This is a genomic window from Arthrobacter sp. ok362 (assembly GCF_900102785.1).
GTDB lineage: Bacteria > Actinomycetota > Actinomycetes > Actinomycetales > Micrococcaceae > Arthrobacter.
Window position 1 is genome coordinate 114162 of the sequence record NZ_FNGC01000009.1, and the last position, 111378, is coordinate 225539.

Annotated in this window: 108 protein-coding genes, 4 tRNA genes and 1 pseudogene (1 of these 113 cut by a window edge); 49 read left to right on the forward strand and 64 right to left on the reverse strand. The window is 68.6% G+C overall.

Translation table 11 applies throughout. The annotated features are described in order from the left end of the window. Positions 1–195 precede the first annotated feature (195 nt). From BLQ10_RS13115 to BLQ10_RS13135, 6 genes are all read right to left on the reverse strand, one after another. Complete coding sequence (locus BLQ10_RS13115) at positions 196–411, reverse strand: helix-turn-helix domain-containing protein (RefSeq protein ID WP_139164237.1); 216 nt, start codon at positions 409–411, stop codon at positions 196–198. Between the two features lie 119 nt (positions 412–530). Further along, positions 531–674, reverse strand: coding sequence for a hypothetical protein (locus tag BLQ10_RS22405; protein ID WP_175558611.1), 144 nt, complete (start codon positions 672–674; stop codon positions 531–533). Between the two features lie 205 nt (positions 675–879). Next, entirely contained in the window at positions 880–1149 is a 270-nt protein-coding gene (locus BLQ10_RS13120; RefSeq protein ID WP_139164238.1) for a hypothetical protein, read from the reverse strand. Positions 1150–1601: 452 nt separating this feature from the next. After that, positions 1602–1677 (reverse strand) — tRNA-Phe (locus BLQ10_RS13125). A 48-nt stretch (positions 1678–1725) separates the two neighbouring features. Continuing rightward, positions 1726–1799: transfer RNA gene (locus BLQ10_RS13130), tRNA-Asp, on the reverse strand. A 114-nt stretch (positions 1800–1913) separates the two neighbouring features. Beyond that, positions 1914–1986: transfer RNA gene (locus tag BLQ10_RS13135), tRNA-Glu, on the reverse strand. Positions 1987–2151: 165 nt separating this feature from the next. On the opposite strand from BLQ10_RS13135, the gene BLQ10_RS13140 reads away from it, so the two are divergent. Beyond that, positions 2152–3171, forward strand: a complete 1020-nt coding sequence (locus BLQ10_RS13140; protein ID WP_091562725.1) for a PHP domain-containing protein — start codon at positions 2152–2154, stop codon at positions 3169–3171. 40 nt (positions 3172–3211) lie between these two features. Here BLQ10_RS13140 and BLQ10_RS13145 read toward each other — a convergent pair whose 3' ends face one another. Together BLQ10_RS13145 and BLQ10_RS13150 are read right to left on the reverse strand one after the other, a co-directional pair. Further along, a complete protein-coding gene (locus BLQ10_RS13145) occupies positions 3212–3775 on the reverse strand; it encodes a methyltransferase family protein (RefSeq protein ID WP_091562728.1) in 564 nt (187 codons plus the stop codon). A gap of 129 nt (positions 3776–3904) precedes the next feature. Then, positions 3905–4510, reverse strand: coding sequence for a LysE/ArgO family amino acid transporter (locus tag BLQ10_RS13150; RefSeq protein WP_175558612.1), 606 nt, complete (start codon positions 4508–4510; stop codon positions 3905–3907). Between the two features lie 65 nt (positions 4511–4575). Here BLQ10_RS13150 and BLQ10_RS13155 point away from each other — a divergent pair, with 65 nt between their 5' ends. From BLQ10_RS13155 to BLQ10_RS13175, 5 genes are all read left to right on the forward strand, one after another. After that, a complete protein-coding gene (locus BLQ10_RS13155) occupies positions 4576–5457 on the forward strand; it encodes an ArgP/LysG family DNA-binding transcriptional regulator (RefSeq protein ID WP_091562732.1) in 882 nt (293 codons plus the stop codon). Positions 5458–5555: 98 nt separating this feature from the next. Then, a complete protein-coding gene (locus tag BLQ10_RS13160) occupies positions 5556–6560 on the forward strand; it encodes a DMT family transporter (protein WP_091562733.1) in 1005 nt (334 codons plus the stop codon). Between the two features lie 9 nt (positions 6561–6569). Further along, the gene (locus BLQ10_RS13165) at positions 6570–7025 is read left to right on the forward strand and encodes a metallopeptidase family protein (protein ID WP_091562737.1); all 456 of its coding nucleotides are present in this window, start codon (positions 6570–6572) and stop codon (positions 7023–7025) included. A gap of 10 nt (positions 7026–7035) precedes the next feature. Beyond that, entirely contained in the window at positions 7036–7956 is a 921-nt protein-coding gene (locus BLQ10_RS13170; protein WP_091562740.1) for a cation diffusion facilitator family transporter, read from the forward strand. A 328-nt stretch (positions 7957–8284) separates the two neighbouring features. Beyond that, positions 8285–9790 carry a C40 family peptidase gene (locus BLQ10_RS13175; protein ID WP_091562743.1) on the forward strand — a complete coding sequence of 502 codons (1506 nt, stop codon included), beginning with the start codon at positions 8285–8287 and terminating at the stop codon, positions 9788–9790. A gap of 44 nt (positions 9791–9834) precedes the next feature. On the opposite strand, the gene BLQ10_RS13180 is transcribed toward BLQ10_RS13175, so the two are convergent. The 6 genes from BLQ10_RS13180 to BLQ10_RS13205 all read right to left on the reverse strand — a co-directional run bounded on the left by BLQ10_RS13180 (position 9835) and on the right by BLQ10_RS13205 (position 17856). Next, positions 9835–10647 (reverse strand): ABC transporter permease, encoded by an 813-nt coding sequence (locus BLQ10_RS13180; protein ID WP_302847322.1) that lies wholly within the window; start codon positions 10645–10647, stop codon positions 9835–9837. Between the two features lie 124 nt (positions 10648–10771). Then, entirely contained in the window at positions 10772–11842 is a 1071-nt protein-coding gene (locus BLQ10_RS13185; protein ID WP_091562745.1) for an ABC transporter ATP-binding protein, read from the reverse strand. 40 nt (positions 11843–11882) lie between these two features. Beyond that, positions 11883–12974: a LolA family protein gene (locus BLQ10_RS13190; protein ID WP_091562748.1), complete on the reverse strand. Its 1092-nt coding sequence runs from the start codon at positions 12972–12974 to the stop codon at positions 11883–11885. A gap of 109 nt (positions 12975–13083) precedes the next feature. After that, on the reverse strand, positions 13084–13938 hold the full coding sequence (locus BLQ10_RS13195; protein ID WP_091562750.1) for a hypothetical protein: 855 nt from the start codon (positions 13936–13938) through the stop codon (positions 13084–13086). Between the two features lie 92 nt (positions 13939–14030). Then, positions 14031–16778, reverse strand: coding sequence for a PEP/pyruvate-binding domain-containing protein (locus BLQ10_RS13200; RefSeq protein WP_091562752.1), 2748 nt, complete (start codon positions 16776–16778; stop codon positions 14031–14033). Positions 16779–16821: 43 nt separating this feature from the next. Further along, entirely contained in the window at positions 16822–17856 is a 1035-nt protein-coding gene (locus BLQ10_RS13205) for a universal stress protein (protein ID WP_091562755.1), read from the reverse strand. 472 nt (positions 17857–18328) lie between these two features. Here BLQ10_RS13205 and BLQ10_RS13210 point away from each other — a divergent pair, with 472 nt between their 5' ends. Beyond that, a complete protein-coding gene (locus BLQ10_RS13210) occupies positions 18329–18958 on the forward strand; it encodes an NAD(P)/FAD-dependent oxidoreductase (RefSeq protein ID WP_091562758.1) in 630 nt (209 codons plus the stop codon). 52 nt (positions 18959–19010) lie between these two features. On the opposite strand, the gene BLQ10_RS13215 is transcribed toward BLQ10_RS13210, so the two are convergent. Continuing rightward, a complete protein-coding gene (locus BLQ10_RS13215) occupies positions 19011–19604 on the reverse strand; it encodes a copper resistance CopC family protein (RefSeq protein ID WP_091562761.1) in 594 nt (197 codons plus the stop codon). A 121-nt stretch (positions 19605–19725) separates the two neighbouring features. On the opposite strand from BLQ10_RS13215, the gene BLQ10_RS13220 reads away from it, so the two are divergent. Together BLQ10_RS13220 and hutG are read left to right on the forward strand one after the other, a co-directional pair. Beyond that, positions 19726–21168 carry an NCS2 family permease gene (locus BLQ10_RS13220; RefSeq protein WP_091562763.1) on the forward strand — a complete coding sequence of 481 codons (1443 nt, stop codon included), beginning with the start codon at positions 19726–19728 and terminating at the stop codon, positions 21166–21168. Positions 21169–21333: 165 nt separating this feature from the next. Then, positions 21334–22293, forward strand: a complete 960-nt coding sequence (hutG, locus tag BLQ10_RS13225; RefSeq protein WP_091562765.1) for a formimidoylglutamase — start codon at positions 21334–21336, stop codon at positions 22291–22293. 116 nt (positions 22294–22409) lie between these two features. On the opposite strand, the gene BLQ10_RS13230 is transcribed toward hutG, so the two are convergent. The 4 genes from BLQ10_RS13230 to BLQ10_RS13245 form a co-directional block, all read right to left on the reverse strand. Then, on the reverse strand, positions 22410–22646 hold the full coding sequence (locus BLQ10_RS13230) for a hypothetical protein (protein ID WP_091562768.1): 237 nt from the start codon (positions 22644–22646) through the stop codon (positions 22410–22412). A 151-nt stretch (positions 22647–22797) separates the two neighbouring features. Beyond that, positions 22798–24402, reverse strand: a complete 1605-nt coding sequence (gene hutH, locus BLQ10_RS13235) for a histidine ammonia-lyase (protein ID WP_091562769.1) — start codon at positions 24400–24402, stop codon at positions 22798–22800. A 111-nt stretch (positions 24403–24513) separates the two neighbouring features. Beyond that, on the reverse strand, positions 24514–26211 hold the full coding sequence (locus BLQ10_RS13240; protein ID WP_091562772.1) for a urocanate hydratase: 1698 nt from the start codon (positions 26209–26211) through the stop codon (positions 24514–24516). A gap of 243 nt (positions 26212–26454) precedes the next feature. Next, positions 26455–27393: an IclR family transcriptional regulator gene (locus BLQ10_RS13245; protein ID WP_254785548.1), complete on the reverse strand. Its 939-nt coding sequence runs from the start codon at positions 27391–27393 to the stop codon at positions 26455–26457. 255 nt (positions 27394–27648) lie between these two features. Here BLQ10_RS13245 and BLQ10_RS13250 point away from each other — a divergent pair, with 255 nt between their 5' ends. Both BLQ10_RS13250 and BLQ10_RS13255 read left to right on the forward strand, forming a co-directional pair. Further along, positions 27649–28566, forward strand: a complete 918-nt coding sequence (locus tag BLQ10_RS13250) for an SDR family oxidoreductase (protein ID WP_091562775.1) — start codon at positions 27649–27651, stop codon at positions 28564–28566. Between the two features lie 35 nt (positions 28567–28601). Then, positions 28602–29042, forward strand: a complete 441-nt coding sequence (locus tag BLQ10_RS13255) for a protein-tyrosine phosphatase family protein (protein WP_091562777.1) — start codon at positions 28602–28604, stop codon at positions 29040–29042. Between the two features lie 7 nt (positions 29043–29049). On the opposite strand, the gene BLQ10_RS13260 is transcribed toward BLQ10_RS13255, so the two are convergent. The 3 genes from BLQ10_RS13260 to BLQ10_RS13270 are packed head-to-tail and all read right to left on the reverse strand — an operon-like array spanning position 29050 to position 30673. Next, on the reverse strand, positions 29050–30021 hold the full coding sequence (locus BLQ10_RS13260) for an NAD(P)-dependent alcohol dehydrogenase (protein ID WP_091562780.1): 972 nt from the start codon (positions 30019–30021) through the stop codon (positions 29050–29052). After that, positions 30018–30251: a helix-turn-helix transcriptional regulator gene (locus tag BLQ10_RS13265; protein WP_091562781.1), complete on the reverse strand. Its 234-nt coding sequence runs from the start codon at positions 30249–30251 to the stop codon at positions 30018–30020. The genes BLQ10_RS13260 and BLQ10_RS13265 overlap by 4 nt, the downstream gene beginning before the upstream one ends. Further along, the gene (locus tag BLQ10_RS13270) at positions 30245–30673 is read right to left on the reverse strand and encodes a hypothetical protein (RefSeq protein ID WP_091562784.1); all 429 of its coding nucleotides are present in this window, start codon (positions 30671–30673) and stop codon (positions 30245–30247) included. Before BLQ10_RS13270 ends, BLQ10_RS13265 begins: the two co-directional genes overlap by 7 nt. A gap of 257 nt (positions 30674–30930) precedes the next feature. Here BLQ10_RS13270 and BLQ10_RS13275 point away from each other — a divergent pair, with 257 nt between their 5' ends. Together BLQ10_RS13275 and BLQ10_RS13280 are read left to right on the forward strand one after the other, a co-directional pair. Further along, a complete protein-coding gene (locus BLQ10_RS13275; RefSeq protein ID WP_091562785.1) occupies positions 30931–32427 on the forward strand; it encodes an amino acid permease in 1497 nt (498 codons plus the stop codon). A 56-nt stretch (positions 32428–32483) separates the two neighbouring features. Then, positions 32484–33137, forward strand: coding sequence for a LysE family translocator (locus BLQ10_RS13280; RefSeq protein ID WP_091562789.1), 654 nt, complete (start codon positions 32484–32486; stop codon positions 33135–33137). A 50-nt stretch (positions 33138–33187) separates the two neighbouring features. On the opposite strand, the gene BLQ10_RS13285 is transcribed toward BLQ10_RS13280, so the two are convergent. Continuing rightward, positions 33188–33937, reverse strand: coding sequence for a 3-hydroxybutyrate dehydrogenase (locus tag BLQ10_RS13285; protein ID WP_091562792.1), 750 nt, complete (start codon positions 33935–33937; stop codon positions 33188–33190). Positions 33938–34135: 198 nt separating this feature from the next. Between BLQ10_RS13285 and BLQ10_RS13290 the strand changes: the two genes are divergently transcribed. After that, entirely contained in the window at positions 34136–35053 is a 918-nt protein-coding gene (locus BLQ10_RS13290; RefSeq protein WP_091562793.1) for a LysR family transcriptional regulator, read from the forward strand. Between the two features lie 28 nt (positions 35054–35081). On the opposite strand, the gene BLQ10_RS13295 is transcribed toward BLQ10_RS13290, so the two are convergent. Next, a complete protein-coding gene (locus tag BLQ10_RS13295) occupies positions 35082–36008 on the reverse strand; it encodes a spermidine synthase (RefSeq protein WP_091562796.1) in 927 nt (308 codons plus the stop codon). Between the two features lie 202 nt (positions 36009–36210). On the opposite strand from BLQ10_RS13295, the gene BLQ10_RS13300 reads away from it, so the two are divergent. The 3 genes from BLQ10_RS13300 to BLQ10_RS13310 all read left to right on the forward strand — a co-directional run bounded on the left by BLQ10_RS13300 (position 36211) and on the right by BLQ10_RS13310 (position 40475). Beyond that, positions 36211–37137 (forward strand): universal stress protein, encoded by a 927-nt coding sequence (locus BLQ10_RS13300; protein WP_091562798.1) that lies wholly within the window; start codon positions 36211–36213, stop codon positions 37135–37137. A 55-nt stretch (positions 37138–37192) separates the two neighbouring features. Continuing rightward, complete coding sequence (locus BLQ10_RS13305; RefSeq protein WP_091562801.1) at positions 37193–38200, forward strand: zinc-dependent alcohol dehydrogenase family protein; 1008 nt, start codon at positions 37193–37195, stop codon at positions 38198–38200. Between the two features lie 316 nt (positions 38201–38516). Further along, positions 38517–40475, forward strand: coding sequence for a heavy metal translocating P-type ATPase (locus BLQ10_RS13310; RefSeq protein ID WP_091562803.1), 1959 nt, complete (start codon positions 38517–38519; stop codon positions 40473–40475). A 132-nt stretch (positions 40476–40607) separates the two neighbouring features. On the opposite strand, the gene BLQ10_RS13315 is transcribed toward BLQ10_RS13310, so the two are convergent. The 6 genes from BLQ10_RS13315 to BLQ10_RS13340 form a co-directional block, all read right to left on the reverse strand. Next, positions 40608–40826 (reverse strand): three-helix bundle dimerization domain-containing protein, encoded by a 219-nt coding sequence (locus tag BLQ10_RS13315; protein WP_091562806.1) that lies wholly within the window; start codon positions 40824–40826, stop codon positions 40608–40610. Positions 40827–40868: 42 nt separating this feature from the next. Further along, complete coding sequence (locus tag BLQ10_RS13320; RefSeq protein ID WP_091562990.1) at positions 40869–41657, reverse strand: glycosyltransferase family 2 protein; 789 nt, start codon at positions 41655–41657, stop codon at positions 40869–40871. A 5-nt stretch (positions 41658–41662) separates the two neighbouring features. Continuing rightward, the gene (locus BLQ10_RS13325) at positions 41663–43210 is read right to left on the reverse strand and encodes a bifunctional PIG-L family deacetylase/class I SAM-dependent methyltransferase (RefSeq protein ID WP_091562807.1); all 1548 of its coding nucleotides are present in this window, start codon (positions 43208–43210) and stop codon (positions 41663–41665) included. Further along, complete coding sequence (locus BLQ10_RS13330; RefSeq protein WP_091562810.1) at positions 43204–44307, reverse strand: acyl-CoA dehydrogenase family protein; 1104 nt, start codon at positions 44305–44307, stop codon at positions 43204–43206. Before BLQ10_RS13330 ends, BLQ10_RS13325 begins: the two co-directional genes overlap by 7 nt. 220 nt (positions 44308–44527) lie before the next feature. Next, positions 44528–45205, reverse strand: coding sequence for an O-methyltransferase (locus BLQ10_RS13335; protein WP_091562811.1), 678 nt, complete (start codon positions 45203–45205; stop codon positions 44528–44530). 80 nt (positions 45206–45285) lie between these two features. Then, positions 45286–45651 (reverse strand): thiamine-binding protein, encoded by a 366-nt coding sequence (locus BLQ10_RS13340; protein ID WP_091562814.1) that lies wholly within the window; start codon positions 45649–45651, stop codon positions 45286–45288. Positions 45652–45826: 175 nt separating this feature from the next. Here BLQ10_RS13340 and BLQ10_RS13345 point away from each other — a divergent pair, with 175 nt between their 5' ends. Then, positions 45827–46459 (forward strand): TetR/AcrR family transcriptional regulator, encoded by a 633-nt coding sequence (locus BLQ10_RS13345; protein WP_091562815.1) that lies wholly within the window; start codon positions 45827–45829, stop codon positions 46457–46459. A 54-nt stretch (positions 46460–46513) separates the two neighbouring features. Here the strand turns inward: BLQ10_RS13345 and BLQ10_RS13350 are convergent, their stop codons facing one another. The 5 genes from BLQ10_RS13350 to BLQ10_RS13370 all read right to left on the reverse strand — a co-directional run bounded on the left by BLQ10_RS13350 (position 46514) and on the right by BLQ10_RS13370 (position 49393). Further along, positions 46514–46753 (reverse strand): hypothetical protein, encoded by a 240-nt coding sequence (locus tag BLQ10_RS13350; protein ID WP_091562816.1) that lies wholly within the window; start codon positions 46751–46753, stop codon positions 46514–46516. A 108-nt stretch (positions 46754–46861) separates the two neighbouring features. Continuing rightward, entirely contained in the window at positions 46862–47173 is a 312-nt protein-coding gene (locus tag BLQ10_RS13355) for an AzlD domain-containing protein (RefSeq protein ID WP_091562819.1), read from the reverse strand. Beyond that, entirely contained in the window at positions 47170–47943 is a 774-nt protein-coding gene (locus BLQ10_RS13360) for an AzlC family ABC transporter permease (RefSeq protein WP_091562992.1), read from the reverse strand. The genes BLQ10_RS13355 and BLQ10_RS13360 overlap by 4 nt, the downstream gene beginning before the upstream one ends. Beyond that, on the reverse strand, positions 47940–48386 hold the full coding sequence (locus BLQ10_RS13365; protein ID WP_091562822.1) for a DoxX family protein: 447 nt from the start codon (positions 48384–48386) through the stop codon (positions 47940–47942). Before BLQ10_RS13365 ends, BLQ10_RS13360 begins: the two co-directional genes overlap by 4 nt. Before the next feature lie 107 nt (positions 48387–48493). Further along, entirely contained in the window at positions 48494–49393 is a 900-nt protein-coding gene (locus BLQ10_RS13370; RefSeq protein WP_091562823.1) for a glycerophosphodiester phosphodiesterase, read from the reverse strand. 182 nt (positions 49394–49575) lie between these two features. On the opposite strand from BLQ10_RS13370, the gene BLQ10_RS13375 reads away from it, so the two are divergent. Continuing rightward, positions 49576–50781 (forward strand): DUF445 domain-containing protein, encoded by a 1206-nt coding sequence (locus BLQ10_RS13375; RefSeq protein WP_254785559.1) that lies wholly within the window; start codon positions 49576–49578, stop codon positions 50779–50781. Positions 50782–50801: 20 nt separating this feature from the next. On the opposite strand, the pseudogene BLQ10_RS13380 reads toward BLQ10_RS13375, so the two are convergent. The 3 genes and pseudogenes from BLQ10_RS13380 to BLQ10_RS13390 all read right to left on the reverse strand — a co-directional run. Beyond that, positions 50802–51296: pseudogene (locus tag BLQ10_RS13380) on the reverse strand (MFS transporter); the annotation flags it as partial. A 60-nt stretch (positions 51297–51356) separates the two neighbouring features. Beyond that, positions 51357–52106 carry a LamB/YcsF family protein gene (locus tag BLQ10_RS13385; protein ID WP_091562827.1) on the reverse strand — a complete coding sequence of 250 codons (750 nt, stop codon included), beginning with the start codon at positions 52104–52106 and terminating at the stop codon, positions 51357–51359. Further along, positions 52097–52972: a hypothetical protein gene (locus BLQ10_RS13390; RefSeq protein ID WP_091562830.1), complete on the reverse strand. Its 876-nt coding sequence runs from the start codon at positions 52970–52972 to the stop codon at positions 52097–52099. The genes BLQ10_RS13385 and BLQ10_RS13390 overlap by 10 nt, the downstream gene beginning before the upstream one ends. A 127-nt stretch (positions 52973–53099) precedes the next feature. On the opposite strand from BLQ10_RS13390, the gene BLQ10_RS13395 reads away from it, so the two are divergent. Continuing rightward, positions 53100–54431, forward strand: coding sequence for an MFS transporter (locus BLQ10_RS13395; RefSeq protein ID WP_091562834.1), 1332 nt, complete (start codon positions 53100–53102; stop codon positions 54429–54431). A gap of 7 nt (positions 54432–54438) precedes the next feature. On the opposite strand, the gene BLQ10_RS13400 is transcribed toward BLQ10_RS13395, so the two are convergent. The 4 genes from BLQ10_RS13400 to BLQ10_RS13415 form a co-directional block, all read right to left on the reverse strand. Then, entirely contained in the window at positions 54439–56769 is a 2331-nt protein-coding gene (locus BLQ10_RS13400) for a glycoside hydrolase family 65 protein (protein WP_091562837.1), read from the reverse strand. 100 nt (positions 56770–56869) lie between these two features. Then, on the reverse strand, positions 56870–57613 hold the full coding sequence (locus tag BLQ10_RS13405) for an HAD family hydrolase (RefSeq protein ID WP_091562838.1): 744 nt from the start codon (positions 57611–57613) through the stop codon (positions 56870–56872). Positions 57614–57847: 234 nt separating this feature from the next. Beyond that, positions 57848–58894: a LacI family DNA-binding transcriptional regulator gene (locus tag BLQ10_RS13410; protein WP_091562841.1), complete on the reverse strand. Its 1047-nt coding sequence runs from the start codon at positions 58892–58894 to the stop codon at positions 57848–57850. Positions 58895–59011: 117 nt separating this feature from the next. Next, entirely contained in the window at positions 59012–59629 is a 618-nt protein-coding gene (locus BLQ10_RS13415) for an alpha/beta hydrolase (RefSeq protein WP_091562844.1), read from the reverse strand. A 210-nt stretch (positions 59630–59839) separates the two neighbouring features. On the opposite strand from BLQ10_RS13415, the gene BLQ10_RS13420 reads away from it, so the two are divergent. Genes BLQ10_RS13420 through BLQ10_RS13430 form a run of 3 tightly spaced genes read left to right on the forward strand, consistent with a single transcriptional unit; the run spans position 59840 to position 61934 of the window. Continuing rightward, positions 59840–60574, forward strand: a complete 735-nt coding sequence (locus tag BLQ10_RS13420) for a glycosyltransferase family 2 protein (protein WP_091562846.1) — start codon at positions 59840–59842, stop codon at positions 60572–60574. Beyond that, a complete protein-coding gene (locus BLQ10_RS13425) occupies positions 60571–61254 on the forward strand; it encodes a TIGR04282 family arsenosugar biosynthesis glycosyltransferase (RefSeq protein WP_091562847.1) in 684 nt (227 codons plus the stop codon). Before BLQ10_RS13420 ends, BLQ10_RS13425 begins: the two co-directional genes overlap by 4 nt. Next, positions 61251–61934 carry a class I SAM-dependent methyltransferase gene (locus BLQ10_RS13430; protein WP_091562850.1) on the forward strand — a complete coding sequence of 228 codons (684 nt, stop codon included), beginning with the start codon at positions 61251–61253 and terminating at the stop codon, positions 61932–61934. Before BLQ10_RS13425 ends, BLQ10_RS13430 begins: the two co-directional genes overlap by 4 nt. Here BLQ10_RS13430 and BLQ10_RS13435 read toward each other — a convergent pair. Further along, positions 61931–62356, reverse strand: a complete 426-nt coding sequence (locus tag BLQ10_RS13435; protein WP_139164239.1) for a hypothetical protein — start codon at positions 62354–62356, stop codon at positions 61931–61933. The two genes, BLQ10_RS13430 and BLQ10_RS13435, sit on opposite strands and share 4 nt — an antisense overlap. Positions 62357–62424: 68 nt before the next feature. Beyond that, positions 62425–63588 (reverse strand): molybdopterin-dependent oxidoreductase, encoded by a 1164-nt coding sequence (locus tag BLQ10_RS13440; RefSeq protein WP_091562854.1) that lies wholly within the window; start codon positions 63586–63588, stop codon positions 62425–62427. A 111-nt stretch (positions 63589–63699) separates the two neighbouring features. Here BLQ10_RS13440 and BLQ10_RS13445 point away from each other — a divergent pair, with 111 nt between their 5' ends. The 9 genes from BLQ10_RS13445 to BLQ10_RS13485 all read left to right on the forward strand — a co-directional run bounded on the left by BLQ10_RS13445 (position 63700) and on the right by BLQ10_RS13485 (position 73321). Then, positions 63700–65175, forward strand: coding sequence for a glycosyltransferase 87 family protein (locus tag BLQ10_RS13445; RefSeq protein WP_175558613.1), 1476 nt, complete (start codon positions 63700–63702; stop codon positions 65173–65175). A 47-nt stretch (positions 65176–65222) separates the two neighbouring features. Continuing rightward, positions 65223–66104: an MTAP family purine nucleoside phosphorylase gene (locus tag BLQ10_RS13450; protein ID WP_091562859.1), complete on the forward strand. Its 882-nt coding sequence runs from the start codon at positions 65223–65225 to the stop codon at positions 66102–66104. Then, entirely contained in the window at positions 66101–67159 is a 1059-nt protein-coding gene (locus BLQ10_RS13455; protein ID WP_091562862.1) for an NAD-dependent epimerase/dehydratase family protein, read from the forward strand. The genes BLQ10_RS13450 and BLQ10_RS13455 overlap by 4 nt, the downstream gene beginning before the upstream one ends. A gap of 311 nt (positions 67160–67470) precedes the next feature. Then, positions 67471–67734, forward strand: coding sequence for a DUF6458 family protein (locus tag BLQ10_RS13460; protein ID WP_091562864.1), 264 nt, complete (start codon positions 67471–67473; stop codon positions 67732–67734). 779 nt (positions 67735–68513) lie between these two features. Continuing rightward, on the forward strand, positions 68514–69326 hold the full coding sequence (locus tag BLQ10_RS13465) for a DeoR/GlpR family DNA-binding transcription regulator (protein ID WP_091562866.1): 813 nt from the start codon (positions 68514–68516) through the stop codon (positions 69324–69326). After that, positions 69323–70309, forward strand: coding sequence for a 1-phosphofructokinase family hexose kinase (locus BLQ10_RS13470; protein ID WP_091562868.1), 987 nt, complete (start codon positions 69323–69325; stop codon positions 70307–70309). Before BLQ10_RS13465 ends, BLQ10_RS13470 begins: the two co-directional genes overlap by 4 nt. Positions 70310–70311: 2 nt before the next feature. After that, entirely contained in the window at positions 70312–72390 is a 2079-nt protein-coding gene (locus tag BLQ10_RS13475; protein WP_091562873.1) for a PTS fructose transporter subunit IIABC, read from the forward strand. Between the two features lie 59 nt (positions 72391–72449). Continuing rightward, a complete protein-coding gene (locus tag BLQ10_RS13480) occupies positions 72450–72731 on the forward strand; it encodes an HPr family phosphocarrier protein (protein ID WP_091562876.1) in 282 nt (93 codons plus the stop codon). 302 nt (positions 72732–73033) lie between these two features. Further along, the gene (locus BLQ10_RS13485; RefSeq protein WP_091562879.1) at positions 73034–73321 is read left to right on the forward strand and encodes a DUF7218 family protein; all 288 of its coding nucleotides are present in this window, start codon (positions 73034–73036) and stop codon (positions 73319–73321) included. A 35-nt stretch (positions 73322–73356) separates the two neighbouring features. Here BLQ10_RS13485 and BLQ10_RS13490 read toward each other — a convergent pair whose 3' ends face one another. Next, positions 73357–74346: a non-homologous end joining protein Ku gene (locus BLQ10_RS13490; protein WP_091562880.1), complete on the reverse strand. Its 990-nt coding sequence runs from the start codon at positions 74344–74346 to the stop codon at positions 73357–73359. A 40-nt stretch (positions 74347–74386) separates the two neighbouring features. Between BLQ10_RS13490 and BLQ10_RS13495 the strand changes: the two genes are divergently transcribed. Continuing rightward, positions 74387–77011 carry an ATP-dependent DNA ligase gene (locus BLQ10_RS13495; RefSeq protein ID WP_254785550.1) on the forward strand — a complete coding sequence of 875 codons (2625 nt, stop codon included), beginning with the start codon at positions 74387–74389 and terminating at the stop codon, positions 77009–77011. A gap of 22 nt (positions 77012–77033) precedes the next feature. Here the strand turns inward: BLQ10_RS13495 and BLQ10_RS13500 are convergent, their stop codons facing one another. Then, a complete protein-coding gene (locus tag BLQ10_RS13500) occupies positions 77034–77291 on the reverse strand; it encodes a hypothetical protein (protein WP_091562886.1) in 258 nt (85 codons plus the stop codon). A gap of 371 nt (positions 77292–77662) precedes the next feature. Between BLQ10_RS13500 and BLQ10_RS13505 the strand changes: the two genes are divergently transcribed. Both BLQ10_RS13505 and BLQ10_RS13510 read left to right on the forward strand, forming a co-directional pair. Then, positions 77663–79264 (forward strand): MFS transporter, encoded by a 1602-nt coding sequence (locus tag BLQ10_RS13505; protein WP_091562887.1) that lies wholly within the window; start codon positions 77663–77665, stop codon positions 79262–79264. Between the two features lie 196 nt (positions 79265–79460). Further along, on the forward strand, positions 79461–80513 hold the full coding sequence (locus tag BLQ10_RS13510) for an FUSC family protein (RefSeq protein ID WP_091562889.1): 1053 nt from the start codon (positions 79461–79463) through the stop codon (positions 80511–80513). 12 nt (positions 80514–80525) lie between these two features. Here the strand turns inward: BLQ10_RS13510 and BLQ10_RS13515 are convergent, their stop codons facing one another. The 8 genes from BLQ10_RS13515 to BLQ10_RS13550 all read right to left on the reverse strand — a co-directional run bounded on the left by BLQ10_RS13515 (position 80526) and on the right by BLQ10_RS13550 (position 89164). After that, positions 80526–81308 carry an SDR family NAD(P)-dependent oxidoreductase gene (locus BLQ10_RS13515; protein WP_091562891.1) on the reverse strand — a complete coding sequence of 261 codons (783 nt, stop codon included), beginning with the start codon at positions 81306–81308 and terminating at the stop codon, positions 80526–80528. 25 nt (positions 81309–81333) lie between these two features. Continuing rightward, on the reverse strand, positions 81334–82089 hold the full coding sequence (locus tag BLQ10_RS13520; RefSeq protein WP_091562893.1) for a hypothetical protein: 756 nt from the start codon (positions 82087–82089) through the stop codon (positions 81334–81336). 125 nt (positions 82090–82214) lie between these two features. Further along, a complete protein-coding gene (locus BLQ10_RS13525) occupies positions 82215–82559 on the reverse strand; it encodes a GNAT family N-acetyltransferase (RefSeq protein WP_091562895.1) in 345 nt (114 codons plus the stop codon). After that, positions 82556–83896, reverse strand: a complete 1341-nt coding sequence (locus tag BLQ10_RS13530) for an acyltransferase family protein (protein ID WP_091562897.1) — start codon at positions 83894–83896, stop codon at positions 82556–82558. Before BLQ10_RS13530 ends, BLQ10_RS13525 begins: the two co-directional genes overlap by 4 nt. A gap of 187 nt (positions 83897–84083) precedes the next feature. Next, on the reverse strand, positions 84084–84959 hold the full coding sequence (locus tag BLQ10_RS13535) for a class II fructose-bisphosphate aldolase (protein WP_091562900.1): 876 nt from the start codon (positions 84957–84959) through the stop codon (positions 84084–84086). After that, entirely contained in the window at positions 84959–86425 is a 1467-nt protein-coding gene (locus tag BLQ10_RS13540) for a GntP family transporter (RefSeq protein ID WP_091562901.1), read from the reverse strand. The genes BLQ10_RS13535 and BLQ10_RS13540 overlap by 1 nt, the downstream gene beginning before the upstream one ends. Before the next feature lie 130 nt (positions 86426–86555). Beyond that, positions 86556–87455, reverse strand: a complete 900-nt coding sequence (locus tag BLQ10_RS13545; RefSeq protein WP_091562904.1) for an NAD(P)-dependent oxidoreductase — start codon at positions 87453–87455, stop codon at positions 86556–86558. 206 nt (positions 87456–87661) lie between these two features. Continuing rightward, positions 87662–89164 carry a four-carbon acid sugar kinase family protein gene (locus tag BLQ10_RS13550; RefSeq protein ID WP_091562905.1) on the reverse strand — a complete coding sequence of 501 codons (1503 nt, stop codon included), beginning with the start codon at positions 89162–89164 and terminating at the stop codon, positions 87662–87664. A 217-nt stretch (positions 89165–89381) separates the two neighbouring features. Between BLQ10_RS13550 and BLQ10_RS13555 the strand changes: the two genes are divergently transcribed. Then, positions 89382–90092 (forward strand): FadR/GntR family transcriptional regulator, encoded by a 711-nt coding sequence (locus BLQ10_RS13555; protein WP_091562908.1) that lies wholly within the window; start codon positions 89382–89384, stop codon positions 90090–90092. Positions 90093–90158: 66 nt separating this feature from the next. Here BLQ10_RS13555 and BLQ10_RS13560 read toward each other — a convergent pair whose 3' ends face one another. Continuing rightward, the gene (locus tag BLQ10_RS13560; RefSeq protein ID WP_091250145.1) at positions 90159–90416 is read right to left on the reverse strand and encodes a metal-sensitive transcriptional regulator; all 258 of its coding nucleotides are present in this window, start codon (positions 90414–90416) and stop codon (positions 90159–90161) included. A gap of 164 nt (positions 90417–90580) precedes the next feature. Between BLQ10_RS13560 and BLQ10_RS13565 the strand changes: the two genes are divergently transcribed. From BLQ10_RS13565 to BLQ10_RS13585, 5 genes are all read left to right on the forward strand, one after another. After that, positions 90581–91516, forward strand: coding sequence for an SGNH/GDSL hydrolase family protein (locus tag BLQ10_RS13565; RefSeq protein WP_175558614.1), 936 nt, complete (start codon positions 90581–90583; stop codon positions 91514–91516). 52 nt (positions 91517–91568) lie between these two features. Next, positions 91569–91778 (forward strand): dodecin, encoded by a 210-nt coding sequence (locus tag BLQ10_RS13570; RefSeq protein WP_091562909.1) that lies wholly within the window; start codon positions 91569–91571, stop codon positions 91776–91778. A 100-nt stretch (positions 91779–91878) separates the two neighbouring features. Continuing rightward, positions 91879–92850 (forward strand): aldo/keto reductase, encoded by a 972-nt coding sequence (locus tag BLQ10_RS13575; protein WP_091562912.1) that lies wholly within the window; start codon positions 91879–91881, stop codon positions 92848–92850. A 273-nt stretch (positions 92851–93123) separates the two neighbouring features. Then, positions 93124–93387, forward strand: a complete 264-nt coding sequence (locus BLQ10_RS13580) for a GlsB/YeaQ/YmgE family stress response membrane protein (RefSeq protein ID WP_091562914.1) — start codon at positions 93124–93126, stop codon at positions 93385–93387. Positions 93388–93546: 159 nt separating this feature from the next. Continuing rightward, positions 93547–93978: a YtxH domain-containing protein gene (locus BLQ10_RS13585; protein ID WP_091562916.1), complete on the forward strand. Its 432-nt coding sequence runs from the start codon at positions 93547–93549 to the stop codon at positions 93976–93978. A gap of 39 nt (positions 93979–94017) precedes the next feature. On the opposite strand, the gene BLQ10_RS13590 is transcribed toward BLQ10_RS13585, so the two are convergent. After that, a complete protein-coding gene (locus tag BLQ10_RS13590; protein ID WP_091562918.1) occupies positions 94018–94869 on the reverse strand; it encodes a putative protein N(5)-glutamine methyltransferase in 852 nt (283 codons plus the stop codon). Positions 94870–95132: 263 nt separating this feature from the next. Here BLQ10_RS13590 and BLQ10_RS13595 point away from each other — a divergent pair, with 263 nt between their 5' ends. After that, a complete protein-coding gene (locus BLQ10_RS13595) occupies positions 95133–96233 on the forward strand; it encodes a lactonase family protein (RefSeq protein ID WP_175558615.1) in 1101 nt (366 codons plus the stop codon). Here BLQ10_RS13595 and BLQ10_RS22080 read toward each other — a convergent pair. The 3 genes from BLQ10_RS22080 to BLQ10_RS13605 form a co-directional block, all read right to left on the reverse strand. Then, complete coding sequence (locus BLQ10_RS22080; protein ID WP_139164240.1) at positions 96219–96458, reverse strand: hypothetical protein; 240 nt, start codon at positions 96456–96458, stop codon at positions 96219–96221. The two genes, BLQ10_RS13595 and BLQ10_RS22080, sit on opposite strands and share 15 nt — an antisense overlap. A 64-nt stretch (positions 96459–96522) precedes the next feature. Then, positions 96523–97017: a MarR family winged helix-turn-helix transcriptional regulator gene (locus tag BLQ10_RS13600; RefSeq protein ID WP_091562920.1), complete on the reverse strand. Its 495-nt coding sequence runs from the start codon at positions 97015–97017 to the stop codon at positions 96523–96525. 191 nt (positions 97018–97208) lie between these two features. Beyond that, positions 97209–97281: transfer RNA gene (locus BLQ10_RS13605), tRNA-Lys, on the reverse strand. A 193-nt stretch (positions 97282–97474) separates the two neighbouring features. On the opposite strand from BLQ10_RS13605, the gene BLQ10_RS13610 reads away from it, so the two are divergent. From BLQ10_RS13610 to BLQ10_RS13620, 3 genes are all read left to right on the forward strand, one after another. Then, positions 97475–98128, forward strand: coding sequence for a hypothetical protein (locus BLQ10_RS13610; protein WP_091562922.1), 654 nt, complete (start codon positions 97475–97477; stop codon positions 98126–98128). A gap of 385 nt (positions 98129–98513) precedes the next feature. Continuing rightward, positions 98514–99131 (forward strand): DUF47 domain-containing protein, encoded by a 618-nt coding sequence (locus tag BLQ10_RS13615; RefSeq protein WP_091562925.1) that lies wholly within the window; start codon positions 98514–98516, stop codon positions 99129–99131. Position 99132: 1 nt separating this feature from the next. Further along, entirely contained in the window at positions 99133–100149 is a 1017-nt protein-coding gene (locus BLQ10_RS13620; RefSeq protein ID WP_091562927.1) for an inorganic phosphate transporter, read from the forward strand. A gap of 77 nt (positions 100150–100226) precedes the next feature. On the opposite strand, the gene pstB is transcribed toward BLQ10_RS13620, so the two are convergent. The 4 genes from pstB to pstS form a co-directional block, all read right to left on the reverse strand. Next, positions 100227–101006 (reverse strand): phosphate ABC transporter ATP-binding protein PstB, encoded by a 780-nt coding sequence (gene pstB / locus BLQ10_RS13625; RefSeq protein WP_091562929.1) that lies wholly within the window; start codon positions 101004–101006, stop codon positions 100227–100229. 48 nt (positions 101007–101054) lie between these two features. Further along, positions 101055–102164 (reverse strand): phosphate ABC transporter permease PstA, encoded by a 1110-nt coding sequence (gene pstA / locus BLQ10_RS13630; protein ID WP_091562932.1) that lies wholly within the window; start codon positions 102162–102164, stop codon positions 101055–101057. Then, the gene (pstC, locus tag BLQ10_RS13635; RefSeq protein ID WP_091562934.1) at positions 102165–103097 is read right to left on the reverse strand and encodes a phosphate ABC transporter permease subunit PstC; all 933 of its coding nucleotides are present in this window, start codon (positions 103095–103097) and stop codon (positions 102165–102167) included. A gap of 196 nt (positions 103098–103293) precedes the next feature. Continuing rightward, a complete protein-coding gene (gene pstS, locus BLQ10_RS13640; RefSeq protein WP_091562935.1) occupies positions 103294–104415 on the reverse strand; it encodes a phosphate ABC transporter substrate-binding protein PstS in 1122 nt (373 codons plus the stop codon). A 325-nt stretch (positions 104416–104740) separates the two neighbouring features. On the opposite strand from pstS, the gene BLQ10_RS13645 reads away from it, so the two are divergent. The 4 genes from BLQ10_RS13645 to BLQ10_RS13660 all read left to right on the forward strand — a co-directional run bounded on the left by BLQ10_RS13645 (position 104741) and on the right by BLQ10_RS13660 (position 110369). Then, entirely contained in the window at positions 104741–105868 is a 1128-nt protein-coding gene (locus BLQ10_RS13645; protein WP_091562938.1) for an FUSC family protein, read from the forward strand. A 57-nt stretch (positions 105869–105925) separates the two neighbouring features. After that, positions 105926–107299, forward strand: coding sequence for a DNA repair protein RadA (radA, locus tag BLQ10_RS13650; RefSeq protein ID WP_091562940.1), 1374 nt, complete (start codon positions 105926–105928; stop codon positions 107297–107299). Between the two features lie 276 nt (positions 107300–107575). Continuing rightward, positions 107576–109717 carry a copper-translocating P-type ATPase gene (locus BLQ10_RS13655; protein ID WP_254785551.1) on the forward strand — a complete coding sequence of 714 codons (2142 nt, stop codon included), beginning with the start codon at positions 107576–107578 and terminating at the stop codon, positions 109715–109717. A gap of 16 nt (positions 109718–109733) precedes the next feature. Next, positions 109734–110369 carry a class I SAM-dependent methyltransferase gene (locus tag BLQ10_RS13660; RefSeq protein ID WP_091562942.1) on the forward strand — a complete coding sequence of 212 codons (636 nt, stop codon included), beginning with the start codon at positions 109734–109736 and terminating at the stop codon, positions 110367–110369. 121 nt (positions 110370–110490) lie between these two features. Here BLQ10_RS13660 and BLQ10_RS13665 read toward each other — a convergent pair whose 3' ends face one another. Then, positions 110491–111378, reverse strand: the 3' portion of a protein-coding gene (locus tag BLQ10_RS13665; protein ID WP_254785552.1) for a fatty acid desaturase family protein. Its footprint extends 342 nt past the window's final position; the window shows 888 of its 1230 coding nt (coding positions 343–1230); the start codon falls outside the window, past its right edge; the stop codon is at positions 110491–110493.

A 111378-nucleotide genomic window follows, 5' to 3' on the forward strand; every position in this document is an offset into this window, starting at 1 on the left:
CAGCACTCGGGCGGGTTCTTGCGAGGCAGGCCTCGACGTCAGCCCACGGGATAGCGATCGGCGATCCCCTGCCCCGCATGACGGCACGGGGGAACGCTCTTGAGCGCGCCAGCGCCCGGACAGTCTCCGGATGCAGGTTGAGGGCAGCCGCCACTTGCTTCACGGTGGCGTACGGGGGATGTGGAGAGAGCCACGCTACTCGGCCGCCCGCGGCTGCAGCTGGCGGTAGTCCTCCACGTCCGCCCACGGGATGCGGATCCGCGCCGACGGCCCGCCTGTACCTGTCTTGTAGGCGTTCGGGAAGGCACCAGACCGTGCCAGGATCCGGACCGTCTCGGGGTGGAGAGAAAGGGTGTCCGCGGCGGCCAGGGCGGTCATGTCCGGTTCACGTCCGCTGGGTGGGTTGCTCATGCGCCCGAACTTACCCGGGTCTACGTCCCCGGCACGGTGTTCCGCGGTCCGCTCGGCGAGGCTCCCCAATGTTCCGCCGGGCTCCTCACCCAATCTTCAGCAGACATGGCGAGAGTGGGTCAGCGAAGCCGCCGAGCCTCGGGGGCAAGGAATTCGTAGTCCGGTTCCGTCTCCTCGAATTCGGAGCGGCGGATCACTGGTGCCGGCGGCGCCAACATCTCGTCGAGCATCCGGCCGACCGCTTCCACATCTATCTTCACCATTCCAGGACCCTAGCTGGAGGCCATGGCAAAGGCGAAGGAGCTACCCAGGCCGGCTGAATTGCTGGGCGGGCAGCCCTGCACGCCGCCGCCGGCCCGCAAGCCACGCAGGCCCAGGCGCAGCTTCGCGCCAAGCAGTCAGAGTTCAAGCCTGGCGCGAAGACAACGAACGGAAGAACCTCAGCTACCGGACGTCACTGACCGCTCGCTAGGACACAATGAGCCGACCGCTTTTTGCCCGGGCCCTGCTTGCCTTGCCGAAGAACCCCTCAAGTCGTTCGGTCTCGCCAACGAACCGCGTGCCCTGCACCTCGAACCAGGCCGCCGGCGAGAATTCAAAGAGGACCGTCCATGTCGGATCTTCAAATTTGAGTAGCAGCAGAACCCCAGAGGCCAGCACCTTATACGCGTACTGATCCGTCTCGTGCTCGTAGACCTCATTGCGGCCGTCGCTGAAACCAACAATCACAGATGACAAATCGACATCCCCCTTCGTCTGCGCCCGGCACCGTGCCCGGCGTGAGGCAAACACTACCCACCGAATCGACCCTTGGAGGAAACGCCATGACGAGAAGACGATTATGAGTCGCTCTCTCATCAACCACTACGACTCCAACAACAGGAAGTGGCTGCCGCCAGCCCCGCCTTTGCGAGCTTAAGGTTGGCCTTGAGCGGAATGTGTTTGGTCATGTCGATATCCCCCCAAGTCCAGCCGGGGGGTCAGACCAACGCCACGGAACGCAATCGGCCGGGCCTCTCGTCTTCTACGCCGGCGGCCTTCTGCCAGTGTCCCCTTCTACCAAGGGAATACCAGAGGCCTGTCTCATAACTTGGCTGATTCTGGCTGATCGAGCCTGAATGGTCATGTCCATCAGGCAACGAAAAAACCCCGCAGTCCCGTGTAAACACTGGGAACTACGGGGTCCTAGCTGGTGGCTCCGACCGGCGTCGATCCGGTGACCTTTCGATTTTCAGTCGAACGCTCTACCAACTGAGCTACAGAGCCTAGGTGACATGCCACCTTGACGGCCGAAATTTCTTCCGGCAATCAGAGCGACCCTGACGGGACTTGAACCCGCGACCTCCGCCGTGACAGGGCGGCGCGCTAACCAACTGCGCTACAGGGCCTTGCTTGTTTATTGCTTGTACTGCGCATTCTTGCTGCTTGCGGTATCGCTACCGCAAATTTTCAAGGCCTTTAGCCTACCAGACTTTTCCATCCGGTTTGACCAGTTCCTTGCGTACCCCCAACGGGATTCGAACCCGTGCCGCCGCCGTGAAAGGGCGGTGTCCTAGGCCGCTAGACGATGGGGGCCAGGACGCCATCCGGTTGAACATTTCAGGGCAAAAATTAAGGGCCGAAGCCTGTCATTTTTGTCCTTCGGGTTCCTCCGAACTGGACTATAAAACTATAAGGGCAGACCCCCGGATTATCCAAAATCGGCCCCGCACGGGTGCAAGGTGGGTGCAAGATGGACGAATGGATGCCGTTGATGCCCTCAATGAGATTGCGTTCTGGCTGGAACGCGAGCTCGCCCCCACGTTCAAGATTCAGGCGTTCCGAAAGGCAGCTGGGATTATCGGCGCCTTGGACCCGGACGAGGTCGCAGCGCGGGCCCGCAACGGCAGGCTGAAGAGCATGAAGGGGATCGGGGACAGAACTTTCGAAGTCATCAGGCAGGCGGTCGACGGCGGCGTACCCGACTACCTTGAGGGCCTGCGGCAACGCGGACAGCAGCCCCTCGCCACCGGCGGCCTCGAACTGCGCTCCGCCCTCCGAGGGGACCTGCACAGCCACAGCGACTGGTCCGACGGCGGGTCCCCGATCGGACTCATGGCTGACGCCGCCCGGACCCTGGGCCGGGACTACCTCGCCCTGACGGACCACTCTCCCAGCCTCAAGATCGCCAACGGCCTGAGCGCCGAACGCCTTCGGGAACAGCTGGCCGTTGTTGCGGATATCAACGGGAACGGCGAGGACTTCCGCCTCCTGGCCGGGATCGAGGTGGACATCCTGGAGGACGGCACCCTGGACCAGTCCCCGGACATGCTGGAGCAGCTGGACATCGTGGTGGCGAGCGTACACTCGAAGCTCCGTTCCGACCGGCGCACCATGACCGAGAGAATGCTGGGCGCCATCAACGATCCGCATATGAACGTCCTCGGCCACTGCACCGGCCGGCTGTTGCAGGGGTCGAGGGGAACCCGGCCGCAGTCCGAGTTCGACGCCGAACGCGTGTTCGCGGCGTGCGCCGAGAATGATGTGGCCGTCGAAATCAATTCCCGCCCCGAACGGCAGGATCCGCCGGACGAGCTGATCCGGCTGGCCCTCGAAGCCGGCTGCCTCTTCAGCATCGACAGTGACGCCCACGCACCGGGCCAGCTGGATTTCCTGCAGTACGGCGCCGAGCGCGCGGCCGCGAACGGCGTGCCCGCCGAGCGAATTGTCACCACCTGGCCGCTGGACCGGCTGCTGGAGTGGTCCGGACGCGGGAAGTAGCGGGCCGAGCCCCGGCCCTAGCCCCGGCCGAGCCCCGGCCCTAGCCCTCCGCCGACAGCCTAGCCCGGGACGGTTCCGGACCCTCGGGCCGCCACGGCGTGAGCCTGGGCAGCCAGCGCGGGACGTTGCGGCGGTACTCCTCGTAGGCCGCACCGAACTTCCGGGTCAGTGTCGGCTCCTCGTACAGCCGGACGAAGGCCACCACCGGGACGGCGCCGATGCCCAGTGCCACAAAGAGCTTCGGCTGGCCCAGCAGGAGTCCCTGCCCGGCGATGGCCGCGGCAATGGACACGTACATCGGATTCCGCACGTACCGGTAGAGCCCGCCAACCACCAGCTGCTTGGGCGGGGCAAAAGGCGCGGGGGTCCCGATGCCCTCCACGGCGAAATGCACAAAGGAGTTCGCGATCACCGCCGCCCCCGCGCCGATCAGCAGGGCGCCGGTGATCTGCGCAGGCATCCCGCCGGGGACCGGAGCCTCCACTTTCCAGCGGGTCAGAAGCCACGGCACCACGCCGGCGGCCGTTGCGGGGGCAGCCGCAAAGACGGCTGTACCGATGGCTGCACGCTGTCTTTCGCGGGCCGAAACTGGGGATGCGGTCATACCAGCAATCGTTATCCCGCCACGTTCAGCGGACAAGGGCCTACCGGCCCCTGCCCTGAGGGCCGGCTCTGGATCAGCTTGGTCTTCCCCCGCACCGTGCGCCGGCGGAACGGCAGGCAGTCGCGGCGCTCAGGCAAGCAACAGCACGGCAAGGGTGACCATCACGACGGCGATTCCGGCGTCGAGCACCCGCCAGGCCGCCCGGCGCCGGAACAGGGACGTCAGGAAACGCGCCCCCGCCCCGAGGGCGGTGAACCAGGCAATGCTTCCCAGGCCGGCCCCGGCGGCGAACCACCAGCGGCCGGCTTCGCCCTGGGCGGCGGCGAGGGACCCGAGCAGCAACACCGTGTCCAAATAGACGTGGGGGTTCAGCCAGGTGAAGGCCAGGCAGGTGCCCAGCACGGCGGCCCGGCCACCGGCCGGTTTGTCGCCGGGATTCTCCAATTGTTCCCCCCGGACGGCGCGCCAGGCCGCGAGCGCTCCGTAGACGAGGAGGAACGCGGCCCCGACCCACCGGATCACCACGAGGGCAGCCGGCGCCCGGTCCAGGACGACACCGATGCCCGCGACGCCGAGCAGGATCAGCACGAGGTCCGACACCGCGCAGACTGCCACCACCATGACCACATGGGAGCGCTGGATGCCCTGGCGGAGGACAAAAGCGTTCTGCGCGCCGATGGCAACGATGAGGGACAGCCCGGCGGAGAGGCCGGAGAAAAGGGGGAGGATCACCATTCCACGGTAGGGGGCCGCCGAAGATGAAGCCAGTTAAAGTTTCTACCGATACATAAGATGGACTAATGATGGAAATTAGTCCCGAGCAGGCCAGGACGCTGGCCGCGATCGTGGCACACGGCAGCTTCGACGCCGCCGCCGCCCACCTGTCCGTGACCCCCTCGGCCATCAGCCAGCGTGTCCGGGCCCTGGAGACCGCCGTCGGCCGGCCGGTCCTGACCCGCGCGCGGCCGCCCGGGCTTACGGAGCCCGGCGAAGCCGTGGTGCGGTTCGCCCGGCAGTTGGAATTGCTCTCCGCGGACCTGGCCGAGGAACTGCAGCCCGAGCAGCCCCGCGGGGGAACGCGCCTGACGCTGGTGATCAACAGCGACTCCTTGCACACCTGGGCGTTGGCCGGCCTCGCGGCGGCCAGTGAAAACGTCCAGCTGGAGATCCTGCGCGAAGACCAGGAGCACTCCTTGGACCTGCTGCGCGCCGGCGCCGCCGCCGCCGCCATCACGGAGACAGCCAAGCCCGTGCCCGGCTGCGCGTCCAGCAAGCTGGGCATCATGCGCTATTTTCCGGTGTGCGCTCCGGACTTCACCCGCCGCTGGTTTGGGGACGGGGTAAGCGCCGCGACGCTGGCCGCGGCTCCCGTCGTGGTCTTTGACCGCAAGGACGATTTGCAGGACCGCTGGTTGCGCCGGTTCAGCCGCGCAGCCCTGCAGCCGCCGCGCCACTATGTGCCGGCGGCCCAGGAGTTTGGCGATGCCATCCGCTGGGGCATGGGCTGGGGCATGATGCCTGAGATCGAAATCGGCGAAGACCTCGACAGTGGCAGGCTCGAGACGCTCTCTGCCGGCGCGCACGTGGACGTCGCCCTCTACTGGCAGCAGTGGCGGCGCGGCTCGGCGGCGCTGACCGAAGTCGCGGACGCTGTCCGGACGGCGGCGCGAGTCCTCCGCTGAGGCCTTCCGGCATCGTGGCGGCATCTTTGGCGGTAAACCGCGGAGACGTGACCGATTTCCGCCAGTACTGACCGTGCGGGAACGGCTAGATTGGCAGCATGGCAACAACCAAAACAGGCTCACCCAGTCCGGACCACACCCAGCCGGCCGGCACCCATGAAGTGCCCTCCCAGGCGGCCACCCCCGCCCCCGCCCAGCCGAACCGCCCGCCGCATCCGAGCGGCGCCGGACAACCGGCCCCGATCAGCAGGCTCGGCATCGCCGCCGTCGTCGTCACCGTGGTCCTGTGGGCCTCTGCGTTCGTGGGCATCCGGGCCGTGGGCCCGAGCTTCTCCCCGGGCTCCCTGACGCTCGGCCGCCTGTCAGTTGCCGCCGTCGTGCTGGGCCTGCTGGTGGTGCCGAAGCTCAGGGGGCTGCCCCGGGGCCGCGAATGGTGGCCCATCCTGGCGTACGGCGTCATGTGGTTCGGCGGCTACAACGTGGCCCTGAACGCCGCCGAGCACATGCTCGACGCCGGCACGGCCGCCCTGCTGATCAACGTCAACCCCATCCTGGTCGCCGTGATGGCCGGCGTGATCCTGAAAGAGGGCTTCCCGCGCTGGCTGATCATCGGCAGCCTGATCGCCTTTGGCGGCGTGGCCGTGATTGCGCTTGGTTCCGGCCAGCGGTCGTCGGCGGACGTGGCCGGCGTGCTGCTGTGCCTGCTCGCGGCCGGGCTGGCCGCAGTGAGCGTGATCGTCCAAAAGCCGGTGCTCCGCAAGTTCCCGGCAGCCCAGGCCACATGGTTCGGCATCATGGTGGGCGCCGTCTGCTGCCTGCCCTTCAGCGGCCAGTTGATCACCGAGCTGCAGGCCGCTCCCCTGCCGGCCACGCTGGGCCTGGTCTACTTGGGCATCTTCCCCACTGCGATCGCGTTCACCACATGGGCCTACGCGCTCTCCCTCATTGACGCGGGGCGCCTCGCCGCCACCACCTATCTGGTTCCGGGCACCACGATCCTGATCTCCTGGCTGGTCCTGGGCGAGATTCCGACCATCTGGGGCCTGGTGGGCGGCGTGATCTGCCTTGTGGGCGTGGGGCTGACCCGGCGCCGGTCCCGTTAGAGTTTCCCTATGCCTTCGTCCCTCCCGCCCGGCCTGCCGATCGTTCCGAACGGCGGGGACGGCGGGGACGGCAGCGACGGCGGGCACGACGCTGCACCCTTCCCGATGTCCGAGGCCGATTTCGAGGCCGCGGTGAGTGACGCCCTGGACCGGATCCCGCCGGACCTGGCGAAGACCATGAGCAATGTCGCGATCTTCATCGAGGACGACTACACCCCGCAGCCCGGGGAGGATCCGGACACCGTGCTGCTGGGGCTCTATGAGGGGGTTCCCCTGACCGAGCGGGACTCCTGGTGGGACGCTGGCTCGCTGCCGGACCGGATCACCATCTTCCGCCGGCCCATCCTGGACATCTGCGCCACCCGGGAGGACGTGATCGAGGAAGTCACCGTCACTGTGGTGCATGAGATAGCCCACCACTTCGGCATCAGCGACGCGCGCCTGCACGAGCTCGGCTGGGGCTAGCCTTGTAGGCATGGGACACGACCACAGCCACTCGCACGGCATCACCGCCACCGGGAAGCACCGCAAGCGCCTGGTTGCCGTCCTCGCCATCACGCTCGCCGTGGTGGTCGTGCAGACGATTGGCGCCGTGGTCTCCGGATCCCTGGCCCTGCTCGCCGACGCCGGGCACATGCTCTCCGACGCGGCCGGCGTCTTCATCGCCCTGCTGGCCGCGTGGATCGCCACCCGGCCCGCCAGCGATCTGCGCACCTACGGTTACCAGCGCGCCGAGGTCCTGGCGGCGCTGGCAAACGCCCTGGTCCTGATCGTCATCTCGGTGGTCATCTTCACCGAGGCCATCCGCCGGCTCGGCGCCACCCCGGAGGTCCACACCGACATCATGCTCGCGGCGGCGGTCCTCGGCGCCGTCGCCAACCTGGTATCCCTGCTGATCCTGCGCGGCGCCCAGAAGGAAAGCCTGAATGTCCGCGGCGCCTACCTGGAGGTACTGGGGGACCTGCTGGGGTCCTTTGCCGTCATTGCGGCGGCGGTGGTCATCATGGTCACCGGGTTCCAGGCGGCCGACACGATTGCTTCGATCCTCATCGCCCTCATGATCCTGCCCAGGGCCTGGCACCTGCTCCGCGACGTCGTGGACGTGCTCCTCGAGGCCACGCCCAAGGGCGTGGACGTTCAGATGATCCGCGAGCACATCCTCGCGGTGGACGGAGTGGTGTCCGTCCACGACATCCACATCTGGACCATTACCTCGGGCGTTCCCGTCTTCTCCGCCCACGTGGTGGTGGAGGACGCGGCCCTCGGGGCCCGGGGCGCCGACCGGATCCTCGACAAGCTCACCAGCTGTCTGGGCTCCCATTTCGACACCGAACACTGCACGTTCCAGCTCGAGCCCGCCACGCACTCGGAGCACGAGGCGCACCAGCACGCCTGACCGGGCACCAGCGTGCGGCCGCGTCCCGCGGCGTGCGGCGGCGTCCTGCGGCGGTCGGCCGCGTCCCGCGGCGTGTCCGGCGGCATACGGCAGTGTCCGGGGGTGTCCGCCGCGTCCGGGATGGGGCAGCGGCTCGGCGGGAGCACGACACACCCCCCGCGTGCGTGGCCAAATGACACCAGTGTTGTTTATGTTATTCATGTGACTCGTGTTGCCAAAGTGACCTTTGGCACGTAGCCTCATGCCTGCTGGATGATCCGCAGAGGGGCTTGCACGCGCCAAAATCCGACCTCGCTCATTCCAGCCCGAGACTTCGCGAGGTTTGCCCATGAGTTGGACCGGATCCGGTCGCAAGACGGCTGTGCTCTGCACCGCCGTCGTCCTCCTTGGAACGCTCGCGCTCCCGGCCCAGGCCGCACCACTGCGTTCTGCGCCGGGGCGCCTACCGCTGTCAGCGGCCGGCCAGGTTCCGACGTCGCCCGAGATCCCCTCACCGGAAGAGATCGCAGCCGCCAAGTCCAGTGAAAGCGCGACGGCGGCGGAGGTCACCAGGATCGACGGGCTTCTGGCCGACGCGTCGGCCGGCCAGGAAGCCAGCCTCGCCGCATCCCTGCAAGCAAACAACGCCTACGGCGAGGCCCTCGTGGAGCTGGCCACGCGCCGTGACGCGGCGGCTGTGGCGGCCGCCAGGGCTGCTGCCGCCGAAGCGGAACAGGCCAAGACCCGCAAGCAGGTCGGCCAGCTGGCCGGGGATCTGTACCGCAACGGCGGACTGAATCCTGCGCTCAGCAGCTTTGTCAGCGGCAGCGGACAGGCCCTCGAAGATGCGGCCACGCTGGAGGCTGTAACGGCCGGACGCGCACGGGCGTTTCAGTCCGCGGAAACTGCGGCCGCTGCTGCGCAATCGCTGACCGAGGCCGCAGCGGACGCCAACCGCGCCGCCGACGAGGCGGCCACGACCGCGGAAGCCCGCAAGACCGACGCCGACCGTGCCACCGCGGCCCAGCGACAGGCCGTGACGGATGCCAAAGCGCAGCGCGGCGCGCTGGTAGACCAGCTGGCAAACCTTAAGCACACCACCGCGGCGCTGGAATCGGCCCGCGTGGACGCCCTCGACCGCCAGCGCCAGCAGGAGCGGCTGGCGGCACTGACCGCGGCCGCCGCCGCGGCGCCGCAGCCAGCCACCGGCTCACAGCCTGCCGCTGCAGCACCGGGACGGAACGATTCGGCCGCGCAGCAACCGGCAGCACCGGCTCCGGCCGAAGTGCCGGCGGCTCCCGTTCCGGCACCTGCACCGGCTCCGGCACCGGCACCTGCACCGGCTTCCGCGCCGAATCCCGCTCCGGCCCCCGACCCCGCGCCTGCTCCGGCGCCGATTCACGTTCCGGTTCCTGCGCCTGTTCCGGTACCGGCCCCTGTTCCTGTGCCCGCGCCCGCGCCCGTGCCAGCGCCGATTTCCGGCGGGTCGAACCAGACCGCGATTTCAGTTGCCCTGGGCAAGACCGGATCGCCGTTCTTCTACCAGTACGGCGGAACCGGCGCCTACGGGTTTGACTGCTCGGGCCTGGTGCAGAACGCGTTCGCCGCTGCCGGCAAGTACCTGCCCCGCACTGCCTCCCAGCAGTTCGCCCAGGCCCCCGTCCACGTCCCGCTCTCCCAGGCGCGACCTGGCGATTTGCTCGTCTGGGGTTCCTCCCCGGGCTTCTACCACGTGGCCATCTACCTCGGTGGCGGCCGCGTGGTCCAGGCACTCAACCCCGACGCCGGCATCACTGTGACCGATGTTGCCGCCATGTCCGGGATGCAGCTCTACGGCTACGTGGCCCGCTACTGAGACCCCGTTCCAGAGACGCCGTCCAGGGCCGGCGTCTCCGGCGCCTAGGAGAGCACGTCCTTGGTGATGAACCTGCCGTATGCCAGTGCGCCGAAGGCGGCGATGTAGCCGCCCTGCAGGAGGGCGTTGCCGACAAAGGAGTCCCAGGAAACCGGCTGGCGGAGCAGATCGCCAAAGTCCAGCCAGTAGTGGCTGAACAGCCAGGGATGCAGCCACTCAAGCTGCGGCAGCGCGTCCAGGACCTGGGCGACGACCGAGAGCACCACGGTGGCCGCCATAGCCCCCACCGGAACGTCCGTCAGGGTCGAGACGAACAGGCCGATCGCCGACAATCCCAGCAGTGAAACCGCCAGGTAAGCGGCGATCAGCAGGAGCCGGACCACTGCCTCGCCGGGGTCGATCGTGTCGCCGGAAAGCAGGGTCACCGGCCCCACAGGGAAGAGCGCCGCGCCGATTCCGGCCCCGGTCAGGGCCACCACGAGCGGGGCAACGACCACGAACACAGCCGTCCCGGCATATTTGACGATCAATAGACGGATCCGCCCGGCCGGGCCCACGAGCAGGTAGCGCAGGGTCCCCTGCCCTGCCTCACCGGCGATCGTGTCTCCGGCCACGACACCGACGGTTAGCGGCAGGAACAGCGGAACGGAAACCACCATGGCCGTGACGCCCACGAACAGGCCGTTCTGGGCGATCCGGTCCAGGAAGGCGGGCCCGCGGCCCGGCGGCACGGCCGAGGAGACCCGCACCGCGACGGCGATCAGGACCGGGATGGCCGCCAGCGCGCACAACATGGCCCATGTCCTGCGGCGGCGGAACAGCACGCCGAGCTCGGACGCCAGCAGTCCGCCGGTCAGGGACCCGCGCCGGGCCGGCGGGCCGGCTGCCCCGACGTCGCCGCTTGCGCCGGCGGGCGCTCCCCTGCGGCCGCCGGCCGGGGCGGCTGATGGGCCGGCTGGTGGTTCGCCCAAAGATGAGCTGTTATTGGACAACGTCGAACCCCTCCCCCGTCAATGCCACAAACCGGTCCTCGAGGCTGGCCTGTTCGGTCGCGAAGCCGCGGACCCGGACCCCCGCGGCCACGAGGGCCGCCACCACAGCTTCCGGTTCCACGGCCAGATCCGACCCTGCGTCCCGGGCTGCCCCGACTGGCCGCGCCGCAGGCAGTGACGCGAACAGGGCCGCGTCCGCCCCGGAGACGGCGGCACCGGAAGCAGCGCCTGCGGAAGTGCGGCCGTCGGCGCTCAAGGTCGCGGTCAGACCCAAGCCGGTCAGCACCTGCGCCGCGGTACCCGGGTCCGGGGTCAGCACGCGGATCCTTGCGTGGCCCGCCCCGCGCAGTTCCGCCAGGGTTCCCTGCGCCACAAGCCGGCCCGCGCTCATGATGGCCGCGTGCGTGCAGATCTGCTCGACCTCGGCCAGCAGGTGGCTGGAGACGAACACCGTAGCGCCGCCCGCCGCGAGCGATCGCACGAGGCTCCGCACTTCACGCGTGCCCTGGGGATCCAGCCCATTGGTGGGCTCGTCCAGCACCAGGAGCTCCCGCGGAGCGAGCAGGGCGTTGGCGATCCCCAGCCGCTGCTTCATGCCCAGCGAATAGGCCCGGACCAGCTTGTCCGCCGCGTGCGTTAGACCCACCCGTTCCAGGGCTGACTGGACGCGGGCATGCCGCGTCGCCGCCGAACCGAAGGGGTCCGCGGCGTCCATGCGGCGCAGGTTGGCCGCGCCGGAGAGGAACGGGTAGAACGCCGGTCCCTCGACCAGCGCCCCGACCCGGGGAAGCACGTCAGCCAGTTTTCGGGGCATCTCCTCGCCCAGGACGCGCATGGAGCCGCCGGTGGCCGTGGCCAGGCCGAGCAGGAGCCTGATGGTGGTGGTCTTCCCCGAGCCGTTCGGGCCCAGAAAGCCGAAGACCGCGCCTTTCGGCACGGCCAGATCGACGCCGTCGACAGCCAACTGCTGGCCGAACCGTTTGGTCAGGCCCCCGGTCTCGATACTCAGCTCGATACCCGGCCCGGCCCCCAGCCCGGCCCCCGGCCCGCCGGCGCTCACGCGGCCGTCACCGGACGGCCGCCGGATACCGCGCCCGTAATCACTTCTGCGCGGCGGCGGCCTGGAGCCGCTCCACTGGCACGGAGCCGGCGACGACCCGACCGTCGTCGAGCACCAAAACGTTCACCAGCGCTGTGGACAAGAGTCGGCCGCCCTGGACCGGAACGGTGGCCTGTCCGAGCAGGGCCGGGGCCGTGGCGTCCGAGGCCGGGCCGGCCGTTCCCGCCGGGAACACAGCCACCGAATCCCAGCCGGAGCCGGTGACGGCCGGCTTGCGGGTGCTGTCCTTGGCTGCCGGCGCCGTAGCGTTCCCGGAGTCTTTTCCGTGCTTGCGCTCTGGAACCGTTACCGGGATCTCCTTGACGGTGGCGCCCGGCGGCGGGCTGAACGTGAAGACCGCCGCGTCGGGGGCCCCGAGGGTCAGGCTCGTGTAGGTGACGCGGAAGGCGGGATCCGACTGTCCGCGCGCCTTGATCTCGACGCCCAGCGGCAGCCCGGTCTGGCCGTCAACGGCTACAGCGATGGACCCCACCAGGGTCGCATCGGATTTCGGCGTGAGCACCAGGTTGTAGGCGGCCCGGCCGGCTACTTGGACGTCGGCGCCCACCGTCACGTCGGTGCCCGGTTCGATCTTGGCCAAAAGCACCGCGGCGAGCTGGTCCGGGGTGGCCGTGGCGTCCCTGCCGTCGCCGTGATGGTCGGCGGCGCCGGCCGGCAGCTGGACATGGGAGGCCGTGTTGTCCTTGGAGTTGTAGAACCAAACCTCGTTGCCGTGGCGGACGGCGTTGCGTTCGGCCAGCCGGTCCATCACCTGGATGCGGGCGTTGTCCGGGCCGTCGCGATAGACCCGCGCGGTGTGCGGACCTGTCAGCAGTTCGAGCCAGGCGGTGCTTGACGAGTCCGAGCCGGCACTGGTCTTGGGGAGCTCGGGAAGACCGAGCTCGGAGGACTGTTCCAGGGTTCCGGAGAGGGCAGGCTCGCGGTGCTGGGCGATCAACTGCAGGACCTGCTCCGGTGTCTTGGGCGGCAGGGGATCCCCGGCGCTGGCGGGCAGGGATCCGGCCAGCGCGCCGGCGGCGATGACGGCAGGAACGGCGACGGCGGGCAGCCAGCGCAGCCACTTGCGCGTCATCGTGACCGCGCCTCGGGAAGAGTTGATCCGGATATCCGCGTCTGAGGTATGCGCGCTTCAGTGCAGCTCATAGGTCAACAGTACGCCTGGCCCCGGCAGCGCGGTTGCCCTACTTCAGCACATTGATGGTCAGTTCCACAGCGCCCAGCAGGAACGCGAGCACGGAGGTGCCCAGGCCTGCCACGAGCAGCAGACCGGGATGGGCGAGTCCCACCACTACCCGCCGCAGCCGCGGCCTGCCCCGCAGGAACTTCTTGGGCACGGTGCCGGGCTCCGGAGTTTGTTTCCATCCCCGGAGCCGACGCAGGAACCACGCGCAGCGGATGATGAAGGCCAGCCACAGCACGGAAACCACCAGCGGGATCCCGGCCAGCAGGAGGTTGAAGCCCACCGCGGTGACTTCGCGTTCGGACTCGCCGACGAGCGACTGAACGGTTGTTGAGATCGAGGCGCTCATGACCACGGATACGCCCCACACGAGGAATCCGGCGATCAGGGCAAGGAAGCGGACAAAGAAGTGGCCCAGGACCGTGTCCCGGCGCGGCTTCAGGTACCGGCGAGGGGTGGCGTGCAGAAGGGCGACGGTTGCCAGCAGCGTCGGCAGGGCGGCCATGCCGACCAGCACGTACCAGGACCAGCCGGCCAGATCCAGGAATTCATCGGCCACGATCAGCACTGCCCAGAACCCGGCCCATGCCCAGCCGGCCGTTAGCGGACGCCCCACGAGCCACGCCGGTAGCCACGCGTCCGGGTCCGCGTCCGGGTTTGCGGAGTCGGGAGCTCCGGCAGCTGGGTCCCCGGAGCCGGGAGCTCCGGCCGTTGGGGCGCCGGAGTCGGGAGCTTCGGCAGGTGGGGCGCCGGAGCCGGGGTTTTCGGGCGGCCGGGTATCAGGTACCGGGGTGCCCGCGGCGGGTATTGCGGTGGTCCCGGGTTTCTGGCCCTCGGTACCGCGAACTTCGCTCATGGCCCCACTGTAGCGAGCCGGCCGCCCGCTCCGGCGTGCGCCGCCTGCCGCCGTTTGCGGCCCGGCGCTATTTGGGCCGTTCGCGCCCCGCGCTACCTGGCCGGCATTACGGTGCCGGCGGCGCCGTCGACCGTAACGTTGTCGCCTGTGGCGATCCTTGCAGTCGCGTCGGGGACCCCCACCACCGCGGGGATCCCGTATTCCCGTGCGACGACGGCGCCGTGGGAGTTGGGCCCGCCCATTTCCATCACGAGACCGCCGGCCGTCAGGAACAACGGCGTCCAGCCGGGATCCGTGGACGGCGCCACGAGGATCTCGCCCGGTTCCAGGTGCGCGCCCTGGGGGTTCAGGATCACCCGGGCCCGGGCCGTCACGGTGCCGGCCGAGGCCGGCGTGCCGGAGAGCTGCCCCGCGCTGCCGTCAGCGCCCGCCGGGCCCCGGCCGCCTGCGCCGGTCTGCACTGCCCCGGTCTGCCCTGCCTTGATCTGCACTGCCTCGGGCTCGGTGCCGTCCGAGAGCAGCACGCGGGGAATGTGCCGGCGGCCCAGTTCAGCCGCGTACGCCTCCCGGCGCTGCGCCACGACACCCTGCAGCGCCTCGCCACCCACGCCCCGGTGCGCCTCGGCCAGGTCAACGAAGAAGATATCCTCCGCCGCATCGAGGGTCCCGGCCGCGGCGAGTTCGGCGCCCACGGCCGCAAGCTGCTGCCGGACGGCGCCGAACGCTTCCACGAGGTAGTACTTGGGCAGTTCCCGCAGACCCGCGAACATACGGGTCCGCCGCAGCGCAGCCCGCGCCAGTGCACCCCGCAGGCGGCTGCGCTGCCCCGCCGCAGCCACAAGCCGCCCTACCTGTGCCTCCGCCTCACGCGCCGCCCTGCCGAACTGGCGGTCCGGGGCCAGCGCCGGGTCATCCACTCGCAGATAGTTGGCCAAGACCCCGAGGATGTGGGTCGGGTCGTCAGACCAGCGGGGCATACCGACGTCGATCTCCGCCACGGCGCGTTGGCCGTACCTGCCCAGGAAGTCCGACAGCCCGGATTGCACGACGCCGGGAAGATCCGCTGCCCGGTAACGCCGGGCTATCTCGGGCAATGGATCCCCGAATACCGCCGCTGACGCCGGGTCGTTGCGGATGACGGTAGCCAGCGACCAGAGGTCCAGATCCATCTCGGTGGTCACATTGTTGGGCAGGCCCCGCAGGACTTCCTGCAACGCCCCGTTCCCGGGGTCCCCCGCGAGTTTTCCGGCCACGGCGAGCAAGGCGAACCCCAAAGCGGGCAGCGGCAGGATGGCGGGAACCACGGCAAAGACGTCCCGGCCAAGGATCCGCTCAACGTGGTCCAGGCGCTGCGTGGCGGTGGCCCCGGCAGGCACCGCGAGCGCGACCCTGAGCTGTTCACCCACATGGTCGGCCCGGCGCAGCGCCTCCTCGGGCCGGATGAGGCCGCGGATCAGGGTCTCCGGGACCCTCGCCCGGGCCGCCACCGGAACGATGTGACGCAGGAGCCGCCACGGCGATCTTACGGTGACGGAGAACCTGGGGTCGGCGAAAAGGTTGCGCAGCACGGCCGCGGAGCGCGCCTCCATGACGTCGAATACCCGGGGGACGATGGCGCGGCCGGCCTTGCTCCGGACCACGGGCGTGAGATCGAAGAAAATGCGCTGTCCGGCCTCCGCGTACGGCGCCGGCCCCTCACGGGGCACCGGCACCGGAAAATGCGCCGCCCCGGCGACCGAGGACGCAATCAGCCGGATACCGGCGAGGCCCATCGGCGTCAGGGGCCGGGTCAGCCCCTGGGCCAGGCTGAAGCACAGATAGACGCGGGGCGCGGGTCCGGACGGCGGCCTTTCCGGCATCGGATACAGCGTGGTGATGGGCCTGGACTGTGTCAGCCACACGGCGCCGTCCTGGCCGATGGCCCATTCGAGGTCCTGCGGCGAGCCGAAGTGCACTTCCGCGCGGCGGCCCAGAAGCTCCAGCGCGGCCAGTTGGGCATCGTCCAGGCTGGGCGCCAAACCTGCGCCCGGTTGCGCCACCCGCTCGGTTCCGCCGCCGGGCAGCGGACGGATGATCATGCCCTTGTCCCCAAGCCTCCGCTCAAGGATCCGTCCCGTGGCGCCGTCGAGCACGAAGTGGTCCGGGTTGACGGCCCCGGACACCACGGCCTCGCCCAGCCCGGGACTGGCGTCGATGACGGCCTCGTGCCGCCGTCCGGTGACGGGGTTGGCCGTGAACAGCACTCCGGCCACGGCCGCGTCCACCATGCGCTGGACCACCACTGCGAGGGATACCGCCGAGGGCTCGATCCCCTGCACCGCCCGGTACGTCACCGCGCGGTCTGTCCACAGCGAGGCCCAGCATCGGCGGACGGCAGCCAGCACGGCATCCGCGCCGACCACGTTCAGGAACGTGTCCTGCTGGCCGGCGAAACTGGCGAACGGCAGATCTTCGGCGGTGGCGGAGGACCGCACCGCGACCGCCCTGTCCGCGCCCAGCGCCGCATACGCGGCGCGCACGGCGGCGTCGATCCCGGCGGGGACATCGGCGTCGAGCACCAGCTCGCGGGCCTTCGCGGCCAGGGAAGCCAGCCCCGCCAGGTCATCGGGGGCGGTCGCGGCGAGGGCCCGGTGCACGTCCGCCAGCGCCGGGGAAGCCGTGGCGTCCAGGTAGGCCAGGGTGGTCAGGCAGAAGCCTGCGGGAACCGGAAGGCCGGCCCGAGCCAGTTCGCCCAAGTTGGCCGCCTTGCCGCCGACCTTGGCCAGCATGCCCTGGCCAAGGCATTCCAAAGCCAGGACCGGGCTGTCCCCGGCAGGGTCCGGCTCCCCGGGGTGCTCCATCCGCAAACCGTCCTTCCGACGCCGGACCTGTGGTCTCGGGACTTTAGTCGCCGAGCATCGGGCCGAAGCTGGCTCTGTCCGCCAGCCGCGGGTCGTCGCGGTCCGGCACCACCATGACCGGCCCCTTGGCGTGGTGGAGGACGCCGTCGGACGTGGAACCCAGCAGCATTCCGGCGAAGCCGCCGCGCCCGCGGGTGCCGACCACCACGAGTTCCACGTGCCGGCTGGCGTCAACCAGGATGTCGACGGGAGAGCCGTCCACGAGCTGTGTCTCCACCTGGAGGGCGGGGAAGTGGCTCCGCAGCCAGGCCACGCCGGCGTCGAGCTGGACCTTGATATCGGCGAACAGGGCATCGCGGTCCATCGGGGTGGGCACCCATGCCAGCGAGCCGGTGTACTGCGGCACGGCGCACACGATCCGCAGCCGGGCGCCGAGCCGTTCGGTCTGGGCTGCGGCCTCCAGCACCGCGACGCGGGCCTGCTCGGAACCGTCGACGCCGGCCACCACGACGTTCTCGACCGGCTGGTGGCCGGACTTCGCGCGTTCGGCCAGGACGCGCTTGTCGTCAGTGGTTTCGCCCAGCCGGTCCGCGCAGATCAGCGGCACAGTCACGGTGGGGCACTTTGCGTGGGCGGGCAGCGCGCTGCTGACGGAGCCGAGCAGCCGGCCCACAAAGCCGCCGCGGCCGCGGGTACCGAAGACCAGAAGCTCCGCGGTTTCGCTGATTTCCAGCAGCACGCCGGACGCGTCCCCGTTTTCGACGGAGGCGTCCACGTCGATGTTGTAAATCGCGACCTTGTCGAGGGCGTGCTTGAGAATGGCTTCGGCGCCCTCACGGATTACGGAGTCGTCCACCGTGGCGTAGCCGCCGTCGAGCCCGGAAGCGGCGAAGATCGGCACCGAATAGGCAGTCACGATGTGCAGCGGGCGGCGACGGCGCTCTGCCTCGCGGGCTGCCCACACCAGGGCACAGTGGCTGTGGTCCGAGCCATCCACTCCCACAACGATTCCCCGTGGAGGCGCCGGTTCGCCGCCGGTCTCCCATGCCGGGTCCGGATGCACCTGTTCACGGCCCATGGGGTCCGCCTCCTCGCGATTCTTGCCTGATGTTGCGGCTATTCTGCCAGAAGTACCGCCGCCCGGCGTCCACCGGCGAGGCAACCCGGAATCTGCGTGCAAGAACCCCTGTTTTCCTCACTATTCTCGGTTAATTGCGAACAATCAAGACGCCGGGCGTGCGTCCCTCGCGGGCCGCGCCCGAAGGATTTACGCAGAGTTAACACGCCGTTTCGTGGCGCGGATTCCCGGGCTTTTGGGACGTTTTCCGCGGGGTCCCGACCAAGGAAACCCCCGAAATCCGGCACCACAGCCAATGTCCTACCTCCTCTATCCATGGGCGGGAATCTTAGGTATCCTTCGAGGCACTGCTGAACCGAGACTGGTATTCCAGAACGCACCCGCAGGGGTCGCGGAACCAGGCCTCGGTCGGCGTCCGGGGTATTTCCCCGCGACTGGCACCATTTCGAGGAGGTACCCTGCAGTGTCGAGCATGCCTTTGTACGGCGGGATTGAGCGGACCACCGCCGTAGTCATCGGGACGGGGCTCTCCGGCCTGGCTGTGGCCAGCGAGCTCCAACGCCGCGGTGTTGCGTCCATTATTGTGGACGGGCTCGACCTCCTGGGTGCCGGCCATCCGGCCAACACCTCCTCGCTCCAGCGCTGCGACGCGGCGGACGCCGCCAGCCTGAGGGAGCGCAACGAAATCCTGCGGCACCTGCGCAACTACGCCGCAAGCCACAAGCTGGATGTGCGGAACAACATCCGGGCCCTGCAGCTGGACCTCCTTGAGACCGGCACGGACGGGTCACCCACCGAGAAGTGGGCCGTCCAGACCCCGGGCGGCGTCCTTCTGGCCGATCATCTTGTCCTGACCCGCTGCGCCCACAGCCAGCTGCGCCGCATGCTCTCGGACCTTGGCATGGCAGCCGGACAGAACCTCATGGCGGCGATGCATGCCCTCGGGATGTACCTCGTGGGGGTAGGCGAGCTCATCACCCCGACGCCGAAGGAAGTCCTGCGCCAGGCCAAAGTGGTGGGGCAGACGATCTCCGCCAAGGTCTACCCCAATGGCGTCCCCACGCTGCTGCCTGCCGGCTTTGCCCTGGCTGCTCCCGCTTAGCCGGGCCCGGCCTGCCCCGCAGATTAGGTGGTATCCGGTCGCTGCTTTGGGTCTAGCCTTCGGTGTCGCCGCCCTCGTCCGGCGTGAGGCGGCGTTTGGCCATCACGCCCAGGGCCACCAGGATGCCGACCCCCACGGCGACGAAGATCATGACGCTCCAGGGAAACTGCTCCGACCCAGCCGGCGCAGGGGCGGGCGCCGGCGTAGTGCCCGGCTGGGCGGTGCCCATCGTGGGGACCGCGGCAGCCGACGTCGGGCCTGCTGCAGCCGCCGTCGCGGTGAAGGTGAAGCTGCCCTCGATCGGGTGGCCGTCGGAACTGGCCACCCGCCAGTGCACGGTGTACTGCCCGGCAGGGGCGCCGGACTTCAGCTTCTGCGCGGCGACGTTGTCCACGATCTCCACGGGGCCGTCCGCCCAGTTGGCGCCCGTGGCGTCGTTGACCAGGATCTGCGACCCGAGGGCGAGCGGATTGTGGTTGAAAGTGACCGAGACCTGCTCCGGCGGTGCCGCGACGGTCGCTCCGGCCGCCGGGCTGGTGGACTCCGCGGTGTCGTGCGCCGACGCCGGGCTCACGGCTCCCAGCAGGACGGCCACGAGGACGACGGCGCCCAGCAGGGCGCTGCGAAGCTGGCGGATACGGCGCATGGGCAGGCTACTCCTAGTGTTGGCTTCCTTACAGACTAGGCGAAAACGCAGGGTTGGCCGTTGGGCGCCCAATAGGATATACGCAACACCCATCACTCCCGGAGGACTCATGCAAGGACTAATGCTCAAGCGGGACTCTAAACTCGACCGGTATTTCAAGATCTCCGAGCGGGGTTCGAACGTCTCGCGCGAGATCCGCGGCGGGTTCGCCACGTTCTTCGCCATGAGCTACATCGTGGTGCTGAACCCGCTGATCCTCTCCGGGCCGGACTCCACGGGCGCGACGCTCGGCTTCCCCGCCGTCGCCGCTGTCACCGCCTTCGTGGCCGGCATTCTCACCATCCTCATGGGCGCGTGGGCCAAGCACCCCTTCGCCCTGGCCACCGGTCTCGGCGTCAATGCGTTCGTGGCGGTCACCGTGGCCACGAACCCCGGCCTGTCCTGGCCGGACATGATGGGGCTCGTGATGCTCTCGGGCATCACCATGTTGATCCTGGTCCTCACCGGCTTCCGGACGGCTGTATTCAAGGCCGTCCCCGAGGGGCTGAAAACCGCGATCGTGGTCGGCATCGGCCTGTTCATCGCCCTGATCGGCCTCGTCAATGCGGGCTTCGTGCGCCGCATCCCGGATGTCGCCGGCACCACCGTGCCGGTCGGACTCGGCTTTGACGGCAAGCTGGTGGGCTGGCCCACGTTCGTGTTCGTCTTCGGCCTGGTCCTGACCATCGCCCTCGTGGTCCGCAAGGTCAAGGGCGCCATCCTGATCGGCATCGTCGCCTCCACCATCCTGTCCGTGATCCTGGAATCCCTCCTGCACATCGGTCCCAGCTTTGACGGCAAGAACCACAACCCACAGGGCTGGTCCCTCGTCGCGCCCAAGTTCTCCGAGTGGACTGCGCCGGACCTGTCCCTGATCGGCAAGGCCAACCCCTTCGGTGCCTTTGAGCACCTGGGCTTCGTCGCGGCGAGCTTGCTGGCGTTCGTGATCCTGCTCAGCATCTTCTTCGATGCCATGGGCACGATGGTGGGTCTGGCCACGGAGGCCGGCACCATCGACAAGGAAGGCAACATCCCCAACGTCGACCGCGTGCTGCAGGTGGACGCCCTGGGCGCGATCATCGGCGGCGGCGCCTCGGTGTCCTCGAACCAGATCTACGTCGAATCCGGTGCCGGCATCGGCGAAGGAGCTCGCACGGGCCTGGCTTCCGTTGTCACCGGCCTGCTGTTCCTCGTGGCCATGTTCTTCACCCCGCTGATCAACCTCGTGCCGTTCGAGGCCGTGGCCCCCGCGCTCGTGATCGTCGGCTTCATGATGGTCTCCCAGGTGGGCAAGATCGACTGGCAGGACTGGGGCATCGCGATCCCGGCCTTCCTGACGTTCACCCTCATGCCGTTCACCTACTCGATCGCCAACGGCCTGGGCGCGGGCTTCATCAGCTTCGTGCTGATCCGCCTGTTCCAGGGCCGGGCCCGCGAGGTGCACCCGCTCATGTGGGCCGTGGCGGCCGCGTTCCTGCTGTTCTTCGCGATCGGTCCGATCGAGGCCGCCCTCGGGATTCACTAGGTTTCCGCCTTCCCGCCCGCCGAGACGGCACTTCCCGGCAGTGTTTTTCGAAAACACTGCCGTCAAGTGCCGTCTCGGCCGTGTTTAAGAGCAGTTTCCGGGATTCCGGACAGTCCCACCGCGGCGCTGCTGGTTTTCCGGCCCGGGCTGCGGTGAGCTAGGGACATGGTTTCCCCCGCGCTCCCCGTTGATGTCCCGCCACAGCCCTGGACCGGCCGGTTCGACGGCGACGGCGGCGAGCACCGGCGCTGGTGGCAGGCCGTGACCCCCTACCCTCCCGGCACGGTTCCAGTGGCTTCCCCCGGTCCGCGCCCCGCCGTCATCCTCGGCTTCGGCAGCGACGCCGGAGTGCGGCGCAACAAAGGCCGGACCGGCGCCGCGGCCGCCCCCGCCGCCATCCGGGCCGCGCTCGGCCCGCTCGCCTTCCACCTGTCGCGGGGCGTGCACGACGCCGGTGACGTCACCGTGGCCGGGGACGCGCTGGAGGCGGGGCAGGCACGTGCCGGGCTCGCCATCACCAGGCTGCTCGACGCCGGCCGGCTCCCCGTGGTGTTGGGCGGCGGCCACGAGACCGCCTTTGCCAGCTACCTCGGCGTGGCCGGATCGGCGGCCGTGCGCGAGGGCCTCACGGTCGGCGTGCTGAACCTCGACGCGCACTTCGACCTCCGCGACGAGCCCGTGCCCAGCTCCGGCACCCCGTTCCTGCAGATGGCCCGCGCGGAAGCCGCCGCCGGCCGCGAACTGCGCTACGCCGTCGTCGGGATTTCCGAGCCGAACAACACCCGGGCGCTGTTCCGGACGGCAGAGGAGCTCGGCGTCGACTACCTGCTGGACGAGGACTGCTCGGCGGAGGCGGCGCAAGCGTTTGTGGCGGCGTTCCTGGCCCAGGTGGACGCGCTCTACCTGACCATCGACCTGGACGTGCTGCCGGCCTCGGTGGCCCCCGGGGTGAGCGCTCCGGCCGCCTATGGTGTGCCGCTGCCGGTGATCAGCGCAGTGTGCCGGCAGGTGGCCGCGAGCGGGAAGCTCCTGCATCTGGATATCGCCGAGCTGAACCCGGAGTTTGATATCGACGGCCGCACCGCCAAGGTGGCCGCGCGGCTGGTTAATACGCTGCTGGCATAGCGGGCCTCCCCCGCCGTTTTCGGGGCACTAGCAGCGCCGCGCCCGCATCTGGGCCGGCCCCTGAAACGCAGAAAGTCCCCGCCGCGGCGGGGACTTTCTAGTGAAAACGGATCAGCCTAGCTGCGGCGCACCTGCACGCCATCGGACTGCAGGAAAAGCTGCGTCTCGGACGGCCCGGCGGGGACCAACCAGAGCACATTTCCGCTCAGTGAGACTTCTTCGACCTCACCGGCTGCAATGACCTGTGCGTGCTTGACGATTTCGACGCGTTCGCCGACCCGGAGGCCGCTCCAGTCGGAAACCGTTGCTGCGGATGCAAGGCGCCTGGACAGTACCGTGCCGCGTGCTTTCATAGAACTTTTACCCCTTTGTATGTGTTCTTCGCCACAACTTCATTGGTGTGACTTTCCATTTGTACTACAGTTCCCGGGTCCCCGCCCTCCGTGTCGCCAAAGATTTCGGGGACGCCGGGAATTGTTCAGCGCTCGTGCACTTTGTTTCTTCTCAGGCGAGATTTCCTACTGCGGATTCGGCCGCGGCCCGGACCCTGCCCGAGGCCACGAGGGCGTCCGCCGCTTCAAGCTCCGGCGACAGGAACCTGTCGGTGCCCGGGCCGTCGACGACGTCGCGCAGTGCAGCGATCACGGCCGTGGCCGCCGGCCCCGGCGTGAGTTCGCCGCCGGAGAGCTGGGTGCGGATGTCCAGCGCGCGGGCTGAGGTCACGAGTTCGATCGCCAGGACGCGGCGCAGGTTCTCGACGGCGCGGCGGAGCTTGCGGGCCGCGTGCCAGCCCATGGAGACGTGGTCCTCCTGCATCGCCGAGCTCGGGATCGAGTCCACCGACGCCGGGACGGCCAGCCGCTTGTTGTCCGAAACCAGCCCGGCCTGCGTGTACTGGGCGATCATGAGGCCCGAGTCGACGCCGGGGTCCGAGGCCAGGAAGGCCGGCAGGCCGTGCGAGCGGGCCGGGTCCAGCATCCGGTCGGTCCGGCGCTCGGCGATGGAGCTCAGGTCCGCGACGGCGATCGCGAGGAAGTCCAGCACATAGGCCACCGGTGCGCCGTGGAAGTTGCCGTTGGAGCTGACCCGGCCGTCGGGAAGGACCACCGGGTTGTCGATCGCGGCGGCCAGTTCGCGGGAGGCGACCAGGGCGGCATGGTCCACGGTGTCGCGGACGGCGCCGGCCACCTGGGGTGCGCAGCGCAGCGAGTAGGCATCCTGGACCTTGGTGTCGTTGATCCGGTGCGAGGCCACGATCGGCGAGTTGGACAGCACCCGGAGCATGTTGTCCGCGGCGGCGGCCTGGCCCGGGTGCGGGCGCAGCGCGGCGTGCAGCTCGGGCAGGAACACCTGGTCCGTGCCGAGCAGCGCCTCGACGCTGAGCGCTGCGGTGATGTCCGCCGTCGTGAGCAGCTGGCGGATGTCCGCGATGGCCATTAGCAGCATGCCGAGCATGCCCTCGGTGCCGTTGACGAGGGCCAGGCCCTCCTTTTCGGCCAGGGTGACGGGTTCGATTCCGTGTTCGGCGAGGAGTTCGGCGACGCTACGGCCGTCCTTGGCGCTGTTTCTTCCTCCATAGAGTTTGCCGTCGGGGCCGGTCGCTTCGCCTTCGCCCATCAGGACCAGGGCGCAGTGCGACAGCGGGGCGAGGTCACCCGAGCAGCCGAGCGAGCCGAATTCGCGCACCACCGGGGTGATGCCGGCGTTGAGCACGTCCACCATGGTCTGCAGCACCACCGGGCGGACGCCGGTCCGGCCGGAGGCCAGGGTCTTGGCGCGCAGGAACATGATGCCGCGGACCACTTCGCGTTCCACGGCCGGGCCCATGCCGGCGGCGTGGCTGCGGATCAGGGATTTCTGCAGCTGGGTGCGCAGCTCGTTGGGGATGTGCCGGTTGGCCAGCGCCCCGAAGCCGGTGGAGATGCCGTAGGCGGGGACCTCGCTGTGGGCGAGGTCGTCGATGTGGGCGCGGACCTTGGCGACGGCGTCGAGGGCGTCCTGGGCGATGGTCACCTTGGCATCGTGGCGTGCGACGGCGACGACGTCCTCGGGGGTCACGCCGCTTGAGCCAAGGGGGACGGTGAGCGGTGCTTGCGTTGTGATGGTCATTGAGATCTACCTAAATCTGATGGTTGAGCCATCCCATCGACTGCTCCGTAACGGCCCTTTTAAGGGCTCAAAACGGCGTTTACGGAGCAATCGATGGGGTTTAGCGGCTTGTTAGCGGGACTCGGACATGGGGATGCGGACGCCGCGTTCCTTGGCGACCTCGACGGCGCGGTCGTAGCCGGCGTCGGCGTGGCGGATGACGCCCATGCCGGGGTCGTTGGTGAGGAGGCGTTCGAGTTTCTGCGCGGCGAGCTCGGTGCCGTCGGCGACCGAGACCTGGCCGGCGTGGATGGAGCGGCCGATCCCGACGCCGCCGCCGTGGTGGAGGGAAACCCAGGTGGCGCCGGAGGCGGTGTTGAGCAGGGCGTTGAGCAGCGGCCAGTCGGCGATCGCGTCGGAGCCGTCGGCCATGGCCTCGGTTTCGCGGTACGGGGAGGCGACGGAGCCGGAGTCGAGGTGGTCGCGGCCGATCACGATGGGTGCCTTGACCTTGCCCTCCTTGACGAGCTGGTTGAACAGCAGGCCGGCCTTGGCGCGTTCGCCGTAGCCGAGCCAGCAGATGCGGGCCGGCAGGCCCTCGAACTCGACGCGTTCGGCGGCGGCGTCGATCCAGCGGTGCAGGTGCTTGTTCTCGGGGAAGAGCTCCTTGATGGCCTTGTCTGTGACCGCGATATCCTCGGGGTCCCCGGAGAGGGCAACCCAGCGGAACGGGCCAAGGCCCTCGCAGAACAGCGGCCGGATGTAGGCCGGGACGAAGCCGGGGAATTCGAAGGCGCGGTTGTACCCGCCCTTGCGGGCCTCGTCACGGATGGAGTTGCCGTAGTCAAAGACCTCGGCGCCGGAGTCCTGGAACTCGACCATGGCCTGGACGTGCTTGGCCATCGAGGCCTGGGCCTTCTTGGTGAAGCCTTCGGGATCGGCGGCGGCCTCGCGGTGCCATTCCTCGACCGTGACGCCCTCGGGCAGGTAGCTCAGGGGGTCGTGCGCGGAGGTCTGGTCCGTGACGATGTCGACGGTGAGTTCGCCGGCCTTGTGGCGGCGCAGGATCTCGGGGAAGACCTCGGCGGCGTTGCCGACGTAGCCTACGGACCAGCCGCGGCGCTCTTCCTTGGCCGCCAGGACCTTGGCGATCGCGGCGTCGAGGTCCGTTTCGACCTCGTCGAGGTAGCGCTTGCCGGCCCGGCGGCGGAGGTGGCTTTCATCGACGTCGACAATCAGGCAGGCACCGTCGTTCAGGGTGACGGCGAGCGGCTGGGCGCCGCCCATGCCGCCGCAGCCGCCGGTGAGGGTCAGCGTGCCGGCGAGCGTGCCGTTCTCGTCCCCGGTGAGCTTGCGGGCGATTGCCGCGAAGGTCTCGAAGGTGCCCTGCAGGATGCCCTGGGTGCCGATGTAGATCCAGGACCCTGCGGTCATCTGGCCGTACATCATCAGGCCCTCGGCCTCGAGCCGGCGGAACTCGGGCCAGTTCGCCCAGTCGCCGACGAGGTTGGAGTTGGCCAGCAGCACGCGCGGCGCCCATTCGTTGGTGCGGAAGACGCCGACCGGCTTGCCGGACTGGACCAGGAGGGTCTCGTCCTTTTCCATGGTTTCCAGGGTGCGGGTGATGGCGTCGAACGCAGCCCAGGACCGGACGGCGCGGCCGGTGCCGCCGTAGACCACCAGGTCATCGGGGCGCTCGGCAACCTCGGGGTCGAGGTTGTTCATGAGCATGCGCAGCGGGGCTTCCGTCTGCCAGCTCTTGGCGGTGAGCTCGGTGCCGCGGGCTGCTTTGACCGGGCGGGCACCGGTGGTGAAATCGGCGGGTGCCATGAGGATCTCCTTTGTGGCTGGATGTGTTGCTGGACTCTGTCTGGTGTCTGTGCTGGGCGAAATCGGGAGGAATGAGGTTCTGTATCAACTAAAGCCCCTTCGCGGCCGTGGAAACAGGCCCATCGCGGGGGTGCTGTCCGGGATTCCAGACCCTCCCCTCCCCCGTTGCGCTATCACTTCCGGTTGCCAAAACGGGCGAATGGCAGCCCTAAGTGAGAGCGCAACTGGGGCGGGGGCGACGGGTCAGGCGGGGCGGCCGTGGATCCGGACCGAGAGCTCGTCGGCGACCTTCTGGACCCGGGCGGCCAGGACCGGCCACTGGTCCGCGGGCAGCTTGTCCTCGAGGAAGGTCACGGCGACGGCGGCCGTGGGCCATCCCACGTGGTCGGTGACGGCGGCGGCGATCGAGCCGAAACCGGGGGTCACCTCGCCGTGTTCGGTGGCGTAGCCGCGCTGCCGGACCTGGTCCAGATGGGAGGACAGTGCGGAGTACTTCATGATGGGCGATTCGGTTTCGTGCCGCGCGGTGAAGGCGGCAGCGTTCGGGTACAGCGCCCGCACCTGGGACTTCGGCAGCGCGGCGAGGATGGCCCGCCCGCTGGCGGTGAGATGGCTGGGCAGCCGGACGCCGACGTCGGTCACCAGGGACGGCCGGTTCTTGGCCCGCTCCTCCACGATGTAGAGCACGTCGCGGCCGTGCAGCACCGCGAGATGCGCGCTTTCGCCAATCACGTCCACCAGCGAGGCGAGCATCGGCCGGCCCAGCCGGGACAGCGGCTCCTGCCGGGAATAGGCCGAGCTGAGTTCGAAGGCGCTGATGCCCAGGCCGTAGCGCTGCTCCTCATGCAGATGTAGCACGAAGCCGTTCGCTTCCATCACTCCGAGCAGGTGATAGACGCTGGAGCGCGGCAGTCCCAACGCGGTGGCAATGTTCGACGCCGCCATCGGTCCGCGCCGGGAGGCCAGCAGCTTGAGGATGCGCAGGGTGTTTTCGGCGGCGGGCACCTTCGACGCCACCTTGGCGCCGGCGGTCCTGTGGGCGGCTTTGGGCGCAGGCGTGCCGGCGGCGTGCGCGGCGGACTGCGCCGCAGGCACGTTGGGCGCAGCGGGTGCTGCAGACGCGTCGGGCTCTGCTGGGGCAGTCGCGGCGACGGGGCTGACGGCGGTGCTAGTGGGTGGCATGGATCCTCTTCAGGGTCGGGCGGTGTCCGGTATCCCGTACTTAAGCATGCGCCCTGCGCCGGTCAACTGACAGCCTCCCACAGGATCCCTTGTCTGGGATTCCGGACAAGCGTGGGATGCCACCGGACGGGCCTTCGGCCCCTACCGCGGCCCGGCGCCCGGTGTTCTGATGAACCTGGGCGCTGGCTACGTGGTACCCCCAACCGATCACCGGATCAGCCCATCGCCGGATGATCCCGGAGGGAAGGCAAAGACGTGGATTCAGCACTGTCTGGCAGGGTCGCCCTCGTCGCCGGAGCCACGCGCGGCGCGGGCCGCGGCACCGCCGTCGCCCTCGGCGAGGCAGGAGCGGTGGTGTACTGCACCGGCCGCACCACCTCTCGCCACCGCTCCGACTACAACCGGCCCGAGACGATCGAAGAGACCTCCGATCTCGTCAGCGCCGCGGGCGGCACCGGGATCGCGGTCGCGGTCGATCACCGCCAGGCTGCCGAGGTGGAAGCCCTCGTGCGGCGGATCGATGCCGAGCGGGGCCGGCTGGACATTCTTGTGAACGACATCTGGGGCGGAGAGGACCTCATTGAATGGAACACGCCGCTCTGGGCCCACGATCTCAATGCCGGGCTGCAGATGCTCCACCTTGGCCTCGACACCCACCTCATTACGAGCCACTTCGCGCTCCCGCTGCTCACCCGCCGCCCCGGCGGCCTGGTGGTGGAGATGACCGACGGCACCCGCGAGTACAACGCGCAGCGCTACCGGGTGTCCGTGTTCTACGATCTCGTCAAGACCGCGGTGCTCCGCCTGGCGTTCAGCCAGGCCGAGGAGCTGAAGTCGTCCGGATGCACCGCCCTGGCACTGACGCCCGGCTGGATGCGCTCTGAGATGATGCTCGAACACTTCGGCGTCACAGAGGCGAACTGGCGGGAGGCCGCCAGCACGCAGCCGCATTTTGCCGCGATCTCGGAAAGCCCGCTGTTCATCGGGCGTGCGGTCGCGGCCCTGGCGGCGGACCCCAACGTGCTCAGCCGCACGGGCGGCTCATATTCCTCCGGAGCGCTGGCCCGCGAGTATGGTTTCACCGACACCGACGGCTCGCAGCCGGACTGCTGGAGATACCTCGTGGAAGTCCAGGAGGCCGGACTCGACGCCGATGCCGCCGGCTACCGCTGACCGCGCGACCCGGCGGAAGGACTACGATCTGGAGCATGAAGCAGACGTGGGAGCCATCCCAGGGCGGCGTCCTGGTTCTTCCGTCCGGCCGCAGCGTCCGCGGCCGGGGGCTGCATTACGCGCTGCCCGAGGGCCCGCTTCCTGAATTCGGCCTCTACCTGCTGGGCAAACAGCCGCCCCGGGTGGAATGGGAGTCCAGGTGGCTGCTCTGGCCCGACCTGCGGCTGCCTGCCGACGAACGAGACGCCCTCGACGCATTGCGGGAGGCCTGGCGCCGGGCCGAGGCCGAGCGGGTTGAAGTTGCCTGCTGGCGCGGCATCGGCAGGACCGGAACCGCGCTGGCCTGCATCGCCATCCTGGATGGAGTCCCGCCCGCCCAGGCGGTGTCCTACGTCCGCCGCAAGTACCGGCGTGGGACGGTGGAGACTCCGGGGCAGCGGCGGTACGTCGCCCGCTTTCACGCGGAAACGCCGTAGGCCACGCTCAAACGGTGACGACGGCCTTCCCGCGGAGGCGGCCGTCGCGCAGGTCCCGGATTGCCGCGGGTGCGTCCACCAGGGCATAGCACTTGCCAATGACCGGGGTCACCGAGCCCGCCTCAATGAGCCCGGTCAGGAACCGGAGGTCTTCCGCGCGCTCTGCGGACATGACGCCCGTGAGCCGCTGGCCGACAAACACGGAGAGCAGTGCCGCGCCGAGCGAGCGTTCAAATCCGCCCGTCAGCCGTCCGCCGCCCTCGCCGCCGACGATGGCGAGGGTTCCCTTGGGCTTGAGCGCCCGCCGGAGGACGGTGACCGGGCGGTTGCCGGCGGTGTCGACAATGAGGTCGAACTGCCTGGCCCCGTCCGCGAAGTCGTCATGCTTGTAGTCGATGACATGGTCAGCGCCGATCGAGCGGACCAGATCGGTTTTCGCGGTACTGCACACCCCCGTCACCTGTGCCCCGAACGCCTTGGCGAGCTGCACCGCGTACGCGCCGACACCGCCGGCCGCGCCGATGACGAGGACCTCCTGCCCGGCCTGGACCCTGCCGGCGTCCCGGAGCGCCTGGAGGGCCGTGACGGCGGAGATCGGGACGGCGGCGGCCTGCTCGAAGCTGAGGTTCTTCGGCTTCAGCGCGAGCCGGCCTTCCTTTGCGCACGCGTATTCGGCGAAGGATCCCTCGCAGGTGCCGTACACCTCATCCCCCGTCCGAAAGCCGACGACGTTCCGGCCGACCGCCTCCACCCGGCCCGCTACGGCCCGGCCCCGGATGCGGGTCTTCGGCTTCCTGAGCCCGTAGCCGATCGCGCGGGTCAGGTACGGAAGACCCGTCATGAGGTGCCAGACGCCCTGGTCGACGCCGGCGGCCCGGACCCGGATCAGCACGTCGTCATCGCCGGGCACCGGGGCTTCGACGTCGCGCAGTTCCAGCACTTCAACGGAACCGTAAATATCCTGAACGATCGCTTTCATGATGCTTCTCCTTCAAAGTCGGGGTATTGGAAGACGTCGTCGAGCGGAACTTTGAAAACGTGGGCAATCTGGAATGCCAGCTCAAGCGACGGCGAGTAGCGGCCTTGTTCGATCGCGATGACCGTCTGGCGGGTCACGCCGATGCGTTCGGCGAGTTCCGCCTGGGTCAGTTCGCCGTTTTCGAAGCGCAGGCGCCGGAGGGAGTTCGTGACCCGGGTCGGCTTCACCACGGCTGGAAGCCTTTGCGGTAGGCGACCACCTTGGCCACGGATCCCAGGATCGCCGAGAGGACGAAGGCCAGGTAGATGACGTTGGCGATCCAGAAGTGGTCGAGCTCGGCCATGGCCAGCAGGAGTGCCGCCACGGCCCCGACCACGAGGAAGGACTGGCCGATGTACTCGCCGAAGCGGTAGATCTCCTTGTCCCGCTGGTCCTTCATGCCGGCGTCCTTGGCGGACAGGGCCCGGATCACTAGGTGGAACACGATCGAAAGGCCGATCGAGGCGCCGACGGTCCACAGCAGCGGCGCCACGTACGGCACTTCCGTGAGCGGCATGGTGCCGGCCAGGCCAAAAACGACGGCGAGGTACACGGCGTAGGTTGCGGCCGCAAGCACCCCCATGATCCAGGCACTCTTCTCTTCAAATGACATCTGCCGCTCCCGCGCAACCGAACCGGATGTAAAACAAACCTGACATATCAAAAGTAAAGAAAACCTGACATGGTGTCAAGAGTTTTCGACTCAACCCCGGTTGAGGTCCCCCGGCGGCGGCGACCGGCGACGCCCGGGCCGCGCTGCCGGACAAGTCTGAAATCAAAGACACGAAGTTCCCGTGAGACTCATCACAGCAAGGCCGGACATGGTCTGCTGGATAGCGATCCCCCTCCCAATGACGAGAAGGTATTCGCATGCAACAAGCCCAAACGGCCACGAAACCGGCAACTGACGAAGCAGGCACCGGCAGCGCCGTCACCGCCGTCGGCGCCGCCGTCGACTCCGTACTCAGCCGGGGACTCAACGTCCGCCACATCCGCTTCATGGCGCTGGGATCGGCGATCGGCACGGGGCTGTTCTACGGCTCGGCCTCCGCCATCCAGAAGGCCGGGCCCGCCGTCTTGCTTGCCTACATGATCGGCGGCGCCGCAGTCTTCATGGTGATGCGCGCCCTGGGCGAAATGGCGGTGCGGCACCCGGTGTCCGGCTCCTTCGGCCAGTACGCGAGCCGGTACCTGGGCCCGCTGGCCGGGTTCGTGACCGGCTGGACCTATGTCTTCGAGATGGCGATCGTGGCCATTGCGGATGTCACGGCCTTCAGCATCTACATGGGATTCTGGTTCCCCGGCGTGGAGCGCTGGGTCTGGATCCTGGCCATCATCTTCTTCCTGGCGGCCCTGAACCTGCTCAGCGTCAAGGTGTTCGGTGAGCTGGAATTCTGGTTCTCCCTGATCAAGGTTGCGGCCATCATCGCCATGATCGCGGGCGGGGCGGCGATCATCGCCTTCGGCTTCCAGGCCGGCGACGCCACCGTGGCGCCCGGGCTCGGCAACCTCGTGGACCACGGGGGCCTGTTCCCCAACGGGTTCGAAGGGCTCCTGGCCTCCTTCGCCGTCGTGATGTTCGCGTTTGGCGGCATCGAGACCCTCGGCATCACCGCCGGTGAAGCCGCCGACCCGAAAAAGGTCATCCCCAAGGCCGTCAACACCGTTCCCGTCCGGGTCCTGCTGTTCTATGTGCTGACCCTCGGCGTGCTGATGAGCCTGTTCCCGTGGGACGAAATTGGCAGCAACGGCAGCCCCTTCGTGCAGATCTTCAGCGGCCTGGGCATCCCGGCTGCGCCCCACATCCTCAACGCCGTGGTCATCACGGCGGCGCTCTCGGCCGTCAACAGCGACATCTTCGGCGCCGGCCGGATCCTCTTCGGCCTTGCCCGGCAGGGCCACGCCCCGGCGAGCTTCGGCAAGGTTTCCCGTCACGGGGTGCCGTGGATGACTGTGGTGATGATGACCGGCATCCTGCTGGTAGGAGTGGTCCTGAACGCCGTGATCCCGGAGGACGTCTTCCTGCTGATCGCCTCGATCGCGACCTTCGCCACTGTTTGGGTCTGGGCCATGATCCTTGCCTCCCATGTCGCCATGAAACGCGAGATCGCCCGCAAGGGCCTGCCGGCATCGGAGTTCCCCTCGCCGTGGTGGCCCGCCGCTTCCGTGCTGACCATCGCTTTCATGGCCCTCGTGATCGTGATTCTGGGCGTCTTCGAGGACACCCGCGTGGCGCTGTACGTGGGCGCCGTCTGGCTCGGCGTCCTGGTAATCGCCTACCGGCTCTGGGTCCGCGGCCACGGCCGGGCGCGGGCGGAACTCGTGGACGAGACGGCCCAGCTCCCGCAGGTTCCCTCCGGCCGGTAACGGTGCCGGCCCCACATGGCGCTCCCGGCAGCGCCCCCGCGGGGTTAAGATCAGGCATGGTCCCCGCTACCAGCCTCCTGGCCTTTGCCCTCGCCTCCCTGGTGCTCATCGCCGTCCCGGGGCCCAGCGTGCTGTTCGTGATCGGACGGACCCTGGCCCTGGGACGCAGGGGCGGGTTGTTGAGCGTCCTGGGGAACGCGGCCGGGGAGGTGGTGCAGATCGCCGCCGTGGCCCTTGGCGTCGGCGTGGTCCTGGCCCAGTCCTTGCTGCTCTTCAGCGTGGTGAAATTCGCCGGCGCCGCCTACCTCGTCTACCTCGGGATCCAGGCCATCCGGCACCGCGGCGGCGGGCCGGCGGCCGCGTCCTCCTCGAACCCGTCCTCGACCGTCCGGGTGCTCCGCGAGGGCTTCATCGTGGGTGCGACCAACCCCAAGTCGATTGTGTTCTTCGTGGCCGTGCTTCCGCAGTTCGTGGATTATGCCGCCGGCGCGATTCCGGTGCAGCTCGGAACGTTGGGGGCCATCTTCCTGCTGATTGCCCTGGTCTCAGACAGCACGTGGTCCCTCGCGGCGGGAACGGCCCGGCACTGGTTTGCCCGCTCCCCCGGGCGGATCGCCGCGCTCAGCACCACCGGCGGTGTGATGATGATCGGGCTGGGCGGCACACTTGCCCTCGTGGGCAACTCGGCGGAGTTCCAGCCGGGCAATTAGCCGGGCACCTGAAGCGGGCAAGCGATCCGGCCAACTAGCCGTGCAGCCGGCTACCGCGCGGACCAGCCGCCGTCCATCGTGTAGCTGGCGCCGGTGACCATGCCGGCGTCGTCGGACGCCAGCCACGCCACCAGGGACGCCACTTCCTCGGGCTCCACGAGGCGCTTGACCGCTGATTCGGTCAGCATGATCTTGGCGAGCACCTCGGACTCCGGGATGCCGTGCACCTTGGCCTGGTCCGCGATCTGCGACTCGACCAGGGGCGTGCGGACGTACCCGGGGTTGATGCAGTTTGACGTGACGCCGTGCGCGCCGCCCTCAAGCGCTGTCACCTTGCTCAGGCCCTCCAGCCCGTGCTTGGCGGAGACATAGGCGCTCTTGAACGGCGAGGCCCGGAGGCCGTGCACGGAGGACAGGTTGATGATCCGGCCAAAGTTGTTGGCGTACATGTGCGGCAACGCGGCCCGGATCAGCAGGAACGGCGCCTCGAGCATGAGGGTGATGATGCGGCGGAAGTCGGCCGGATCGAACTCCTCGATGGGGCTGATGCGCTGGATTCCGGCGTTGTTCACCAGGATGTCGCAGTCCAGGCTGAGCGTCTGGAGCGCTTCGACGTCGAGGAGGTTGACTGCCCACGCGGTGCCGCCGACGTCGTCGGCGAGCGCTGCGGCAGCGGGCTCGTCCATGTCCGCGATCACCACTTTGGCCCCGCGTGCCGCCAGAGCGCGGACGCTGGCTGCGCCGATCCCGCCGGCGCCGCCGGTGACCAAGGCCTTGCGTCCGTTCAGCGTGCTTTCCATAACTGGGCCTTCCATCTAGAAAAATTCGATGAGGCGGCGCAAGCTCCAGCGTGGCTGGAGCCGGCGCCGCCTCATCCTTGGTGTCCACGGTGACACGCGCTGTGACCCACAGCACTGAAATGGCTTCATTGAGTATCGCCGCACATTCACGGCGATTCAATGGCCAAACCGGCACCCTGTATGTGCAGAATTGCAGATATGAACGCCAATCCCGATGACCTGCTGATCCTGCTCGCGGTGTCCCGTTCGGCGAAATTTACGACGGCGGCCCAGGCTCTCGGACTGAACCACACGACTGTCTCCCGGCGGATCGCCGCGCTGGAGAAGGCGCTGGGCGGCCGGGTGCTCTCGCGCGCGTCCGGGGGCTGGGAGCTCACCGAGCTCGGTGCCGAGGCCGTGCGGGTGGCCGAGCAGGTCGAGAGCGCCGTGCGCACCCTGGAGCAGCCCGGCCACACTCCGGACCCCGTCACCGGCGTCGTCCGGATGACCGCCACGGACGGGTTCAGCGCCTACATCGCTGCCCCGGCCGTGGCCCGGCTCCGCCGCGACCATCCCGGCCTGAGCGTCGAGATCATCACCGTGACGCGCCGGGCGCTCCAGCAGCGTTCCGGCCTGGACATCGAGGTGGTGGTCGGCACGCCGCAGGTGCACCGGGCAGAGGCCGCGCAGCTCGGCGAGTACATGCTGGGAATGTATGCCTCCCGTGGCTACCTGGCCGAGTACGGCACCCCGGCCACGGTGGAGGAACTGACGGCCCACTCGCTGGTCTATTTCGTCGATTCGATGCTGCAGGTGGACGATCTGGACGCGCCGCGGCGGCTGGTGCCGGCGATGCGGGACGGGCTCAGCTCCACCAACGTCTTTGTCCATGTGGAGGCCACCCGCGCCGGCGCCGGGATCGGGTTCCTGCCCTGCTTCGCCGCCGACCTGCATCCGGACCTCGTCCGGCTCCTGCCGGAGGAATTCGCGGAACTGCTCCCCTACTGGATGGTGCTCCGGCCCGATTCGATGCGCCGGCCGGCAGTGGCGGCCCTGGTGCAGGCCCTGCGGGAGCAGACCGCGGCGCACCGCGATGCCCTGCTGGGGCGGGGAGCACCCAAATCGATTGCTCCGTAGACGCCGTTATGGTGCCGCAAAAGGGCCGTTACGGAGCAGTCGGCGATTCAGGGGGCTCAGCCGGGGTGGAACGTGCCGGGTCGTGGCGGGCGGGGGCACCGGCCGCGAACGCCCGCACCTTCGCGTCGTTCCAGATGTGGGCCGGCACCGCACCGCCGAGCAGGCGGCGCGCGAGGCCGGGATCCTCGTCGAACGGGCTGTCGCTGCCTGCCATGACCATGTTGCCGAAGCGCCGGCCCTTGAGCATGGCCGGATCCGCGATGATCACGGTGTAGGCAAAGGCGTCGGCGATGGTGGCGGCGTCTTCGCGGGCGTTCCTGAGGTCCGGGGCGTCGCCGGAGTTCACCACATAGATCCCCCCGGGGGCCAGGACGCGCTTGGCGTGCTCGGTGAATTCCCGGGTGGTCAGCGGCCGCGGGGTCACCGAGCCGGCGAAGACGTCGCGGATGATCAGGTCCCGGGTGTGCGGGGTCAGGCTCTCGGTGACTTCCCGGGCCTCCCCCACGCGCAGGCGCAGCAGCGGGGCCTTGGGCAGGTCAAACCAGCCCCGGACGTAGTCGGCGAGCTTGCCGTCCAGCTCCACCACGACCTGGCGGGCGTCCGGATAGGCGGCGTGGAAATAGCGGGCCAGTGAGCATGCTCCCCCGCCGAGGTGCAGGGCGCGCAGCTTTGGCTTTGAATCGCGCGGCCAGCGCGACTCCACTAGGGCGGCGATCCAGCGCATGTACTCAAAGTCCAGGAACAACGGGTCCGCGAGGTCAATGTGCGAACTCATGACTCCGTTGATGCGCAGGAGCCATCCGGTGGAATTGTCCTGGTCCGGGATCAGCTCGCAGTCCCCGGTGTCGATATAATACACCCCGGCCACAGGACCGGCCGGCCGGGAACCCTTGGGCACTTCCACCACTCCCGGCTCGGCGGTTCCGACGCCCCGGCCCCTGCCCCGCTTGGCCATCAGCTATCCCCCGCAGTGTGCATGTGTCAACCCTAGTTCACCTGCGGGGCTACCTCCCGTTCGCCGGCCTGGAATGGCCCATGCCGCCAGCCGCAGGCAGTTCGTGGGACCAAAGCCCCTACCCTTTCCCGGACCGCAGAGTTCTACTGGGGCTGCACATACTGCTGGGCGAAGGGGTGCGTCCGCCGAGCCGGGAGGAAAAATGTCGGCACCCTCAGGGCAACAAGGCGGCATCGTGGCGGTCGGCTACGGCGGGTCCGAGGCCGCCCAGCTCGCCGTTCGCTGGGCCGCCGGCTACGCGGCCGCAGCCGGGCTGAACCTTCGGGTGGTGCACGCCTGGGTCTGGCCGGTCTTCACCAAGAAACTGGGCCCCGTCAAAGGCGTGGCCGGCAGCGGCCTGCGGCACTCTGCGGAAGCCATCCTCGCCGAGGGCGTCGAACTGGCCCGCGCCGCCGCTCTCGAAGCTGCCGGAGCCGCGCCTTCCGGCGTCCAGCGCGCCGTTCCCGATCGAGCGGTGCCCGAAAACGCGCCTGAACCCTCACGCCCCGCCGTCGACGGTGTCATGGAGGCCGGGCTCCCTGCACCGGTGCTGCGCGGGGCCGCCCGGGACGCACGGCTGCTGGTAGTCGGCAGCCGGGGCCTTGGCGCCGTCCTGGGCCAGGTGGCCGGCTCGGTCTGCATCGATCTGGCCGGCTCGGCACCCTGCCCGGTGATGGTGATCCGGCGCCCGCGCCGCCCGCATCACCCCGTCGTGGTGGGAGTTGACGCCTCGCCCCGCAGCCCAGCCACCGTGGCCGAGGCCATCAGGCTGGCCGAAGTGCTCGGCGCCCCGCTGCAGCTCGTCCACGTGGATCCGCTCCGGGCCGGGGCACGGGAGGAGCACGGCCGCCATGCCAGGCTCCACGGCCAGGAACTGTTGGACCGCGCCGTCGCCCAGGCCCGCGGGCTGGCAGCCGGGCTGGAGGTTTCCGGGGCCCTGCGCGAGGGCCACGCCGCCCGGGAACTGCTCGACGCCGCGGACGACGCCGACGTCCTGGTGCTCGGGACCCACAACCCCTCGGCTGGAGCCGGTAACACGGTCTCCGCCGTGCTGCACAAGGCGCGCTGCAACGTGCTGGTCGACCGTTAGCCGCCGCGATCGTAACCGATTCGGACCGGCAGAGGCTGCAGAGAAGGAGGCCGCGGTGCGAGCCTGGCAAGTTGGACTTCCGGGGCCAATGTCCAGCGGGCCCCTCGTGGCCGCCGACTGCCCGGATCCTGTGCCGGGACGCGGAGAGGTCCTGCTGAAAGTGCGGGTCTGCGGTGTGTGCCGCACGGACTTGCACCTGGCCGAGGGTGATCTCACGCCGCAGCACCCCGGGATCATCCCGGGCCACGAGGTGGTGGGTGAGGTGATCGGGCAAGGCCCGGGGGCGGCCAGGTTCGGCCTCGGCGAACGGGTGGGTGTGCCTTGGCTGGGCGGCACCTGCGGCGTATGCCGGTTCTGCGTGCGCGGCCAGGAAAACCTCTGCCTTTCCCCCACTTTCACCGGCTGGGACCGCGACGGCGGGTACGCCGAGCTCATCACGGTGGCAGAGAACTTCGCCTACCGGATCCCGGACGCGTTTAGTGACGAGGAGGCCGCGCCGCTCCTGTGCGCAGGCATCATCGGCTACCGTGCCCTGAGCCGGGCGGAGCTGCCGATCGGCGGCCGGCTGGGCATCTATGGCTTCGGCGGCTCCGCGCATCTGGCCGCCCAGATCGCCTTCTACCGGGGTGCCCGCGTGTACGTCATGACCCGGTCCGCCCAGGCGCGCAGGCTGGCCCTGAATCTGGGCGCGACCTTCGCCGGCGGGGCCGAGGAGCAGCCGCCGGATCCCCTGGATGCCGCGATCCTCTTTGCCCCCGTAGGCGGGCTGGTGCCGGTTGCGCTCCGCGCCCTGGACCGCGGCGGGACGCTCGCCGTCGCGGGCATCCACCTGAGCGACATTCCGCCCCTGCACTACACCGACGAGCTCTTCCAGGAACGCCAGCTGCGCAGCGTCACGGCCAACACCAGGGCCGACGGCGAGGAATTCTTCCGGATCGCCGCCGAGATCCCGCTCCGTCCCACCACCGTGGCGTATCCGTTCTCGGCCGCGGACCAGGCCTTGCGGGACCTGGCGGAGGACCGGATCACGGGAGCGGCCGTGCTGCACATGGAGTCGGCCTAGGCCCCGGCAGTCCGCGGCCGCAGCCGTCCCCGTCCCTGCCCTCGAAATCGCCGGAACGGGGCGGGTTCGCCGGGACGTTACGGCGATGTGGCAGGTATCCGGCGAACTCGCGGCGGCGGAGGCGGCGGCGCGGGCGGGGGGCGGCGCGGGCGGGGGGCGGCGCAGGCGGAGGCGGCGCAGGCGGAGGCGGCGCAGGCGGAGGCGGCGCAGGCGGAGGCGGCGCAGGCGGAGGCGGCGGCGGGCACGGCGGCGCGGGCGGGGGGCGGCGCAGTAGGATTCAAGTAGTCGAAGGCAGGCCGTCGAAGGCAGAAAATCCGTGAAGTTCGTGCTGCGGTATCCGCTCGTCGCAGGGACCCTCCTTGCGCTGCTGGCGGTGCTGGCCCTTGTGGCCGCGGGCCAGGAAGGCATAGCCCGGGTCGCGGCGAGCGCCTATGCCCTGGCCGTGGCGGCCTACTTGGCCATCGGGATGGCGCGCAGGCTCGCAAGCGGGCAGTTCGGCATCGACATCCTGGCCGTCACCGCAATCGTCAGCACGGTGCTGGTGGGCGAGTACATCGCCTCGATGATCATCGTGCTCATGCTCGCTGGCGGCACGGCCCTCGAGGACTACGCCGCCGGCCGGGCCAAGGGCGAGCTGACGGCGCTGCTGGAACGCGTCCCGCAGACGGCCCACCGGGAACGCGACGTCAGCGGCACCACCCCCGCCGCCGGAACCCACACTGCCGGAACCTACACAGTTGGAACCCACACTGCCGGAACCCAAAAAGACGGCCAGCACGAGGATGTGGCGGCCACCGACGTCGAGATCGGGGACATCCTGTTGGTCAAGCCCGGCGAGGTGGTCCCATTGGACGGCGTCCTGCTCTCCGGGTCAGGGACGTTCGATGAATCTTCACTCACCGGAGAAAGCCTGCCGGTGGAGCGGACCGCCGGGGACGGGCTCATGAGCGGGTCCCTGAACGGTGAAACCGCGGTCCGGATGCGTGTCACGGCACGCGTGGAGGATTCACAGTACAGCCGCATCGTCGCCCTCGTGAAGGAGGCGGCGGAAAGCAAGGCACCCATGGTCCGGCTGGCCGACCGCTATGCCGTGCCGTTTACAGCTCTCGCCTACGTGCTCGGCGCCGTGGGCTGGATCATCAGTGGCAGCCCGGAACGCTTCGCCGAGGTTCTCGTGGTGGCCACGCCGTGCCCGCTGCTGATCGCCGCGCCGGTGGCGTTCCTCGGCGGGATGAGCCGGGCAGCGCGCTCAGGCGTCATCGTCAAGTACGCCGGGGTGCTGGAACAGCTGAGCCGGATCAAGACGGCCGCCTTCGACAAGACGGGAACCCTGACCTACGGGCGCCCGTCCCTGGTGCGCATCCGGACCGCCGGGCCCCTCTCTGAGGACGAGGTCCTGCAGCTGGCGGCGTCCGCGGAACAGTATTCCTCGCATGTCCTGGCCGCCTCGGTGATGGACGCCGCCCGTTCCCGGGCCCTGCCCTTCGCGTCCGCCACCGAGGCCACCGAATTCGCCACGCACGGGGTGCGGGCCCGGTTCGACGGCCGCGACGTCGTGGTGGGCAAGCCCGGGTTCGTCGCGGAGTGGGGGTCCGCCGTGGCGGAGGCGGACCTGGCCAGCGGCGAGCTCGCCATCTACGTCGGTGAGGGCGGCGAATTCGTGGGCTCCCTGGTGATGAGCGATCCCATCCGCAAAGAGACCCGCCGCACCCTCGGCGAACTCAAGGCCCTGGGCGTGGGCCGGACGGTCATGCTGACCGGCGACGCGCTCGCCACGGCCCGGCACATCGCGGAGGAAGCCGGGATCACCGACGTCCGCGCCGAGTGCCTGCCGCCGGACAAGGTCGAGGCCGTCAAATCGCTGCCGGACCGTCCGGTCATGATGGTCGGCGACGGCGTCAACGATGCCCCCGTCTTGGCGGTCGCCGACGTCGGAATCGCCATGGGTGCCCGCGGCTCGACGGCGGCCGGCGAGTCCGCCGACGTCGTGATCATCCTCGATGACCTCTCCAAGGTGGCGACGGCGGTCCGGGTCGGGCGGCGCACCGTGCAGGTGGCGCTGCAGAGCATCTGGATCGGCATCGGACTGAGCGTTGCCCTCATGCTGGCCGCGGCCGCGGGGTACGTGCCGGCCGTCGCCGGCGCGCTGACCCAGGAACTGGTGGACCTCGCAACGATCCTCAACGCCCTGCGCGCCCTCAGCCCCGGGCACCACGGCCCTGGCAGCATGGTGAGGGTCGGAGACGGCGCCCGGCGGGCACCGCTACTGGGCTGACGCGGTGGTCGCACACCGCCGCCTCGAAATCGCCGGAACGGTGCGGGGTCGCTGGGACGTTACGGCGATGTGGCAGGTATCCGGCGAACTCGCGGCGGCGGCGGCGGGACGCCGGCGGCGGCGGGACTTGAGCTAGTCGCCGGCGGCGCTGATCCCGAACTCGCTCTTCAGCCGCACGCGGGCCCCGCGCTCCACCAGCGTGGGTATGTATGTCCTGATCCGGCCTTCGTTCAGGGCGTCGAATTCCTCGCCGACAATCCCGGCGATGTGAATCCTCGGAACGTGCGGAAACCGGGCAGCCAAGCGGTCGACAACCTGATCAATGCTGGATTCTTTCGCATCGTCCGTCACTCCTTCAGTGTGGAGCGGCCCGGTCCCGGCGTCAATGAATCCTCAGCCGGCAGGCGGCGGCAGCAAGTGGCCCAGGCTACGCAGGTACGTGCCAAAGCCGTGCGGTGCCCGGGCGTGGGTCCGGCCGGAAGTCATGACCCGGGTGCTGTCCGTCGCCGTGACCGTAAAGGCGCGGCTGCGGAGGCTGTGCACCAGGGTCCGATCCTCTTCAGACGTGATCCGCGCGAACCCGCCGGCCGTCAGATAGGCCGAGGCCCGGACGCCGAAATTCGCGCCGTAGATGTGGGGATGGTCCTCGTGGAAGGGGTGACGTTCGCGCCAGTGCCGGAGCAGTTCAGGATCCATCCCGGCGGGGTCCGGTTCCACGGATCCAAGCACAGCATCGGCCCCGGCTTCGGCGAACTCAAGCTGGCGCACCAGCCAGTTCTCCGGCACCCGGGAATCGGCGTCGGTGTTGGCCAGCCAGGTCCGGCGGGCCCAGGGCGCCGGCGTCCAACGCTGGCCGGGCGGCCGCCGCCGGGGCACGCCGATGCCCGAGGCCCGGACGCCCGCGGCCCGGCTCGCGCCGGCGCTGCGGTAGCTGACCTCCAGGGCGCTGATACGCGGGTCTATGGCAGCGTAGCCAGCCGTGATGGCGGCGGAACCGTCCGTGCAGCTATCCAGCACCACCGTCATGCGGGTGTCGACGTCGGGGCGGACCCTGTACAGGGCGTCAGCGGACCGCTGAACGGCCTGCAGAGCCTGCTCAAGGTGGTCTTCTTCGTCGTGCGCGGGCATGACGACGGCGACCCGTTCGATCCGGTGCCCGCGCGGCAACGGCAACGCCGCCATCCAGGTCACCCCATCCGTTCGGGAGCGCCGCGGTCCGGTGCAGTGTGAGTCGCGGCGTCCGGTGCAGTGTGAGTCGCGGAGTCCGGTGCGGCGTCCGGCGCGAGGAACACCTCAAGGATGAAGTCGCGCTCCTGGTAGATCCCGCCACCGGTCCAGCCCAGGTGCCGCCGGGCCGCGGCGTGGACCGAGTCGCCGTCGAGTTCCCAGCCGGAAACGGGGTGCCGCCAGTGGCACAGCGCGAGGGTCCCGCCAGGCATGAGCGAGCTCTCAACCCGGTCGAACAGTCCGGCGAGCTCTGTTGGGGAGAGGTAGTAACCCACCTCTGAGACCACGATCAGATCGAAAGATCCGTCCGGCCACTCGTTCGGGACTGTCAGGTGGCGCGTCGTTGCCGCGGGCAGGTGGGCGAGCCGCCTGGCGGCGCGGTCCAGGGCCGTGCCGCTGGCGTCAACGGCGAGGAAGCTTCCGCACCGCGGCGCGAGCTCCGCGCTCAGGGTCCCGATCGAGCAGCCGATCTCCAGCCCGGCTGTGTAGCTGCTGCCGGGCAGCGCGGCGAGCGTGAGGGAACGCTTGCGCTGCTCGTACCAGCTCGAGGTGTATCGCCAGGGATCCTCGTCCCGGGCGTGGACCGCATCGAAGAGGCGCTCCGCGTCGCCCGCGGCGTAGGAGCGTGCGGACCCGCCGCCGGCCGCCGCGTCGCCCGCGGGGTGCCAGGCGAACGTCTCCCAGGTCCGCTCAAAGTGCGCCAGGAAGGTCGGAGGCAGGAGCACCTCGTCGCCCGGCAGCCCAGAGAGCGGCCGCACCTGGGACAAATGCGCCGCCATGGCAGCAGTCTTGGCCTGCAGCTCCGCCGGGCGCAGCGGCAGCCGGAACCAGCCGCGCCAGGCCCCGTCGGCCGGCTCCTCCGGTCCGGCCGGCTCCTCCGGTCCGGCCGGGTCATACGGTCCGGCCGGGTCATCCGGCCCCTCCGGTGCCGCCCACAACCAGTACCAGATCGGGTATTCGAGCAGAGCGTAGCCCGCCGCGGCGCTGAGCTCGGCGGCGACGGATCCGAGGACGTCGTGGTCGGGGTGGCCGTCGGAGCGGTAGGGCGCCACGAGAACTATCTCGTCGGCGGCGCGCCCGCACCCGCCGGCCGCCTCGCGGACCGCGGCCCGGATCAGTTCCCGGTGCCCGGCGAGTTGTCCATCGGGCAGGCCCAGGCACTGCCGCTCCAAGTCCCCGCCCCCGCCCTCGAAAAGGCGTTCCAGGGCGTCGCCGAACTCCTGCAAGCGGAGCGCCGCGAGCTGTTCCGGCGTCGTCGTTGTCGAGCCGGGGTGCGATCCTTCCCCCGCCGTGCACAGCAGCACGCGGACCGTGGCGCCGACGGCGTGCAGCCGGGCCAGCAGTCCGCCGGCCCCGAGTGATTCGTCGTCCGGGTGCGCGGCCAGCACAATGAAGGCCCGGCCGGCGAGCGCCGCGTCATCCAGCGGCAGTTCCGGCAGCCCGGCGGCACGGCTGCCGGCCCACACGGCCTCGGACGTCCCGGCGTCGTTGTGGGTGAAATTCACCATGGGTTGCTTCCTGTCAGCGTCAGGGTGCCCAGCTGCGCGTCGTCGCGCATGGCGTGATGCTGGCGGATGTACAGGGCGAGATCGGCCATCCGTTTTCCGTAACGCTCGTCGAAGGCGAGCGGGGCCGGCCCCAGATTTTGGCTCACGAGCGTCTGGACGCGTTCGACGGCGGCAGCAACGCTTCCCCGCACGCGCAGGGCTTCCTTCCACGCACCGCGGTCCGAGAGCTCCCCGGCGTCGATCCTCGCGGCCGTTCCGGCCAGGTAGGCGGTCAGGGCGGCAAGCGTTCGGTCAATCTCGCCGAGATGGGCCAGGGCTATCTGGTCCGGTTCCCGTCCGCCGTCGGCGGCTTGCTGCAGGGAGGCGGTGAAGCTGCGCGCCACCGCGACGGCGCCGCCCAGCCAGCAGGCGGCGACCCCCATGCCGCCCCAGGCGAAGCCGGGGCGCTGGTAGTACCAGCCAGCGCCGCCGAGGGGCACGGCGGGGACGGCCTCGAAGTGGACGGTGCCGCTGGGAATCTCGCGCAGCCCCCGGCTGGTCCACTCCGGATTCGCGAAGCTCACGCCGTGCGCGTGGAGGTCGACGGCGAACGCCGCCCGGCCGCCGGTCTCCAGGTGGGCCGTCAGCACGGCATGGTCCAGCTGCGCGGCGAGCGAGCACCAGGGCTTGGACCCCTGAAGGATCCAGCCGCCGGCGGATCCCCTGGCTTCAAGCCGCAGGCCGGGCGCTTCGGCGGCAAAGACCCCCCACGTCCCCTCGAAGTCGGCGCCGTCGGGATCCGGGAAGTGCCCGCCGTCCTGTGCCGCCTTGTCGCCGGCCTGGGCGAGGATCGCCACGGCGTCCAGTTGCGGTTCCAGCACGCGGCCGGCAGCGACGTCGACGGCGGTCACGGAGGCCAGAATCTCCCACAGGAACGCGGTCCGGCCGTCCCCGGGCTTTGGCGCAGTCTCCGCGGCCGCCTTGGCCAGCTCCAGCAGCGCCGGGACATCGCCGACGGCGGCGTGCGCCTCCGACAGCAGGGGCCTGATCGCGTCCAGGTCGGCGGCCGCGGAGCTGATCCTGACAGGTAGGGGGTGGGAGGTGGGGATCCCGTTCATTTCGACTGCCTGTGTTCCTTCGGGCTGGGCGGATTCTGGCTGTGCGGATCGGGCGTGTGGGCCGGCTATGTGGCTGGAGTCCTGCGCGTCCGGGGCCACGCCGCCATCACTGGCGCCGTCGACAAGCAATCTAAGCATACTTAGCACTCGATGATGGACGGCCGCATCCACGCAGGCGGCTGGCTCTGGCGCTCGCGCCCTAGCAGACAATCTCTTGCCCTTAGCGGACGATCGCGAGGGCGAAGCCGTCCCAGCCTTTCGAACCCACGGTCTGCATCACGGTGCCGTCCAGCCGCGGGTCATCGCCCAGCATCTGGAGCGTGCTGATGATTCCGGGGGCATTCACCGGGTCCATCGATGCGTCCAGCACCGCGCCTTCCCACACGACGTTGTCCACCACGATGGTGGTCCCGGGCCGGCCAAGTCGGATGGCCCAGTCCAGGTAGTGGGCGTCGTTTTCCTTGTCGGCATCAATGAACACGAAGTCGAAGGGCGGCCCCGCCTCGCTTTCCAATTCCCGCAGGGTGTCCAGCGCCGCGCCGACCCGGATGTCCACCTTGTGGCCAACGCCGGCGTCGTCAACGTTCGCCCGCGCAACGCGGGCGTGCAGGGGGAGGTACTCGCAGGTGACGAGCCGGCCGTCATCGGGCAGCCCCTGAGCCATCCAGATGGTGCTGAAGCCGGCCAGCGTGCCGATCTCCAGGACGCGGCGGGCACCGGAGAGCTGGACCAGCAATTTCAGGAGTTTGCCGGCGTTGGGGGCCACTTCGATAGGCGGCATGCCTGCCTCAAGGGCGCTGGTCACGGCGCGCTTGAGCGAACTGTCCGGGCGGACCACTGCGTCGGAGAGGAAGTCCTCGACCGCGACCCAGCCGGGGGTGGACTGATGCTCGATCATTTCCCCAGTGTTCCAGCCGTCCGCGCCCGGCGGTAGCCTCCGGGTGCGGTTTCCGTCCGGATTTCGGCGTGCGCCCGGCCTTAGGTACCCGGCCGGATTGGAATTTGCGGCCCGGCACCGTCGGCGCCCTGCCCGTCGATGGCGTTTTCAAGCCGCTCCACCTTGCCGGTCAGCTCGCCGCTGTAACCCGGCCGGATGTCCGCCTTGAGGACCAGCGAAACGCGGGAACCGTAGGCGCCCACCGCGTCCGTGGCCCGTTTGACGACGTCCATGACCTCGTCCCACTCCCCCTCGATCTCGGTGAACATGGAACTGGTCCGGTTGGGTAGGCCCGACTCCCGGACGATCCGCACCGCGGCCGCGACGGCGTCGTGGACGGACGCGTGGCCGGGCGCCTGTCCGTTGGCGGGGTCACCGGAGGGTGCTACGGAGAATGCGACCAGCATGTGGTGGTTCCCTTCACTCAGTCAGGACAGCCCGGCGAAAATTCCAGGCCGTCCGGCCCTAGTATTTCACGCGATTCCGCCACGGCACCGTCCTGGCGTACCTTCGAAACCGTCACATAAATCACTACCCGCCGGTAACAGGTTCGTGCACCCCGTGCGTTGCTAACCTAGGCAAATGAACCGCGCAGTAGACCGCAGGCCGCTCCGCGCAGACGCTGCGCGGAACGTGGACAAAATCATCGCCGCGGCCCGGCAGTGCTTCCGCGAGCACGGCCCCGAAGTGCCTTTGCAGACCATTGCCGTCACCGCCGGGGTGGGTCCGGCCACCCTCTTCCGGAATTTCGCCGACAAGGAAGAACTCGTCCTCGCCGCCCTCAACCGGCAACTCCGGCTCCAGGTGGATCCGGCCATCGACGAGGCTCTGGCCGATCCGGACGCCGCTGCCGGACTCTTCCGGGTCATCGACGCCACGATGCGTGTTGCCAGCGAGGAAGCCAACCTCCTCGGCGCGGTCTCCGGCCGGCGCGGACTGCTGGCCGGGATCACCGGCGGCCTGGTTGAGTCCATCGCCGTCCTGCTGGGCCGCGGGCAGGGCCAGGGGACCCTGCGCAGCGACATTTCCATGACGGACATGATCCGGCTGCTGGCCATGCTGATCGGCGCCGTGGACACGATGGAGCCGGGCTCCGACGCGTGGCGGCGGCCCGTGGCGCTGGTCGAGGACGCCATCCGGACGGAGCGGCCGGTCCGGGCGTTGCCGCCGCAGGCGCCGCTGCCGGGAACCTCGTTCGACGCCGTTCTCGGCTAGCTTGCGTGCTCGGCTGACCTGCGTTCTCGGCTAGCCGGTGCGATCCAGGCCGCGCTAGTCCTCTGTGGGCTTATCTTTGGCTTCGAGAAGGTGTTGCTGCAGCTTCTCTTCGGCTTCCCGACGACGGCGGGACATTTCGCGCATTTCCCTGGTGGACTCAGCCCCTCCAGAAACAAACGGCTCGTGCGGCTTGGAGCGCTGCTCCTTGGGTGGCTCCGCGGCTCCCTGCTCCGCGGACTCCCGCTCGGCGGCTTCCTGCTCCGCAGCCGGCTGGTCGCCGTCCTGTTCGCTCATGTTCGAATGCTCCCACGCGGTCCCCGGGTCAAGTAGGGACTAAAGACCGTTCCCGCCACGCCCACACTCGGTTCGCGGAGCAGCGCAGGCAGGGGACCCACGGGCGGGTCAATCCCAGCCCAGCAGCCGGAGCCCGGCGGCCGCGGCCGCGCCGGCGATCACCACCACCAGGAACGGCGCCCGGAACCACAAGGCGATGCCTGCCGCCGCCAACGCGCCCAGCCGCGCGTCCAGGACGAGCGACTGACCGGAGGCAACGGCATTGACCACCGTCAGGGACGCCAGCAGCCCGATCGTCATGGTGCCGGCAATCCTGGACATTCGCGGGTCGCGGAGCAGGCTGGCCGGCACCAGGTAGCCGAGCAGCTTCCAGGCGTAGGCGAGCAGGCAGGAGAGCAGCAGCCACATCCAGAGGTTCATGCGTCGTCTCCAGTGCGGTCGCCGCGGTGGTCGCCAGCAGGGTCGTGGTGGTGGTGCACGTGGTTCTCCGCGTACGGATCGACGTCCGGCTCCAGGCCCTCGTCGCTGCGTCCGTGGCTGAACCAGCCGATTCCGGCGGCGACCAGGGCGGCGACGAGGATCGGAACTCCCGGGGGCACGAACGGCACGGCCAGCACGGTGGCCAGCGCACAGACAACCGCGATCGCCACAGGTTCCCTGCCTTTCAGGCGGGGCCAGAGCAGGCCCAGGAAGGCCGCCACGGCGGCGCCGTCGAGCCCCCACTGCTTGGGGTCCCCGAGCGCCGCTCCGGCCAGCGCCCCGACGGCAGTGAACAGGTTCCAGAGGACGAAGATGCCCAGGCCTGCGGTCCAGAAGCCGCGCTTCTGCTCGAGCGGGTCCGTTTGTCCGGTGCTCGTGGCGGTGGACTCGTCGATGGTGACGTGGGCAGCGGCAAATCTGCGCCACCCCCGAGGCTGCAACAGTGCGTTGATTTGCATGCCGTAGATTCCGTTGCGCATACCCAGCAGCGTCGCGGCGCCCATCGCGGCGACGCCGGAGCCGCCGCCGGCCACCACGCCGATGAAGGCGAACTGCGAGCCGCCGCTGAAGAGCAGAAGGCTCAGGGCCATGGTCTGCCAGAAATCCAAGCCCGAGGTGACGGACAGCGCGCCGAAGGAGACGCCGTAGAGGCCGGTGGCGATGCTGATCGACAAACCGATCCGCACTGCCGGCGACTGCAGGATTTTCACGGGCGCCAGTTCCGCCGCGTCAGAGTCCAGGCCCACGCGATGAGGGGCGCCTGGAGCGGGAGCCGCAAGGTATGCACCCGCCGCCGCATCGGCGTGCCCCGCGGCCCGTAGGCCTTGCGCAGGGCGTCTACATGGCCGGAAAGAAACGCGGTGAACAGTGCCGTGACGCAGCCGGCGGCGGCCCTCCGGGTGGCCGGGATCAGGAGCCCGACGGCGGCGGCGGATTCCAGCAGCCCGGTCGCTGCCACCCATTCCTCACGGGACAGGACGGCCAGCGGCCCGTTCGGCTGCTCGCCGGAGTCGTCCCGGCAGATGATGTCGGGAACCAACGGGTGGAAAAATTCGGGCTCGCGGAAGTGCTTGGCGGCGCTGGTGAGCAGCAGCGCGCTCATCGCTGCCGCGGACAGCTTCTGGAGGTCCCGGCCGGACCAGGGAAATGGCATGCAACCACTCAACCACAGCGGCCACGCCGGCCGTAATCCGTCAGGGAGCCCGGCGACCACAACCAATTCCGACGCGATCCGCCCACGATCCGCCGGGCGGCCGGGTGTTAGCGGAGGGGCCGACTGTCCGCCATCAGCTGGGACAGGACCTGGGCCGGCCAGTTTGTGGTGATCTCGTGGATTCCGAGTTCCCGGCACCGTTCGACGTCGTCCCTGGCGTCGACCGTCCACACCCGGAACCGGAGTCCCGAGGCGAGCCAGCGCTGAACGGTTGGGGCGTGCGCGCGGACGTAGCCGATGGCGGGACCGGCGATGCCCGCCTCACCCCTATCCAGGATCCGTTCGCCCTCTGCCTGGGCAGCCTTCATCACATTGGCCAGCGCCCCGCCGGTCAGGGCACCGAGGCGCAGTTCCTCTCGGATATCCGCCACATTGACGTCGTCCACGAGTTGGCAGACGGCCCCTGCCGGCGCGGACTCGAGAAGGTGCTTTACGGAGTCGGGGCTAAAGCTCATGAACGAAACCATGATGTTCTCCAGCACCGACGTCCCCGGATCCCAGCCCTTGTTCCTCAGGACGTCGAGGACCCGGTCCTCAAGGCCGAGCTGGTACGGGCTCGGGTGTTTGAACTCAATCGCCAGTCCGATCCCGCGGCCCGCCGCGCGCAGGATGTCGAGCAGTTCCGGCAGGGTCAGGAACTGCTCGGACTTGGCGCCGTAGGCTTCCGGGATCCGGGCTCCCTTCCAGGAGGAGAAGTCCAGCGGCCGGAGCTCTTCCAGGGTCCGGTCGGCCACCTGGCCGGTGCCGTCCGAGGTACGGTCCAGGGTGGCATCGTGCAAGAGCACCACGCGCTGGTCCCGGGTCAGCCGGACATCGCATTCCACACCGTCGGCGCCGTCGGCAATTGCCTGCAGGTACGCGGCCCGGGTGTGCTCGGCGAAGGCTCCGCTGGAGCCACGGTGGGCGTAGACCAAAGGACGGGCGGCGGCGGACTCCTCAGTCGTCATGGTGCCACGTTAGCGGACGGCCCGTTTCCTGGCAGGACTAGGCTGGGCTCATGCAGGTCAATACTGAGCCAACTTCCCTGACCGGTGCCGCGGGACGTCCGGGCGGCGTTCGGCCGGACGGTCCCCCCGGACAGCGTTCCGCTGCGTCCAGCGACGCCGAGAAGGCCGCGGCGCTGCGGCGGATGAAGCTCCTGGCACTCGCGCTCCTGATCGTCATGGCCGTGATCTTCGTCGTCGCGTTCGCCCTGCAGAAGCAGTATCCGGGGCTCGAATACGTCCGCGCGGCGGCCGAGGGCGGCATGGTGGGGGCCCTCGCGGACTGGTTCGCCGTTACGGCCCTGTTCAAGTACCCCATGGGAATCAAGATCCCGCATACGGCGATCATCCCGCGCCGCAAGGACCAGATCGGCGCCTCGCTGGGCGAATTCGTGGAGACCAATTTCCTCTCCGAACAGGTGGTCCAGGAAAAGCTGGCGTCCGCTGACATTGCGCGCAAGGCCGGCGCCTGGCTCTCCAGCCCCGGCGGCCCGGACCGCGTCGCCAAGGAGGGTGCCGCCGTCATCCGCGGCGCGTTCAAGGTCCTCAACGACGACGACGTCAAGGCCGTGATCGAGTCCATGGTCCGCAAGCACCTGCTCACCCCGCCGTGGGGGCCGCCGGTGGGCCGGCTCGCCGAGCGGATATTCGCCGACGGCCACCATCACACGCTCGTGGACCTGCTGGTGGACCGCACCGTGGACTGGGTGCGGGACAACCACGAGACCGTCAGCAGGCTGGTCTCGGACCGCTCGCCGCAGTGGGTGCCGACATTCGTGGACGGGCTGGTCGGGGACAAGGTCTACGTCGAGATCCTCAAGTTCACCCGCGCCGTCCAGAACGATCCGCAGCACCAGGTCCGCCAGTCCATCGACAAATACCTGACCGAACTGGCCCAGGACCTGCAGCATGACCCGGTCATGATCGCCCGTGCCGAGGGCATCAAGGCGCAAGTGCTCGGCGACCCCGAGGTCCGCGAGCTTGCCTCCCGCACCTGGGACACCATCAAGACGGCCCTGCTCACCGCCGTCGATGACCCGCACAGCGAACTGACCGTCAAATTCAAGGCGGCCGTGCATGACTTCGGCACCCGGCTGCTGGTCGATCCCGAGCTCGCCGGCAAGGTGAACGCCTGGATCGGCGACGCGGCGGGCTACCTGGTGAAGACCTACCGCTCGGACATCGCGGGGGTCATTACGGACACCGTGGCCCGCTGGGATGCCGAGGAAACGTCCCAGAAGATCGAGCTGCAAGTGGGCAGGGACCTGCAGTTCATCCGGCTCAACGGCACGGTGGTGGGCGCCCTGGCCGGGCTGGCCATCTTCACGGTGGCCAGCATGCTGTTCAGCTAGCCACCGGGTCCCGGCTCCGGTCAGGCAGCGGCGACCTTCGCCTTGGTCCGGCCCTGCATGGCGAAGATCGTGAAAGCCAGCGCCCCGAGCGCTGTCACCACGAGCAGCAGCAGCCCGATCGCGTAGCTGTGCGCTGCGGCGTCGTAGGTGGCACCCATGATCAGCGGCGGGAAGTAGCCACCCAGCCCTCCGGCCGCGCTGACCACCCCGCTGATGCTGCCCACTTTTCCCTGCGGCGCGAGTACGCCCACCCAGGCGAACACCCCGCCTGTGCCCAGGCCCAGCGCCGCCGCCATGGCGACGAACGTGATCCCGGCGGGCACGTCGCCGTCGGGCTGCAGGTTCACCACCCAGGCCAGCACCGCGACGCCGGCGAGCGCGACGATCACCACGGGCTTCGGACCGACCTTGTCCGCCAGCACCCCGCCCACGGGCCGCGCCAGCACGGCGGCGAGCGCAAACCCTGCGGTGCGGGCGCCGGCCGCGCTGGGATCGAAGCTGTAGACATCCCGAATAGGGCCTTAGGACAGGGGGCGCACGCCGGCCGGCGCCGGTTCGGGCTGCCCAGCCGCGGGTCAGGCGAAACTCTCCAGCTCCACGCCGGCGGCCTCCAGCCCGGCCCGCACGGCGGCGGCAACGCTGACGGAGCCGGGTGCGTCCCCGTGCAGGCAGAGCGACTGTGGCTCGATCCGGAGCACTGTGCCGTCCACCGCCTCGACTTCGCCCTTCGTGGCGAGCCTGACCGCCCGCTCGGTGACCTGTCTGGCGTCGAGCAGCACGGCCCCTTCCTCCGTGCGCGGCACGAGGGTGCCGTCAGGAAAGTACGCGCGGTCGGCGAAGGCTTCGGAGAAAACGGGGTGCCCGGCATCCCGGGCGATTTCCAGCAACGCTGAGCCCGGGAAGCCCAGGACGGGCAGCCCGGGATCGTAGGCCTGGATGGCGGCAATCACTGCGGAGGCCTGCTCGGCGTCGCGCACCGTGCGGTCGTAGAGCGCCCCGTGCAGCTTGACGTAGTCCACCGAGGCGCCCACGGCATGGGCGACGCCGTCGAGCGCTCCGAGCTGGTAGAGCACCGCGCCGAACAGGTCATCAAAGGTCATGTCCATCGAACGCAGGCCGAAGCCGGCCAGATCCGGGTAGCCAAGGTGGGCGCCGACGCTGACGTCGAGCTCGTAGGCCGCCCGGCAGGTGTCCAGCATCGTCACAGGGTCGCCGGCGTGCATTCCGCAGGCCACGCTGGCGCTCGTGACGAGCGGGAACATCGCGGCATCGTCACCCATGGTCCAGGTCCCGAAGGACTCTCCCAGGTCAGCGTTCAGATCCAAAACGTGCCGCCGTCCTTCGTTGAGCCCTTCGTTGAACCCTTCGGGGTGCCGCTGTCCGGTGGCGCGTCCAGGGAAGTGTCGTAGAGCGCGGCCGGCCCGGTGGTTTCCGCAAGGGCCTGCAGTTCTCCCGGAATCGTGTCCGGGATGGGCCCGAATGCTTCCTTGGCGTTCGCGACGACCGCATGGCCCATCACCCGGTTGCCCACTCCGCCTACGACGGCGCCGATGCCGAAGGGCAGGGCACGGCCCAGCCAGGCTGTGCCCTGGGTCTTGAGCAGGGAGCGCAGGAACATCGTCTGGATCTTCGCCCGCACGACACCGAAGCCGGCGAGGGGGACGCGGCGGGTGAAGGCCGTGGTCCAGGCCTGGGTGGGCCCCTTGCCCCGGCTCGCGGCTTGTCCGCTCAGCGAGCTCAGCAGCTGGGTGCCTTCCTCGCCCAGCATGATCGCCATGACCAGGGTGCTGGCTCTGTCCGGATCCACCATCCGGACGCCGTGCAGTTCGGCGAGCGCTGTGGAATACAGTGCGGTGGCTTCGAGGAACCCGACGGCCGCGGCGGCCGAGAGACCGAGTGCGGCGGCAGTTCCGACGCCCGGAATCACGGCTGCCCCGCCGACCAGCGCGCCGCCGCCGGTGACGGCCAGCAGGTAGTCGCGCTCCAGGATGGCGGCGAGCTGGGCCGCCGTGGCATGCGGGTGTTTGCGCTGGAGCCTGCGGATATTGGCCAGTACCAGCGGCCGCTGGACTTCAACCGCCCGCAGGAGCATCCTGTGGAGGCCGGGCCGGGGCTGGCCGGCGGCGTCGAACATCGCACTGTGGGCTGTTTGCTGGGCAACCTTGATTGCCGGGTTGCTGCGCTTGGCCATGATCGCCTCTCGTCGGAACCAGAAAAGTAAGTCCACTTAACATTAGGGCACGGCCCGGCAGGCCGGGTTACCGCTGGCCCACGGAGGGCTCCAGCCCGGCCGGCTGGCCGGCTACTAGACTGGGCCCATGCCCGCCCTGCGAGCCCTCAGCCCCTTCGCGCACCGGGAGTACCGCGTGCTGATCACGGCGCTGGCCATCTCCATCTTCGGTTCCGGGATGTGGGCCGTTGCGATGGTCTACGAGGTGATCTACCTGGGCGGCGGCCCGCTGGAGCTCTCGCTCGTGGCTGCGGCGGGCAGCGTTGGGCTCGTGGCCTTTCTGCTGGCCGGCGGCATCGCCGCGGACCGTGTCCCCCAGCGGCTGCTGATCATCGCGGTCGAGGGCGCCAACCTCGCCGTCATCGCCAGCATCAGCGCACTGGCCATGGCGGGCTGGCTGCAGCTCTGGCATCTGGCGCTGGGGGCCTTCGTGCTCGGCGTCGGGGCTGCGTTTTTCTTCCCCGCCTATTCCGCCATCCTGCCGCGGATCCTGCCGCCCGCGGACCTGCTGGCGGCCAACGGCCTGGAGGGGACCATGCGGCCAATCCTGCAGCAGGCAGCCGGGCCGGCCGTTGCCGGCGTCCTGGTGGCGGCCCTGTCCCCCTCGTACGCCGTCGCCGGCGTGGCGGTCTGCCACCTGCTGGCTTTCTCAATCCTGAGCTTCCTCCACCGCCAGCCCGCGGCAGGGGGGCCGGGCGCTGCGGGCAGCGAAGGCACGGTATCTGGCCATACGCGGGCCAAGCCGTCCTTGCGCCACGACCTCCGCGAGGGCGTCAGCTACACCGTCCGCACGCCCTGGCTGCTGTGGACCCTGCTCTGGGCCTGCATTTCAGTGCTGTTCCTGATCGGCCCCATCGAGGTTCTCGTGCCGTTCGTGGTCCGGGACCAGCTCGGTGGGGACGCGCGCATGTTCGGCTTCCTGCTCGCCATCATGGGCGTCGGCGGCGCCGGAGCCTCGCTGGCCACGGCTTCCTTTCCCCTTCCGCGCCGCTACCTCACCGTGATGATGGTGTCCTGGGGAGCGGGAAGCCTGCCGATCGCCGCCGTCGGAATCATGGACAGTTTCTGGGCCCTGGCAGCAGCCCTGTTCGTCTTCGGCGCCACCGGCAGCGTGGGCATGGTGATCTGGGGAACCTTGCTCCAGCGCCGGGTGCCGCCGCATCTGCTGGGCCGCGTCTCGAGCCTGGATTTCTTCGTGTCGCTGGCCCTCATGCCGGTCTCCATGGCACTGGCCGGGCCGGCCGCGGAGGTGTTGCCGCTGTGGCTGATCTTCCTCGTCGCGGGGACCGTGTGCCCGGTGGTGGCCGTCGTCGCGATGGCGGTGGCGCGGATGCCGGCCGATGAGCTGGCCCATCCGCTCGCCGGCGGTGCGGAAGAGGCCGGCGAAGCTGAAGAGGCCCGCCCCGCACCGCCCGGGTAACCGGGGCTCAGACCGCGGCGCGCACCACCGGGATCGACGCCGTCGGAAGGCCGCTGGGGAAGACGGTGGGCTCCGGGGCCGTGACGGGCGCCAGCGGGACCCGGACCGGGTCGCCGTCGACGGTGAGCAGTTCCCCGCGCACGTCGATCTCCAGCGGCGCACCTTCACGGACAGTCAGGCTGATCGATTCCTGTTCCAGCACGATGTGCAGGAGCCTGCCCTGGATCTTGAGGTGGAACTCGAGTCCGTCCCATTCGGCCGGCAGCCGCGGGTCGAAGTACGGCACCGCGCCCTGGTCCCGCAGCCCGGCGAAGCCGCTGACCAGCGAGCTCCACACCCCGCCGGTGGAGGCGATGTGGACGCCGTCGATCGTGTTGCCGTGAGTGTCGTCGAGGTCGATGAACAGGGCGTGGGTGAAGTGGTCCAGCGCAGCCTGGCCGTAGCCGACCTCGGCCGCCATGATGCCCTGGACGCAGGCGGACAGTGTGGAGTCGCCGGTGGTGATGGGGTCGTAGAAGTCGAACGCGCGGCGCTTTTCCTCCGCGGTGAAGTCCTGCCACTGCAGGAACATGGCCAGCACGGTGTCGGCCTGCTTCAGGACCTGGTGACGGTAGATCACCAGCGGGTGGAAGTGCAGCAGGAGCGGGTACTTGGACCGGGGCGTGGTCCAGTCCCACGGTTCCAGGGTCATGAAGTCGTTGTCCTGGGAGTGGACCTGGAGGTCCTCGTCATAGGGCATGTGCATGCGGTTGGCGGCCTGCTCCCAGAGCTGGCGTTCGGCGTCGCCGATCTCCGCGTGGTCCAGCGCCGCCGCGGCGCGCAGGTTGAAGCGCGCCATGACGTTTGTGTACAGGTTGTCGTTCACGACGGCGGTGTACTCGTCCGGGCCGGTGACGCCGTGGATGTGGAAGAGCCCGTCCTTGCCGAAGAAACCCAGGGAGACCCACATCCGGGCGGTCTCGATCAGCAGCTCGGAGCCCAGGGTGTCCTGGAAGTCAGTGTCCCCGCTGGCCCAGATGTACCGGTTGGTCGCGAAGGCGATCGCGGCGGCGATGTGGAACTGCGCGGTGCCGGCCGCGTAGTAGGCGCTGGCCTCGAGTCCGTTGATGGTGCGCCAGGGGAAGAGGGCGCCGTCCACGCTGAGTTCCTTGGCGCGGATCTTCGCCTCGGGCAGGAGGTCGTGGCGAAATTCCAGGACCTGGCGGGCGTTGCCCGGGTTCGTGTAGGTCAGGTAGGGCAGCAGGTACACTTCCTGGTCCCAGAAGTAGTGGCCGTCGTAGCCGGAGCCGGACACGCCCTTGGCCGGGATGCCGGCCACATCGGCGCAGGCGGTGGCCTGCGCGAGCTGGAAGAGGTTCCAGCGGACGCCCTGCTGGAGCTCGGTCTGGCCCGCCACCACGATGTCGCTCGTGCTCCAGTAGCCGCGGTAGTAGTCCTCGCTCTGGGTGAAGATCTCACTGACCGGCTTGAGGCTGGCTTCGGCGCTGTCCGCGAGGTCCTCGGCGGCCTGGCCCACGGCGTAGCTGACGCTCTTCTCCAGCACGAACGGTACGTCCGCGCTGACGGCGAGCACGTAGCGGACGCTGCTGTCGTCCTGGTCCACCTGGGTGTCGAACGGCTGCACCCCGGCCGAGGTCCAGTGATCCACGGCCATCCCGAGCCGCTGCTTGGATTCCGAGGCTTCCCAGGACAGGCGCAGGGAGCCGTCCCCGCCGTCGAGCCGCAAGGGCAGCAGCACGCGCCCGGCGTGGCGGCCGGAGCGGCGCGGATCGTGGGCGGAGTGGTCCTCCACCGGCTGGTCCTGGCGGTTGATGACCGAGGACGTGACGTCCGCGGAGATATCCCGGTCAGCCGCCACTTCGAGGCTGATGCCCAGCGCGCCGCGGGATTCGTAGCCGACGGCGCGACGTTCGGTGGTGGTCACGGTCGCGCCGGAGCGGCACTGCCAGGTGATCCTGCACTCGTAGATACCGGTGGCGAAATCCACCGAGCGGCGGTAGTCCAGCACCGTGGACTCGTCCAGGCTCAACGGCTCGCCGTCGATGATGACGGTGAAGTTGTTGGCGTCCGGGACGTAGAGGATCCGCTGCCCGGTACGGGCGAAGCCGTAGGCGTTTTCCGCGTGCTTGATGTCCCAGGTCTCGTGGAAGCCGTTAATGAAGCTGCCGGGAAGTTCGGCGTCAGCGGCGCCCCAGTGCGCGCCGCGGATGCCCAGGTGCCCGTTGCCGAGGCTGAACAGGGTCTCCAAGGTGCCGGCATTGCCGGGGAGGTGGACGGTCTCGACCAGCTGCCAGGGATCGTTGGGGAACCGGGCGCGGTCCGAGGTGATGAGAGCCATGGTTTAGGGGGTTCCTTCGGCGGGAGTGGGCATTGAGCTCGGCGGTGGGAGCCGGCAGCGGGAGGGGCTGAGGGTTGAGGTGGCGGAAGCGGGCGCCGGGCTAGAGCAGTTCGGCGAGGTCGTTGACCACTACCGTGGCCCCGGCGTCGAGCAGGGTCTGCCGGCCGGCTCCGCGGTCGACGCCGATCACCGAACGGAAGTCTCCCGCGCTGCCGGCCTGGACGCCGGAGACGGCGTCCTCGACCACAACGCAGGCCTGGCTGGGCAGATCCAGGAGCCGGGCGGCGTATTCGTAGGTGGCCGGGCTGGGCTTGCCGGGCAGCCCCTCGGCGACGGCGACGACACCGTCGACCACCACGGGGAAGTAATCGGAGAGCCCGGCAGCCTTGAGCACGGCCGGGGCGTTGCGGGAGGAGGAGACGACGGCGAGCTTGAGTCCGCGGGCCAGCGCGGCGTCGACAAGCCGGACGGAGCCCTCGTAGGGCAGGACTCCGCCGGACTCGACGATGTCGTTGAAGACCTTGTTCTTGCGGTTGCCCAGCCCGTGAACGGTGTCATGCGCCGGCTCGTCGTCCGCCGGGCCCTCGGGCAGCACAATGCCGCGGGAGGCCAGGAAGTCCCGGACGCCGTCGAAGCGCGGCTTGCCGTCGATGTGGTCGAAGTAGTCGCTCTCACGGTACGGCGCGGCATCGGGGACCGAGGCCAGGAAGCCGTCGAAGAGCTGCTTCCAGGCTTGCTCGTGCACCACCGCGGTGGGCGTCAGGACGCCGTCGAGGTCAAAAAGGATGGCGGATGCGCCGGAGAGTGCACCGGCGAGGCCGGAGGTGTCGGGAACTACAGTCATGAGTCAGGGTCCTTTCAGACAACGGGCAGGCAAGACGGTTTGATCAAAGCGATGGTCTAAGCGGTCAGTTCAGGGCAGTCAGTTCAGGGCAGTCAGTTCAGGGCAGTCGGTTCAGGGCAGTCGGTCTAAGCGCTGTCTGGTGCAGCGGCGCCGTTGCTCTGTTTGGGGCCGTTCCGACGGCGGCCCGGCCTTTGCTGCTCGGTTTGGAGCCGTTCCGACGGCGGACCGGCCGGATCAGCGGCGTCGCGTGCTCGTGCGCTCTACCAATTTGGTGTCCAGCAGGTGGTTCGACGGCGGACTGGCAGGCGGCGGATTGGGAAGTCCCGAGCGATGAAGTCTTTCGATCAGCAGGTTGGCCGCGAAAGCGCCCTGGTCGGCCACTGGCTGGGCCATGGTGGTCAGGCCCAGGAACCAACTCATCTGATGATCGTCTATTCCTATGATGGACACGTTTTCCGGCGCTGACAAACCGAACTCCCGCATTGCCATGAGCGCGCCGAAGGCCGTCTCGTCGCAACCGGCGAAGATCGCGGACGGCATTTTGCGGTTTTCCGCGAGTTCCGCCATGGCCCGCCGGCCGCCTTCGATGCTGGAGCCGGCGTCGAGCACGAGGTCCGGATCGACCGCGAGGCCGTGGCCGGCCATAGCCTGCTCGAAGCCCCGCCGCCGCTCGTTGGCGGTCACGAGGGAGGGTGCACCGGTTTCGCTGCCGGCCAGGATGGCAACGTCCCGGTGGCCCAGTGCCAGCAGGTGGTTCGTGGCGGCGCGGGCGGCTTCTGCGTTGTCGATGCCCACGTTGTCCCACGGCACGCCGTGCATGCCCACGCTGGCCAGGGCGAGGCCCGACCCGGCGAGCGCGGCCATTTCGGGCTCGCTGAGGCCGATGTTGAGCAGCAGCACGCCGTCAACGCGCTGCGCCAGGCCCGCGAGGTCACCGAAGAGCTTTTGCTGCACGCTGGGCCGGTTCCGGAGGCTGATCAGGACGGTGTCATAGCCGCTGTCCGCGAAGACTTCCTCGGCCGCTTCCACCGCCCGGGCAAAGAACCATGCCGTGGCAGTCGGGGCGATGATGGCCACGGAACCGGTGTTGCCGCCGGCCAGCCGGGAAGCTGCCGACGAGGCCTTGTAGCCCAGCTGGGCCACCGCGTCGCCGACCCTCGCCTTGGCTTGTGCGGAGACGTTGGGAAGCTGCCGGAGTGCACGGGAGACGGTGCAGATGGAGAGCCCGGAGAGCGCGGCGACGTCCTGGATTCTAACGCGCGAGGTCTTGGCCTGCGGCACGGGCTCAGCCCTTTCTCCCCCCGAAGTAGTGGGCCGGTGTTCGTGGCCGAGGTCGATTGTAAGCGCTTACAAATTTGGCATGCAAGTGGATGGTCCCATGTCGGGCCACTGTTTTGGTCAGCGCAGGACGTAGTGGCGCAGGAAGGCGCCGACGTCCACGAGTTCGGCCTTCGAAATCGAATGCCCCATGCCGGGGTAGGTCCGGGCCGTGAGCTGGGTGTTCCGGTCCAGCCACTCCTCGGTGTGTTCGGCGGCGGCGTCGTTAATCACGACGTCGGCCCTGTCCCTGCCCCAAAAGAATGGCGGCCGGGAGGTGAAGGATTCGCTCATGGCCAGGAGCTCGTTGTCCAGGACAAAGCCCGAGAGCCCGACCACCGCGCGGAACTGGTCCGGCCGGAGCCGCAGAAGCGTGCTGGCCATGGCCATCCCCTGCGAAAATCCGAACAGGCTGACGCTGCTGTGCCGGGATTTGACGGACTCGATCCAGGCGAAGACTGCGTTCGTGGAGGCGATGACGTCGGCAAAGTCGTGGGTGAGGAAGTAGTCCAGCAGGAACCAGCCGTGGTGGTCGCCGATGTCCTTGGGCCCGCGCAGGGCGGCGCAAGTGAACTCCGGCGGCAGGGAACCGAACAGCTTGGACATCCGGGACTCGTCCGTGCCGTAGCCGTGCAGCATCACCAGCAGCGGCGTGCCGGCGCGTTCGTGTTCGGGTTTTGACCAGACGACCGTCTCCATGGGCTCAGCCTATCCAGAGCGGCCGCGTCCTCGGCCTAGCTCAGCATCCTTGGGCCAGCATCCGCGGGCCGCGCCGCGGAAGCGGACTTCCGCCCCGGATCCGCGGCGCGCCCGTCCAAAACCGGGGCGGCCGTCCGAAACGGTGCAACCACCCTCATACCGTAAGGATTTCCGCACGATTCCGCGGGGCCCGAATCGTAGTGTGGAGGCATGAACGAGATATCCGGCGGCAGTGTTGATGTGGTCCTGCCCTGCCTGGATGAGCGCGGCGCCCTGCCGTGGGTGCTGTCCCGGATCCCGGCCGGATATCGGGCGATCGTGGTGGACAACGGTTCCAGTGATGGCTCCGCGGAACTCGCGGCCGAACTTGGGGCCGTCGTGGTCCAGGAGGAACGCCGCGGGTTTGGCGCGGCCGCGCATGCGGGTCTGCTGGCCGCGACGGCGGACTTCGTGGCGTTCTGCGACTGTGACGGATCACTGGATCCTGCCCGCCTGCCCCAACTCCTGGCACCCGTCATGGCCGGCACCGTGGACCTCATGCTGGGCAGCCGGCAGCCGCAGCGGGGGGCCTGGCCGTTCCATGCCCGGGTCGCGAACATCGTCCTCGCCTGGCGCCTGCGCCGGCTCACCGGGGAAAACGTCACCGACCTCGGCCCCCTGCGGGCTGCGCGCCGCGCGAAGCTGCTGTCTCTAAATTTGGAAGACCGTCGGAGCGGCTATCCATTGGAGATGTTCCTCAAGGCCAGCCTGGCCGGTTGGGCCATCGCCGAAATGTCGGTCCCTTATGCGCCCCGCACCGGCCGGTCCAAGGTCACGGGCACCATCCGGGGCACCGTCACCGCCGTGCGGGACATGTCCGCGCAGCTCAAGGCGGCCGCCGCCTTGGTGGCCGACCCAGCGTCCGGACCGGTCCGAGCCCGGACCGGCAGCGAAGAGCAAGTATGAGCAATTCGACAGACCTGACCGTCGCGGTCATCGCCAAAGAGTGCCTGCCGGGCAAAGTCAAAACCCGGCTGAGCCCTCCGCTGACCCCCTCCGTCGCGGCGGGACTGGCCCACGCCAGCCTGCGCCGGACGCTGGACACCGTCCGCGGCCTGCCCGCAGCGCGCCGCCTCCTGGTCATGGACGGAACGCCTGCCGGCGCCGATGCGGATCAGTTCGACGTCGTGCCGCAAGCCGCAGGCGGCCTGGACGAACGGCTGGCGGCGATCTGCGACGCCGTGGCCGGGCCGCTCCTGATTGTCGGTATGGACACGCCGCAGTTTTCACAGCTCCATCTGGCTGGACTCCTCGCCGATTGGGACGCCCGTCGTCCGGCCCACGACGCCTGGCTGGGACTGGCGTCCGACGGCGGCTTTTGGGCCCTCGCCATGCGCCGCCCGGACGGGAACCTGATCCGTGGCGTGCCGATGTCGACCGTTGGCACGGGGGACGCCCAGCGCGCCCGGCTCGTGTCCGCGGGCCTCGGAATCGGGCAACTGCCCCGGCTGCGCGACATGGACCACTTCTCCGACGCCCTCGCCATCGCCGCGGAGATCCCGGGGACTGCCTTCGCGGCCGCGGTCGCCGCGGCCGCGGTCGCCGCAGCCGCCACCGACGCCAGCGGGACCACGGCGACGCCATGACGGTCTCGGCCGGACCGGCTCCCGTTGGGCTGTTCGGGCAAGGGGCCCACGAGCCTTATGAATGCGCCCTGCGCCTCGGCGGGGGAACGCTGACCCTGCGCCCTGCGGGGCAGGGTTCCGGCCCGGGCGACGTCAGCTTCGATGTCCAAGGCTGGTGCGCTGAGGCAACCGTCCTGGAAGTCCTCCTGCTGCAGAGCCTCAACGGTCCGGTGCTCGACGTCGGCTGCGGCCCCGGCCGCCTGCTCTCGGCGGCCCAGTCGCTGGGGTTGGCAGCGCTCGGAGTCGACACAAGCCCCGAGGCGGTGCGGTACGCGCGCGGCCGGGGAGCCCGCGCGCTCGAACGCTCCATCTTCGCGGTCATTCCGCAGTCCGGCAGCTGGGGCTCCATCCTGCTCCTCGACGGCAACATCGGAATCGGCGGGAGCGTCACGGCGTTGCTGCGCCGCTGCCGGCAACTCATCGCCGCGCACGGGACGCTGCTGGTGGAAGTTGAGGCCGACGACGTCGACGTCGTGTTCCCTGCGGTGCTGGAAGATGCCGAGGGGCATCTTAGCGACCCGTTCTGCTGGGCCCGCGCCGGCACCTCTGCGCTTGCCTCGAGGGCGGAGCGGACTGGCTGGTCCGTCGCGTCAACGCAGCGGCTGCAGGGGCGGGTCTTCTGCCGGCTGCGGCCGGTCTAGGGCCCGGCGGCCGGCGCACGGCGCTGCAGGACAAAGATCGCTGCCGCGGTCACGAGCGTCAGGGCTGCCCAGAACCAGCACAGGGCTACGGCATACTGTCCCTCCAGGACGCTGACGTTTTGGGCCACGGACTGGGCCTTAAGCAGCAGCGCTACCAACAGGGTCACCAAGGCCCCCGTCATCAGTGCGCCCCGGAGCACGGCGGAAGAGGCCGGCCGGAGGCCGACACCGATCCGTGTCAGGCCCGCCCCCACCAGCGTCGAGAGGGGAACGACAACGCCATCGTGCAGCACGACGGCGCCCGCCAGCCAGGCCAGGAGGCCCACCAGCTGCATGGCGCCGAGCTGGGTTGGCAGTCCGAGAAGCCCGTAGGAAATCACGGCAACCCCGGACGCGATGAGGACGATGCGGACGATTTTCACAGTGCGGGACGGAGCCCCCACGGGTCCCGCCGCGGGGACGGAAGCGGGGACCTGACCCGGCGTCGGCTTCACAGGACCTCCACTGATTGCAGCCATTTCGTTTGCAGCACCCCGGGCCGGCCGGGGGCGATGATGCGGGCCGGGTAGCCGTGTTCCAGGTCCAGGATTTCGCCGTTCAGTTCCAGGGCCACCAGGGTGCGTTCGTCCTGGACGTAGGCGGTGGGCATGTCCATCGTCCGGTACGCTCCCTCCGGTTCGAGGCTGGTAACGCGGAGCACGGCGTCCGCGGGGCCTCCGACGGCGGCAACCAGGTCACGGATCCGGACGCCTCGCCACTGGGCGGTCTGGCTCCAGCCCTCAACGCACGCGATCGGCAGCTCGTGGGCGTACTGCGGCAGCGAGCGCAGCTCCGCCAGGCTGAACATCCGGCGGCTGCCCTGGTACGCGACGGCCAGCTTCCAGTCGGGGGCCATCGCCTGGTCTTTGACGTTGGCCTGTTCCGCCGTCCGATTCACCGGCACGGACTGAGGCCCGGTGCCCATCTTCCGTGGTGCAAAGACATTCAAAGGGTCGAACCAGGCGAACGACTGCCCGGCTGTGGTCAGCACAAGGACACCCGCGGTGGTGCCGACCCCGGCGAGGAAAGCACGCCGGGTCCAGCGGCCCGCCGCGGCCGGTTCGGAGTCGCCGGCCCGGGCAGTCACGGCAGGACCGCGGCCCGGCCGCCGCCAGTTCGCCAGGATGACCGGAAGCTTCACGGCGATGTGCAGAACCAGGGAACCCGTGATGACCCACGCCAGCCAGTAGTGCGTTTCGCGGAACGGGAAGGGCCACGGATACCACTTGTAGGTATTGATGAGGCCGGTGGTGACCTGGAGTAGGGAGGACGCCACAAAGAGGGCAACGGAGGCCCGTTCCAGGCCATGGAGCAGGGACCGGACGGGCGGCCATTTCAGCAGTTCCGGGTACACGGACCAGAGCTTGGCCAGCAGCAGGGGGATGGAGGCCAAGCCCGTCGTGACGTGGATGCCTTGACTCAGCTGGTAGATCCAGGCCGGACTCGTGGGGAAAAACATCCACGACGGCGGGTTCTGCAGTCCGTGGCTGAACAGGCCTGTGGCAAAGCAGACCAGGAAGCTCAGTCCCAGCCACCGGCCCAGGACTACCGTCAGCCGCGAACTCCTCGTCGGCGAGGCGAACCTCGCGGCCAGAGCATCCGTGAGCTTTTCCATAGTTAGATCACATCATCTTTTCCGCGCCGGGAGGGCGGCCCAAATCTTGCGATTTACGGACGTTTCGGACGGCAGGCTGTCCGGGGCCCGGCAATGGGGCAGGATCGTAGTGTGGAATCCCGTGCAGCAGAGCCCGCGCAGACAACAGGTTCCCCTCCGTCCCGGCGGTACCTGGGCGTGGCCGCCCTGTTCCTGGCCAGTGCGGGCTTGCTGTGGTGGATGGTGATGCCGGAGAACCCGTTCCCGGATGCCCCGATTGCCGGCTCGTTCATGTGGTGGCTGCTCCTCGCGGCCGGCATCCGCACCCTGCGGCATGTTCCCCGCCGCCGGATCGGGGCCGTTGTTGTCGGCGGCACCCTGCTGCTTGGCCTGGCCGCCATGAGCGCTCCCCCGCGGACCAGCAACGACTCGGCCCGCTACGGCTGGGACGGCATCGTGCAGAAGGCCGGCATTTCCCCCTATGCCTACGTCCCGATCGACGAAACCTTGGAGCACCTGCGCCCGGCCTGGCTCTTCGCGCCGGGCACCACCGGCGCCACCGGCGAACCGGTGTGTGCCGCCGGGCTGTTCGGGACCGAATCGGCGGCGACGCGCGGTTTCCCGTCCGGAGATCCCCTGTGCACCGCGATCAACAGGCCCCATGTGCCCACGATTTACCCGCCGACGGCCGAAATCTACTTCTTCGCGGTGCGGGCCGCGGTCCCGGACACGGTGGGGTTCCTGCCGTTCCAGCTGGGCGGCCTCCTGATCAGTGCCGGCGTGGCCGCGGCGCTGGTCCGGGCGCTGCGGCGCAGCGGCAAGCCCGCCTATCTGGCTGCCGTCTGGGGCTGGAGTCCGCTCGTCCAGCTCGAGGCCGTGAACAATGCGCACGTGGATGTCCTCGGCGGGGCGCTGATCCTGACCGCCGGGCTTCTGCTGCTGGGCGGCAAACCGCTCCGCTCAGGGGCCGCGTTCGGGGCGGCTGTGGCCGTCAAACTCATTCCGGTGATCGCGGCCCCGGCCCTGCTGTTCCGGCGCCCGGTCCGGTTCATCGCGGCCTCCGTCGCCACGTTCATCCTGCTCTACGTGCCCTACGTCCTCGCCGCAGGGGCCGGGGTTCTCGGATTCCTGCCCGGATACCTCAAAGAGGAGGGGTACAGCCAGGGCGGCGGCATCCGATTCGGCCTCGCCCAGCTCGTCTCCACCGGGCCATGGCCGGCGGTCCTCAGCGCGGTCGTGCTCGCCGCCGTCGCCGTCGGGGTGCTGCGGCGCACGACGCCGGAGAACGTGTGGGCGCAGCAGACCGTCATGATTGGCCTGACGCTGCTGATCGTCAGCCCCACCTACCCCTGGTACTCACTGATGCTGCTGCCGTTCGTGGTGCTGAGCGGACGCTGGGAATACATCGCGGTGATCCTGGCCCTGGACGCCATCTACCTAACGCCCTCGTTCGGGCTTCCCGCCGATAACGTGAGGCAGGGCGGCCTGCTGGCTGCCGCCCTGGCCGTGGGTGCCGGCGCGTGGTTCCGGCACCGGAAGGAACTGTCGGCGGCGGCACTGTCGGGGCTGGAAAGGGCCCCGCTGCGCGATGCCCGCAACGGCGCCTGAGGGCTTGCCGTGGCCGCCGAGGTCCCGGCGAATGGCAGTATGGCCCCATGGATGAGACACCAAAGGACACCTCCCGGCCGCGCGTCGGAATCATCGGAGGCTCGGGCACGTACCAGCTTCCCGGGGCCAGGGTCCGGGCCACCCTCGACGTTGAGACACCCTACGGGCCGCCGTCCGCCCCTGTCACCCTCGCGGAGGTCGCGGGGCAGATTGTGGCGTTCCTCCCCCGGCACGGCGGCGGGCACTCGGTACCCCCGCAAAAGATCAATTACCGGGCCAATCTCTGGGCGCTCAAGAGCCTCGGAGTCGAAGCGGTGCTGTCCTCCTCGGCCGTCGGCGGCCTGCGTGCGGGGTTCGGACCGGACACGTTCGTAGTGACGGACCAGTTCATCGACCGAACCCGCGGCCGGGCGGATACTTACTTTGACGGAACGGTCGCGGACGGGGTCCCTCCGGCCGGCGTCCAGCATCTGCCGGCGGCCGAACCGTTCTGCCCGCAGCTGCGGTCCTTCCTCGACGCCGCCTTGGCGGAGCGCGGCCTGGCCTACGCGCCCCGCGGCACCGTGGTGGTGATCGACGGACCGCGGTTCTCCACCAAGGCTGAGTCGGCCTGGTACGTCGCCGGCGGCGCGGACATCATCAGCATGACCCAGTACCCGGAACCGGTCCTCGCCGCAGAACTGAACATGGGCTTCGCCAATCTGGCATACATCACCGACTCGGACACCGGGCACGACGGTTCCGAGCCGGTGACAGCCGCCGCAGTGTTTGCAAGGCTCAAGAACGCCCAGCACCATATCCTGGCCGTGCTGGAAGCCGCTGTGCGCGCTATCGGCGCGGAATACAGGGCGCCCGCCCTCATGGACCCGACCGCCGTCGAACGCATCATGGCGCTGCCGGTCCGACAGAATCCAGCCGACGCCGGATGAGGCTCCTGGTCACCGGCGGAGCCGGTTTCATCGGGATGCACGTCGTCGACGCCGCCCTGGCCAAGGGCTGGCAGGTCCGTGTACTCGACTCGCTCGCACCCGGCATCCACCCCCGGCCGCCCCGGTTCGATCCCCGCGTGGAACTCGTCACGGGAGACGCCGCGGACCCGGACACCGTGGACCACGCCCTCGACGGCGTCGACACCGTCTGCCACCAGAGCGCGAAGGTAGGACTCGGGGTCAGCTTCGCCGACGCACCCGACTACATCCGGAACAACGACTTCGCGACGGCGGTGCTGCTCGCCGGCATGGAACGCCGGGGCGTCGCCAGGCTCGTGCTGGCCTCGTCGATGGTGGTCTATGGCGAGGGCGCCTACACGGACCCCGAAACGGGGCAGCCGGTGCGCCCCGGTCCCCGCGCCGAATCAGATCTTCAGGCGGGCATCTACGATCCGCGAAACCCGCAGACCGGCACCGTGCTGGCGCCGGCCATGGTCACGGAAGATGCCCGGCTCGATCCGCGGAACGTCTACGCGGCCTCGAAGCTGAGCCAGGAGCATCTCGCGTCCGCGTGGGCCCGGAGCACGGGCGGCTCGGCCGTGGCGCTGCGCTACCACAACGTCTACGGGCCGCGCATGCCGCGGGACACACCGTATGCGGGCGTCGCGTCGCTGTTCCGCTCGGCCCTGGCCCGTGGCGAGGCTCCCCGCGTCTTCGAGGACGGCGCGCAGCGGCGCAGCTTCATTCACGTCAGGGACGTCGCTGCGGCCAACCTCGCCGCGGCGGGCTTCGTTGACGGGATGCCTCGCGGCGGGTTCCGCGCCTATAACGTCGGAGCGGACGAAGTCCACACGATCGGCGACGTCGCCGCCGCGCTCAGCCGTTTCGGCAACGGCCCGGCGCCCGTCGTCACAGGCGAGTACCGTCTTGGCGACGTCCGGCACATCACCGCATCATCCGCGCTGATCAAGGACGAACTCGGCTGGGCCCCGTCCATCGGCTTCGATGAAGGCATGCGCGAGTTCGCCACCGCTCCGCTGCGCGGACAGGACTGACGACGGATTCCACCTGCCACGCGCAGGGGAAAGCCACGCGCCCCCAAGGCCCGTGGCTTTTCCTTGCGCGTGGCCGGTCCGGTGCGCGAAATAATTAGCCGGGCTGGTGTTTTTCTGTCATAGATGATTCGGACCGCCCGCCGGGCGGATGGGCCGGATTCCCGTCGTGACCCGTTCGTTATGCTGCGGGGCCGATTTGGGGCGCGTCGCCACCCAAGGCGTTGAATCTGCCGGGACTGGGTTGTAGCGTGACGCTGGACAGCATGCTTAGCATCATCAATCCGTCCCCGAGGACACCAAGGAGCATCTTTATGAGAATCGGTTCCGCAATCTTCCTCATCGCCATCGGCGCCATCCTTGCGTGGGCCGTCGCTCCGGGCCTGATCCCCAATGTCGACCAGGCCATGATCGGCTACATCCTGATGGTCGTCGGCGTCATTGGACTCATCGCCTCGCTCGTCCTCGCCTCCCCCGGCCGTGGCCGCACTCGTCGGGTCAGCGAAAGCCGCACGGTCGTGGACCCCAACACGGGCGAGACCATCACCCGCAATGAGAGCCGCGACGCCGGCATCTGAGCACCGCCCTCGCCCCCTCCGCGGCGCGGGACCCAACGACCCGGCAGCCGGGCCGGACCTCGAGGTCGGGCCCGGCTACTGTCGTTTAAGCCGGCCCCGGCCGGGCCACAGGGCTGGACATGCCCCCATGTCGCCCCGAAACCTCACTCGACGATTGAACATGCGCTCCCGCGGCCGCCCGAAGACTGGACATGCCCTCCCCCAGCCCGCCCCAAGACTGGACATGCCCTCCCCTCCAGCCAACCAGCGGACATGGGCCCCAAATGCCCCCTCTCCGACCCCCACCTTGGACATGTCCCCCGCTCCCCCACGCCACGACTGGACATGCCCTCCGCTCCCCCACGCCACGACTGGACATGTCCCCCGCTCCCCCACGCCACGACAGGACATGTCCCCCGCCACACCACGCGACCAACGGACATGCCCCCACACCACGCGACCAATGGACATGTCCCCACGGCCTCCCGAAACCTCGCTCAAAGATTGGACATGCCCTCCCCTCCGGACCACCAGCGGACATGGGCCCCACCCGCCCATTCCCCACCCCAAAGACTGGACATGCCCCACGCAGTCCGACCCAAAAAATGGGCATGTCCCGCGATTCGGGCATGCGCTTCTGCGTTCATGTGGTTTTTCATTGACAAACCAACAAGAACAAAGATAAAGTCAAACAATTCCACTTCATGTGATGGGAGTCACTGGAGTCGCAGGAACGGCCAGGCAAGACAACCCGGGCAAAGACAAAACCAGGACTGACAGCAGTACGCAATGGAGGGTAAGTGTTCGCCGAAGAACGCCAGCAGCTGATCGTGGGGCTCGTCTACGCCAGCGGCCGGGCCAGCGTCACGGACCTGGCCGAGCGCTTCAGCATCACAACGGAAACCGTCCGCCGGGACCTCGCCGCGCTGGAAGCCGCCGGCAGCGTCCGCCGGGTGCACGGGGGCGCTGTCTCCCCGGACCGCTTTAGCACCACGGAGGAAAGCGTCCTCGAGCGGACCGTCCAGCGCCAGCCCGAGAAGACCCGGATCGCGGAGGCCGCCTTGGCCCTCATGCCCCCGGGCCTCACCGGCAGCATCCTGATCGACGCCGGCTCCACCACAGAGGCCCTCGCCGAACTCCTGTCCGCCCGGGCCGCCGGAGCCGCCGCAGCTGGCAGCTTGCCCGGGTCCGACGCCGAACTCGTCGTCATCACGCACTCCCTGCCCATCGCGTCCAGGCTGTCCGGCGAACCGGGCATCGCCCTGCACCTGCTCGGCGGCAAGGTCCGCGGCCTGACCCAGGCCGCCGTCGGCCAGTCCACCGTGGAGGCCGCCCGCCGGATCCGCCCGGACATCGCCTTCATCGGCGCCAACGGCATCCATGCAGCCTTCGGGCTGAGCACACCCGATCCTGAAGAAGCCGCGGTCAAGGCTGCCTTCGTCCAATCAGCGCGCCGCATTGTGGTGCTGGTTGATTCCTCCAAGCTGGACGCGGAGACGCTGGTCCAGTTCGCCTCGTTGAAAGATCTGGACACCGTGATCACAGACACGCAACCCAGCCGGGAACTCGCCGACGCCCTTGCGGAAGCCGGAGTGGAGGTGGTGGTCGCGTGATTGTCACCCTCACCGCCAACCCCAGCCTGGACCGCACCGTGGCGCTGCCCGGCCCCCTTCTCCGCGGGGAAGTTCAGCGGGCCATCTCCGTCCGGCAGGAATCCGGCGGCAAGGGAGTCAACGTCTCCCGCGCCCTCGTCGCCTCGGGGCTCAAGACGATCGCCGTCCTCCCCGGCGCCGAGACCGACCCTGTCCTCACCGGTCTGCGGGAGACCGACGTTCCGTTCGCGGCCCTCCCGATTGGCGAGCCGCTGCGCAGCAACGTGGCCCTCACCGAGCCCGGCGGCGTCACCACGAAGATCAATGAACCCGGACCGGTTCTCAGCGCGGATCAGCAGGAGGCCCTGATCAGCCTGCTGCTGGACCACGCCCGCGGCGCCGCCTGGGTCGTCCTGGCCGGCTCGCTCCCACCCGGGGTTCCAGCCGACTTCTACGCGACCGTCACCCGGCGGCTGCGTTCCCTGTTCGACGGCGAGGCCGCACCTCGGGTCGCCGTCGACTCGTCCGGCGAACCCCTCGCCGCAGCGGTCTCCGGCGACACCTCGGGAAAACCGGACCTCTTGAAACCCAACGCCGAGGAACTGGTGGAACTGGCTGCCGCAGCCGGTTTCGCCACGAACAAATCCGCCGAGGAGCTCGAGGCGGACCCGGAGGCTGCAGCAGCGGCCGCCTCCGCCGTCGTGCGCTCCGGAGTGGGTGCCGTACTGGCCACCCTCGGCTCCAAGGGTGCCGTTCTAGTGACGGCCGACGGCGCGTGGCTGGCCACGCACCCGCCGGTCACCGCGGTCAGCACTGTCGGTGCCGGCGATTCCTCGCTGGCCGGATACCTGCTCGCATCCAGCCAGGGCGCCGCCCCGGTCGATTGCCTCCGTCAGGCCGTGGCCCATGGTGCCGCCGCCGCTTCCCTGCCTGGCTCCACTGTCCCGGCAGTCAACCAAACCACCCCTGATGCCGTAACCATCACGGCCCTCCGGAAGGATTGACAGTGACACAGCTCATTACTACCGAACTGGTCGAGCTCGACCAGAATCTGGGCAGCTCGCCCGAGGACGTGATCCGGCATCTGGCAGGCAGAGTTTCAGACACCGGACGCGCCACCGAGGCCGAAGGCCTCTTCGCCGACGCCTTTGCCCGGGAATCCAAGACAGCCACGGGCGTCCCAGGCGGCATCGCGATCCCGCACTGCCGCTCGACGGCGGTCACCGAACCCACGCTGGCAATGGCGCGGCTGTCCCAGCCGGTCGATTTCGGCGCCAAGGACGGGCCCGCGGACATCATTTTCTTCATCGCGGCTCCTGAAGGTGCGGACCAAGAGCACTTGAAGCTGCTTTCGAAGCTGGCGCGGTCGCTGATCAAGAAGGACTTCACGGCCAGCCTGCGTGCCGCGACCTCCCAGGCGGAGATCGTCGAACTCGTCGACGCCGCCCTGGCGGACAAGCCGGCCGCCCAAACCCCAGCCGAAGCGACCGCCGCCACGGGCGCAGCCGTCGCGGGTCCCGCCGCGGGCGCTGCGGGAGAAGGCGCCGGCGCAGCGAAGGCCAAGGGGCCCAAGCGCCTCGTCGCCGTTACGGCCTGCCCCACCGGCATCGCCCACACCTACATGGCCGCCGACTCGCTCGTTGCCGCGGCCAAGGAGGTCGGCGTGGACCTGCAGGTCGAAACCCAGGGGTCCTCCGGTGCCAAGGCTCTTGACCCCGCCGTGATCGCCGCCGCCGATGCCGTGATCTTCGCCGTGGACGTCGATGTGCGCGGCAAGGAGCGCTTCGCCGGCATGCCGGTGATCAACGCGCCGGTCAAGCGCGGTATCGACGAGCCGGACAGGATGGTCGCAGAAGCCCTCGCCGCCGCGGACAACCCGCACGCCCGCCGCGTGCCCCACTTCGGCGCCGAGGAGCAGGCCGAACTGGCGGCCGAGGAAAAGAGCGAGCACATTGGCACGAAGCTGAAGAAGGCGCTGCTCACAGGTGTCAGCTACATGATCCCGTTCGTGGCAGGCGGCGGTCTGCTGATCGCCCTCGGCTTCCTGTTGGGCGGCTACAACATCACCGCCTTCGCGGACAAGATCCTGGCAGAGAACAGCCTCTTCAACTTGCCCACCGTGTACCCGGAACTGGCGTGGGGCCCGCTGGGCGCCTTCCTGGGTGCCGTGTTCTTCAAGATCGGCGCCCTGTCCCTAGGCTTCCTCGTGCCCGCGCTGGCCGGCTACATCGCCTACGCCATCGCCGACCGGCCCGGCATCGCCCCGGGCTTCGTGTCCGGCGCCGTTGCCGTCTTCATGGGCGCAGGGTTCCTCGGCGGCATCGTGGGCGGCCTGATCGCCGGCTACGTGGCACATTCGATCGGCAAGCTCCACGTGGCCCGCTGGCTGCGCGGCCTGATGCCGGTGGTCATCATCCCGCTCGTGGCGTCCATCGCTGCTTCTGGCCTGCTCTTCGTGTTCCTCGGCAGGTACGTCGCGGCGGTCACCGTCGGGCTCAACAACTGGCTGTCCGGCCTCACCGGCGCCAGCGCCATCGCCCTGGGCATTGTCCTGGGCCTGATGATGTGCTTCGACCTTGGCGGTCCGGTCAACAAGGTTGCCTACTCCTTCGCCGTCGCCGGCCTGGGAGCCGCGTCCATCACCAACCAGGCACCGTGGCAGATCATGGCGGCCGTCATGGCCTCCGGCATGGTCCCGCCGCTGGCAATGGCACTGGCCTCGACCATCCTGAACAAGAGGCTCTTCAGCCTGGCGGAGCAGGAAAACGGCAAGGCCGCCTGGCTGCTGGGGGCCTCCTTCATCACCGAAGGCGCCATCCCCTTCGCTGCGGCGGACCCGCTCCGCGTCATCCCAGCCAGCATGCTCGGCGGGGCCGTGACCGGTGCCATCTCGATGGCGGCAGGCGTGGGGTCCAAAGCCCCGCACGGCGGAATCTTCGTCTTCTTCGCGATCGATAGTTTCCTGTGGTTTGTCATCGCCATCGCGGTCGGTACCGTCGTAGGCGCCTTCGCAGTGATCGGGCTCAAGCGCTGGGCAGTCAAGAAGCCGGTTGATACGGTGGAAACGGTTCCCGTAGCCGCCTGAGCCCGTCCTGGACGATTTTTTCAAGCAGATATTCACCATCCTGACTTCAAGGAGCAGAAATGACCGAACGTAACGCCACCATTGCCAGCCGCGTGGGGCTGCACGCTCGCCCGGCCGCCATCTTCGCCGAGGCTGCAGGCGAGTTCGACAACCTCGAGATCACGATTGCCCGTCTGGGTGAGCCGGAGGACGAGGCCATGGACGCAGCGAGCATCCTGTCGCTGATGAGCTTAGGCGCCTCCCACGGCGAGGTTGTGGTGTTGCGTGCCGAGGGCGAGGGCGCCGACGCGGCACTGGACAGCCTCGTGCAGATCCTTGAGACGGATCACGACGCCGAATAGCCTCACCTTCCGGCCCCGCGCCGGAACACCGGCAGCTTCAGTTGGCCCGGCCGCCCCCGATGAGGGGCCGGCCGGGCCTTCGCGTTGGTCGGGCTTTCGCGTTGGCCGGGCCTTCGCGTTGGTCGGGCTATCGCGTTGGCTGGGCCGGCCGGGGTGGCTGTACGGAAAACCAGACTTTTTGTCAGTGAACTCAGTAAATGCTTGTCAGTGTCCGGCGGCGCGGCTAGTTTGGAATCCCCCGGCGGCACCGTCCGCGGGCCGCCGCCCAAGTGGTTCCCGCCGAAGGAGATGATCGCGCAGCCATGCCAACGAAGAAGGGCGAGCCCCGCGGCTCAGAAAGCCCCAGCATCAAGGACCCCGAGCTCTACGAAAAGCTGCTCGAGGACGGCGCCTCCAAGCAAAAAGCCGCCAGGATCTCCAACGCCGCCGCCAAGCGGGGCCGTTCTTCAGTCGGCCGCAAGGGCGGCAAGGCGGGAGACTACGAGGACTGGACGGTGCCGCAGCTGAAGGAACGCGCCAAGGAGATCGGCCTCAAGGGCTACTCGGCCAAGAAGAAAAGCGAGCTCATCTCCGCCCTGCGGAACTCCTGATCAGGGTGGGCGACGGCGCCAGCCAGCTTCCGGGCTCAGGCACCCTTTCGCGCCGTCTTCGCGGCCGTAGCTTTGGAAGCCGCCGCAGTCTTGGAAGCCCCAGTCCTGGTGGACGCCGCCTTGCTGGCCGTGGACTTGGCGGCTGTGGACTTGGACGCCGTCGTCTTGGCGGCCGCCTTCGGGGCGGCCTTGGCCGCCGATCCGGAGGCCCGGGCCGGGGTCTCCGCGGCCCCTCCCCCGCCGCCGCGCTTTTTCTCGATGCTGCGCTTGAGGGCTTCCATCAGGTCGATCACTTCGCCCTCGCCCGCCTCGGCGGGGGTCCCGAAGGTCTCCTCCGTGTCCAGCGACTCCCCCTTGTCCAGCTTCGCCTCGATCAGCTGGCGCAACTGCTCCTGGTATTCGTCCGTGAACTGGTCCGGCTCAAAGTCGGAGGCCATCGAATCAACCAGGGCGGCGGACATCTCGCGTTCCTGCGCCGAGATCCGGATGGAGGTCTCGAGGGCGGCAAAGCTGGCCTCGCGAACTTCGTCGGCCCACAACAGCGACTGCAACACCAGGACCTCGTCGCGAATCCTCAGCGCACCAAGCCGGGTCTTGTCCCGGAGCGCGAACTGCACAATTGCCACACGGTCCGTGTCCTCCAGGGCGCGCCGCAGCAGCACATAGGCCTTCGGCGACTTGGAGTCGGGCTCAAGGTAGTAGCTTTTTTCAAACATCATGGGATCGAGCTGGTCGACCGGAACGAACTGGACCACTTCGATTTCGTGGCTGTTTTCCGCCGGGATGGACTTGAGCTCCTCGCGGGTCAGGACCACCGTGCGGCCATCGTCCTCATAGGCCTTGTCGATGTCCTCGTACTCGATGATCTTGCTGCAGACCTCGCAACGGCGCTGGTAGCGGATCCGGCCGCCGTCGGCGTTGTGGACTTGGTGGAGACTGATGTCGTGGTCCTCGGTGGCGCTGTAGACCTTGACCGGCACGTTGACCAGCCCGAACGCTATTGCGCCTTTCCAGATGGCTCTCATGGATCAAGTGAACATCACAGTTGCGCGGAGGTGAAGGGTTTTGCCCAACGGTAAGGAGCGCGTCCGGGTGGACGGACGCGAACTGGTGCTCACCAACCTGGAAAAAATCATGTACCCGGAGACGGGCACCACCAAGGCAGACGTCCTGGCCTACTACGCCGCCGTCGCGCCGGTGCTGATCCCCGCAGCCCGCAACCGGCCGGCCACCCGGAAGCGCTGGGTCCACGGCGTCGGAACCGCCGACGCCCCCGGGGAAATGTTCTTCCAGAAGAACCTGGACCATTCAACGCCCGGGTGGGTGCCGCGCGCCGCCATCACGCACAAGGACCGGACCATCCAATATCCCCTGGTCAATGATCCCGCCACACTGACCTGGCTGGCCCAGATCGCAGCCCTGGAGATCCACGTGCCGCAGTGGCGGGTGGATTCCCACGGCAATGCGCTGCCGCCCGACAGGCTGGTGCTGGACCTGGACCCCGGCGAGGGCGCGGGACTGGCGGAGTGCGTGGAGGTGGCCACGCTGGCCCGCACCATCTTGCAGGACGTGGGCCTGGACCCCGTGCCCGTGACGAGCGGCAGCAAGGGCATCCACCTCTATGCGGCCCTGGACGGGTCCCAGAGCTCGGACCAGATTTCCGAGTTCGCCCACGAACTTGCCCGCTCGCTCGAAGCAGACCACCCGGATCTGGCCGTCAGCGACATGAAAAAGACCCTGCGCACCGGCAAGGTGCTCGTGGACTGGAGCCAGAACAGCGCTGCCAAGACCACCATCGTGCCGTACTCGTTGCGCGGCCGGCACCAGCCCATGGTGGCCGCCCCGCGCACGTGGCGGGAACTCAGTTCCCCTTCGCTGCACCACTTGGACTTCCAGGAGGTGATGCAGCGCGTCGCAGCCGGCAAGGATCCGTTCGCTCCGGTCTCCGGCGGCCGGGACGGTGCCGGAGTCGCAACGGGCCACGCGGCGGCCCACGCGGCAGAGCACAGCCTCAGCGGACGGGCAGAAATGTCGCCCGAGAAGGCCGGCGACGGCGGCGACACCGACCCGCGGCTGGAAAAGTACCGCACCAAACGGGACAAGGCGGCCACGCCAGAGCCCTTCACGGCGGAACGGCACCACGCCGAAGACGACGGCGGGACACGGCAGGAAAAGTTCGTCATCCAGGAGCACCACGCCAGCCGGCTCCACTACGACTTCCGGCTGGAACGCGACGGCGTGCTCGTGTCCTGGGCACTGCCCAAGGGCGTCCCGACCAGCAAGGCCAAGAACCACCTCGCGGTCCAGACCGAGGACCACCCGCTGGACTATGCCGACTTCGAGGGTGTCATTCCCACGGGCCAGTACGGCGCCGGGACCGTCAGCATCTGGGACCGCGGATACTACGAATGCGAAAAGTGGATCGCGGGCAAGGAGGTCATCGCCACCCTGACCGGCGCGGCGGACGGCGGCCTTGGCGGGTCCCGCCGGTTCGCCCTGATCCACACCGGCCAGGCCAACGACCAATGGCTCATCCACCTGATGGACCCGGCGGGTTCGAAAGGCCGCCCTGGCGCGCGGCGCCCGTCCGGCACAGCGGACGACGCCGACGAAGAAGGCGGTGCCGACGAGGGCGAGGGCGGCCACGGCGAGAGCGAAGCCGAGGGCGAGGTCGGAGCTGAAACCGGCTCGGGCCCCGGCACCGGCATGGAACCTGCCCCCGACCCCTCCGGGTTCAGCCCGATGCTGGCCACGTCCGGGACCCTGGCGGATCTTCCGGACCTGGACTGGCAGATCGAGCTCAAGTGGGACGGGGTGCGGGCGCTGGTCATCGGCGACGCCACCAAGATCCGGCTCATCAGCCGCAACGGCAACGACATGTCCGTGAGCTACCCCGAACTCACGGACCGGTCCCGCTGGCCGGAACAGGACTTCGTCGCCGACGGCGAGATCATCGCCGTCGGGCGCTCCGGCCGGCCCGACTTCGGCCTGCTGCAGGGCCGCATGAAACTCAGCAAGGCCGCGGACGTCAGCAAAGCGCAGGCATCGACGCCCGTGCGGCTGATGCTGTTTGATCTGCTCTTCGACGCCGGCCAGGACCTGCGGCGCCTGCCGCTGAGTGAGCGCCGTCGCCGGCTGGAGCAGTTCTTCCGCCCTTCCGCCGGCCCGGTGGAACTCTCGGGCGTGATCGACGGCGACGCCGCGCACATCCTGGACAGCGTCGCCGAGCTGGGGCTGGAGGGTGTCATGGCCAAGCGCACGGACGGGCGCTATGTCGGCCAGCGCAGCCGGTCCTGGCTCAAGCTCAAGATTGAACGGACCCAGGAAGTGGTGGTGGGCGGCTGGCGGCCCGGAAAGGGCGGCCGCCGGGAATCCGTGGGCTCGCTGCTGCTGGGAATTCCGGACGGCTCGAAGCTACGGTACGTGGGACGGGTGGGCAGCGGCTTCAGCACCCGTGAACTCACGGAACTCAGGCAAAAAATGGACGCCCTGCCACGGAAGACCTCCCCGTTCCGGGAGGTGCCGGACGCTGACGCCGCAGACGCCAACTGGGTGAGTGCAAAACTCGTTGGCGAGGTCACTTTTGGGGAATGGACCGGCACCGGGAAGCTCCGGCACCCGGTGTGGCGCGGCTGGCGCCTGGATAAGACGCCAGCCGATGTAGTGGTCGACCCTGCCGCCGGCCCCTAATTAGGGGGCCGGTCATGATGGGCTAGTCGTGGTGGGGCATCTGCGGGCGGCTCTGCCGGTGCATGGCTCCGGCGGCCACCTGCTGGCCTTGCCGCCCGCGGGCGGTATCGCGGTCCTTGGGGTGACGCTGCTTGCCGCTTCCGTCCGGCCACTGCTGTCCCTGGCCCGGGCCGGGGGGAGCATGGTGCAGTGTCTCCGGGCCGGGGGCTTCAGCCATGGACTGCGCCAGATGGCCCGCGACCTCAGGCTCGATTTCTTCTCCGAACTGATGATCCGCCATTGATCTTCCTTTCCGCTGTAGCTAACCGCCGTGAAATGAAGTGTTCATCAATCCTAGGACTGCCGCGATGAGATGTCTGTAGCCGCAGTGGGCTGGCTCTCCTTTAGCCCCAATCCCACCCAAAAACCCGCGGCTTCGGCGGCTGGCGCGGAAAATTTTGCCCGCGGCGCCGCAGGGATCGCCGGTTCCCAGTAACCGCGCGGCGAAACCGGGCAAAAGAATTTGGCGGATTGCCCCTATATGCCACCCGAAATGAGGGATGATACGGCACCGAACTCGGAAACTCCAGAGGAATCCCGTAAAATTGACAGCCTGCCCAGAGCGGGGCAGCTACAAGTCGCAAGCAAATGATCTCCCTAGGAGCTTCCTAAATGCCCACAGACCGAAGCACGACCGACTCTTCAGCAGGCGTTATCGACGCCAGCGGAACCAACCAAGGCGCGCCCAAGGGTGTGAAGAAACCGAAGCTACGTCGCCGTCGACTCCGCGAGTCCGACGTCAACGTTGTCGACCAGCCGATGCTCAAGAAAGCACTCGGCGGCACCATCGTGGGTAACACCATGGAGTGGTACGACGTCGGCGTGTTCGGCTATCTGATCACCACCATGGGACCGGTGTTCCTGCCGGAAGCGGACAAATCCGTCCAGACCCTGTTCCTGCTGGGAACCTTCGCCGCCACGTTCATCGCCCGCCCCCTCGGCGGAGTCGTTTTCGGCTGGCTTGGCGACAAGATCGGCCGCCAGAAGGTCCTCGCCGCGACCCTGATGATCATGGCCGCCAGTACCTTCGCCGTCGGGCTCCTGCCCGGTTACGCACAGATCGGCATCTGGGCTGCGGTCCTGCTGGTCCTGTTCAAAGTTATCCAGGGCTTCTCCACCGGCGGTGAGTACGCCGGCGCCACGACCTTTGTGAGCGAGTACGCCCCTGACAAGCGCCGCGGATTCTTCGCCAGCTTCCTGGACATGGGCAGCTACCTCGGCTTCGCCCTGGGCGCAGCCCTCGTTTCGGTGCTGCAGCTGACCCTCGGCCAGGACACCATGGAGCAGTGGGGCTGGCGCATCCCGTTCCTCCTTGCCGGCCCGCTCGGCCTGATCGCCGTGTACTTCCGGAGCAAGATCGAGGAATCGCCGCAGTTCCAGGCGACCCTGGATGCCCAGGAGAACCTCGCCAAGGACGCAACCGCCGCGGACGCCGCAGCCTCCAAAGGCCCGGTTGGCATCGTGAAGGCGTACTGGCGCTCCCTCATTGTTGCGATGATCCTGGTAGCGGCAGCAAACACCGCCGGCTACGCACTGACCTCCTACATGCCGACGTACCTGACCGAGTCCAAGGGCTACGACGAGCTCCACGGCACGCTGCTGACCATCCCCGTACTGGTCATCATGAGCCTCTGCATCCCGCTGACCGGTAAGCTCTCTGACCGGATCGGCCGCCGCCCCGTGCTGTGGATCGGCGCCATCAGCACGGTCGTCCTGGCAACCCCCGCGTTCCTGCTGATCGGAATCGGCGAAATCTGGTCCACGTTGGCCGGCCTTTCCCTGATTGCCTTCCCGGTGACGTTCTACGTGGCCAACCTGGCTTCGGCCCTGCCGGCCCAGTTCCCGACGGCCAGCCGCTACGGCGCCATGGGCATCGCGTACAACTTCTCGGTGGCCATCTTCGGCGGCACCACGCCGTTCATCGTTGCCGCCCTCATCAACGCAACCGGCAACGACATGATGCCGGCCTACTATCTGATGGCCACCTCGGCCATTGGCGCAGTAGCGATCTACTTCCTCAAGGAATCCGCCCAGATGCCGCTGCCCGGCTCCATGCCGAGCGTGGACACCCAGGCTGAGGCCCGCGAACTGGTCGCGACGCAGGACGAGAACCCGCTGATCGACCTTGAGCACATGGACATGCCCATGGTCGCACCGGCCGTAGATTCCACCGCAAGGCGCGGGGAAGCCGAGAAAGTCCCGGCCACAGTCTGAGCCTGCCGGTCCGACCGGACCCGGCAGCCGCAGCCCAGACTTCGTAGCTGACAGCCCCGCCCTTCGAGGCCTGTTCCGTACGCTTACCCCGTTGGGGAAGCATCCGGAACAGGCCTTAGGCGTGCCACACCACTTTTTTCAGTCCCGGGAAACCCGGGAAACCCGGAGAAACAGAGATAACGGAGAGGCACTTGTGATGACCCTGCTGCACCACATCCGTTCGCTGCACAGCCTGGCCCCGGCCAACAAGGACCACGTGTCGGCTTGGCGGGTGGCGATCAGCGTCGCCGTTCCGTCCCTGGCGCTGCTGGCGGCTGGCCGGCCCGAGCTGACCGGCTACGCCGTTTTTGGCGCGCTGACGGGCATGTACGGCCGCACCGAGCCTCATCAGCTCCGGCTCCGCCATCAAGGCCAGGCGGCTGTCCTCCTGCTCGCCGGCGTGGGAGTCGGCGTCTTCCTCTCTGTCCATCACATTCAATCGTGGGCCCTGGTGATCGCGGAGGCCGCGTTTGCCGGCGTGGCGTCGCTGTTCACGGACAGGACGGCCCTGAAACCTGCCGGCCCGTTCTTCGGGATCCTGGCTCTGGGCGCGTGCGCGTCTGTTCCCGCCGCGGTCCAGTGGCAGGCGGGCGTTCTCATAGCCGCCGGATCGGCCGCGTTCTCGATCGTGATCGGCTTTGGCGGCTGGTTCCGGGGCCGCAGCTGGCAGCGAGGTCGGCGGCGGGACGTCGCGGTGCCGGGCGGGGCAGGCCGTCGGGCGTCGTGGCTGCATGCCGCCCGCTACGTAACCGCCGTCGGCGCCGCCGGAACCGTCGGCGTCCTCAGTGGCAGCGGCCACCCGCATTGGGCCATGGCCGCGGCGGCGGTGCCGCTTGCCGGGGCGGATCTGCCCAGCAGCGTGTACCGCGGCGTCCACCGGATTGTCGGCACGCTCCTGGGCCTGGTGGTGGTCGCGGCCATCCTGTTCCCGTGGCCGGGGTCGCCGCTGCTGGTCCTTCCCGGCCATGAGGCCGCCGTCCTGGCGTGCCTGGTGATCGTCCTGCAGTTCAGCACCGAGCTGTTCATGACCCGGCATTACGGCCTCGCCATGGTTTCCTTCACGCCGGTGATCCTGTTGGTCGGACAGCTTGCGGCGCCGGTCGATCCCGGCGTCCTCATCGCCGAACGGGCCGTCGAGACGCTGGTGGGCGCCGCCGTCGGGATCCTGGTGGTTGCGCTGATCCGGCGCAGGCGCCTGACCAGCCCCTGATGTACCCGGCGCCTACTTGGCCCGCCGCGGCGGCCCGGCGACGAGTCGCGAGGGCAGCACCCGCGAGACCGATGTCAGGACCTTGTAGCGCTTGCTGGGGATCGAGACGGCCTTGCCCTTGGCGTTGTCCGCCAAGCCCTCGCTGACCACCTGCCGGGCCTCGAGCCACATCCAGCGCGGCGTCACCGTCTTGTCCATCCCCATCCGGTCGTGGAACTCGGTGTGGGTAAATCCGGGGCACACGGCGGTGACCTTCACCCCGCGCGACGCGTAGGCCATATTGGCCGAGCGCGAGAAACTCAGCAGCCAGGCCTTGGCTGCGGAGTACGTTCCGCGGGGCAGGAAGGCGGCCACGCTGGCGACGTTGATGATCCTGCCGGACTGGCGCGCGAGCATGCCCTGCAAGGCGGCGTGGCTCAGTTCCATGGCGGTTTCGACATGGAGTTTCAGGTGCTTCTTCTCCTCGGCAATGTCGTTGTCCTCGAAGGACCGCAGCAAGCCGATTCCCGCATTGTTGACCAGGATCTCCACCGGCCGTGCGGGATCGGTGAGGCGCGCGACGACGGCGGCGATCCCGGCGTCGTTGGTCAGGTCCGCGGCAATCGTCTCCGCCGCGGCCCCGTAGCTGTTCTCCAGCTCCGCCGCCGTGGCCGCCAGGCGGCCGGCGTCGCGGGCCACGAGCACCACGCGGTAGCCCTGTTCGGCCAGCTGACGGGCGAACTCGGCGCCGAGGCCTGCCGTCGCGCCCGTAATGAGAGCGGTGGTGCCCGGCGTGGACGCTGTTTGTGGGTTCATAGCGACAGCCTAACGGTGTAGCGGCTCAGGCCAAGGCCGTGTCCGGCGCCAGTTCGTCCCCCGCCGGGCCGTCACCGTCCGCCAGGTGCCGGTTCTGAAGCTCTTCGGCCGCGAGCTCGTACCAGGTGTGGGCACCGAACAAAGGGCTGCTGGTGTCGAGGTGGCGGTACAGGGCGTCGGCGAGCCGGCACAACGCGGTGTCGGACAGGGCCCGGACCGTGGCCACAGGATCGAGTGTGTCCTCGAAGTAATCCGAAAGCGCCAGCCCGTCGATAGTGCCAAAGTCATTGGCGCTGCCGGTTTCCGCGGCCAGCGGGCTGTTGGCTGCGCCCAGTCCGGCGTCCAGCCCAGTCTCCAGCCCGGCCCCCAGCCCGGCGTCCAGCCCGGTCTCGATTCCGGTCTTGAGCCCGGTGTCGAGTCCGGCGAGGACTTCGGCGTCGGCGCCGACGTGCAGGAGGCAGATAGGCAGCTCAGTCGGCTCGTCGAGGACGAGGCGGAACGGTTCGGCCGCTTCGGACGCCCCGGCGTCCGGGGACGGCGTCGGAGCCGCCAAGTATCCGGCATCAGCGAGCCGACGAAGGCCCAGCAGCACTTCCGGGTCCAGGTGGGACGTGCCATGGAGGTCTATGACCACTTCGGCGCCGGCACCGAGGCGGCAGGCGCGACGCACGATGTGCATGAGGGCAGCCGAGTCCGACGGGGTCACGCAGCCGGAAATTTCGAGCTTGACGTGGACGGGATCGACGTCCATCCGAAAAAGCACATGCAGTTTGTGGTTCATGGGGTTCTCCAAAGCGACCTGTCCAAGAGCCAACTGCATAACTCTGCTCAAACTTTACGAGGTTGTTCTCCGGCTCACAAGCGGGCCCGCCGCCCGTACCGAACCGGGAACGCCGGGTCAGGCGCTCAGGCCCCCTCAGGTACCCGTTCGGGCCAGTCCACGTACTGGTGGTAGGACTCATGTTTGCGCAGGTAGCGGTACATGAAGGGGCAATTCGGGATGATCCGTTTGCCGGATGCAACCACGTCATCGAGGGCGAAGTGCGCCAGCACCTTGGCGAGCCCCTGGCCCTGGAACTGCACTGCCGTATCCGTGTGGATGAAGTCGATATGGCCCGGCCTGTCGATGAAGCGCACCTCGACGGCGGGCTTGCCGCCGACACGGAGTTCGTAGCGGTGCAGCTCGTCGTTTCGGGTGGTGGAGACGTCCGGGGTGAAGGTGTCTTCCGTGGTTGCCGAGTTCTCCGTCATGGTTCGACATTGGCACTTAATGGCGGGCGTGGCAATGGCGGTTCAGATCTGCCCGGCCGGTCAGGTGTTGTTGTAAGCCGAACGGAAATCCGGCCCACGAGCACGACGGCGAGAGCGAAGCAGGCGGCGCCCCCGCCGAGGAGCCCCAGCGTCAGTCCGTTGAGCGCCGCGTTGACTGCCGGGACAAAAACGGCGACGGCGGCCAGCAGCACGGCGGCCGCCGGGCGGTTCCGCGACGGGCCGGACGCCGTCGGCCGCTCCTCCAGCCTGCCAAACAGCGCCAGCACCGGCAGCAACAGCGCGACGACGCCCACCAGTACCAGGGGCCGCCCCCACCACCAGGCCGGGCTTCCTCCCGCCGGCTGGGGAAAATCCGTCAGCAGCAGGAGCCCGGACATCGCCGCCAGCAGGGGCAGGTGCCATAAATAGACGGTCATGGACCGCCTGCCGGCAACGCCCATCATCCGCCGCACCCCGGCCAGGGACGCGATCCGGGACAGTCCCGGCCGGAAGAGCTGGAGGGCGGCGGCCTGCGAGATGCCCAGGAGCAGCAGCGTCACGTTGGGCGGATTGAGGTTCACCAGCATGTTCCCGGAGTAAAGCCCCAACAGGACCAACAGCCCCAGCAGCATGTTGCTGGCGACCACGATGCCAAAGTGCGCCGGCCGGCCCGGCAGCAGCCGAGGGCCGTCTGCCACGATGAATCCGAGCTGCTGCACGGCGCACCACAGGAACACCATGTTCAGGTAGGCCAGCGGCGGCAGCACTCCCCGCAGGCAATCGACTGTCACCACCAGGGAGGTGAGCCCGGCGAGGGTCAGCCACGGCGCGCGGGAGTGGAGAACCGCCAGCCAGGGAAGATTGAGTTGCGCGGCGAGGTACGCGGCCAAGAACCACAGCGGCATTCCGGCTCCGCTGGTGAGCAACTGGATGACTTCCGGGTCAACCCCGGCGAGGCGGGCCGCCGACAGGCCGGTGAACATGATGGCCAGCAGGACGGCGGCCGGCCGGATCAGGCGCAGCAGCCGGCCCTGCATGAAATCGAAGGCGTTACCGCCCCTGGCGCGGAGCCGCCGCCAGGACTGCAGGCCGGTGATCCCGCCGACCACGAAGAACAGCGGCATGATCTGGAAGACCCACACCGCAGGCTCAAACCAGTGCTGATTGCCCAGGATGTTTTCGCTGGTCACAGTGCCGTCCGGGTGCAACACGGGGCTCACCATCATCGTGTGCGCGACCACCACCAATGCCAGGCAGAAGAACCGGACAAGGTCGATCACCGGGTCGCGGTTCGGTCCCAGGGCCGGGCCGCCGGCTGACCGCTGCTGTGGAACCATGGCGCCCCCTGGGAAGGCCGGCTGTGTTGCCTCCATTGTCGGCCCTGGAGCGCCTCGGCGGCCAGAGCATTTTGGCCCGGGACCGCGCCGGTGTTCAGGCGGTGAGCAGCCCCAGCATGCCGAGGAAGGCCAGGATCACGGTCCGATCCTGGCCTCCCGTTCCGCCGGTTGCGGGTTAAACAGGCCGTCAGCGCGAGAGCGTGGCCAGGGCGGTGGCAGCGAACGTCCGGGCTGATGCATCCCAGTGGCCCAGCAGGGCCTGGAGGTTCTCTCCGTCGGCCCGGTGGGCGGTGGCCTGTTCCTCAAGGACCGCCAGGACGCCGGTCCGCAGCTCGGTGTTGAAGTTGACCTTGCCCACGTTCATGGCCGCGGCCTTGACCAGTTCCTCGGCCGGAATGCCTGAGGCGCCATGCAGGACCAGCGGAATCCGGGTCCGCACGGCGATGTCCTGCAGCACGTCCCAGCGCAGCCGGGGCTCCCCCTTGTACTTGCCATGGACATTGCCCACGGCCACGGCGAGCAGCTGCGCCCCGGTGCGGGCCACGAAGTCCTCCACCTGGGCGGAGTCGGTGAGGCCGGCGGGTTCGCCTGCCTCTGTGCTGCCTGCGGCGTCGGTCCCGAAGGCCCGGTCCTCGTCGCCGGCGAGTCCGCCGAGTTCGGCTTCAATAACGACGCCGGCCCTGCCCTGCGCCGCCAGGGCCGCCCGGACGCCCTGGACCAGGGCGATGTTGTCCTCGTAGGGCAGCGAGGACCCATCGACCAGCACCGAGTCGGCTCCGGCGCTGACGGCGTCGGCGATCACCTGCGGGTCGGTGGCATGATCGAGCTGCACGGCAATCGGGACGCCGGCGGCGTCGGCGAGTCCGCGGAGGGCGGTGATCAGCCGCAGCCCGTTGGGGGTGGCCGCGGTCTTCGGCGCGACGAGCAGGATGGCGCCCCGGCCCGATTCCTCGGCGGCCGCCACAACGGCGAGCGCGGTGGTGAAGTCGTAGCAGGTGAACGCCGGTACGGCCGAGCCATGCTGCAGGGCGCCGGTGACCAGGGTGTCGAGTTGGGTACGCATCAGGCGAACAGGCCTCCCACCAGAATCCAGGCGACGAACGTCAGCGCGAAGCCGGCCAGTCCCAGCACTGTGGTCAGCACGGTCCAGGTCCTGAGCCCGTCGGCGACGGTCAGGCCGTAGTAGCGCACCACCACCCAGAAGCCGGCGTCGGTCACGTGTGAAAGCCCGAGGGCGCCGAAGCCGATGGCGATCACGATCACGGCGGTCTGCGCCGGCGTGTAGCCGCCGCCGGCCACAGCGGAGGAGAGCAAGCCGGCCGTGGTGACGATCGCGACGGTGGCCGAGCCCTGGGCGGCGCGGAGGGCGAGCGAGATGATGAAGCCCAGCAGCAGCAACGGAACGCCAAGCGTGTCAAGGGATTCGGACAGGGCCTTGCCGATTCCGCTCACCTGCAGGACGCCGCCGAAGACGCCGCCGGCCGCAACAACCATGAGGATGGAGGCGATCGGGGGCAGTGCGCCTTCGAAGATCTCGCCGGTTTCCGCCAGCGACCACTGGCGGCGGACGGCGAGGAGGAAGAAGCAGAGCGCAACCGCCACGAGCAGGGCGAAGACGGGGTTGCCGACGAAGGCGGCGACGCCGTACCAGAAGTCGTTCTTGTCGATCACGAGGGTGCCGATGGTGCCCAGGAGGATCAGCGCGATCGGGGTGGTGATGAGGAAGATGATCAGTCCGGGACGGGGCGGGGCTATGGCCTTGGCGCCCGGGCCCTCGTGACCAACACGGACCAAGGTGCCGGAGCCGAACTCGTCAACCTGCTTTTTTACCGACGGCAGCAGCTCGTAGCTTCTGCGGTTCATGATGGCTGCGACCCAGTAGGACAGGAAGCCCAGCGGCACACAGATCGTCAGCGAGATCAGGGCGATCAGCCCGATGTCGGCGCCGAGGACTCCGGCACCGGCCACAATCCCGGGGTGCGGGGGCACGGCCACGTGGATGGCCAGCATGATGCCGGCCATGGGCAGGCCGAACTTCACCGGGTGGACGTTGGCGATCTTGGAGAAGGCGTAGACGATCGGCACCAGGACGATGATGCCGACTTCGAAGAACACCGGAATCGCGACCAAAAAGCCGACTGCGGTGAGGGCCACGGCCACCCGCCGGGCGCCGAGCTTGGCAGTGAAGTGATCAGCGAGGGACTGCACGCCGCCGGAGACCTCGATCATCCGCCCCAGGATCGCGCCGAGCGCGATCAGGAGGGCGACCTTGCCCATGGTGCCTCCCACCCCAGCGGCCACCACGGTGAAAATGTCTTTGAGCGGGATCTGCGCGGCCACGGCCACCAGGATGCTGACGGCCAGCAGGGCCACGAAGGCCTGGATCTTGAAGCGGATGATCATCAGCAGCAGCAGGGCGACGCCGGCCACCGCGATTGTCAGCAGCAGCGGAGTTCCCAGCTCCACGGCTGGCTTGATGACGGGCGCGTCGGCCGCGCGCACCATCAGGGAACTGAGCAGGGGGGTCATGAAGGGGTGTCTCCTTTGACAGGAAAGTCGTCCGACGATTCAACCGCGAGGTAAAAGTGGCGGATCAGGGGCGGGAGGGGCCCGGCGACGGCGGAGGGGGGACCGCCGTCGCCGGGGGTGGGATGGCTGGTTAGGCGGTGCGCTTGGTGGGCGCGAGAACCTTGATGACGGCGGAGTCATCCGCGGCGGCCAGGCCCTGGGCCTGGCCCAGGAGGTAGAGCTGCTCCGCGGCGGCGGCCACCGGGGCGGCGAGGCCGGCCGTGCGGGTGGCCTTGCCGACGATCCCCATGTCCTTGACGAAAATGTCGAGGCGGCTGAGGACCTCGGCACCGTTTTCCGTGTAGGCCTCCAGGATGCGCGGGCCGCGGTTGGAGAGCATGAAGGAGCCCGCCGCGCCGGCTTCGAGGGCGGCGAGGGTCTTGGCCTGGTCCAGGCCGAGGGCGTCGGCCAGGGCCATTGCCTCGGCGGCGGCGGCGATGTGGATGCCGCAGAGCAGCTGGTTGACGGTCTTGAGGGCCTGGCCGTCCCCGGGCTTGTCGCCGACCACGGTCAGGGTGGAGGCCAGCAGCTCGAGGGCCGGGCGGGCCTTTTCCTGGGCCTCGGGCGATGCGCCCACCACGATCAGCAGGTCGCCTTCGCCGGCACGCTTGGGGCCGCCGGAAAGCGGGGCATCAACCAGCTCGACGCCGTATTCGGCCAGGCGGTCCACGGTGGCCGGGATGGCGTCGGTGCCCACGGTGCTGCCCAGGATCACGACGGAGCCCGGCTTGAGCACAGAGGCCACGCCGTTCTCGCCGAAGAGGACATCGTTGAGCTGCTCGCCGTTGCGCACTGCCAGCAGCAGCGCATCGGCGCCTTTCGAGGCTTCCCGGGCGGAGGCGAACGTGCGGATGCCGGCCTCTTCAGCCAGCTTCAGGCGCGGCTCGGCGATGTCGAAACCGTGGACAGTGAGCTGGCTTGCCAGGCGGGTGGCCATGGGCAGGCCCATGGCGCCGAGGCCCAGGACGGTGATGGTGTAGTTGCTGGTCATGGTGTTCTCCATCGAATGACGTGTTAAGCGTACAGAATTGAGCAGGTGGGATGGGCCCCCGGCTGCCGGGTTCCCTGGCCGTGGGGCCATGCCGGCGAGGGACCCTGCCTGAGGGCCCACGCCGGCGAGGGGCCCTGCCTGAGCTTGCGAAGGCTGGGAGCCGGTGGGGACTTGCGAAGGCGAGGAACCGGTGGGGACTTGCGAGGTTAGGGGGCAGCTGGGGAGAACGTGTTGCTGAGCTTGCGCGTGACATCGGCGAGGGACTGGTCATCGCCCACGTTGCCGGCGAAGACGATGTACGGGATGCCCTTGGCCGGGCCATCCACCGGCTCCCACAGGCTGACAATGCCCGGCAGCATGGGCCCGCGGACGATCGCGTGCCGGATTTCCAGGCCGTGTGCGGCCACGTCCGAGGACGTGATGCCGCCCTTGGCGATCACGAAGCGGGGCGGGAAGGTCTTGAGCGTGCGGTTCACGACGGCGACGACGGCGGCGGAGACGGTGCGGGCGATCCGCAGGCTTGCGGCGGCGTCGGCGGTCTTGATCAGGAGCCGGCTCGTGTGGACGATCACGTCACCGCCGCGGAGGGCCGCGACGACCGTGTCAACGGTTTCGTCCAGGTACTCCCCCGCGTTCTCGCCGAGGAGCTTTTCGACGTCGATCTCCACGATCCGCGCCGCGCTGTGCTGCTCGGTGAGGGCGTTGAGCTGGCGGGTGGTGACGCCAACGTGCGAGCCGACCACGATCAGGCCGCCGGCCACGGAGGGGGTGTTGCCCGCATAGGCTTCTTCGCCGCTGAGTTCGGTGCGGATTTCCTGGCCGATCCGTGCCCGGACGAACGGCGGGCCCACGCGGTAGAGGAGCTTCTTGCCGCGGCGTTCTGCTTCTTCCAGGCCCAGCGACAGGGCGCGCAGATCGTTTTCGGTGACGATGTCCGCCACGATCGGGGTGGAGTCCGTGGCGGCGGCGATGGCGTCGGCAATGGCCTTGGCGGAGATGTGGGGATCGGTGGAGGCCCGGATGATGTCCAGATCCAGCACGATCACCGATGCCGCGGGGAACCGGCCGTTCGATTTCTCCTCGACGTACTTGGCCATCTCCGAATTCGCGAAGCCGAAGCTGGCGTCCCGGGCGAATTCGGTCTCGGCCACGGGGGTGAGCTGTCCGGCGTCCTCGCCGGTGCCACGGGTGAAGTGCACGCCGCCGATCGTCACGCGGCCGGCGTCGGGGAACGCGGGAACGATCACGACGCCGTCCGTCGTCTCGCCGTTGACGGCGGTGACGGTGGCGGCGATGACGTCCGGTTCGAGCGGGTAGTGGCCGCGGAGGGTGGAATCGCTGCGGCTGACAAAGCTGAGCCGCAGGGCGGGGTCAGTGGATGCGGCGGCCGCGAGGGCGTTCCGGACGATCTCCTCGTTGCGGGCAGCCGCCTCGGCAGGGTCAAGGCTGCGGGTGTTGGTCAGCACGTAGACCGCGCGCGGGCGCTGGCCGTCGACTTCGTAGGCGAACGCCCAGGCGAAGTCCGCCACATCCCAACGGGTGAGGACGGGCAGGTTCGCCACGGACTGCGTGCCGGTGGGGTCGTCGTCGAGCACCACCAGGACACGGGGGGCTGCCTCGGACGAGGCAGCCACGCTGTCTGCCACTAGCCGGGCGGGGATCTGTACTTCCGCGGGGAAAGCGGCCAGCACGTCTGCTTCAAGGGGCACTTTGCACTCCATTGTGTGGGATCTATCGGTGAAAAGCTGCGGCTCTTCGGGAACCGTCGCAAGGGGGTAAATGTAAGATGTCAGACATCTTATAGCTGAGTGCTAGTGTGGCATATGGCACAACGACGCGCAAGTAGACTTGGCCATCAGGTAGCACGCCGACAGGCAAAGCATCAGGCAAGACATCAGTCAAAGCGGAGTCGCTGGACGGGGAGAATTGGCTAGGAAATCGCTGGTCGGCGTAGTGGCCGACGAACTGCTGGACCGAATCATTGCCGGCGAATTTCCGCCCGGCGCGAGCGTCCCCGGCGAACTGGAGCTCAGCTCCAAGCACGAGGTCAGCCGGATGACCGTGCGCGAGGCGATGAAGACCCTGGAAGCCCAGCGGATTCTCAGCGTGGAACGCGGCCGCGGCACGTTCGTGAACCCGGTGAACCGCTGGGGCTCCCTGGACGCCGTACTGCGGGCGGCCTCGGAAGGCACAAACGACGCCTCGGCCGCCATTCAACTTATTGAGCTGCGCCGGATGCTGGAGACGGGCGCCTGCGAACTGGCCGCCGGGCGGATGGAGGATTCAGACATCCGGACCCTCCGGGGGCACGTCGAAAGGATGCGGCTGGCCCACGAGAACAACGATCTGGCGGCGTTCGTCGAGGCGGACCTCGCCTTTCACGACCTCATCTTGCAGGCATCGGAAAACGTATTCGTCGCCGTGTTGTTCGAACCCTTGCACCGCGTGCTGGAAAAGCGGCGGACGGAGACGTCCAAAGTGCCGGAGATCCAGGAGCACGCCATCGGGCACCACCAGAGCATTGCGGATGCCCTGGCCTCACGCGACCCGCACCGCGCCCGCGACGCCATGGACGCCCACATGCAGCAGACCCTCGACGACCTGAAGACGTTCGTGCTGGCCGAAGGGCCCGCCTGACGAGAAGACGCCAGGCTTGGCGCGCCCAGGCGCCCTAAATCGGGCGCGCCGCGCCGGATGCGCGCCTCAGGCGAGCGAGAGGAAGAGCTTCTCGAGTTCGGCCCGGTCCAGGCTGGGGTCTTCCTGCTGCATGCAGTGCTGCAGGCCCGTGGCGATGATGGAGAACCCCGCCTTGTCAAGGGCGCTTGAGACGGCAGCAAGCTGGGTCACGACGCTCTTGCAGTCACGGCCCTCCTCGATCATCCTGGTGACTGCCGCGAGCTGCCCCTGGGCGCGGCGAAGCCGGTTGATTACAGGCTTCATGTCGGTGGGATCGAGTTCCATTTGGTTTCTCCGGTTCGATGCGTAGGGTTCCTTATTATACCCCCCTGAGTATTTTGGCCCCCTTGCGGCGGACGGCCTGGGGGCGGTCGCAAACGCGCCCACGATGCCTCGCTAGGGGCATAAGTACCTAGCGCGGCATGGAATATCGGCGTATTGCTGGTGATGTGAACGCCGCCAGGTTCCCCGAGCCGGACGCCGGCCATACCGGCGTCAACTTCCCCGCCGCGGGGCCGTGGCATTCACGGGATCGGGGCTCAGCACGAGGGCATTCTGGCGCCCTGCGTTCTCGGCCCTGGAGCCGGTACGTCGCCTTGGGGGATTCGTTCACGGCAGGCGTCGGCGACCCGGAACCGCTGAGCCCCGGCGGCATGCGGGGGTGGGCGGACCGCATTGCCGAAGAACTCGGTGAGGGCCGCGGCGAGTTCGGGTACGCAAACCTTGCCATCAGCGGCCTGGTTCTGCGCGAAATCCTCGACCAGCAGCTCGGACCGGCTTTGAGCCTGAAGCCGGACCTCGTCACCCTCTCAGCCGGCGGGAACGATCTCGTGTTCCATCGCGGCGATCCGGACCGGATGGCCGCCACACTCGACGACGCCGTGGCAGCGCTCTCCACCACCGGGGCCACGGTGGTCCTGTTCACCGGGCCGGACTGGGGCGAGACAGCCGTGTTCGGACACATCCGGGGGAAGGTCGCGGTATTCAACGAACATATCCGTGTCATCGCCGCCCGGCACGACGTCGTTATCGCTGATCTGTGGGCACTGCGGCAACTGAGCGATCCGCGGATGTGGGATCCGGACCGCCTGCACTTTTCGCCGCTGGGACACCACACCATTGCAGCCATGGTCCTGGACACGCTCAACGTGCCACACCGCCTGCGGCCGCTGGAGCCCAAGCCCATGCCGCCGGGCAACTGGCGGGAAGCCCGGGCCGGCGACCTGGCCTGGATGGCGCACTACATGCTGCCCTGGATGGTGAGCCGGATCAGGCCGCGGGCAGACGCCCTGCCCCGGCAGGCCAAACGCCCGCTGCCGGGACCGCCTCCCGGGGTCCCCGGCTCCGGGCCCAAACCCCTAGTCCGGCCGGGTTCAGTCGGCTAGTCTGCAGGGACGGCCCACAGCCGGGCATCGATGGCGATCACGAGGAGCGAAGTTGTCTAATCACACTTACAGCATTTCTGAAATTGTCGGAACCTCGAACGAGGGCGTTGATGCTGCCGTCCGGAACGGCATCGCCGAGGCCGCCAAGACCCTCCGGAACCTTGACTGGTTCGAAGTCAAGGAGGTCCGCGGCCACCTTGAAAACGGGCAGGTCGCCGACTGGCAGGTCACCATCAAGCTCGGGTTCCGCCTGGAGCGCTGATGCCAGCCTCCGGAGCGACGGCGGCACACGCCGGCCCGCCTTCGGAGAAACACCCGCAACGCGTCAGGGCGGAGGAGGTCAGGGCGGAGAGGAACGCGTCATGCGCTACACGCACCTGGGCCGCTCCGGGCTGACAGTCTCGCGCCTGTGCCTGGGGACCATGAACTTTGGCCCGCAGACCGAGGAGACGCAGGCCTTCACCATCCTGGACACCGCGCAGGCCGCCGGCATCAATTTCGTCGATACCGCCAACGTGTACGGCGGCGCGAGCCACCGCGGCTGGACGGAGGAAATACTCGGCCGCTGGTTCGCCCAGGGAGGCGAGCGCCGTGAGCGCACGGTGCTCGCCACCAAACTGTTCGGCACCATGACGGACCGGCCCAATGAGTCCAAGCTCTCGGCCCTGCACATCCGCCGGGCGCTCGATGCCAGCCTGAAACGGTTGCAGACTGACTACATCGATCTCTACCAGTTCCATCATGTGGACCGGAACACGCCCTGGGAGGAGATCTGGCAGGCCATCGAGGTCGCCGTCCGGCAAGGCAAGATCCTGTACTCCGGCAGCAGCAACTTCGCCGGGTGGCACATCGCCCGCGCCCAGGAAATAGCCGCCCGCCGCAACTACAACGGGCTGGTCAGCGAACAGTCGATCTACAACCTGCTGACCCGGGACGCGGAACTGGAAGTCATCCCTGCCGCCCAGCAGTACGGGCTCGGGATCCTGCCATGGTCGCCGCTGCACGGCGGCCTGCTGGGCGGCGTGCTGAAGAAGGAGGGCGACGGCCTCCGCCGCAACGCGGGCCGCGCCCTCGAGGCGCTCAAGTCGCACCAGAAACAGATCCGGCGATACGAGGATTTCGCCGCCGAACTGGGCCAGGAACCCGCGGACGTGGCGCTCGCGTGGCTGCTCCACCAGCCGGCAGTCACAGCTCCAATCATCGGGCCCCGCACCCTCGAGCAACTCGAAGCCTCCATCAGGGCGCACAAATTGAAGCTCGACGCCGACGCACTCAAGCGCCTCGACGAGATATTTCCGGGCCACCGCACGGCACCCGAAGACTACGCCTGGTAGGCCCCGGCCGGCGTCGGGCATCCCACACGCGCAATTGCACACGAACATTTGAACAGCGGACAACTGAACAAAAAGACAATTCAACAACGCCGGTACACGGGGTGGACTCCCGTGAATTGTCCGGCCACGTTTGGCTGTTTTGGCACCCCGCCACGCAAACCCACGGGGAGCCGGGTGGATCTTTGATACTAAGCATGATTAGTATTAGGGCAGAAGGATGAAGCGCACCCGGCAATCCGGGTGCCTCCTCAATGAAGAAGAAGGAACGATAAAATGGGTTTTCTCGCATTTCTGATTCTGGGCCTCATCGCCGGAGCAATTGCTAAGGCCATCCTCCCGGGACGTCAGGGCGGTGGCATCATCATCACTCTGATCCTCGGCGTCGTCGGCGCCCTTCTGGGCGGGTTCATCGGCAGCGCATTGTTCGGCGTGGGCATCAACGAGTTCTTCTCGCTGTCGACCTGGCTGCTGGCCATCGGCGGTGCGATCATCGTCCTGCTCGTTTACGGCATGATCAGCAAGCGCGCAGTCCGCTAACACGGAGACTGACCGGAAAACCGGTCCCGGGATATTCCCGGGGCCGGTTTTTTGCATTACTTTGACAGGCAAGGTGGCCTGCGGGCCGCAAAAGCCAGCCGCGCCACCCCTGTTCAGAAATGTCCACCTTTTACCCACGTCAGGGAGCAGGAGCACAGCATGAAAGGCAAACTTCTTTTCGGCATCGGAGCGGCCGTAGGATATGTCCTGGGATCAAGGTCCGGCCGCGCCGCCTATGACAAGCTCAAGGCCCGCAGCGCAGAACTGTGGCACAGCAAGCCGGTCCAGGACAAGATGGCCGCGGCAGCCGAAACGCTCAAGGACAAAGCCCCCGAGGTCTCCGACCAGCTCGGCGAAGCCGCCCGCCGCGCGGGTACTGTCATCAGCTCCGCCGTTCACCGCGATGCCGGACACGGGAGCACCTCCGCGGCCACGCAGGGAACAGCCACGCCCGGAACGCCAGTGCCCGCGGCCCCGGATATCCATTCCGACCCGGCGCTCACCGACCAGGACGGCCAGGACTGGTCGGACGAGGGCGGCGCCACCCCGGCGGGCCCCGCCACCAACGTGGACGGGGACAAGCTGCCCTAGGCGTTCCCTGCAAGTGCCGCGGCAGCCACCCTCGGGTGGCTACCGCCCGCCGGAAGGCACCAGCGCGCCGGCCACCACCGTAGCCCCCAGCTCCTCCGAGCGCAGCACCCGGGCCTCCAGTCCGTGCCCGCGAAGAATTCCGGCCGTCTGTGCGGCCTGCCGGAGGCTGGTCTCTATCAGCACGTGGCCGCCGGGCACCAGCCACTGCCGTGCGCCGGCGGCGACCCGCCGCTGTATCTCCAGCCCGTCGGCGCCGCCGTCCAGGCAGGCCCGCGGCTCATGCACGCGCGCCTCCTGCGGCATGGTTTCAATGTCCGCCGAGGGCACGTAGGGGGCATTCACGGCCAACAACTGGACCCGGCCCCGTAGTCCCGCCGGGAGCGGGGCGTAGAGATCGCCTTCGTGGACCTCCCCGCCCAATGGCGAGACGTTGGTGCGCGCGCACGCCACGGCCGCGGGGTCGATATCCGCGCAGTGCAGTTCGATAGGGCAGTGGAGTTCGGCGGGGCCGGCGAGCGCGGCAAGCGCCGCGCCGACAGCACCGGACCCGCAGCAGAGATCGACGATCACGGGTGCCGGGCGGCCAGCACCCGGCACCCTGCGCCACGCGTTCAGCAGTGCCGCGGCCTGCCGGACGAGGAATTCCGTCCGCCGCCGCGGCACGAAGACTCCGGTATCGACCGCGATGCGCAGTCCGCAGAATTCCGCCCAGCCGAGAATGTGTTCAAGGGGCAGGCCGGCAACCCGCCGGCCTGCCATCGCCTCGAGCGCCTCCGGCGTCAGGGCTGCGTCAATCAGCAGGCGGGCTTCGTCTTCGGCAAACACGCAGCCGGCTGCACGAAGCCTGGCCGTTAGGGTCTCGTGCGGGGAAAGAGGGCGGATTACTGGCATGGGAGCGCCTTTCGGTCTGGTGTCAGACGCCCTTACCGTGAGCTGGCCGCAGCCGGCACTGGGCGGGCACCGTTTCTGGACTTGCGTGAACGGGACCCACCTCCTTTTGCTGCAGTTGCTCGGACTCCCCCATGGTACCGAAGGCGCAGGATTCTTTGATGATTGATCCGGCGGTGATCGCTCCGGCGGTTCGTGGCGGTTGTTTGCCACGGGTTGCCGCCGGTTTGCCGCGCCTTGACAGGGCCGGCTGGCAGGATGTCACCATGGACTCCATCCCGGCACATGACCTCATCTGGACCGGCTCCTACACGGCAGACTCTGGCGGCAGCGGCGCGGGGATCGGCGCGGTTTCCTCGGCGGCCGACGGCACCCTGCACTGGCTCGGCGTCGCGGCGGTGGCCGACTCTCCGTCCTTCCTGGCGGTCCACCCCTCACTCCCTGTGGTCTACGCCGTGGCCGAGCAGGCCAGGACTGTCCGGGCCTACCGCCGGGCTGGCGCGTTTGGCCTGGAGCCCGCGGGCCCCGCATGGCCGGCTGGTGACGCGGCCTGCCATGTCGCCGTCGAGCCCTCCGGCCGTTTCCTCGCGGTCTGCTGCTGGGGCGACGGCCAGGTGCTGTTCTATGAGCTCGACGCCGACGGCGGCATCACGGCCCGGACCTCCGCCGCCGAATCGCGCGACCCCTACGGCGACGCTCCCGACGGCCACGCACCCGGCCGACAAGAGCGGCCCAGCCGCGCGCATGCCGCGCTCATGCTGGCCGACGGCCGGGTGATGACGACCGATCTCGGCCACGACCTCCTGCGGATCTGGAATGTCCGCTCGGGACCGGGCCCGGCTTTGGGGCCGGTTCTGGACCATGAGGTGGTCCTGCCGCGGGGCAGCGGCCCCAGGCACCTGGTCCAGCACCCGGGCGGCAACGTCTTTGTGGTGGCCGAGTATTCAATTGAGGTGGCCGTGGCCGAGTTGTCGCCGGGCGCCGGGGATTTCCGGCTCGGTTTCGTCGGGCCGGCCACCGCCGGCGGGGCGCTGCCGGGAGATTCGGCGGCCGAGATCGCGTTGGCTGCCGGCGGCAGGCACGCCTATGTGGGCGTCCGCGGCTCGAACCGGGTCAGCGTGCTGGAAGTGGAGGCCGGAGGCGCGGCGCTGCGTCCGGGGGCCGATGTCCCCAGCGGCGGCAACTGGCCCCGGCACCACCTGGTGCGCGATGGGTCGCTGCACGTCGCCCACGAACGCTCCGGCGACATCGTGACGTTTCCTTTGGACGCGGATTCAGGGCTGCCGGGAGTCCCCTCGGACCGGCTGCACGTGGCCTCCCCTACCGCGCTGGTGCCGGCCCGGCCCCGGTTCTCAGCGCGAGACTGAGGAACTGACGCCCGCGTGACCCTGGTCGAGACCGTCCAGCTGGAAGCCGCAGGGGCAGCGCCACACGGCAGGGAGCGCCAGGGATGGGTCGGCGGGCCCGAACGAGTAGGAGGACATGGCCGCCGGCTCCGGCGAGCGCCACTGCATGGGTGCGCCGCAGTGCAGCGGGGCCCAGGGAGAGGGAACTGTAACCGGGTTCCCGGCAAGGATTGCGGATTCAGCCACGGTGCCTACTCTCATTTGAGATCGAAAACCAAGTAGTAAGCATACATATAAGTAGTTAAACGAGCTAGTTGCGCCGCTCGTCGCCAATGGCCGCGCTCATGCGGCGCAGAAACGTAATGACCGCCCGGGCTTCCTCGGCGCTCATGGACTGGGCCACCTCCATCATCCGCCGGTGCATGCGGCCGAGCGTGGCGCGGACCTCGGAATCCGTCGCGACGGTCGGCACGATCACGAGCGAGCGCCGGTCGGTCGGGTGCGGCTCGCGCCGCACGTGCCCGCTGGCCACCAGCCGGTCGATCAGCGACGTCGTGGATGCGGTGGTGATGCCCAGGACGCGGCTAAGATCCTTCGGTCCCACCCGCTCGCCGGTCTCCTTGGCCCGCAGCAGATAGCGCAGAGCCAGCAGGTCCGTCTCGCCCATGCCCATCGAATCGCGGGTGGACCGCCTGGTCGCCACCTCCGAGATCCGATAGTCGCGGAGGGCCTGCAGGATGGCCGCAGGGGGGTCCAGGCTGTCATCGGGGCCATACCAGTATCCGGAGGCGCCGTGGGATTCCATCCGCCAAGCCTAGCGGAACTGGTAACTAGCCTGCCGTACAATCCAGGCGGCTGCAGACACAGCGCCCCGCAGCACCGAGGGACCCTGATCACCGGACCGCGGGCAACAGCTAAGGGCCCACCGGCAGGCACAAAAAACCCCGGCCTCCTGTTGCCAGGAAACCGGGGATCTTCCACTCTTCGCTAAAAGAGTGGGCCCTGTGGGGATCGAACCCACGACCCACGGATTAAAAGTCCGATGCTCTACCAACTGAGCTAAAGGCCCCAGCCGATAGCTCCGAACCAGCGGATAAATCTGCTGCTGCGGCGCGTTTCAGCCCCGTCCATTTCTGGACGTTAATACTGTACCCCAGACCTGGGCCGGCTTTTTCACATGGCCCCGGATCGGCGTCGTCGGTCACCGGCAGCACCGCCGGCCGATCCTCGATTCCCTTGCGGCACTGGAGTAGCGTGGGGGCATGAGCGAGCAAGCAGGATCAAGCGCCCCCGGCCCGCGGCACCACAAGCCGAAACCCTTCGCGCCGATCGACTTTGAGCCCTTCGCCGGCGGGGCCGATCCCGCCCGCGTCTCGGAGGCGGCCCATCTGGCCGCGCAGGCGCTCGTGCGCCGCGGCCGCGACAGCGACGACCCCAAAGTCACCAGGCGGCTCGTGAAGCTGGCCGATGAGCAGGGCCTGGAAGCAATCGCCGAAATGTGGGCCGAAAGCCCCGCCCGGTCCCTCCCCGGCGCCCTGTGGCGCCTGTACGCCCTGCGGGCAGCCACCATCCAGGATCCCGAGCGGATTTCCGTCTACTTCAAGGCGGGCAAGGACACGGCCCAGGTTTCGCATGTGGTGGCCGGCGCCGCCGAACCGCCCGGCGCGGATGAGATGAAGTCCATGGCGGACGCCATTCTCTCCGGGGCGTTCGACGGCGAATTCGACGTCGCGCTGGAACGTTCGGCCGCATTCTGCCGTGTGGTGGCCCTGGGCCAGGCGACGCTTGCCGACAACGCCGAGCACAGCAACGAGAACCACGCCAGCAAGCTCACCCGCAACTCGCATCTCCTGGTCAAGACGGCCGAGGACCTCGAGCACGCCGCCAATGCCTGGCGGCTGGGCGAACTGGACTAAGGGGCCAGCCGGTCGGGGCGGGGGCGCCCGGACGACGGGCTGAAACCACCCGGACACGCACGACGTCGGCGGGCTGTCAATGTTGACTTGAAAGAACCTACGTAGAAAACTGAAAGCGGTGCCGAACCGCGAAACCCCCGGGCTTCAACATTTAGCCGCCTAGAGCGGCCTACCGCCGAGAGGCGTATCCGGTTCGGCACCATTTTCATGTCCTTTTTAGCTGCCTCCCTAACTGCGCTCCTGCCGGCGCCGCCATATGCCGCGTCCGGCCGGTCCGGGCCGGATGCGGACGGTAAAGTAATGCGTGTATGCGCTGGTCACCGTCAAGTCACACGGCCGGCCGACTCCACCCGCGAGCCCCTCTTCGGAAGACCGGTGACACCACGTGAAGCTGCGCCTGTTCCCGCAGGAGTCCGCTGGACTGAACCTGCTCTCTCAAATGGCGCGCCAGATCGTGCTGGCGACTGGAACACTCTCTGAGATCCTCGGCGCCCCGGCCAGTGAGCATGCCCGGCTCGTCGAAGACATGCACAACCATGAGGCCAAATCGGCGGAGCTGCACTTTGCCCTCCTGACCTACATGCGGACCAGCTTCGTGAACCCGCTGCCCCGCGAGGACATGTACACGCTGTCCCGCTTCCTCAACGAGGCCATGGAGAAGCTCGACGCCGCCGCCGAGCTCGTGTCCCTCTACAATCTCGAACGGCTGCCCAAACGCGCCGCGGACCAGCTGGAAATCATCAGCCGCCAGGCCGAACTCACGGTCGAGGCCATGCGGAAGCTGAACAATCTGGACGACCTTGAGGACTACTGGATCGAGATCCTGCGCCTGGCCAAACGCGCCGAACGCACACACCGGGTCTGGGTCGCGGACATGCTCCACGAGATGAAGGCGATGCAGTACGCGCGCAACCGTGACATCGCGAACCAGCTCGTGGAAGTGACGAAGGACATGCGCCGGATCGCCACCCAGGTGGGCAGCATCATCGTCAAGGAATCCTGACGTGGTGATGTTCTTCCTTGCCCTGGTGCTGCTCTGCGCCGGGGCCTTCGCATTTCTCAACGGCTTCAGGGACGCGTCCTCGTCGGTGGCCCTGGCCGTGCGGACGCGGGCGCTGACCCCAACAGTGGCAGTGCTGCTGGCAAGCCTGTTCAATTTCATCGGCGCCGGGCTCAGCGCCGCCCTGGCGCTGGCGGTGAGCCAGGCGTGGCTGTCGCTGCCGCCGGGCACGAACGGCCTGACGATCCTCCTGGCCGGGCTGCTCAGCGCCATCCTCTGGGGCCTCTACATGTGGTGGCGCGGCATCCCGGCCTCCTCCACGCATGCCTTGGTCGGCGGGCTCGCCGGGGCGGGGGTCGCGAGCGTCGCCGTCGGCGGTAACCCGGTCACCGGCGTTGACGCCTCGCTCCTGTCCCAGGTGGCGCTTCCGCTGCTGGTCTCACCGGTGATCGCCTATGCCGGGTCGTTCCTGCTGGTCTGGCCTGCCAGCTGGGCCGCACGTTACACGCCGCCCAACGTCGTCAACTCCCGCTCCCGGCGGGCCCAGGCCATTGCTGCCGGCGCCGTCGCCTTCGGCCACGGGCTGCAGGACGGCCAGCGCACTAGCGCGGTGGTCATCCTGGCGCTGCTGGCGGCCGGTCTCTCCGACGGCGGTTCCGTGCCGGCATGGGTAGCCCTGCTGACGGCCATCATGCTGTCGGCGGGAACCCTGGCGGGCGGCTGGCGGATTTCCTACACCATTGGCTACCGGCTGACCCGAATAGACCCCCTGCGCGGATTTGTCGCGCAAATGTACACCTCGGTGATGCTGCTCGTGGGCGCGATCGGGCTGCACTGGCCCGTCTCCACCACCCACACGGTGACGGCGGCAACCCTCGGCGCCGGCGCCAACCAAAGTTTCCCGGACACCAACCGGCTGCTGGTGATCCGCATCCTGGCGTTCTGGGTCCTGACCCCAATTGCCACCGCCGGCGCCGCGTTCGTCCTTCAACTGGCGCTCTCGCCGCTGGCTGGCCTCTAGGACCCGTCGATTGCTCCGCAAGTGCCCTTTTGAGTGCTCAAAACGGCACTTATGGAGCAATCGACGAGAAGATTGGTTTATCCGAAGCGGCCGGAGACGTAGTCCTCGGTGGCCTTCTCGGTCGGGTTGCTGAAGATCGTCGGGGTGTCGCCGAACTCGATCAGCTTGCCCGGCTTGCCGGTACCGGCAATGTTGAAGAAGGCCGTCTTGTCCGACACGCGGGCCGCCTGCTGCATATTGTGGGTCACGATCACCACTGTGTACTGGTCCTTGAGCTCGTTGATGAGGTCCTCAATGGCCAGTGTCGAGATCGGGTCCAAGGCGGAGCAGGGCTCGTCCATGAGGATCACCTGGGGCTCCACTGCTATCGCGCGGGCTATGCATAGGCGCTGCTGCTGGCCACCGGACAGTCCGGAACCGGGCTTGCCCAGACGGTCCTTGACCTCGTTCCACAGGTTCGCCCCTTGCAGGGAACGCTCCACCAGGACATCGGCCTCGCCCTTGGAGATCTTCGTGTTGTTCAGCTTCACGCCGGCCAGCACGTTGTCCCGGATGGACATGGTGGGGAACGGGTTGGGGCGCTGGAACACCATGCCGATCTGGGAACGGACCGTGACCGGGTCAACGCCGGGGCCGTACAGGTTGTCCCCGTCCAGCAGCACCTCGCCTTCAACCCTCGCACCGGGGATGACCTCGTGCATGCGGTTCAGGGTGCGCAGGAAGGTGGATTTGCCGCAGCCCGAGGGGCCGATGAAGGCCGTGACGGACTTGGCGTCGATGTTAATGTTGACGTCTTCGACGGCCAGGAATTTGCTGTAGTAGACGTTCAGGTCCTTGACGTCGATGCGCTTAGACATGGTGTTCCTTCACTTGCTGGAGGTATGGGCGGCGGGCGCGGCGGTGGCCTAGCGGCCTGTCTTTGGGGCGAACATGCGGGCAATCAGGCGGGCGCCAAGATTGAGCAGCATCACCATGATGATCAGCACCAGGGCCGCACCCCAGGCCCGCTGGGAGGACGGATCCGGGTTGGAGGGCGAGGTCGGGTTCAGGATCTGGGTATAGATGAACGTCGGCAGCGAGGCCATCCAGCCGCTGAACACGTTGGTGTTGATGGTGGTCGCGAATCCGGCGGTGACCAGAATCGGCGCGGTTTCGCCGATCACGCGGGCGATCGCCAGGGTGATGCCGGACGCGATGCCGGAGATCGCCGTCGGGAGGACCACTTTGAGGATGGTCCGCCATTTGCGGACGCCGAGGGCGTAGGCGGCCTCGCGGAGTTCGTTTGGCACGATCTTGAGCATTTCCTCGCTGGAGCGGACCACCACCGGGATCATCAGCACCGAAAGTGCGACGGCGGCAACGGCGCCTGTCTTGGTGCCCGGACCGACCAGCGCGAAGAAGGCGGCGGCGGCGAACAGGCCAGCGACAATCGAGGGGATACCGGTCATGACGTCCACGAAGAAGGTGATGGCCCGGGCCAGTGCGCGGTCCTCGCCGTACTCCACGAGGTAAATCGCGGTCAGCAGACCCACGGGAACTGAGATGAGGGTGGCGAGCACCGTGATCAGCAGTGTGCCCATGAGCGCATGGTAGATGCCTCCCAGCAAGGGGGCGCCTTCCTCGACGGTCTTGTTATCGAAAGCGCCGGTGACGCCGTTCATGGAGGTGGAGAGGAATCCGGGATCCAGGAGCCCGGGGAGCCCGTTGACCAGCACGGTCCAGATCACCGAGAACAGGGGCAGCAGGGCAACCAGGAAGGCGCCCACAACCAGGCAGGTGGCCAACTTGTCTTTGGCCTTGCGGGCGCCTTCCACAAACAGGCTCCAGCCCACCAGGCCGGCGGCGAAGAGGATGCCGGAGACGATCCCCCAGCCGAAGGCGTTGAAGCCGATCAGGGCCATGATCGCGGCGCCGAGGACCAGGGCAACGGCCACGACAATGTACGGCGCGGCCTTGGGCAGCTGGCCCTTGGTCAGTGCCGAGCGCTTGCGTACCGGGGTCAGGGTGGAGGTCATTTAGTTGGCTCCCGAGAATTCTTTGTGCCGGGTGATGATCCCGCGGGCGATCATGTTCACGCCGAGGGTGATGACGAACAGCACCAGGCCGGCGGCGATCAGCGTGCTGACCTTGAGTCCGCTGGCCTCGGGGAAGTTCAGGGCGATTTCGGCGGCGATGGTCTGGTTGCCGGACTGGATCAGGCTGGCCGTCAGGGCGCCGGAGGACAGGACCAGCGCCACCGCCATAGTCTCGCCGAGGGCGCGGCCGAGTCCGAGCATCACGGCGCTGATGATTCCGGGCCGGCCGAACGGCAGCACGGTCATCCGGATCATCTCCCAGCGGGTGGCGCCGAGCGCCAGCGCGGCCTCTTCGTGCAGCTTGGGGGTCTGCAGGAAGATTTCGCGGCTCAGGGAGGTGATGATCGGCAGGACCATGACGGCCAGCACGATCCCGGCCGTGAGGATGGTCTTTCCGGTGGCGGAGGCGGGACCTTGGAAGATCGGCAGCCAGCCCAAGTTGTTGGCCAGCCAGTTGTAGGCCGGGGAGATTTCCTTGGCGAGGAATGCAACGCCCCAGGCGCCATAAACCACGGACGGGATCGCGGCGAGCAGGTCAATCACGTAACCCAGGCCGGAGGCGAGTTTGCGCGGTGCGAAGTGCGAAATGAACAGCGCGACGCCAATGGCGATCGGCGTCGCAATCACGAGTGCGATCACCGAGGCGATGAGCGTGCCGATGACGAGCGGCCAGATGTAAGTGAAGAATCCTTCGCCGCCTTGGATCTTGTCCGGCGGGGCCACGAGGGCCGGGTACGCCTGGATGACCAGAAACAGTGCCACGCCGAAGAGCACGACGAGGATCAGACACCCTGCCGCCAAGGCGGCTGCGGAAAAGACTTTGTCACCGGTGTGGCCTGCGCCCCGGGACTTGGTCAGGGAGGTGGTGGTCACTTCACGGTCCTTCGGTTTGGATGGGGATCCGGGCGCCGGCTGCGGAGGCCTCCGCGGCCGGTGTCCGGTAAATCTAGATGTTCGGAACAAACGCGTCGGTTCCCTGCATCATGGCGGCCGCCGGTGACGGCCGCCATGATGCAGGGAACCTGGGTCAGGCTCGTGTTTCCACTATGCCTTGCGGCTCAGCGTAACCCTAGGCCTTGGCCTTGACAGCCTCGAGGGCGGCAACTGCCTTGTCCTGGAGGGTCTTGGGCAGCGGAGCCGACTTGGCGGCCTCGGCGGCGGCCTTCTGCCCGGCGTCGGAAACTGCGTACTTGACAAAGGCCTTGACCAGGTCGGCGGTGGCCTGCGTGTCGTAGGTGGTGCAGACGATGTGGTAGGACACGAGGACGATCGGGTAGGCACCGGCCACCGTGGTGGTGCGGTCCAGCTTGATGGCGAGGTCGTTGGCATTGCGGCCTGCAACCGGCTTGCCCTCGGCGACTGCCTTGGAAGCAGCGTCGGCGGAGATCTTCGTGAAGGAGTCGCCGACCTTGATCTGCGCCGTGCCGAGCTTGCCGCTGACAGCGGAGTCGTCTGCGTAGGTCACAGCACCGGGGGTGTCGGTGACGGTCTTGACGACCCCGGAGGTGCCCTTGGCGTTCTCACCCTTCAGGCTGGCGGGCCAGACGCCGGCTGCCTTATCGGTCCAAACCGCGGGGGCAACGGCGGACAGGTAGTCCGTGAAGTTCGTGGTGGTGCCGGAGTCATCCGAGCGGTTCACCGGGGTGACCTTGAGGTCCGGCAGCTGGACGCCCGGGTTCAGGGCCGCGATGGCGGGGTCGTTCCATTTGGCGACCTGGCCGCGGAAAATCTTGGCAACGGTGGCAGCGTCGAGCTTCAGGTCCGTGATGCCGGGCACGTTGAACGCCACGGCGATCGGGGAAATGTAGACCGGAATATCGATGGCACCGTTGGGGCCGCACTTGTCCTTGGAGCTGGCGAGCTCTTCATCTTTGAGGTAAGCGTCGGAGCCGGCGAACTGGGCCGAGCCGTCGAGGATCGCCTTGCGGCCGGCGCCGGAACCGTCCGGGGAGTACTGCACAGTGGCGCCGGGGTTCGCGGAAGCGAAGCTGGTCTTCCAGGCATCCATGGCCGCGCCCTGCGCGGAGGAGCCGATGCCAGTCAGGGTGCCGGTTACCGCGGGACCCGAAGCGGTCGCCGGTGCCGTCTGGGCCGTGTTGGTTGCGTTGTCCGAACCACAAGCGGTCAGCGCGAGTGCGCCGGCGGCGATAACAGCGATAGCCGCGTTGCGGCCGAAGCGGAGTGCCTTCACTAGATATACCCCTTTCAGGGCTATGCGTGCCGGGCCGGAGATGGCCAGCAGGGATGCGTACGGTTTGTACCTTTACCGACCGTAAGTGGCCCAGATGAAGAGAATTGCGGACCAAAGTGAACAGCCGGTTAACGACGCCGGGCTATTGGCTTACATCTGCCGGGCAGCCATTGTGTTCTGTGCGTCACAGTCGTAGCGGTTTCAGCGTGAGGACAGGGACCGGCCCGGCCCGTGCCGGCCGCCCGTGGTGCTGGCCCTGCTGACTGGCCCGGGCCGTGTCCTGCCGTGAACGGCCGGCCCCGGGGCAGCAAATAGACTGGAGGACATGGCCTCCGCGACTGGACTCTCCGCAAGCGCACGATTCCTGCGCGGCCGGGTCCGCACCGGCTTTGTGCGGAGCCGGAACTCCTTGGGCCCGGCCATCCAAATGACCACTTGCGCCGTGGGCGCCTACGCGTTCGCCGAATACATCCTGGGCCATTCCGGACCGCTGTTTGCGGCCACGTCATCCCTTATTGCCCTGGGTTTTTCCCGCGACCCCAGGCTGCGCCGCGTCATCGAGGTGGGCCTGGGCTGCACGCTCGGGATCGTGGTCGGCGACCTGCTGCTGCACTGGCTGGGCTCCGGAATCTGGCAGGCCGCCGTCGTTCTCCTTTTCTCCATCCTGCTGGCCAGGTTCCTGGACAGCGGGACGATCTTCACCACCCAACTGGGCCTGCAGTCGGTGCTCGTGGTGCTCCTGCCCGCACCGGTCGGAGGACCGTTCACGCGCAGCATCGACGCCGTGGTGGGAGGTGTGTTCGCGCTCCTGATGACCGTCCTCGTTCCCAAGGATCCGCGGCGCGAACCCCGGAATGACGTCAAGAAGCTCCTGCACGAGCTCGCCGAGGTGCTGCGCGAATGCGCGTCGGCGCTGAGCTACAGCGACTCCACCCAGGCCTGGCATGCGCTCATCCGCGGGCGGAACTGCCAGCCCCTCGTCGACGCCATGCGCCAGTCCCTGCGCGCCTCCGGCGAAGTGGCCACCCTGGCCCCCGCCTACCGGCGGCACCGGGAAGAGCTGGACCAGATGGAGCAGTCACTGGACTATCTCGACCTCGCACTGCGAAACAGCCGGGTCTTTGCGCGCCGCCTGACCAGCGCCATCAACCACGCGGCGCTCTCGGACGAGGCCACCCAGAACATCGCCGAGGTCCTGCAGGAGACGGCCGCCGCCGTCGATGAGCTCTCACTCGGCTGGGCGGAAGTCCACGACGGCGTCCGTCGCGCCCACCTGCGCACGGCCCGGGCCGAGCTGCGCGAGATCGCTGACCGCCTGCATCCCCGGTTGCTGGATGTCCACCGGCTCGAGGGCGAAACGGTGGTCATGCTGTTCCGCCCGCTCATGGTCGACCTGCTCGAGGCCGCCGGCGTGGACTCAAGGGAAGCGCGGGACATTCTTCCCCCGCTGTAGGGGCTGGCCGCCGCTGCGGAGGGCCTCGCTGTCGCCGACCCCCGATAGTGTGGAGCAATGGCTACGAAGACTTCCCGGGGGCCGAAGGCACCGGGCTATAAATGCGCCGAATGCGGCTGGACGACGGCCAAGTGGGTGGGCCGTTGCGGCGAGTGCCAGGCGTGGGGCAGCGTGGAGGAGACCGGCACCGCCGTCGCCCGGACGACGGCGGCCGCTACGGTCCTTGAACCGGCCCGCCGGATCGCGGACGTCGACGCCACCACTGCCGCTTTCCTGCCCACCGGCGTGGACGAACTCGACCGCGTGCTCGGCGGCGGGCTGGTGCCCGGCGCCGTCATTCTCCTGGCGGGCGAACCCGGGGTGGGCAAGTCCACGCTGCTGCTGGACGTCGCGGCCAAGTTCGCCCGCACCGCGCAGGACGTCCTCTACATCACCGGCGAGGAATCCGCTGCCCAGGTCAAGCTCCGCGCGGACCGGATCGACGCCGTGGCCGAATCCTTGTATCTGTCCGCCGAAACGGACCTCGGGCAGGCCCTGGGGCAGGTGGAGAAGCTGGAACCGCGGCTGCTGGTGGTGGACTCCGTGCAGACCCTCAGCAGCGCCGATGTCGAGGGCAGCGCCGGCGGGGTGTCCCAGGTGCGCGAGGTTGCGGCGTCGCTGATCGCCGCTGCCAAGCGCCGCAACATGACCACGCTGCTGGTCGGGCACGTGACCAAGGACGGCTCCATCGCCGGGCCCCGGCTGCTGGAACACCTCGTGGACGTCGTCTGCCAATTCGAGGGCGAACGGCACTCACGGCTGCGGTTGCTGCGCGCCGTCAAGAACCGCTACGGACCCACCGACGACGTCGGCTGCTTTGACTTGAACGAGGACGGCATCGAGGGCCTCGCAGATCCCAGTGGACTGTTCGTCTCTCGGACCAAAGAGCCCGTTTCGGGAACCTGCATCACGGTCACGTTGGAGGGCCGCCGGCCGCTGCTGGCCGAGGTCCAGTCGCTGCTCGCCGAGAGCGCCAGCTCCCAGCCCCGCCGCGCCACCAGCGGACTGGACAGCTCGCGGGTGGCGATGCTGCTGGCCGTCCTGCAGCAGCGCGCGGGCTGCCTGCTGCATAAGGACGACTCGTATGTGGCAACGGTCGGCGGGGTCAAGCTCAGCGAACCCGCCACGGACCTCGCCGTGGCCCTGGCGGTGGCTTCCGCAAAGGCCAAAAAGCCGCTCCCCCAGCGGCTCATAGCCTTCGGCGAGGTGGGCCTGGCTGGCGAAGTCCGTCCAGTGCCCGGCATCAACCAGCGCATCCAGGAGGCGCACCGGCTCGGCTTCACCCATGCCGTGGTGCCGGCCAGCCCCAACGGGCACGGGCCGGTTCCCGCGGGCTTCTCGGTCCGCGAGGTCGGCCACCTCGCCGAGGCGCTGGGACTGCTGCTCAGCTGACGCCGCGGCGGCCGGCCCGGTGCGCGTTGGCCCGCCGGCAGCCTTCCCTCCCAGTTACTCCGCCGGCCAGTCCCGCGGAGGCGCGGAAATCCGCGGGAGCCGGGCCTCCCTCGACCGCACAGAGCCGGGCAACTGGGAGGGAACGCCGGCCGGACATCCAAAAAGCCGTGATCGAGGTCAGCTGGCCGGCGAAACCTCTTGTCATGCATACCCCCTGGGGGTATGGTGATCTCATCCCGGCCAGACGATGAATGAATCTCCCCAGGAGCACGCATCATGGAACATCGGCACAGCAATCAACCCGTCGGCGGCCAGCGGCTGAGCGACCAGCACGAGGAGCGCGGCGGGCGGCCGCCACACGGCCCGCCTGGAGCTGGCGCTGCCCCCCAGCACCACGACGACCACATGGTGCACAGCCAGGGCCAGCATGCCGGGCACAGTGTCGCCATGTTCAGGGACAGGTTCTGGCTGACACTGGCCTTGGCCGTTCCGGTGGTCTTCTTCAGTCCCATGTTCGCGGATCTCCTAGGCTACGAGCCTCCCGCGTTTCCCGGCTCCGCCTGGATTCCGCCCGTGCTTGGTACGGCGATCTACCTATACGGCGGCCGGCCGTTCCTCACGGGCGGCCTCAACGAACTGCGGACGCGCAAACCGGGGATGATGCTGCTGATCGCCATGGCCATCAGCGTCGCCTTCATCGCCTCGTGGGTGACCAGCCTCGGCATCGGCGGCTTCGACCTCGACTTCTGGTGGGAGCTGGCGCTGCTGGTCCCCATCATGCTGCTGGGCCACTGGATCGAGATGCGCGCCCTCGGCTCGGCCCAAGGTGCACTGGACGCCCTCGCGGCGCTGCTGCCCGACGAGGCGGAACGCGTTACAGCCGACGGCATGGAGACTGTCAGCGTCTCCGAGCTCCGAGCCGGAGACTCCATCCTGGTCCGCCCCGGCGGCCGGATGCCGGCCGACGGCACGGTCAGCGATGGCCGGGCCGAGTTCGACGAATCGATGATCACCGGCGAATCGAAGACCGTCCTGCGAACACCCGGCGATCCCGTGGTTGCCGGCACCATCGCCACGGACAATTCCGTGCGGGTCCGGGTGTCAGCGATCGGCGAGGACACCGCCCTGGCCGGAATCCGACGCCTCGTGGCCGAGGCGCAGGCATCCTCCTCCCGGGCCCAGGCCCTCGCCGACAGGGCTGCGGCGTTCCTCTTCTACTTCGCCGCCGGCGCCGGCGTCCTCACCTTCATCTTCTGGACCCTGATGGGCAGCGTCAGCGACGCCGTCACCCGTACCGTGACGGTCCTCGTGATCGCCTGCCCCCATGCCCTCGGCCTTGCCATCCCGCTCGTCATCGCCATCTCCACTGAGCGGGCGGCCCGGGCGGGCGTCCTGATCAAGAACCGGATGGCGCTGGAGCGCATGCGGACTGTCGATGTCGTGCTGTTCGACAAGACCGGAACCCTGACCAGGGGCGAGCCGGAGCTCAAGGAGGTAGCGACCGCAGCAGGCACGGGCCCAGCCGCCGGCCGAGACGCAGTGCTGGGACTCGCGGCCGCCGTGGAGGCGGACAGCGAACATCCCCTGGCCCGCTCGATCGTTGCCGCCGCCCGGGAACGGGGAGTGAAGATTCCGACGGCGGACGGCTTCACGTCGCTGACCGGCCGCGGAGTCCGCGCCACGGTCGATGGCCGCACGGTCCAGGTTGGCGGCCCGGCCCTGCTCCGGGAGCTGGGCTTGCAGGAGCCGCGGGCCTTGGCCGCCACCACCGGCGCCTGGCTGGAGCGTGGCGCCGCGGTGCTCCACGTCGTGGAGGGCGGCACGGTCCTGGGCGCTGTCAGCCTCGAGGACGCCGTGCGGCCCGAGTCCCGCCAGGCCGTCCAGGCCCTCCAGGCACGCGGCATCAAGGTGGCCATGGTCACCGGCGACGCCCGGCAGGTGGCGCACGCCGTCGCCGCCGAACTCGCCATCGATGAAGTGTTCGCAGAGGTCCTCCCCGCCGACAAGGACAAGAAGGTGGCCGAACTGCAGGGCCGCGGACTGAAAGTGGCCATGGTGGGCGACGGCGTCAACGACTCCCCCGCGCTGGCACGGGCGGAGGTGGGGATCGCGATTGGCGGCGGCACGGACGTGGCAGTGGAATCTGCCGGTGTAGTGCTGGCCGGCAACGATCCGCGGGCCGTGCTGTCGATGCTCGATCTGTCCAAGGCGAGCTACCGGAAGATGTGGCAAAACCTCGTGTGGGCCACCGGCTACAACATCATCTCGGTGCCGCTGGCGGCCGGGGTCCTCGCCTTCGCGGGGATCGTCCTCTCCCCCGCCGCGGGCGCCGTGATGATGTCGGCGTCGACCATTGTGGTTGCCCTGAACGCCCAGTTGCTGCGCAGGCTCAAGCTCAACCCGGCCGCGGTCCGCTGACTGTAAGGACGCCCCCATGCCGGAAACCAGCCGCCGCGAGTCATCCTTCGGGAGATCCTATGCCCGCGTGGGTCCGCGGATGGACGCCCGCGGGGCAACGGAGCACCGCCGGCGGCTCGTGGAGGCGGCGCACGGCGTCGTCATCGAAATCGGGGCGGGCTACGGGGCCACCTTCCCGTTCTACCCTTCCGCGGTGTCCGGTGTGCTGGCCCTGGAACCGGACCCAACCCTCCGGGGGCTGGCCCGCGCCGCCGCCAGCACGGCTCCGGTGCCTGTCAGCGTGAAAGACGGCGTGGCGGAGGCGCTGCCGGCGGCGGACGCCTCGGTCGACGTCGTCGTCTCCAGTTTGGTGCTGTGCAGCGTGGCGGACCAGTCCGTCGCGCTGGCGGAAGTGGTCCGGGTCCTGCGCCCCGGCGGCCTGCTGCTGTTCTATGAGCACGTCCGCTCCACACACCGCGTGCTGGGGGCCGCCGAAGACCTGGTCGCACCGCTGTGGAGCCGGATGGCAGGCGGATGCCACCCGAACCGTGACACCGCCGCCATGATCCTCCGGGCCGGCCTCACCGTGCACGGGCTCGAGCGCTTCGGCTTTTCGGTCCTGCCAGGCAACCCGCGGCTGGCCCACGTGCTTGGTGTGGCGAGCAAGTCCTGAACCCACCCCCGGTAAGCAAAGCAACGTACGACAGAGAGGGGCGCCTGCCGCGATGGCAGACGCCCCTCTGGTCAATCATTCAAACCCGGCCGGTGGGGCCTGGAAGTTGGGCCTGGGCCGGCTAGGCCTTCTTGGGAGGCAGGGCCAGCTTGAAGATCTTGGCCCACGTGGAGCCGACCTGCTTCAGCAGCGGACCCGTGGTGTACGGCAGGCCGTAGCGCTTGCAGATCTCCTGCACCTTCGGCGCCACCTCCGCGTAGCGGTTCGAGGGCAGGTCCGGGAACAGGTGGTGCTCAATCTGGTGCGAGAGGTTGCCGGACATGAGGTGCATGAACTTGGAACCGGAGATGTTGGCCGAGCCAATCATCTGCCGCACATACCAGTCACCGCGGGTCTCGCCTTCGACCATTTCCTCGGTGAAGGTGTCAGTGCCCTCGGGGAAGTGGCCGCAGAAGATCACCGCGTGCGCCCACACGTTGCGGACAGCGTTGGCGGTGAGGGTGCCGTAGAGGGCCTGCTTGCCGGAACCGGTCAGCATTGCGACGGCGGGCGTGGCGGCGTAGTCCTTGGTGAACTGCTTCAGGGCCTTGCGGCCGAGGGCCTTCAGGTCCTTGTTCAGGGCTTCCTTGGACTTCCGGCCCTCTTTGTAGTCCACGAGCTCGAGGTCGTAGATCGCGATGCCCCACTCGAAGACCGGTGCCAGCAGCGCGTTGTAGAGCGGATTGCCCAGGTTGAAGGGCGTCCATTCCTGCTCCGGATCCATCCGCAGCAGGTTGTATCCGATGTCGTTGTCCTTACCGACCACATTTGTCCAGCGGTGGTGGAGGTCGTTGTGGGTGTGCTGCCAGGAGCGCGCGGGGGTGACGAAGTCCCATTCCCACGTGGTGGAGTGGATGTCCGGGTCCCGCATCCAGTCCCACTGGCCGTGCAGGATGTTGTGCCCGAGTTCCATGTTTTCCAGGATCTTGGCGAAGCTCAGCAGTGTGGTGCCGGCGATCCAGGCGGGCTT

Coding starts and splice junctions, on each gene's coding strand:
- BLQ10_RS13115 (WP_139164237.1), bottom strand. CDS start 411: ATGAGCAACCCACCCAGCGGACGTGAACCGGACATGACCGCCCTGGCC.
- BLQ10_RS22405 (WP_175558611.1), bottom strand. CDS start 674: ATGGTGAAGATAGATGTGGAAGCGGTCGGCCGGATGCTCGACGAGATG.
- BLQ10_RS13140 (WP_091562725.1), top strand. CDS start 2,152: ATGGATGCCGTTGATGCCCTCAATGAGATTGCGTTCTGGCTGGAACGC.
- BLQ10_RS13145 (WP_091562728.1), bottom strand. CDS start 3,775: ATGACCGCATCCCCAGTTTCGGCCCGCGAAAGACAGCGTGCAGCCATC.
- BLQ10_RS13150 (WP_175558612.1), bottom strand. CDS start 4,510: ATGGTGATCCTCCCCCTTTTCTCCGGCCTCTCCGCCGGGCTGTCCCTC.
- BLQ10_RS13155 (WP_091562732.1), top strand. CDS start 4,576: ATGATGGAAATTAGTCCCGAGCAGGCCAGGACGCTGGCCGCGATCGTG.
- BLQ10_RS13160 (WP_091562733.1), top strand. CDS start 5,556: ATGGCAACAACCAAAACAGGCTCACCCAGTCCGGACCACACCCAGCCG.
- BLQ10_RS13165 (WP_091562737.1), top strand. CDS start 6,570: ATGCCTTCGTCCCTCCCGCCCGGCCTGCCGATCGTTCCGAACGGCGGG.
- BLQ10_RS13170 (WP_091562740.1), top strand. CDS start 7,036: ATGGGACACGACCACAGCCACTCGCACGGCATCACCGCCACCGGGAAG.
- BLQ10_RS13175 (WP_091562743.1), top strand. CDS start 8,285: ATGAGTTGGACCGGATCCGGTCGCAAGACGGCTGTGCTCTGCACCGCC.
- BLQ10_RS13190 (WP_091562748.1), bottom strand. CDS start 12,974: ATGACGCGCAAGTGGCTGCGCTGGCTGCCCGCCGTCGCCGTTCCTGCC.
- BLQ10_RS13195 (WP_091562750.1), bottom strand. CDS start 13,938: ATGAGCGAAGTTCGCGGTACCGAGGGCCAGAAACCCGGGACCACCGCA.
- BLQ10_RS13200 (WP_091562752.1), bottom strand. CDS start 16,778: ATGGAGCACCCCGGGGAGCCGGACCCTGCCGGGGACAGCCCGGTCCTG.
- BLQ10_RS13205 (WP_091562755.1), bottom strand. CDS start 17,856: ATGGGCCGTGAACAGGTGCATCCGGACCCGGCATGGGAGACCGGCGGC.
- BLQ10_RS13210 (WP_091562758.1), top strand. CDS start 18,329: ATGCCTTTGTACGGCGGGATTGAGCGGACCACCGCCGTAGTCATCGGG.
- BLQ10_RS13215 (WP_091562761.1), bottom strand. CDS start 19,604: ATGCGCCGTATCCGCCAGCTTCGCAGCGCCCTGCTGGGCGCCGTCGTC.
- BLQ10_RS13220 (WP_091562763.1), top strand. CDS start 19,726: ATGCTCAAGCGGGACTCTAAACTCGACCGGTATTTCAAGATCTCCGAG.
- hutG (WP_091562765.1), top strand. CDS start 21,334: ATGGTTTCCCCCGCGCTCCCCGTTGATGTCCCGCCACAGCCCTGGACC.
- BLQ10_RS13230 (WP_091562768.1), bottom strand. CDS start 22,646: ATGAAAGCACGCGGCACGGTACTGTCCAGGCGCCTTGCATCCGCAGCA.
- hutH (WP_091562769.1), bottom strand. CDS start 24,402: ATGACCATCACAACGCAAGCACCGCTCACCGTCCCCCTTGGCTCAAGC.
- BLQ10_RS13240 (WP_091562772.1), bottom strand. CDS start 26,211: ATGGCACCCGCCGATTTCACCACCGGTGCCCGCCCGGTCAAAGCAGCC.
- BLQ10_RS13245 (WP_254785548.1), bottom strand. CDS start 27,393: ATGCCACCCACTAGCACCGCCGTCAGCCCCGTCGCCGCGACTGCCCCA.
- BLQ10_RS13255 (WP_091562777.1), top strand. CDS start 28,602: ATGAAGCAGACGTGGGAGCCATCCCAGGGCGGCGTCCTGGTTCTTCCG.
- BLQ10_RS13260 (WP_091562780.1), bottom strand. CDS start 30,021: ATGAAAGCGATCGTTCAGGATATTTACGGTTCCGTTGAAGTGCTGGAA.
- BLQ10_RS13270 (WP_091562784.1), bottom strand. CDS start 30,673: ATGTCATTTGAAGAGAAGAGTGCCTGGATCATGGGGGTGCTTGCGGCC.
- BLQ10_RS13275 (WP_091562785.1), top strand. CDS start 30,931: ATGCAACAAGCCCAAACGGCCACGAAACCGGCAACTGACGAAGCAGGC.
- BLQ10_RS13280 (WP_091562789.1), top strand. CDS start 32,484: ATGGTCCCCGCTACCAGCCTCCTGGCCTTTGCCCTCGCCTCCCTGGTG.
- BLQ10_RS13285 (WP_091562792.1), bottom strand. CDS start 33,937: ATGGAAAGCACGCTGAACGGACGCAAGGCCTTGGTCACCGGCGGCGCC.
- BLQ10_RS13290 (WP_091562793.1), top strand. CDS start 34,136: ATGAACGCCAATCCCGATGACCTGCTGATCCTGCTCGCGGTGTCCCGT.
- BLQ10_RS13295 (WP_091562796.1), bottom strand. CDS start 36,008: ATGGCCAAGCGGGGCAGGGGCCGGGGCGTCGGAACCGCCGAGCCGGGA.
- BLQ10_RS13300 (WP_091562798.1), top strand. CDS start 36,211: ATGTCGGCACCCTCAGGGCAACAAGGCGGCATCGTGGCGGTCGGCTAC.
- BLQ10_RS13320 (WP_091562990.1), bottom strand. CDS start 41,657: ATGGCGGCGTTGCCGTTGCCGCGCGGGCACCGGATCGAACGGGTCGCC.
- BLQ10_RS13325 (WP_091562807.1), bottom strand. CDS start 43,210: ATGGTGAATTTCACCCACAACGACGCCGGGACGTCCGAGGCCGTGTGG.
- BLQ10_RS13330 (WP_091562810.1), bottom strand. CDS start 44,307: ATGAACGGGATCCCCACCTCCCACCCCCTACCTGTCAGGATCAGCTCC.
- BLQ10_RS13335 (WP_091562811.1), bottom strand. CDS start 45,205: ATGATCGAGCATCAGTCCACCCCCGGCTGGGTCGCGGTCGAGGACTTC.
- BLQ10_RS13340 (WP_091562814.1), bottom strand. CDS start 45,651: ATGCTGGTCGCATTCTCCGTAGCACCCTCCGGTGACCCCGCCAACGGA.
- BLQ10_RS13345 (WP_091562815.1), top strand. CDS start 45,827: ATGAACCGCGCAGTAGACCGCAGGCCGCTCCGCGCAGACGCTGCGCGG.
- BLQ10_RS13350 (WP_091562816.1), bottom strand. CDS start 46,753: ATGAGCGAACAGGACGGCGACCAGCCGGCTGCGGAGCAGGAAGCCGCC.
- BLQ10_RS13355 (WP_091562819.1), bottom strand. CDS start 47,173: ATGAACCTCTGGATGTGGCTGCTGCTCTCCTGCCTGCTCGCCTACGCC.
- BLQ10_RS13365 (WP_091562822.1), bottom strand. CDS start 48,386: ATGCCATTTCCCTGGTCCGGCCGGGACCTCCAGAAGCTGTCCGCGGCA.
- BLQ10_RS13370 (WP_091562823.1), bottom strand. CDS start 49,393: ATGACGACTGAGGAGTCCGCCGCCGCCCGTCCTTTGGTCTACGCCCAC.
- BLQ10_RS13375 (WP_254785559.1), top strand. CDS start 49,576: ATGAAGCTCCTGGCACTCGCGCTCCTGATCGTCATGGCCGTGATCTTC.
- BLQ10_RS13390 (WP_091562830.1), bottom strand. CDS start 52,972: ATGGCCAAGCGCAGCAACCCGGCAATCAAGGTTGCCCAGCAAACAGCC.
- BLQ10_RS13395 (WP_091562834.1), top strand. CDS start 53,100: ATGCCCGCCCTGCGAGCCCTCAGCCCCTTCGCGCACCGGGAGTACCGC.
- BLQ10_RS13400 (WP_091562837.1), bottom strand. CDS start 56,769: ATGGCTCTCATCACCTCGGACCGCGCCCGGTTCCCCAACGATCCCTGG.
- BLQ10_RS13405 (WP_091562838.1), bottom strand. CDS start 57,613: ATGACTGTAGTTCCCGACACCTCCGGCCTCGCCGGTGCACTCTCCGGC.
- BLQ10_RS13415 (WP_091562844.1), bottom strand. CDS start 59,629: ATGGAGACGGTCGTCTGGTCAAAACCCGAACACGAACGCGCCGGCACG.
- BLQ10_RS13420 (WP_091562846.1), top strand. CDS start 59,840: ATGAACGAGATATCCGGCGGCAGTGTTGATGTGGTCCTGCCCTGCCTG.
- BLQ10_RS13425 (WP_091562847.1), top strand. CDS start 60,571: ATGAGCAATTCGACAGACCTGACCGTCGCGGTCATCGCCAAAGAGTGC.
- BLQ10_RS13430 (WP_091562850.1), top strand. CDS start 61,251: ATGACGGTCTCGGCCGGACCGGCTCCCGTTGGGCTGTTCGGGCAAGGG.
- BLQ10_RS13440 (WP_091562854.1), bottom strand. CDS start 63,588: ATGGAAAAGCTCACGGATGCTCTGGCCGCGAGGTTCGCCTCGCCGACG.
- BLQ10_RS13450 (WP_091562859.1), top strand. CDS start 65,223: ATGGATGAGACACCAAAGGACACCTCCCGGCCGCGCGTCGGAATCATC.
- BLQ10_RS13455 (WP_091562862.1), top strand. CDS start 66,101: ATGAGGCTCCTGGTCACCGGCGGAGCCGGTTTCATCGGGATGCACGTC.
- BLQ10_RS13460 (WP_091562864.1), top strand. CDS start 67,471: ATGAGAATCGGTTCCGCAATCTTCCTCATCGCCATCGGCGCCATCCTT.
- BLQ10_RS13480 (WP_091562876.1), top strand. CDS start 72,450: ATGACCGAACGTAACGCCACCATTGCCAGCCGCGTGGGGCTGCACGCT.
- BLQ10_RS13485 (WP_091562879.1), top strand. CDS start 73,034: ATGCCAACGAAGAAGGGCGAGCCCCGCGGCTCAGAAAGCCCCAGCATC.
- BLQ10_RS13490 (WP_091562880.1), bottom strand. CDS start 74,346: ATGAGAGCCATCTGGAAAGGCGCAATAGCGTTCGGGCTGGTCAACGTG.
- BLQ10_RS13500 (WP_091562886.1), bottom strand. CDS start 77,291: ATGGCGGATCATCAGTTCGGAGAAGAAATCGAGCCTGAGGTCGCGGGC.
- BLQ10_RS13505 (WP_091562887.1), top strand. CDS start 77,663: ATGCCCACAGACCGAAGCACGACCGACTCTTCAGCAGGCGTTATCGAC.
- BLQ10_RS13510 (WP_091562889.1), top strand. CDS start 79,461: ATGACCCTGCTGCACCACATCCGTTCGCTGCACAGCCTGGCCCCGGCC.
- BLQ10_RS13515 (WP_091562891.1), bottom strand. CDS start 81,308: ATGAACCCACAAACAGCGTCCACGCCGGGCACCACCGCTCTCATTACG.
- BLQ10_RS13520 (WP_091562893.1), bottom strand. CDS start 82,089: ATGAACCACAAACTGCATGTGCTTTTTCGGATGGACGTCGATCCCGTC.
- BLQ10_RS13525 (WP_091562895.1), bottom strand. CDS start 82,559: ATGACGGAGAACTCGGCAACCACGGAAGACACCTTCACCCCGGACGTC.
- BLQ10_RS13530 (WP_091562897.1), bottom strand. CDS start 83,896: ATGGTTCCACAGCAGCGGTCAGCCGGCGGCCCGGCCCTGGGACCGAAC.
- BLQ10_RS13535 (WP_091562900.1), bottom strand. CDS start 84,959: ATGCGTACCCAACTCGACACCCTGGTCACCGGCGCCCTGCAGCATGGC.
- BLQ10_RS13540 (WP_091562901.1), bottom strand. CDS start 86,425: ATGACCCCCCTGCTCAGTTCCCTGATGGTGCGCGCGGCCGACGCGCCC.
- BLQ10_RS13545 (WP_091562904.1), bottom strand. CDS start 87,455: ATGACCAGCAACTACACCATCACCGTCCTGGGCCTCGGCGCCATGGGC.
- BLQ10_RS13560 (WP_091250145.1), bottom strand. CDS start 90,416: ATGGAACTCGATCCCACCGACATGAAGCCTGTAATCAACCGGCTTCGC.
- BLQ10_RS13575 (WP_091562912.1), top strand. CDS start 91,879: ATGCGCTACACGCACCTGGGCCGCTCCGGGCTGACAGTCTCGCGCCTG.
- BLQ10_RS13580 (WP_091562914.1), top strand. CDS start 93,124: ATGGGTTTTCTCGCATTTCTGATTCTGGGCCTCATCGCCGGAGCAATT.
- BLQ10_RS13585 (WP_091562916.1), top strand. CDS start 93,547: ATGAAAGGCAAACTTCTTTTCGGCATCGGAGCGGCCGTAGGATATGTC.
- BLQ10_RS13590 (WP_091562918.1), bottom strand. CDS start 94,869: ATGCCAGTAATCCGCCCTCTTTCCCCGCACGAGACCCTAACGGCCAGG.
- BLQ10_RS13595 (WP_175558615.1), top strand. CDS start 95,133: ATGGACTCCATCCCGGCACATGACCTCATCTGGACCGGCTCCTACACG.
- BLQ10_RS13600 (WP_091562920.1), bottom strand. CDS start 97,017: ATGGAATCCCACGGCGCCTCCGGATACTGGTATGGCCCCGATGACAGC.
- BLQ10_RS13610 (WP_091562922.1), top strand. CDS start 97,475: ATGAGCGAGCAAGCAGGATCAAGCGCCCCCGGCCCGCGGCACCACAAG.
- pstB (WP_091562929.1), bottom strand. CDS start 101,006: ATGTCTAAGCGCATCGACGTCAAGGACCTGAACGTCTACTACAGCAAA.
- pstA (WP_091562932.1), bottom strand. CDS start 102,164: ATGACCTCCACCCTGACCCCGGTACGCAAGCGCTCGGCACTGACCAAG.
- BLQ10_RS13645 (WP_091562938.1), top strand. CDS start 104,741: ATGGCCTCCGCGACTGGACTCTCCGCAAGCGCACGATTCCTGCGCGGC.
- radA (WP_091562940.1), top strand. CDS start 105,926: ATGGCTACGAAGACTTCCCGGGGGCCGAAGGCACCGGGCTATAAATGC.
- BLQ10_RS13655 (WP_254785551.1), top strand. CDS start 107,576: ATGGAACATCGGCACAGCAATCAACCCGTCGGCGGCCAGCGGCTGAGC.
- BLQ10_RS13660 (WP_091562942.1), top strand. CDS start 109,734: ATGCCGGAAACCAGCCGCCGCGAGTCATCCTTCGGGAGATCCTATGCC.